We start from the raw sequence: 115,343 nt of genomic DNA, 5'->3' as shown, positions 1-115,343 counted from the left end.
TTTGATTGAGCTTAGCAGTGCCTTGGCGACTACGACGTCCGGCGCAACACATTGAACGGCGGGCTTAAACCTTTTGCTCGTTGCTTATGCCGTGGGGCACATGACCGGTGGCGACGACTTCACGGGCCAACTCGCAGTGGCCGGCCTGATCGTCGAAAAACACATCGGCGGCGAATGCTTCGAGAAAGGCGGACTTGGTCAGGCCGCCGAGGAACAGCGATTCGTCAAGACGGATGTCCCATTCGCGCAACGTGCGAATCACCCGCTCATGGGCGGGCGCCGATCGCGCCGTGACCAGCGCGGTACGAATCGGACAGGCGTCCTCCGGGAACTCACGCTGCAACAGGTTCAGGGCCGCGAGAAAGCCCTTGAACGGCCCACCGCGCAACGGCTCGCGAGCGGCCTCACGCTCGCTGGCCTGGAACGCCTCCAGACCACCGGCCTGATAAATGCGCTCCGACTCATCGGAAAACAGCACCGCGTCTCCGTCGAAGGCAATGCGCAGCTCGTCGCTGGCCGCACGGCTGGCACCGCCAGACAGGATGGTCGCCGCGGCGAATCCGGCGTCCAGGGCATTGCGCACATCTTCGGCGTGGGTCGAAAGAAACAGGTCGCAGCCAAAGGCCTTGAGGTAGGGATACGGACTGCGTCCGCCGACGAATGCCGCACGGGAAATCGCCAGTCCGTAGTGGTCGATCGAATTGAATACCCGCAGCCCGGTGTCGGCGCTGTTACGCGACACCAGAATCACCTCGACCCGGGCGCGTCCCAGGCTATTATTGAGGTTCAGGAGTTTCTGCACCAACGGAAAAGCATCGCCGGGCGAAAGGATTTCGTCTTCGTGTTCGATCTGATACTGCCGGTAGGCTTCGACGCCGCTCGACAGATAGACCTTGTGGCTTTCGCTCAAATCAAACAGCGCCCGCGAAGAAATCGCCAGCACCAGCTTGTCGTCAATTGCCTTTGGCATGCCCTTCCCCCTCAGGTCGGTCGACTCAGGTGTTGCGTCGATCAATGAAACTCAAGCTGCGATACAAGGCCTCGATGCGTGGCATTTCACATCCCGCGGCCCTGGCGGCCGCCAGTGGTCGAGCGTAGATCGCCGCCAGCTCCAGCGGCCGCTTGTGCAGGAAATCGTGGTACATGCTCGGCCAGTAGTCGGGCATTTTTTCGGTCACCATGAACAGGTGCTCGGCATACCCTGCCGGTACGTCGTGCCCGCAGGCGATGGCGCCTTGCACCACTTCAGCCATCAGCGCCTTGATCAGTTCGCGACTGTCAGCATCCGCCATCAACGGTGTGGTGCTCGCCCCGAGCAAAACCGAGAGACCGTTGTAGGGGATATTCCAGACCAGTTTTTGCCAGCGCGCCTGATGCAAATTCGCCATGGCCTGGGAATCGAGCCCGGCGCTGCGGAACAGGCCGACGCCCTCCTCGACTATTGCAGTACGTGTCGGCCCATCGGCGGGACCGCTGTGATAACCCACGTGTACCGCGCCCAGCGCCTGATGGGTGATGACGCCCGGCGCCTCGCGATGGACGCAGATGTAGCAGAGTCCGCCGAGCACATGCAGCGAATCGGGGAGCAACGCGCGCAGGCTGTCTTCCACGTCCAGGCCATTTTGCAACAGCAGCACTTTGGCATCCGGTGCCGCCGCCTGCAGGATGGCTGGTGCCAGATCTGCGTTGCTGGTGGTTTTCGCGCCTACCAGCAGCCAGTCGCAGGGCGGCATGTCTTCAGCCTTCGAATAGGCTTGCACCGGGTTCAACATCAGTGCGCCGTGGGGCGCGCTATCGACTCGCAACCCGTGCTCGGCCACGGCGCAAAACTCGCTGCGCAGCAGAAAGTGCACATCAAAACCGGCACGCGCCAGCATCACCCCGTAGAACCCGCCGATTGCGCCGGTCCCGATAATGCCGATTGTCGGCCTGGCAACTGTCCCCATCATGGCAACTCCTCTGCTGTTCGACTCAACGCCTGGCGCACGGCTCGATTGAGCTCTGTGTCGGTCAGGCGCGATTTCAGTGTTCCGAAGAATTCGCCGTCGCGAACGACAAACAGCGCCGGCAAGTGAAAGACCTGATAACGCTCGACCACTCCGCCGTTATTGCCGGCATCGATCCAGCACAGCCGATCGACGACCAGATCGAGTGTCGGCAATTGCTCGCGGGCAAAACGGCAGCTGGCGCAGCCGACACTGGTGAAAATAACCAGCGAAACACCGTTCATCGCCAGCAACCGTTGGTCGGCGTCAAAATCGGTCAGTTCCAATTCGACCACTATACTGGGGAGAACAATGTCAGATGGCCGACACATGGAGTCTGTGTTCATGGGACGATTCATTCCTCACCCTGACGATGTGCCTGTCGAATTAACCTTGCTCAAACCCGAGTGTATTTCGCGACGGCAGCTGCACACTATCAGCCTCGGGGGCATGGCTTGCAATTATCACCGCGCGTGGCGCTACGGCACGGCACTGGAAGTACGCATGCCGACCGTGAACCCGGACATGCGCTACCTGGGCTATGTCGCCTGGTGCCTGCGGCGCAAACGCGGTTATCTGGTGGGCATCGCCTTCGTCGACGAACAAACGCTGTTCAGCGCCCGAATGGGTGAGCAGGTGTGCCAGATCGAACGCTACTGCCGCCTGCATGAGTCCCACGAAGACTTGCAGGATGTTCAGGCCCTGGCGCTCGAATGGGTCCAGGAGCATGCCGACGAGTTCTCTCACGATTCGGTGCGCAAGGCTTTTGCGCAGCCGGTACTGGAATAGGGGTGTTCTTGATCGGTTTGCCCCTCATGGCAGGGAAACTGACTGCGAAAGCCCACCAAACCGGCGTCTGCCCATTGTCGAGCCACGGTGTAACGCGCTAAGGTTCAGCTCCCCGACGCGCTTAATCTGCTGTGCTCCGCCGCGCGGGTTCGCTGGCGGCCGGCACCCGTGACCTGACGAGTAAACGATGGCTGATTTACCGATCAACGACCTAAACGTCGCCTCCAACGAGACGCTGATCACTCCCGATCAGCTCAAGCGCGATATTCCCCTGAGCGACGCCGCACTGCGCACCGTCACCAAGGGCCGCGAAGTCATTCGCAACATTCTGGATGGCACCGACCACCGCCTGTTCGTCGTCATCGGGCCTTGCTCGATCCACGACATCAAGGCCGCCCACGAATATGCCGAGCGCCTGAAGGCTCTCGCTGCCGAAGTGTCCGATACCCTGTATCTGGTCATGCGCGTGTATTTCGAGAAGCCACGTACCACCGTCGGCTGGAAAGGCTTGATCAACGACCCGTACCTGGACGACTCGTTCAAGATTCAGGATGGCTTGCACATCGGTCGCCAGTTGCTGCTGGACCTGGCCGAAAAAGGCCTGCCGACCGCCACCGAAGCCCTCGACCCGATCTCCCCGCAGTACCTGCAGGACCTGATCAGCTGGTCGGCCATCGGCGCGCGCACCACCGAATCCCAGACTCACCGTGAAATGGCGTCCGGCCTGTCCTCGGCCGTCGGCTTCAAGAACGGTACCGACGGCGGCCTGACCGTGGCGATCAACGCCCTGCAGTCGGTTTCCAGCCCGCACCGCTTCCTGGGTATCAACCAGGAAGGTGGCGTCTCCATCGTGACGACCAAGGGCAATGCCTACGGTCACGTGGTGCTGCGCGGCGGCAACGGCAAGCCGAACTACGATTCGGTCAGCGTTGCGCTTTGCGAGCAGGCGCTGAACAAGGCGAAGATCAAGCCGAACATCATGGTCGATTGCAGCCACGCCAACTCCAACAAGGATCCGGCCCTGCAACCGCTGGTGATGGAAAACGTCGCCAACCAGATCCTCGAAGGCAACAAGTCGATCATCGGCCTGATGGTTGAAAGCCACCTGAACTGGGGCGCCCAGGCGATCCCGAAAGACCTCGCCGATCTGCAGTACGGCGTGTCGATCACCGACGCCTGCATCGACTGGACCGCGACCGAAAACACCTTGCGCAGCATGCATGCCAAGCTCAAGGATGTGCTGCCTAAACGCGATCGCAGCTGATCGCCTTACGGCCTGTTCCAAAAGCGCACAAAAAAACGCCGGGTAGAACCCGGCGTTTTTTTATGCATTCGTTTGACTGAAAGTCACTGACTCAGCTTGGCCGCATGCCGCTGGTGACGCTCCATGTAGCGCTCGACGTAGGAGCAAGATGGAATGACGGTGTAGCCCATTTCGTCAGCGTACTCCAGCGCCTTCTCGGTCAAGGCTGCCGCAATACCGCGACCACGCAATGCGTTGGGCACGAAGGTGCGATAGATATCCAGGGTCTGTTTCCCCAGATCCATATAGGTCAGATAGGCACGATGACCGTCCACATTGGTCTCGAACTGATGACCAGCCTGGTCATGGTGGATGGACAACGCCTCGCTCATCACTACTCCTCGCGGGTCTGGAATTCCGACCCCTACCTTACCGATGTTTTTCCGGCGAAGGAACATCTACGCCACCCCGTGCCTGAATGGACACCGAGAAGAACTGCACCGATCTCGCGCTACCGAGCACGTACAAATAGTAGGCACCATTGGCAGAAATGCTCAAGGTGCGCTCGTCATCATGCCGGTTGGCGGGTGCTGCTCCGTATTCACGCAGGAATGGCTCGACCGAAGGTCACTCCGGGTCGATAGCCTGAACATTGCCGGATGTTGAGACTTAAGACGAGCGTCCGTTGTTAAAGTCACCTGAACATCGAGAAAGATAGTGAGAGGCGCCACGCAAAAGCCGAACAAAAGTGTAGACGAATCCATATAGGCGGACTTTAGCCAGCCAGGGAAAAAGAGCGCTGTGCCGAAGGAACTTTTTCTCGGCAGTTCGCTCAGCCACGGGCCTTGCAGCTGGATATTTTTTAAACAATTCAGTTAAAAGTTGCTCGAAAAAGAATCAACGCCTACAATTTTTTTGCTTCTTGCTTCACGTCAGTTTTACTTACTACAAGTAATGGGTAGTATGTACGCCGGCTATTTCCTCAATCGGAGGAGATAGCTACTTAATAGAAAGTCCTTGAAGGGGAACACGATGAACAACGTTCTGAAATTCTCTGCTCTGGCTCTGGCCGCAGTTCTGGCTACCGGTTGCAGCAGCGCATCGAAAGAAACCGAAGCACGTCTGACCGCTACTGAAGACGCAGCTGCTCGCTCCCAGGCTCGTGCAGACGAAGCTTACCGTAAAGCTGATGAAGCTCTGGCTGCTGCTCAAAAAGCACAACAGACTGCTGACGAAGCTAACGAGCGTGCTCTGCGCATGCTGGACAAAGCTAGCCGCAAGTAATAATCCCTCGGGATTGTTATCAAGCCGACCCATTTTTTGGGTCGGCTTTTTTATTGCCCGGCGTTTCTCCAGGCAATAAAAAACCCGTCGACGCGGTCTGCGTCGACGGGCTCTTTGCAAGCGTTACTGCAGCGGATCGATCGGCGTGCTCGACACCATCGGCGCAACGCCGTTGCCCGGCACAGCGATCTCTACCGGCAGGCCGTCTTCGGCGGCCACCACGTCCCGCACCACATCCCAGTTCATGCGCAGGTTGTTGGTGATGTCTTCACGCTTGAGCATCGCATTGATGACCGCTGTGTGCTTGTCGACCACCGACGGGTTGCCCTTGTCGTCCAGCGGCGTGTGCGCCTCCAGATAGACCTTGCCGCCACTCATGCCGAACTTGTACGGGTCGTTGATGATCCGTACCGAGGTACCGACCGGCACCATGCCTGCCATTTGCAGCACGTTGTTGTTGAACATGCGGAAGCAACCGTGGCTGGTGCGCATGCCGATACCGAACTTCTTGTTCGAACCGTGGATCAGGTAGCCCGGAGTGCCCAGGGTGAACTTGAACGGGCCCAGCGGGTTGTCGGGGCCTGCCGGCACAACGTTGGGCAGCGGGTCACCGTCTGCCGCGTGCTCGGCCTTGATCGACGCCGGAGGCGTCCAGGTCGGGTTAGGCGTCTTGGCGGTGATGCTGGTGTGGGCAATCGGCGAGCCCCAGCCTTCACGACCGATACCCAGCGGGAACGTGTACACCACGTTCTTGCCTTTCGGGTAGTAGTAGAGACGGTACTCGGCCAGGTTGATCACGATGCCTTCACGCGGGCCTGGTGGCAGGATGAAGCGGGTCGGCAGAATGATTTCCGTGCCGGCGCCCGGCAACCATGCATCGACACCCGGGTTGGCCGCGACCATTTCCGTGTAGCCCAGGTCATAGGCAGTACCAAGATCGGCGAACGTGTCTTCGTACTTGGCCTTGATCACCTGCACCTGGCCGATGATGTCCTCACCGGGCGGTGGCAGGGGCAACTCCAATGCTGCAACGGGACCGGCCACAAAAAGGGCGGCAAGAGTCAGGCAGCGGGTGACGGCAGGAAAGCGCGGCAACATCCGGAAAATCCTTCGCATGATCAACAGAGGGTATAAGCACGCGATTGTACACTGCCGCCCGTTATTTCGGGGAGATGGCCCGATTGCAGGCAGTGCAAGGTGATTTTGCGATTATCTTCGCTCCCACACTGGGCCTCTGGCCACTGAAGATCCCTGTGGCGGGCTTGCTCGCGAAGGCTTTGTGTTGGGCGATGTGTTTTTTACGGGTGTACATATCCATTGCTGCGGTCACGGCCTCTGGCGGTTCCGCTCTTACAGCGGGTCACTTTGGAAAAGCCTGTAGGAGCGAGCTTGCTCGCGATGGAGGTCAACTATGATGCGGGGAGCCTGGCACCCCGCGGTGCTCTCAGGTTTTTCGCGAGCAAGCTCGCTCCTACAGAGCCCGCCGCCATCGGCCATCCATGGCCGGCGGCGGCTAACCCGAGGCGGCCTACCGGCCGGCCTGTTTGCTGGCTTGGATCCGCGAGATTTCGGCCGGCTGACAGGCCGCCATCGCGAGCAAGCTCGCCCCCACAGAAGAGCAAAGGCAGGTCGGCGTACATCTTCGCTCTTCACCACTCATCAGGCCGAGCGTTAGCTCGCCTGCAGCTCTTGATCTTGATCCACCCGCCCCCTCGGCAGGCTGAGCGCAGGTGTTCATCCGGGGATGGGCGCGCAGCGCCGTTCGACGCAGTCGAACTCATTGCATGTAGGTCGAAGCGAAGCCGACCGGAGGGCAATGCCCCCGGATGAATACCGGAGCGAAGGTACCCCGAGCCTCAGCGAGGGGCCGTACATTCGGGGCGAGTTTTTTTGCTTCCTTTTTTAGGCGCTTGTAAAAAAGGGAGTCGCCGTCAGGGCGAAACCATAAGCCGCCGTTACCTAAAAAACGGATATGTACCCAATCAGCAAAAGACAAGCGCACAACTACGAATCAAAGCTCAAACCGCAATTCAGGCCAGATCGGCGACGTCCCCCGCTTCTGCGACTCAAGAATGGCCCGGCACAACGAACACAGCCGCTGATCCTGAAACACCCGGCGATCAACACTCGACCAGCGCGGTTGTGCCGGCAACAGGCTGCCGCAAAGGGTCCGGTCAGCCGAGCCGCCCAACTCCAGCTGACGGGTCACCAGATGCACCCGCACTTCCTGGCAGGCGAACAGATCCAGCTGTTCGTCAGGCTCGATCAGTTGATAGGCAAATAGTGACCAGGCGGGACGCGGCATCGGGGGCTCCAAATCGGGGGCGCCACCTTAGCCGAAAGCCTGCGTCTAGAAAAGTGTCATAACAGCGGTTTTAGAGTAGGCCAGACATTTTCCAGCAACTTGTCCTGGGCCCCGGCGGCCGGGTGTATGCCGTCGGCCTGCATCAACTCCGGATGCCCCCCCACGCCGTCGAGGAAAAACGGCACCAGCGGGATCTTTTTCTCATCGGCCAGGTTGCTGTAGACCTCGGCGAACGCCTTGGTGTAACGCGCACCATAATTGGGTGGCAATTGCATGCCGAGCAACAACACCTTGGCACCGCTGGCCCGGGAGCTGTCGATCATCGAAGCAAGATTTTGTTGCAATTGAGTTGGCAGCAAACCGCGCAGGCCATCATTGCCCCCCAACTCGAGGATCACCAGTTCCGGTTTATGCTCTGCAAGCAGCGCGGGCAGGCGCGCCTGGCCTCCGGCACTGGTGTCGCCACTGATGGACGCATTGATCACTTTGTCGTCGAAACCTTCGCGCCTGAGCCGTTGTTCAAGCAGCGACACCCACCCCAGCCGGGTATCCAGCCCGAAACCGGCGCTGATACTATCGCCAACGATCAGGACTGTACCCGCCGCTGCGTTTTGGGCCATGCACATCAAGGCCAGGCCAGCACTCAAAAACCAGACACGCATCGGACTCTCCATGGGCGCAAGCATTCTCATAGCGAAGGACCTTAGCAAAGTGGTTCCCAGCGCGGAAGGTGAACTGACCATCCTGCACGAACTCAGCCTGGAACTGAACAAGGGAGACAGCCTGGCCATCGTCGGCGCTTCCGGTTCCGGCAAATCCACACTGCTGGGCCTGCTCGCCGGTCTCGACCTGCCGAGCAGCGGCGAAGTCACCCTCGCCGGGCAAGGCCTGAGCAACCTCGATGAAGACCAGCGTGCGCGCATCCGCGCCGAGCATGTGGGTTTTGTCTTTCAATCGTTTCAGCTGCTCGACAGCCTCAATGCCCTGGAAAACGTCATGCTGCCGCTGGAGCTCGATGGCCGCAAGGACGCCCGCGAACGCGCCACCCAATTGCTGCAACGTGTAGGCCTGGGGCAACGCCTGACGCATTCGCCGCGCCAGCTCTCCGGGGGCGAGCAACAACGCGTGGCGATTGCCCGCGCGTTTGCCGCCGAACCCGATGTGCTGTTCGCCGACGAACCGACCGGCAACCTCGACAGTCACACCGGTGAGCGCATCAGCGACTTGCTGTTCGAACTCAACAAGGAACGCGGCACGACCCTGGTGCTGGTGACCCACGATGAACGCCTGGCCCATCGGTGCCGGCGCCTGATCCGTCTTGAAGCCGGCCTGCTGGTCGCCCCTCTGGAGCCTTGATGGCACGCCTGCCGCTGTTGCGCCTGTTCAGTCTCGCCATCCGCCAATTGCTGCGCGACGCCCGCGCGGGTGAATTACGCGTATTGTTTTTTGCCTTGCTGGTGGCCGTGGCCGCGAGCACTGCCATTGGCTATTTCGGCGCCCGCCTGAATGGCGCCATGATGCTGCGCGCCACTGAGTTTCTCGGTGCCGACCTGCTCCTCGAAGGCAGTTCGCCCGCACGCCCCGAACAGATAAGAAGCGGCACAGAGTTGGGGCTGCAACATGCGCAGGTGGTGGAGTTTTCCAGCGTTATCGCCACCGACAACGGCATCCAGTTGTCCAGCATCAAGGCGGCCGATGACACCTACCCGCTACGCGGCGAACTGAAAAGCGCGCCCGCCCCGTTCGCCACGGAAAGCGCCGGTGGCGGACCGCAACCCGGTGAAGCCTGGATCGAGGCACGCCTGCTGACCGCCCTGGACCTGAAGATCGGCGATAGCATCGATGTCGGCATGAAAACCCTGAAACTGGCGCGGGTGCTGACCTACGAACCCGATCGCGCCGGCAATTTCTACAGCCTGACGCCGCGGGTGCTGATCAATCTCGACGACCTTGCGGCAACCGGCGTGGTGCAACCCGGCAGCCGGGTCAGCTATCGCGAATTATGGCGAGGCAATGCCCAGGCACTCGAGATGTATCGGCAACTGATCAAACCGGGACTCGCCGCCAACCAGCGCTTGCAGGACGCCCGGGATGGCAACCGGCAGATCGGCGGAGCCTTGGGCAAGGCCGAACGCTACCTGAACATGGCCAGTCTGGTGGCAGTGCTACTGTCCGGCGTGGCGGTGGCGTTGTCGGCGACCCGCTTCGCCACCCGCCGATTCGATGCCAGTGCCTTGCTGCGCTGCCTCGGACTATCGCGCCGGGAAACCATGGTGTTGTTCAGCCTGCAACTGACTGTGCTCGGGCTGCTGGCCAGCATCAGCGGCGCACTCCTCGGCTGGCTCGCACAGCTGGGGTTGTTTGCCCTGCTGCACGACTTGCTGCCGACCGACGTACCTCCGGGCGGACTGTTTCCGGCCGTCGCCGGGATCGGCACCGGACTGGTGGCCCTGGCCGGTTTCGCCTTGCCGCCGCTGGCGGCTCTGGGCCGGGTTCCGCCATTACGCGTGCTGCGCCGGGACATGCTGCCGATCCCTTCCAGCACCTGGATGGTCTACGGTGCAGCGCTGGGCGCCCTCGGCCTGATCATGTGGCGCCTGAGCCTGGACCTGGTGCTGACCTTTGCCCTGCTCGGCGGTGGCGTGATTGCAGCGCTGGTGCTGGGCAGTTTGTTGTTGCTGCTGTTGAAGAGCCTGCGGCGCTTGCTTGCGCGTGCGTCCTTGCCCTGGCGCCTGGGACTCGGACAATTGCTGCGTCATCCGCTCGCTGCCGCAGGCCAGTCCCTGGCGTTCGGCCTGATCCTGCTGTCGATGGCGCTGATTGCGCTGCTGCGCGGCGAATTGCTGGATACCTGGCAGAACCAGCTACCGAAAAACGCCCCCAATTACTTCGCCCTGAACATTCTGCCCGCGGATAAACAGGCCTTCACCGATCACCTGATCGCCGTGTCGGCAAAATCGGCCCCCTTGTACCCGGTGGTGCCGGGGCGCCTGATCAGCATCAACGGCGAACCGGTGCAGCAGATCGTCACCAAAGAATCGGCCGGTGATCGGGCAGTCCAGCGCGACCTGAGCCTGACCTGGGCGGCGGACCTGCCGGAGGGCAACAAGCTCACGGCGGGCAGTTGGTGGAATGAACAGGCACCCGATGATGTTCCCGGCGTGTCGGTAGAAGGCAAGGTCGCTGAAAGCCTGAAAATCAAGCTCGGCGATCATCTGGTTTTCAGCGTGGGCGGGGTCAATCGCGAGGCGAAAGTCACCAGCCTGCGGGAGATCAACTGGGATAACTTCCAGCCGAACTTTTTCATGATCTTCCAGCCCGGCACCCTCAAGGATCTGCCGGCGACTTACCTGACCAGCTTCTATCTGGCAGCGGGACATGACCAGCAGATCGTCGACCTGTCCCGCGCCTTCCCGGCGGTGACGATCCTGCAGGTCGAAGCCTTGCTGGAACAATTGCGCAGTATCCTCGCCCAGGTCACCCTGGCGGTGGAGTACGTATTGTTGTTTGTGTTGGCGGCTGGGATGACGGTGCTGTTTTCCGGCCTGCAGGCGACGCTGGACGAACGCATTCGCCAGGGCGCGCTGCTGCGCGCGCTGGGGGCCGAACGGCAATTGCTGGTCAAGGCGCGGCGCATCGAGTTCGGTTTGCTGGGGGCGGTCAGCGGTTTGCTGGCGGCATTGGGCTCGGAACTGGTGAGCCTGGTGCTCTACCGCTATGCCTTTGACCTGCCGTGGCATCCGCATCCCTGGCTGTTGCTGCTGCCACTGCTGGGCGCGGTGCTGATCGGCGGTGCCGGTGTGTTCGGCACCCGTCGGGCATTGAACGCCAGCCCGCTGACAGTCCTGCGCGAGGGTTGATAGACTCCAGCCGTCGCCACCACAAGAAGTTGCCATGAGCCGTTACCGCCCTCCCCGCACCGCCGGCACCGCGCTGATCACCCCCGAGGGTGAAGCACGGATGCGCGCCGAATTCCATGAACTGTGGCATGTGCGTCGACCCCAGGTGACCCAGGCGGTCAGCGAAGCCGCGGCACAGGGTGATCGCTCGGAGAACGCCGAGTACACCTACGGCAAAAAGATGCTGCGAGAGATCGACAGCCGCGTGCGTTTTCTCACCAAACGCCTGGAAGCGCTCAAGGTTGTCAGCGAAAAACCCAGCGATCCGAACAAGGTCTATTTCGGCGCCTGGGTCACGATCGAGGACGAGGATGGCAAAGAGTCGCGCTACCGCATTGTCGGACCGGATGAACTGGACCTCAAACAAGGCCTGATCAGCATTGACTCGCCATTGGCCAGAGCCCTGATCGGCAAGGCACTGGACGCCGAAGTCCGGGTCCAGACACCGACCGGTGAGCAGTGTGTTTATATCGTGGCGATCGACTACCCGTAAACCTCAAGGGCGGGTGATCAGCCCTTGCCGGGCAACGCGAGTCAGTTGCCTGATCACCTCGGGAGCGTCTTCGAGGCTGGGGGATTGAATCACTGCCAGATCAAAACTGTCGTCGGCGAAACGGGCGAGCGACTCACCGTCTTCGACAAACTGGATCAGAAAGGCAGCGGGACCGCCGGTACGACGTGGCCAGCCATCGAGATAACGCAAGAGCGTCGGCTGATGTTTGCCGCCAAGCAGGATTTTTGGATTGCGCTGGGTGAGATGTGCCGTGATCGGCGCGGGACGTACTACCGGGTTTAGTGCATTCATTGTGTCGTGTCTCTGCCTCAAAAGTCTGCATGGCAGGTGAGAGGCAACACCGAACCAGCGCTTTAGCGGTATTTCGAAGCCTGTTTCGGCTTCTATCGGCAACTGAATGAGTCACCTGGCGCCCCGCAAGTAGCTGTTTAAATCGGCGCATGAGCAACATCCTAGAGAAGCTGACTGGACAGTGTCAAGAATGACGCTCAACAAAAAAGACCCGCACGAGGCGGGCCATTTTCGTTGAACCAGAGCGGTCAGCCGGCGATGACACGGTCCGCCGAGAGTTTGCCCGCACCTTCGATCAACACCGCGATACTGCCACCGAGCAAGGCCAGGGCGAATTCATAACCGTTGTTGGCCATGAACAGTCCATTGCTGATGTGCACCGAGAAAATCGCGACCAGCGACAGGAAGATCAGGCCCAATGCAGCCGGGCGAACCAGTAAGCCGATGATCAGCGCCAGGCCGGCAAAGAATTCGGTGCCGCCCGCCAGTGCCGCCATCAGGTAACCCGGCGTCAGTCCGAGGCTTTCCATGTACTGTGCGGTTCCGGCCAGACCATAACCACCGAACGCCCCGAAGAGTTTTTGCGCGCCGTGAGCGGCGAAAACAATGCCGACCACGATGCGCAGAACGGTCAGGCCGTAGCCAGCGCGGGTAAACAGTACCTTGTTGATCAGAGTGCTCATGCTGTTTAAATCCTTGTCAGTGTGTGTGGGTTGGGCGCCATATTAATCAATAAATCACATGTTAAAAGCGTAAAAAACCCACTATTACAATCAGATTAGTTGATCATTTGCGAGAGACAACCTTTTGTCCCTGGGGCTCCAACGACTCCCGCTCCCGGTCGAACGCCAAGTAATACTTGTTCACGCTATTAACATAGCTGACAGGCCCCATACCCACCTGCTCCATGGCCACGCGTTCGACCTGGAAGAACCACTGATTGGGATTCAGTCCTCGCCGCCGGGCTTCGGTGCGCATGCCCTGAACCCGCTCCGGCCCGATGTTGTAGGCCGCCAGCACAAATGCCATGCGTTCGCGCTCGTTGAGTTTCGGGCTGGCAAAGAACTTGCGCCGGATCATCGCCAGGTACTTGGCCCCGGCCTGCACATTGCCGTCTACGTCCTGAATATTGCTGACCCCCACCCGCTGCGCTGCAGAAGGCGTGATCTGCATCAGACCGGTCGGGCTGCCGCCACTGCGGGCGGTGGGCTGCAACGCCGACTCCTTGAAGGCCAGCGCCGCCAGGTTCAGCCAGTCCATGCCCTGGGCATCCGCGTGTTTCTGCAGAACCGGGCGCAGTTTTTCCAGGCGCTGCCGGTCCGCCTTGGCCAGTGGATAGTGCACTTGATAGAGACGGCGATAGATGCGCAGGAATGCAGCGTCCTGATCCGATGGTTTTTTGTAGACGGTGAGGAAGCGATTGATGCTGGCCCGCAGCATCGACGCATCACGGCGTACGAACCAGAACTCTTCGCCCCGCTCACGGATGACGACCTGCTTGTCGAAACGCAGCTTGGGCAGGATTTTGCCCCAGCGTTCGGCAATCGGTTGCTCAACGATGGTCAGGTGAAAGATTCCGCCCTGGACCATCTCCAGTACGTCCTCGACGGCAAGGCTCGGATCGACCCACTCGATGTTGACCGGTGGCAGTTTGTGCAAGGCGAGCTTTTGATTGATCTGGCTGACGGCATCCCCGGCGGCGCTGCCGGCGGGTAACGCCAGGGTCTTGCCGGAGAGCTGTTCAAGCCGGGTGTAGCGACGTTCGCCCTTGATGCCCACCAGGACCAACGGGATGTTGCTGGCAATCGGCTCACTGGTGCTGACGGCAAAGCCCGGTTGCAGATCGAGCAACTCGCCTGGCGCCACCAGATCGCCCTCCCCGCGCTGCAATGCGCCAAGCAGTTGATCCTTGGCCTTGGGAATGATCTTGAGGGTGATTTCCTGACCGTCACGGGCATGACCGTTGAGGTATTGCTCGAACGCTCTCAGACGATGGTATTCAACCCCGATCGCCTGCCCCTGGACTTCGCCGGAACTGTTGCGGCTCTGGTTGACCAGCACCCGCAGCACACGACTGCTGCGGATCTGCGTCAGGTCGCGCACCTCGCTGGCCGGTACGGCTTGCAGCGGCCCGGGCAGACGCGCGACCGCCATCATCGGCAGTAGCAGCGAACAACACAGCAGTAGCAAAACCGAGGGACGAATCATCCACTCTCCGGAAAGAATATGAGGCCGCGTCAATGAAACGCGACGACAAAAACAGGGTGCCCAGGGCGCTGACAACGGGCGAAAGACTGGCACAATGATGGCAAAACTACCAAGCCAGCCTGGTCCGCGGCTCAAGAGACAGCGTTAACCCGTTGTAGTTCTTGGCTTTTCTTATAAATCCACGGCTCTGATATGCTTTCCGGCCTTTGGGCCGAGGTAGCACCATGCAACTCATCGATATCGGCGTCAACCTGACCAACGCCAGTTTTGCCGACAAACACCAGGCCGTACTCGACCGCGCCTACGCGGCCGGCGTGTGCCAACTGGTGCTGACCGGCACCAGTGTCGAGGGCAGCGAACAGGCCCTTGAGCTGTGCCGGCAACTGGACGCAAGCAATCAGCGCCTGTTCACCACCGCCGGTATTCACCCTCACTGCGCCAGCGACTGGAACGCCGACAGCGCCCGACGTTTGCGCAGCTTGCTTGACGAGCCGAATGTGGTGGCCGTGGGTGAATGCGGGCTGGATTTCAACCGTGATTTCTCGCCACGCCCGCAGCAGGAAAAGGTGCTCGAAGAACATCTGGCCTTGGCCGTCGAATTGCAGCTGCCGGTTTTTCTGCACGAACGCGACGCCAGCCAGCGTTTGCTGGAGATCCTGCGCGACTTCCGCGACCAATTGCCGGCCGCGGTGGTGCACTGCTTCACCGGGGAGCAGAAGGCGCTGTTCAGCTACCTCGACCTCGACCTGCACATCGGCATTACCGGCTGGATCTGCGACGAGCGCCGGGGCACGCATTTGCATCCGCTGGTCAGGGAGATCAAGCGCGGACGCCTGATGCTCGAAAGCGATGCACCGTACCTGCTGCCGCGCAGCCTGCGCCCCAAGCCGAAAAACGGGCGAAACGAGCCGGCGTACCTGACCGAAGTATTGCGCGAAGTGGCACTGCATCGCGGGGAAAGCCAGGAGGATCTGGCGGCACACACCACAGCCTGTGCACGCGCGTTCTACGGCTTGCCATCAATCCCCCAGTAACCATAAATCCCTGTGGGAGCGAGCCTGCTCGCGAAAGGCGTCGTGTCTGCGAGCATCGGGTTGAATGACAGACCGCTATCGCGAGCAGGCTCGCTCCCACACTGGAAGGGTACTGGCCCGTTGATCTGCATCAAGAACCAGCCACCTGCATAGCGGCACAATGCTGGCACCTTGCCAAAACTGTTTCCGCTATCAGAGAAGACCTCCATGGGTGCCTGGCTTAGCAATATCTCGCTGAAATACAAATTCTGGGCGGTCAACGCCGTCGCGTTCGTCACCACCCTGTTGCTGGTGTTGTACGCGGTGCAGCTTGAGCAGCAGGCCCGCAGTCACGCATCCCAGGCTTCGGCCCAGGCCCAGGCGCGATTGCTCGAAGCCTGGCCCGCCGGGCAACCGCTGCCCCCCGCCGACAACCTGCTGGCGTTCAGCCGCGGACAAGCCCCCACGCTCAATGAGCGCCCCGTGCAAGAACTGGCCGACGCCAATGGCTGGGTCGAGATCAACCCGATGCCGCTGTTCGGTGACAACCCGTTGATGGGCGCCGAAGTGTTCGCACGCGCTGACGGGCAGCGGGTCGCCGTGATCGCCCACGGTCCAAGCCTGAGCCAGGTGTTCAGCGAGCGCTTCGCCCACTACGCGGTGGCGGTGTTCATCCTGATGCTGGCCATGCTCGGCGCATCGCAGTTGCTGATCCGATTCCTGCTCAGCCAGCTCAACACCTTGAAAGACGTCATGTTGCACGTGGAGAAAACCGGCGACCTGTCGACCCGCGTGCCATTGGCTTGCAGCGACGAAGTCGGCCAGATGGCCAACGCCTTCAACGCCATGCAGGCCGGTTATCAACGGGTGGTCAACACCGTCGCCAGCACCGCCCGGCAACTGGATATCGGCGCCGCGCGGCTGGCGGCGAGCATGAATGAAGTGCGCCACGGCATGCTCGGTCAGCAAAGCGAAACCGATCAGGCCGCCACGGCGATCAATGAAATGACCGCCACGGTCTATCACATCGCCCAGCACGCGGGCGCCACCCGTGACCTTTCACAATCGGCCGATACCCTGGCCGGTAGTGGGCAGGAAGTGGTGACGCGGGTGCAGCGCTCGATTGCCGGGCTGTCCACCGGCGTGCAGCAGACCGCCGAGATGATTCAACGCCTGGCCGAGGACAGCCAGAAGATCAACGGCGTGGTCAACGTGATTCACAGCATCGCCGAACAGACCAACCTGCTGGCGCTCAACGCCGCCATCGAAGCGGCCCGGGCCGGCGAGATGGGGCGCGGCTTTGCGGTAGTCGCCGATGAAGTACGTAACCTGGCCAAACGCGTGCAAGCCTCCACGGACGAAATCACGATCATGGTCTCGGCGTTGCAGGCCGGGACGCGGGACGCCGTGGATTTCATGCAAGAGAGCTCGTTCAAGGCCGATGACTGCGTACGACAAGCGCAAGAGGCCGGCGCGGCACTGGCCGAAATCACTGGCGCAGTGGCACAGATGCGTGAAAGCAACACGCAGATCGCCGTGGCGGCCGAGCAGCAGAGCCAGGTGGCGGAAGAGATGAACCGGGCGGTGGTGAGCATCCGTGACGTGACTGAGAACACGGTGCAGCAGACAGTGTCTTCGGCGACGACCAGCAATGAACTGGCTGCGCTGGCCGGGGAGTTGAGCAAGGCGATAGGTCAGCTCAAACTTTGAGGGCCCTTTCGCGAGCAGGCTCGCTCCCACAAGGGATCTATGTATGCCCAGAATCTGATGGTCACCGAGGATCAATGTGGGAGCGAGCCTGCTCGCGAAGGCGTCAGTCGACCCCACATCAAAGTTGAACATGACGCCTATCAAGCCAATAGCCAGCCTTGATTCGCCGCCGGCGTTGACCGGGCCTATTCTTCATTACATGTGTTCAACATGGATCGAGGATCAGCAACATGGGCAAACGTCACCCCAACCTTCCCGCCTGGCAATGGCGAGCGTACCCGAACAATCATCAGCACCCGACCAATCTGGTGTTACACCTGATCGCGGTGCCGCTGTTCATCGTGGCGTTTCTGCTGATCGTATCCGGGGTCTTCAGCCTGAGCCTGGCCAACATCGCCATTGGCGTGATCGGCATGATTGCGGCGCTGGCCCTGCAACGCCACGGCCACAGCATGGAGACGCAAGCCGCCGAGCCGTTCAGTGACCGCAAGGATGCACTATCGCGCCTGTTGGTCGAGCAGTTTCTGACCTTTCCGCGGTTCTTCCTCAGCGGTGGCTGGTGGCGCGCCTGGCGCGAGCGCCACCGCCGTCACTGATCAGGCAAACACCGTCACCGTCTGCCGGCTCATGGCGATCAACCGGCCATCGGCGCTCCACATTTTGGCGGCGGCGTGCCCGTAACCATCGGCGGCGTGCTCGGTCTCGACGAGGTATTTGCACCACTCCAGGGTGGTCAATTCCAGCAGCGGTTGCACGAACTCGATGGTCCAGGTCAGCGTACTGCCCATCGCCGGCTTCTTCAGAAATGGCATCAGGGCCGGCGGCCAGGCGTCCACCAGTGCGAGGATATGCGCCTCGCCGATGGCCTCTTCCTTGTCATCGCAGCGCAAGCGCACCCAACCACCCATTTGCCGCGATGTGCTACCGCTGAACGGCAGCCCGCCTACACTCCAGCGCATCGCCAGGTGCCGCATGAATTCCGGGATAACGCCTTCGATAAAAGGCAACTCCTGGCACTCGTCCCAGTGCTTCATTTCAGGTGCCGGTTCAGCGGCCACGGCCACCACCGAAGGGCGTGAAGCGCCGAAGCTCCCCTGGATCAACGTCACCACCTGGCCCTTCTGCATCACCCGGCCCAACAGCTGGCTGACCGCCTTGCCTTCGCGCAATACGTCGACTTCAAAGCTGACTGGAACCTCAGGCTCAACCGGGCCGACAAAGGTGATCGCCAATGAGCGCACCGGGCGATCCGCTGGTACCCGGGCACGCATGGCTTCGTACTGCAAAGCCGCCACCACGCCACCGAAACTGGCGCGCCCCTGGCCCCAGGAGGCCGGAATGGAGAGCTCCAGCGGCTGGCTACGGACAGCGTCAAGCAGTTCGGAAAAACGCATGAAAACCTCAGGGATCGGAAAAAGATGAGGGGATCTTAACCATCTGGCGAGATGGATACATCGCCTATTCCGGACAAATTGACTGACAGATAAGTCGCGCAGGTTTCATGTCGAACATAAACCTCCTGTGGGAGCGGGCTTGCTCGCGAAGAGGCCATCAGCTTCAGCATCAATGCTGACTAACACACTGCTTTCGCGAGCAAGCCCGCTCCCACATTTGTTCGGTGGTGATATCAGGATTTGAAACAATCGCGACTGAGTTTTTCCAGCACCCGGTCCGCCCGGCTTTCTGCCTCGGCCATGGTGGTTGTCCAGACCGCGACACAGGGCCGCAAATCCGCTTCCTGCTCAGCCATGGCCAGCCATTGCACGCAATCGTGCCACTCACCCAGCGCGCCCTGAGCCGATTTCAATCGGGGCATGGCCGCTTTCGGTAAACGGTCCAGCTCGGGGTAAGCGTCGATACCATAGCGCACGCGCTTGATCAGCAGGCGTAGCCGATGACGGTCGTGGGCCGGGTCGTGCAATGCTTCATCGAGTTTTTTCCACTGCTTGCCCAGGCGTTTTTCGATGCGCTTGCGCAGGCCCTTGAGCAATCCCTGGCGCTGGGCAGCGCGCAGAAAACGCGGAAACGCATCGAGCACGATCAGCAATTGCGCGAGCTCGGGACTGGCCGCCACGGCCGGATAAGCTTCGGCCATTTGCGCCATGCGCCACTGTGCAGCGTGAGGTTGACCGTGCTCAAGCAGGTACGCCGCCAGCACTTCGCGATCACGCAACGGCGTGGTCAGATCGCCCACCCGCGAGGCGGCCGCCTCCAGTTGTTCGACACCGGGCAACCCGCGCAAAGGCCGCAACAGACTGCGTAACCGACGCATGGTTGTGCGCAGATCGTGTAAAGCTTCAGGGTCAGTCCGCTCTCTCAAGCGGGCCTGACAGGCCAGCAGACGAACTTCCAGGCCCAGGACATGAGCCACCAGCCGATCGATCATGGGGGGTTTACTCCGTAAACAGCGCCAGGCTGCAAGCTACGAGCTGCAAGCCCGATGAGTCTTGCAACTCGTAGCCTAGAGCCTGCAGCTGCTTTTTGCCTTCAGCGCCCCGCGCGCGATTCACGAATATAGAAACGAGCCTTCTCGGCTTTCCTGGTGCAGCCTTCGAACCCCTCGAATTGCTGCTGGGTCTTGGCCGCAGTCAACAGCGACAGGGCCTTGGAGTAGCTGACGGTCCCGGCGAAACCTTCGGCTTTGGCCAGGTCCAGTTCATGCCATGCCGCATCCAGGTTACTTCCGCAACTGTCGCGGTAGGCGGTTTTTCCGGCACAACCGGCGAGTGCCAGGGCAATCAATGGCACGCAGATCCAGGCTTTCATCACTTACTCCTCAAAAATAGGTCAACAGTCATGCAGGTAAGACGGTGTAGCACCTGAAAAGTGCCGTTGGTCCGCTGTGCGAACTATAGCGCTGACGAGAACAACCATGTGCCGCCATGGAGTGTCGAAAATACGACGCTCTTGCCCCCTCGAACGACCATGACGATTGAAGCATGCCCCTCGATGGGTGCATTGTTGAAGCATTCAAACGAGGGCGATTCATGAAAAAGCGTGTCGCACTGGTATTGGGCTCGGGTGGAGCCCGGGGTTACGCACATATTGGGGTCATTGAAGAGATCGAACGGCGCGGCTATGACATTGCCTGTATCGCCGGTTGCTCCATGGGCGCGGTGGTGGGCGGGATCTACGCCGCCGGCAAACTCAATGAATACCGCGACTGGATCGAGAGCCTGGATTACCTCGACGTGTTGCGCCTGGTGGACGTCAGTTTTCGTCTGGGGGCGATTCGTGGCGAGAAGGTGTTCGGGCAGATTCGCAAGATCGTCGGCGAGATCAACATCGAAGACTTGCGTATCCCCTATACCGCCGTTGCCGCCGACCTGACCAACCAGCAGGAAATCTGGTTCCAGGAAGGTTGCCTGCACCAGGCGATGCGCGCCTCGGCAGCGATTCCCAGCCTGTTCACCCCGGTGATGCAGGGCAACCGCATGCTGGTCGATGGCGGCATTCTCAACCCGCTGCCGATCGTGCCCGTGGTGTCGAGCCATTGCGACCTGATCATCGCGGTCAACCTGAACTCCACCAACCAGCGCCACTATCAATTGCCGGTGATCCAGCGCCCTGCCGCGTTCAAGAGCCGCTTCGACAACCTGATGAGCTCTGTCGGCTCGAAGTTGCCGTTCCGGCGTAAACAGGCGGAACAATTGTTGATCCTGGAGCAGGAAGCGTTGAAAGCCGAAGGGGCGGATTTCAACCCGTGGATCGAGTCCGCCGAACCCGAAGCACAGCAACCCGCGGCCGCCCCGGAAGCCAGTGGCGCGCCCCGCTCTGCCACCGGTTCGTTCATCATCGACAACGTCGGGCCGGCATCCTTGCTCGACTTGATCAACCAGAGTTTCGAGGTGATGCAGACGTCGCTGGCGCAGTACAAGATTGCCGGGTATCCGCCGGACATCCTGATCAACGTGCCCAAGCGCGTGTGCCGTTTTTTCGAGTTCTACAAGGCGCCGGAGCTGATCGCGCTGGGACGGGAGATTGCGCGCGATACGCTGGATCGGTATGAGAATGAGCAGAATTGAAAGTTCTGAAAGTTCTCAATTGAATGTAAGGGCCCCTTCGCGAGCAGGCTCGCTCCCACAGTGAATCGTTGGTGTACACAAAGTCTGTGTCTGACCAGGACCCCATGTGGGAGCGAGCCTGCTCGCGATGGGGCCGGAACATTCAGCACAAAACTAAAGGCTGCCCTCACTCAACAACCGATACCCCACCCCCGCCTCGGTCACGATGAACCTTGGCTGGGTCGGGTCATCCGCCAGTTTCTGGCGCAAGTGCCCGACCACGATGCGCAGGTAGTGAGTGTCTTCGGTGTGTGTCGGCCCCCAGATGTCCTTGAGCAATTGCTGCTGGGTGATCACCCGCCCGGGATGCCGCGCCAGTTGCGCCAGCACGGCGTACTCCTTGCGAGTCAACGCAACTTCGATACCATCGAGCAATACCCGGCGATACGCCAGGTCGACCGTCAAAGGACCGAAGCTCAGCGCCGCTGGCTGGGTTTCGCCGACGGGCGCCTGGCGCAGCAACGCTCGAACCCGTGCCAGAAATTCCTGGATGCCGAACGGTTTGGTCACGTAGTCGTTGGCGCCGCCATCCAGGGCCTCGACTTTCTGCCCTTCACTGGCGCGCACGGAGAGCACCAGCACCGGCACCGTCGACCACTCGCGAAAATCGCGCAATACCTGTTGGCCGTCCATGTCCGGCAAGCCGAGGTCGAGCACCAGCAAGTCCGGTTTGTTCAATGCAGCTTGGGCCAAGCCTTCACTGCCGGTGCCGGCCTCCAGCACTTTGTAGCCCTGGGAAGCGAGGCTGATGCGCAGGAATTTGCGGATCTGCGGTTCGTCGTCGATGACCAGTATGGTCGCGGTCTGGCTCATGAATTCACATCAACAATAAGAAGTGGCAAGAGAGTAGCGCAAGCACGATCAGGCTTCACTCTCGTATCCCGGCTGAACCTGTAGCGGCAGGTGTAACGTGATGCAGGTACCGCGTCCCTCAATGCCGTCGGCGACGCTGATGCGCCCGCCATGGGCACCGACCATGCCCTGACAGATCGCCAGCCCCAGTCCGGTGCCCTGTCCGCCACGATCACCTCGCGCCGCGGTGTAGAACATGTCGAAAATCTTCGCCCGATCCTCCTCCGGAATCCCCGGGCCCTCATCGCTGACCGAAAAGAACAACTCACCGTCGTCGGTCCCGGCGCGCAATTGCAAACGCCCGTGGGGCGGCGAAAACCGCGCGGCGTTTTCCAGCACGTTGACCAATGCCTGTTCGATCAGCGCGGCGTGCACATACAGCAGCGGTAACTCGGCCGGCACGTCGGTGCTGACTTGCAGCGGCGCAAGGACTGCGCGCAGGCGATTGAGCGCACTGCCGACGATATCGGCCGGTGACACCCAGTCCCGCGCCAGCTTCAGGGCTCCGTGGCCGAGGCGGGTCATGTCGAGCAGATTCTGGATATAACGATCAAGGCGCTCGGCTTCATCACGGGTGCCCTCGAGCAGCTCACGCCGATCCTCCAGCGGGATCGCTTCACCCAGGGCCAGCAGGCTATCGATACTGCCGCGCATGGACGTCAAGGGTGTGCGCAAATCGTGCGACACCGAAGCCAGCAAGGCACTGCGCAACTGCTCGGTTTCACCGTGCAGCCGCGCCGCTTCCAGATCATCGACCAGTTGCGCCCGGGCCAGCGCCTGAGCCAGCGGCTGGCTCAGCGCGGTCAACAAACGACGGCGCTGGCCACTCAGGGTCTGGCCTTCCTTGGCGCATACGCCAAGCAGCGCGAGCGGCCCGTCCTCGACCGATAACGGCCACCACCACCAGCGGCCGAACGGCAAGGTGCCGGTGCCCGCACCTGCCGGTTGATCGTGCTGCCAGGCCCAATCGGCGGCGGCGCGCTCAGCTTCGGTAAACTCAAGCGGGCCACCGGTTTCGACTTTCCAGCCGCTCTGCCCGTCGCGATTGAGCAGACACAGCTGCACGTCGCTCCAACCGTTGAGGTGCTGGGCGGCCGCACTGACCACGGCCTGGCGGTCGGTGGCGGCAGTCAGTTTGCGTGACAGGTCGAGCAATTCCGTGGTCTCTTCCTGGGTATCGCGCAGTGCCTGCAATTGCCTGCGCTGGCGCGCCGCGAGGTTGCCGGTGAGGGCTGCCATCAGCAGGAAAAACAGCAAGGTCAGCACGTCTTCTTCGCGCTGGATGCTGAAAGAAAAAGTCGGTGGAATGAACAGGAAATCATAGGTCAGAAACGACAGCGCCGCACAGGCCAGCGCCGGCCCGAGACTACTGCGCACCGCCACCAGCAACACGGCGGCGAGGAACACCAGTGAAATATTGGGCAGTGGCAATACACTCGCCACGGCCCAGGCCAGGGCGCTGGCCATGACCGTCGCGACCACCGCCAACGCGTAGTCGAACCAGACCAGCGGCCCCATCGACCGCTGATGAGGTTGATGCTGTTGGTGATCGCCGTCGAGAACGTTGATTTCCAGTCCGCGCGCATTGCGCAGCAACCGCGCCGCCAGCCCGCCACCAAACAGGCGTCGGCGCAATCTCGGCCGGGACTGGCCGACCAGCACCAGGCTGGCACGACGTTCGGCGGCATGCTGGATCAAGGTTTTCGCCACCTCACCGGCGCGCAGCAACACCACTTCGCCGCCCAGGCGCTCGGCCAGTTGCTGGGCGCTCTGCAGGCGCAGGCGTGACTGTTCGTCACGCACGCGGCCGTTGTCCACGTGCACCAGGCTCCAGGGCAGGTGTCGCCGTTGGGCCACGCGACTGGCATGCCGTACCAGACGCTCGGCCTGGGCATCGCCGTCCACTCCTACCAGCAAACGCCCGCGCACGGCTGGCGCCGCTTGTCCAAGTTGGCGATAGCCCAGGGCCAGATCGTTATCGACCTGAGCCGCTGCGGTTTGCATCGCCAGTTCGCGCAGGGCTGTCAGGTTGGTCTGGGAAAAGAACGCGTCAATGGCCGCCCGCGCCTGCTCCGGCACATAGACCTTGCCATCGCGCAGGCGCTCGAGCAGTTCCCGTGGCGGCAAGTCGATCAGCAGCAGTTCGTAGGCTTCTTGCAGCACCCAGTCCGGCAAGGTTTCACGGACCTGTACACCGGTGATGCCACGCACCTGATCGTTGAGGCTTTCCAGGTGCTGGACGTTGACCGTTGTGTAGACATCAATGCCGGCGGCGAGCAGTTCCTGAATGTCCTGCCAGCGTTTTTCGTGACGGCTGCCGGGTGCGTTGGTGTGCGCCAGCTCATCGACCAGCACCAGCTTCGGTTTGGCTTTGATCAGACCGTCCAGGTCCATTTCTTCGAGCAACACACCACGGTATTCCGAGCGCACCAACGGCTGCTGCGGCAAGCCGCTGAGCAGTACTTCGGTTTCGGCGCGGCCGTGGGTTTCGACGACGCCGGCAATGACCTTCACGCCTTGACGCAGTTGGGTATGGGCCGCCTGGAGCATGGCGTAGGTCTTGCCGACTCCGGGCGCGGCGCCGAGAAAAACCTTGAGCCGGCCACGGCCATCGCGGGGCAGGTCTGCTAACAGCGCGTCGGCGCGGCCGGAGTTGCTCATGCTTGGAAATCTCTTTTTTCAGATGTTGTTGTGGTGATTGGGAGGCCGTCATCGCGAGCAGGCTCGCTCCCACAATTGGAATGCATACTCCTGTGGGAGCGAGCCTGCTCGCGAATGGCTGCACCGCCGATTTACAGTTTTTCCAGCGCCAGATTCAACTCAAGCACATTCACCACCGGCGGGCCTACCAATGGCTGTTCGATGTGCGCGTCCAGCAGCTGTTGCAGTGACGCGACCGGCAGATTGCGCGCCGCCGCGACACGCGCCAGTTGATAGGCAATCGCCGCCGGTGGCAAGTGCGGATCGAGACCGCTGCCCGACGTAGTGACCAGCGCCAATGGCACCGCCCCCTGGCCGGGCACCAGCAGCTTGCCGGCTTCGTCGATCACCCGCGTGGCGAGGGCCGGGTTACTCGGCGAGAGGTTGCTGGCACTGCTCGATACGGTGGCAAAGGCACCGGCCGAAGGACGCGGGTGGAACCAGGCGTCGCCGACGAAATCCTGGGCGATCAGCGAGGAACCGCGGACCTTGCCCTCGGCATCGCGCACCAGGCTGCCGTTGGCCTGATCCGGGAACGCGACCTGGGCGACGCCGGTAACCACCAGTGGATAAGCGACGCCAGTGATCAGCGTCATCAGGACCAGCAGGCTCAGGGCCGGGCGTATCAATGTGGACATTTCAAAATCCTCGAATTCGTAATTCAATCAATTGGACCGTGTCGCATTCTTCGCGAGCAGGCTCGCTCCCACAGGGCGAAAGCATTTCAAATGTGGGAGCGAGCCTGCTCGCGAAGGCGGTGCATCTGGCACCCCGCGCAGGTCAAACCAGATGCAACGCCGTCAACAGCATGTCGATCGCCTTGATGCCCACAAACGGCACCAGGATCCCGCCCAGGCCATAGATCAGCAGATTGCGTCGCAACAGCGCCGCCGCACTCGCCGCCTGCACGCGCACACCGCGCAATGCCAGGGGAATCAGCACCACAATGATCAAGGCGTTGAAAACGATCGCCGACAGAATCGCGCTCTGCGGACTGCTCAGGTGCATTACGTTGAGCACACCCAGTTGCGGGTAGATCGCGGCGAACAGCGCCGGCAGGATCGCGAAGTACTTGGCCACGTCGTTGGCGATGGAAAAGGTCGTCAGCGCACCGCGGGTAACCAGCAATTCCTTGCCGATCTGCACCACATCCAGCAACTTGGTCGGGTCGCTGTCGAGGTCGACCATGTTGGCCGCTTCACGTGCCGCTTGCGTGCCGTCGTTCATCGCCATGCCGACGTCCGCCTGGGCCAGTGCCGGGGCGTCGTTGGCTCCATCGCCGCACATGGCGACCAGACGCCCGTCGTTTTGCTCGTGACGAATGCGCGCCAGTTTTTTCTCCGGCGTGGCTTCCGCCAGCACATCGTCCACACCGGCCTCAGCGGCGATGGCGGCTGCAGTCAAGGGGTTGTCGCCGGTGACCATGACCGTGCGAATGCCCAGCTTGCGCAATTCGGCGAAACGCTCGCGGATACCGGGCTTGACCACGTCCTTGAGGTGGATCGCGCCGAGCAACTTGCCGTCGGCGCAGACCAGCAAGGGGGTGCCGCCGCTTTGCGCGATCTTGTCGATTTCGCGGGACAAGGCCGGTGCCAGGTCAGCACGTTTCAGGCCGACGAAGGCCAGCAACGAATCCACCGCACCCTTGCGGTACACGCGCCCTTGATAGTCGACACCGGACAAGCGGGTTTCGGCACTGAATGGTACGGCTGTCAGCAGGTCGGCGGACGGTTCCGGTTGCGGATGAGTGCCACGCAGGTACTCGACGATCGACTTGCCTTCAGCGGTGTCGTCGGCCAGCGACGCCAGCAACGCGCCTTCGGCCAACTCCATGGCTGTCACGCCTGGCGCGGCATACACCGCCGAGCAACGACGGTTACCGAAGGTAATGGTGCCGGTCTTGTCCAGCAGCAGGACGTGCACGTCCCCCGCCGCTTCCACCGCACGACCGGACTTGGCGATCACGTTCAGGCGCACCAGACGATCCATGCCGGCGATACCGATGGCCGACAACAGACCGCCGATGGTGGTCGGAATCAAGGTGACCAGCAGTGCCACCAGGAACACCAGCGGCAGGCTGCCGTTGGCGAAGTGGGCGAACGGTTGCAGGGTGACGACCACCAGCAGGAAGATCAGGGTCAGGCCGATCAGCAGGATGTCGAGCGCCACTTCGTTCGGGGTTTTCTGGCGTTTGGCGCCTTCGACCAGGGCGATCATGCGGTCCAGGGTCGACTCGCCAGGGTTGGCGGTGATCTTCACCAACAGCCAGTCGGACACCAGCCGTGTATTGCCGGTGACGGCCGAGCGGTCGCCGCCGGACTCACGAATCACCGGTGCCGACTCACCGGTAATCGCCGCTTCGTTGACCGCTGCGATACCTTCGAGCACTTCGCCGTCACCGGGGATCATCTCCCCGGCTTCGACACGCACCACATCACCTTTGCGCAGGCTGGTGGCCGGCACCACCTGGAACGTGCCATTGCTGGTTTTGCGCCGGGCGCTCAAGCCTTCGCTACCGGCCTTGAGGCTGTCGGCGCGGGCCTTGCCACGACCTTCAGCCAAAGCTTCGGCGAAGTTGGCGAACAACACGGTGAACCACAGCCACACGGCAATTTGCGCGGCGACGAAGGTCGGTACGGCCGTATCGGGAATGAAGCACAGCACGGTGGTCAGGATCGCGGTCAGTTCGACCACCAGCATCACCGGTGCGCGCTGCAGTTGCCGTGGGTCGAGCTTGACGAAGGCTTGCACCAGCGCCGGGCGCCACAGGGCCGAGATCGCGGTTTTCGGGGCTTCGGCCGACTTGGTCGGTGATGCAGGTTTTGAAGCTGGAACATGCATATTCATGATGGATTCCTTAGAAGCCCATACTCAGGTGTTCAGCAATAGGCCCCAGTGCCAGGGTCGGCAGGAAGGTCAAACCACCCACCAGCAAAATGGTCACAGTCAGCAAGGTCACGAACAGCGGGCCGTGGGTCGGGAAGCTGTTCTGGCCAATCGGTGCGGTTTTCTTCATCGCCAGGCTGCCGGCCAGGGCCAGAACCGGGAGGATGTAACCGAAGCGACCAATCAACATGCCCAGGCCCAGCATCAGGTTGTGAAACGGCGTGTTGGCACCGAAGCCGCCGAAAGCCGAACCGTTGTTGGCACTGGCCGAGGTGTAGGCGTAGAGCAACTGACTGAAACCGTGGGCGCCGGGGTTGCTCACCGAGGCCACCGGGCCTGGCAGGCTGGCGGCAATCGCGCCGAGCACCAATACGCCAATCGGCATGACCATCAGGGTCAGCACCAGCAATTGCACTTCCCTGGCTTGCAGTTTCTTGCCGAGGTACTCCGGCGTACGACCGATCATCAGGCCGGCGAGGAACACCGCGATCAGCACGTTGAGCAACATGCCGTAGAGCCCGGCACCGACGCCACCGAAGATCACCTCGCCAACCATCATGTTGACCAGGGCCACCATGCCGCTCAGCGGATTGAGGCTGTCATGCATGCCGTTGACCGAGCCGTTGGACGCCGCCGTGGTGGTTACCGACCAAAGCACCGTGGCGGTAGTGCCGAAACGCGCTTCCTTGCCCTCCAGCGGCGCAGTCTGCTCGACGGCTACGTTGTTCAGGGTCGGGTTCGGCTGGTATTCAGCCCATAGCGAGGTCGCGCCGCCGATCAGGAACAGCGCCAGCATGCAGGCGATGATCGCTCGACTCTGACGCAGGTCCTTCACGTAATGGCCGAAGGTGAACACCAGTGCCACCGGGATCAGGATGATCGAGGCCACTTCGAACAGGTTGCTCCAGGCCGTCGGGTTCTCGAACGGATGCGCCGAGTTGACGCCGAAGAAGCCGCCACCGTTGGTACCCAATTGCTTGATCGCAATCTGGCTGGCAGCCGGGCCCAGTGGAATGACCTGGTCGACGCCTTGCACCGTCACCGCATTCACGTACTGCGCGAAGGTTTGCGGCACGCCCTGCCAGACCAGATACAGCGCCAGCAACAGGCACAGCGGCAACAGGCCGTAGAGGGTGGCGCGGGTCATGTCGACCCAGAAGTTGCCAAGCGATGCCGTGGATTTGCGCCCGATGCCGCGGCACAGCGCAACCAGTACGGCCAGGCCAGTGGCGGCGCTGACGAAGTTCTGCACGGTGAGGCCGGCCATCTGGCTCAAGTAGCTCAAGGACGCTTCGCCGCTGTAGGACTGCCAGTTGGTGTTAGTCATGAAACTGACGGCGGTGTTGAACGCCTGCGTCCACTCCTGCCCCGGCAGGTTTTGCGGGTTCAGCGGCAAATGGTCCTGGAACAGCAGGATCGCGAACAGCAGCAGGAAACCCGCAAGGTTGAAGGCGAGCAAGGCCAGGGTGTACTTCTGCCAAGTCTGTTCGGCGTGCGGATCGACGCCGGCCAGCCGATAGCAACCGCGTTCGACCGGACCCAGGACCGGCGACAGCCACGTGCGCTGCCCCTCCATCACCTTGTAGTAGAAGCGCCCGAGAAACGGCGCCGGGACCAATACCAGGGCGAAAAACCCGAGGATCAGCCAATAGTCATAACTGTGCATAGCCGCTCCTAGTTCCGGTCCGCGCGCAACAGCGCAACCAACAGATAAATGAACAGCCCCACTGCCAACAGCAGTGACACTCCGTCCAGAACGCTCATGGAAGTTCTCCGTGTTACGGCGTATTGCCGCGTGTGGAGTCATTGTCGGAAAGGAGGCTGTAAAGGAGCGAGACCGAGGGTGCGGGCCGGACATAAAGAAAGCGTAAAGAGTGGGTTTACGCTGGGGTTACGGGGTGCGCGAAGGGATTCCGGTACGGAGAAAACCGTGAATTTCGCGGGTAAAGCTCTAAATTTTGCGCAAGATGTAGTGAGTGAAGGCTGCAAGTCATGGATAATCCAGCACGATTGGCACGACGTAACCGAATGCGAATGGGGTCAGGATTTCTTGCGCCTCCTCGCTCGTGCCTGCAAGCTACCGATATTCGCATTACTGAAAAAGGCTGGCCCAACATGCGTATCCTTATTACCGGCGGAGCCGGTTTCATAGGCTCGGCCCTTGTTCGCGAGCTGATCCAACACACTGAGCATGATGTGCTCAACCTGGACAAACTGACGTATGCCGGCAATCTCGAGTCGCTGACCAGTATTGCCAACAACACTCGTTACGAGTTCGTTCAGGCCGATATTGTTGATCAGGCGACCGTCAGTGCAGTGCTGGCGCGTTTCCAGCCTGACGCGATCATGCACCTGGCAGCCGAGTCCCACGTCGATCGTTCCATCGATGGTCCATCAGAGTTCATCCAGACCAACATCGTCGGCACCTACAGCCTGCTCGAAGCCACCCGTGCCTATTGGCAAGCCCTCCCGGAGCCTGAGAAAAGCGCCTTCCGCTTTCATCACATTTCCACCGACGAGGTTTACGGTGACCTGCACGGCGTCGATGACCTGTTTACGGAAACGACGCCCTACGCACCCAGCTCGCCCTACTCCGCCAGCAAGGCCGCGTCCGACCACCTGGTCCGCGCCTGGCAGCGAACCTATGGCCTGCCGGTGCTGCTGACCAATTGTTCGAACAATTACGGGCCTTTCCACTTCCCCGAGAAATTGATTCCGCTGGTTATCCTCAATGCCCTGGCCGGCAAGCCACTGCCGGTGTATGGCAACGGCCTGCAAGTGCGCGACTGGCTGTTCGTCGAAGATCACGCCCGGGCACTGCTCACAGTGGTGACCACCGGCAAGGTCGGCGAGACCTACAACATCGGCGGGCACAACGAACAAAAGAACATCGACGTGGTGCGCGGCATCTGTGCCCTGCTTGAAGAACTGGCACCGCAAAAGCCGGAGGGCGTTGCGCATTACGCCGACCTGATCACCTTCGTCCAGGATCGTCCTGGACATGACTTACGCTACGCAATCGACGCCAGCAAGATTGAACGCGAACTGGGCTGGGTGCCCGAAGAGACGTTCGAAACCGGCTTGCGCAAAACCGTTCAATGGTACCTGAACAACATGGACTGGTGCCGCCGTGTTCAAGATGGCAGCTATCAGGGCGAACGCCTTGGCGCCATCAATTCCAAGGAGTTGCTCCCATGATGAAAGGTATCGTTTTGGCAGGTGGCTCGGGCACACGCCTGCACCCGATTACGCTCGGTGTGTCGAAACAGCTGTTGCCGGTCTACGACAAGCCCATGATCTACTACCCGATCTCGGTGCTGATGCTGGCCGGCATCAAGGATATCCTGCTGATCTCCACCCCGCAGGATCTGCCGCAATATCGCAATCTGCTGGGTGACGGCAGCCAGTTCGGGGTGAACTTCAGCTTTGCCGAACAGCCATCTCCGGACGGTCTGGCCCAGGCTTTCCTGATTGGCGAGGAGTTCATTGGCGATGACCCTGTGTGCCTGATCCTGGGCGACAACATCTTTCACGGTCAGCACTTTGGCGAACAATTGCAGAACGCGGCACAACGCTGTTCCGGCGCCACCGTGTTCGGTTATTGGGTCAAGGACCCCGAACGCTTCGGCGTCATCGATTTCGACAGCGAGGGCCGTGCGCTTTCGATCGAAGAAAAACCGAAAAAGCCAAAATCAAGCTATGCCGTAACCGGCCTGTATTTCTACGACAACGACGTGATCGAGATCGCCAAGGCGGTGAAACCTTCGCCTCGCGGCGAGCTGGAAATCACTGACGTCAACAATGCCTATCTGCAACGCGGAGACCTGCAAGTCGAGCGTTTTGGTCGAGGTTTCGCCTGGCTCGACACCGGCACCCACGACAGCTTGCTCGAAGCCTCTCAATACGTGCAGACCATCGAACACCGCCAAGGCCTCAAAGTCGCCTGTCTCGAAGAAATAGCCTATGAAAATGGCTGGATCAACCGCGAACAACTTCTGGAGCGCGCCCAGTACTTCGGCAAGACGGGCTATGGTCAGTACTTGGCCAAATTGGCAGGGGGAGAGTAATGAGCCTGTGTGAGTCCGATTTGCCCCATGGCGAGACTGAACTGTTCTCATGAAAGTACTCATCAATGGCAGACATGGTCAGGTCTCACACGAGCTGCAACGCCGACTGGGTGTGCTCGGCGAATTGATCGTATTGGGTCGCGAACAGCTCGATCTCGCGCAACCCGATCAGATTCGTCGCCAGGTGCAAAACCTCAGGCCCGACCTGATCATCAACGCGGCGGCCCATACAGCGGTTGACCTGGCAGAAAGCGAGCCGCAAGCAGCCTTTGCCATCAACGCGATCGCTCCCGGCATTCTCGCCGAAGAGGCGCTGGCTCTCGACATCCCGTTGATACATTACTCCACGGACTATGTTTTCGACGGATTGAAAGCCGGACCTTACAACGAGGACGACACGCCCAATCCGCTCGGCGTATATGGTAAGAGCAAGTTGGCCGGTGAGCAGGCTATCAAGGACGTGCAAGGCAAACACCTGATCCTTCGTACCAGTTGGGTCTATTCAAACCATGGCCGTAACTTTCTGCTGACGATGCAGCGATTGCTGCAAGAGAAACCAGAGTTACGTGTAGTTGCCGATCAAATCGGAGCCCCTACCTGGGCCGGCACACTCGCCAACAGCACCCTTGCCCTGATTGAACACTGGCAGGCGCGCGAAGTGGCCAACTGGGGCACTTATCACTTGACCGCTCAAGGTGAGACCTCCTGGTTTGGTTTCGCCCAGGCAATCGGCGAAGCATTGCGACAACAGGGCAAACCTTGTGCCGCCCTGTTACCGATCCCGTCCAGCGATTACCCGACGCCCGCCGCCCGGCCGCTTAACTCGCGCCTGGATTGCAGTCGCTTGCAACGCGATTGGGGCGTCAGTCAACCTGACTGGCAGACGGCGCTGCGCGAGTGCCTTACCGAACAAACCTGAACATCAACGGCAGCCCGCACCTGCTTTGAAACACGACGTATCCGCATCGCAGCGGCGTCGTGTAGCAGACATTCGGGCTTGCTCGCGAAAGCGGCACCAGTAGCAACGACGCCCCCGACTGACGCACAAAGTTCGCACATTCAGTTGCGAATATCTCCGATACGACGCCTTTCAGTCCATTACGACGCCCCCTCGAAAAATGGCACGCCCACTGCACTGGCCTCCCCCCGAGCGTTCCAAACCACTCAGGGAGCAAGCGCATGAACACACAACTCAAACCCACGCTGGGCACGTTGCATCTGTGGGGCATTGCCGTCGGGCTGGTGATTTCCGGGGAGTATTTCGGCTGGAGTTATGGCTGGGGCGTGGCCGGGACCTTGGGTTTTCTGGTGACCTCTTTCATGGTCGCCACCATGTACACCTGCTTCATCTTCAGTTTCACCGAGCTGACCACCGCCATTCCTCACGCTGGAGGCCCCTTTGCCTACAGCCGTCGTGCGTTTGGGGAAAAAGGCGGATTGATCGCAGGCCTGGCGACATTGATCGAATTTGTCTTCGCCCCACCGGCGATTGCCCTGGCCATCGGCGCCTATCTCAATGTCCAGTTTCCAGCCCTCGACCCGAAACACGCGGCAGTCGGTGCCTATATCCTGTTCATGGGTCTCAACATCCTCGGCGTGAAACTGGCGGCGACCTTCGAACTGGTGGTCTGCGTGTTGGCGGTCGCTGAATTGCTGGTGTTCATGGGCGTGGTCGCGCCGGCGTTCAGCTTCAGCAACTTCGCCCTCAATGGTTGGGCCGGCACCGACGTGTTCGGCGCTCCGGCGATTGCCGGAATGTTCGCGGCCATCCCCTTTGCCATCTGGTTCTTCCTGGCCATCGAAGGCGCCGCCATGGCCGCCGAAGAAGCCAAGGACCCGAAACGCACCATTCCCAAGGCCTACATCAGCGGTATTTTGACCCTGGTGCTGCTGGCGATGGGCGTGATGTTCTTCGCCGGTGGCGTCGGCGACTGGCGCACCCTGTCGAACATCAACGACCCGCTGCCCCAGGCGATGAAAACCGTGGTCGGCGAAAGCTCCGGGTGGCTGCACATGCTGGTGTGGATCGGCCTGTTCGGTCTGGTGGCGAGTTTCCACGGAATCATCCTTGGCTATTCGCGCCAGTTCTTCGCCCTCGCCCGCGCCGGCTACCTGCCGGCGTCTCTGGCCAGATTGTCGCGCTTCCAGACTCCGCACCGGGCGATCATCGCCGGCGGCGTGATCGGCATCGCGGCGATCTACAGCGACGGTTTGATCAACCTCGGCGGCATGACGCTGACGGCGGCGATGATCACCATGGCGGTATTCGGCGCCATCGTCATGTACATCATGAGCATGCTCAGCCTGTTCAAGCTGCGCAAAACCGAGCCGAACCTGGAGCGCACCTTCCGCGCGCCGTGCTACCCGCTGGTGCCGTTCATTGCGCTGATGCTGGCGGTGGTATGCCTGGTGGCGATGGCCTGGTTCAACACCTTGATCGGCCTGATCTTTCTGGGCTTCATGGCCGCAGGTTTCGTGTACTTCACGCTCACCGCGCAATTGCGCGCCGACGCACCGGCGGATGCGATGCTGACCGGACGTTGAAAGCGTTCAAGTGAAGCTTGAACAACAGGCATAGAATGGGGGTGATAGCGATGGAACTGCGATGAAACCCCGTCACTCAAAGTGCTATACGCGATCGGTTGACGAACCCTCGTCGACCCGCCTGCTTTTCAAGGAGAGTCCTATGCCCTGGTATGCCTGGTTGATTCTGGTCGTTGCCATTGGCTCGATCGTTGGTGGTCTGATGATGCTGCGCGACACCGCTCACAAAGTCGAACTGACCGAAGAGCAACGTAAGCGCGTCGCCGAACGCAATGCGGAAATGGACGCCAAGGAAGCGCAGGACCGCTGAATGAAAACCCCGCCTTGAACGGCGGGGTTTGTTTTTGCGTGGCTTGCCCTGAAATCATGTCGCTTTGTACCCATATCGAAGCATCTGCATGCTTTTTAGAAATAGAAGTACAGTCACCATGCAATTTTCATTGGTTAATATGGGCCGCATTGATGCGGAGATATCAGATGCGTTACTCGCAGGACCATAAAGCCCAGACCCACCAACGCATAATCAAGGAAGCTTCAGCGCGATTTAGACGCGACGGTATCGGCGCGACCGGGCTGCAACCTCTGATGAAAGCACTGGGCCTGACCCACGGTGGCTTTTACTCGCACTTCAAGTCCAAGGACGAACTGGTGGAAAAAGCCTTGCAAGAGGCTGGCGTTCAAGTCGACGAGTTGTGCGCGCAAATCTTCGCCGAGGAACACCCGCTCGAAGCCTTCATCGACACCTACCTGTCCGAATGGCATCAAACCTCACCTCACGAGGGTTGTCCGCTGCCGACCATTTCTTCCGAACTGGGACTGCGTGGTCAACCGAGCCCCACCAGCGACGTCGTGCTCCAGGCGCGACTCGACCAGATCCGGCACACCCTTGACGGAGAGCACACCGCCGACCGTAGCATCGTCATCATGTCTACGCTGGTCGGCGCCCTGCTGTTATCACGCAGCGTGGCTGACGCCGGGTTTGCCCAACGGATTCTCGACGTCGCACGCGAACACCTCAAACACCCGCAGGATTAACCCTGCCAACGCTTGAACAGCACACTGGCATTGACCCCGCCAAATCCGAAGCCGTTGGACAACGCATATTCGATGGCCATCGGCCGTGCGCTGCCATGAACAATGTCCACGCCTTCAGTGGCAGGGTCCGGTTTTTCGAAATTGAGGGTCGCCGGCACGACCTGGTCGCGGATCGCCAGCAGCGTAAAGATCGCTTCGAGTCCACCCGCGGCACCGAGCAAATGTCCGGTCGCCGACTTGGTCGATGTCACTGCGATGCCGTTTTGCGCACCGAACAACGCCTTGATCGCCGCCAGCTCACCCAGATCCCCTACCGGAGTCGAGGTTGCATGAGCATTCAAATGCTGGACCTGAGCCGGAGAAACACCGGCCTGTGCCAATGCCAAAGACATCGCTCGCCGCGCACCGCTGCCGTCCTCGGGACCGGCGGTCAAGTGATAGGCATCGGCGCTGGTGCCGTAGCCGACCAGCTCCGCCAGGGGCTTGGCGCCCCGGGCCAGCGCATGGTCCAGAGACTCGATGACCAGTAGCCCGGCCCCTTCACCCATGACAAAGCCATCGCGACCACTGTCGAAAGGTCGTGATGCGCGCTCAGGCGTTTCGTTGTAAGCACTGGACAAGGCACGAGCAGCCGCGAACCCGGCAAGGCTGACCCGATCGATCGCCGCTTCCGTACCGCCGCACACCGCGATATCCGCCTCACCCGCACGAATCATTCGCGCCGCGTCGCCAATCGCCTGAACCCCGGCAGCGCATGCCGTGACCGGCGCGCCCAATGGCCCCTTGAAGCCATGCTGGATCGACACATGACCGGCCGCGAGGTTGACCAGAAATGAAGGAATGGTGAACGGAGACAAACGCCTCGGACCACGGCTATCGGTAGTACGCACCGCGTCGGCAATCGCACCGAAACCACCCACGCCTGAACCGATGATGGTGGCCGTACGCTCCTGGGCATTGGCATCCAGCGCTTGCCAGCCGGCTTGCTCCAATGCCTGACGCGCGGCTTCCATGGCGAACAGAATGAAGCGGTCCATCTTCTTCTGTTCCTTGGGCGGGGTCGCCCGGTCCGGATCGAAACCCGCCTGCGGGTCATCCACCAAGGTCGGCACCGCACCGCCGACCTTGGCCGGCAGATCGGCAACCACCTCATCCGGCAGATTACGCAGCCCGGAACGCCCGGCCAGCAGCCGCTCCCAGACCACTTCGACACCGCTCCCCAGCGGCGACACAAGGCCCATGCCTGTTACAACCACACGACGATCATTCATACCGCTCACACCTCAATCTGATTGATGGCACTTACCGATAACGGGCAGCAGCCTTGCTTTTGGACAGGTTAGGCGCCATCACAAGACGCGCCGCCACGAACGCATTCCAATCCGCCGCATCGGGCAATGAAGGAATAGTGATCAATTCACCCTGATCCAGACCCGACAATGCAGCATCGACCATCTCACCCGCCTCCATCACCATGTCCGCAGGAATTTGTGATCCATCGATGCCGGAGCGCTCCCAGATCTCGGTTCGGGTTACACCGGGCAGCACCGCCTGGATCTTCACCCCGGTGCCATCCAGTTCGGCATTCAACGATTGAGTCAGGCTCAATACATAGGCCTTGCTGGCGCTGTAGGTCGCGTTGAAACGCTCGGGAAACAAGGCCACCACCGACGCAATATTGATGATTGTGCCGCGCCCGGCCTTGGTAAAACCGGCTGCAGCCGCCGCGGCCAGTCGCGTGACAGCGGTGATATTCAACTGAATCATTCGCTCCAGTTGGTCGATATCGGCATTGGCCAAAAGCCCGTCCGCCGCCACGCCGGCGTTATTGAGCAACAGACTGATACTCGAATCGCTGCGTAACCGCTGTTCGAGCTGCAGCACATCTGCTTTTTGAGTCAGGTCCGCCTTCAACACTTCAACCTCGATCCCATGCTCCGAACGCAGTTTGCTCGCGGCCGCCTCCAGTCGCTGCTCGTCGCGAGCCACGAGCAACAAATCAAAACCACGGGCCGCCAACCGCTCGGCGTAAACCGCCCCGATACCGGACGAAGCACCGGTGACAAGGGCCGTACCTTGGGGCTGAACTGAATTCATGACGATGCTCCTAAAAAATGCTGAAGGGCGCCTGACGCCGAGGCACATTGGCGCAAGCGGTATTTATTATGCACATAATACAAACACAATATGATAGTCGTAATTTTTATTTCCGCGAAGCGGACGTCACTCGTTGGTGGCCCGGCCAGAATGAGAGAGTAGACCCTGAATGAACACAAAACCGCGCCGAAGCTCTGCGATGGAATGAACGGTATTGCATGTTGACCGATAAATGCAGGGGCGGATGAACAGTGCGCATTCAACGGTGACTGAACGACTGGACTTTCATCCGTCGAATTCGCCCGATAGTCGATCAAAGCGATGTCTGATTGGCGACCCTGCTGAACAACGCGGGCCTGAACTTTGCCTGATTTCAGGTAACCGACAAACCATTCAAGTACTGCGACTGGTCAGCCGGGCATAACTCTCGCTATAGACAAAGGCCGATCAATGACCGGCCCTTGTCGTCCAGTCCCGCCCCTAGTTCACCTCGATCCTGTCGCGGTTCCTGTCCAGAAGCGCTTTGCCGATACCCTTCACTTCCAGCAACTCGTCAACTGACGCAAACGCACCATTACTTTCACGATAAGCAACAATTGCTTTCGCTTTGGCCTCGCCCACTCCCGTCAGCTCACGTTGCAACGTAGGTACATCAGCACTATTGAGATCGACTTTACCGGATGGCGCCTGGACGGCCACATCCTGCACCAGAGGCGCAGTCATCGCCTCAGGCGCCTTGACAGGCGCGGCGATTGCCGTAAGAGAAGCACTGGTGAGGAGGGCGAATACCAGAGAGTAGAAACTGCTTGTACGCATAAGTGAAGCTCCATGCCGTCGTTTGAGAAAGCAGCTTTTCCGAAGCTGCTCTTCAAACCTAGCCTATGCCATGGGGCTGTCAAAAATGTGTACGTTACTGCATATGAAACAATCAGGGCTCAAGGCGGCGCTGCTGGTAGATCCAGTCGACAATCTCACCGTCCGGGGTGTAGCCGCTGACAGTGTCGCGCAACAACTGGCGGACGCGCGTGTAGTCGTCCTGATCCACCGCTGCGAGCAACTCGGTCAACTTGCCCTTCAGCAAATCCCAGGACAGGTGATCCTCATTGGCCGTCATGATCATCGGATGCTGTGTGGCTGCTACGTTGTCACCGATCAGTAGCTCTTCGTAAAGCTTTTCGCCCGGGCGCAGCCCGGTGAACTCGATAGCGATGTCGCCATGCAGGTTCTTTTCCGAGCGCACACTCAGGCCGGACAAATGGATCATCTTCTCGGCCAGTTCGACGATTTTCACGGGCTCGCCCATGTCCAGGACAAAAACATCCCCCCCCTGCCCCATGGAACCCGCTTGAATCACCAGCTGCGCCGCTTCCGGGATTGTCATGAAGTATCGAGTGATCTTCGGATGCGTGACCGTCAGAGGACCACCCGACTTGATCTGCTTGTGAAACAGCGGAATGACCGAACCCGATGACCCCAGGACGTTACCAAACCGCACCATCGTGAAGCGCGTTTTGTTCACACGGGAGACATTGCTCGTATCTCCGAACAAAACCGGAGCCAACTCACGACTCAGCGCTTGCAACGTCAACTCGGCAAGGCGCTTGGTGCTACCCATGACATTGGTAGGCCGCACGGCCTTGTCCGTCGAAATCAGGACGAAGTTGGCCACTCCTGCCTGAAGTGCGGCCTGGGCCGTATTAAGCGTGCCTATCACATTATTGAGCACACCCTCGGCAATGTTGTGCTCGACCATGGGCACATGCTTGTAGGCGGCGGCGTGATACACCGTGTCTACTCGCCAGGTTTTCATGACGTCCAGCAACTTGTCCGGGTTGCGAACCGATCCGAGAATCGGCAAGAGACGAATGGACAGCGATTCTCGAGCGACCCGCTGCTCCAACTCGGACAAGATGGAGTAAAGATTGAACTCACTGTGTTCAAACAGGAGAAGCGTTGTGGGGCGCAGTGCCAGAATCTGCCGGCAAAGCTCGGAGCCAATGGAGCCCCCGGCGCCCGTGACCAACACGGACTGCCCCGTGATGCAATGTTCGAGTAAATCAGCCTGGGCCGGGACGGCGTCACGCCCGAGCAGGTCGGCAATGTCTACTTCCTGGATATCGTCTACCTTGACCCGGCCACTGGCCAGATCCATGAAACCCGGGACGCTTCGAACGTGCAGCGGAAAGCCTTCGAGAAACCCGAGAATCTCGCGACGGCGGCCACGGTTTGACGAAGGGATGGCAAGGAGAATTTCCTGGGCGCCGGTGTTATCGATCATCTGCTGGATGTGCTTGGGCTTATACACCTGCAATCCGGAAATCACTCGGTCGGCGATCCCGCTATCGTCATCGATAAAGGCTACAGGGCGCATGACGCGCCCCATCCGCAACGCTGCAACAAGTTGATTACCCGCCGCCCCTGCGCCGTAGATGGCCACTTTCGGCAGTCCGTCATCCCGGCTGGTGAACGGAACGTGCTGGGCGGCGCTGAACCAGTCGCCCATAAAGTACTGACGCATGGCCAGGCGCAGACCGCCGATCATGATCAGGCTCAACCACCAGTAGTTGAAAATGATCGAGCGCGGAACGACGTTTTGATGATTGCTGTACCAGTACACCACGACGCCAAGTATCAGAGCCGATAGTGTCACCGCCTTGATAATGGCAATGAGCGCGTCATTTCCAAAGTACCGCATGACCGCACGGTACATGCCAAAGCGAACGAAAAGAGGAATGGCGATGACAGGTGCACTGACAAAAAGCCAGACGTGCTGAGTGAACGGGTTGATCAACTCGTCCACCCCAAGTCGCACGACAAACGCCATCCAGAGGGCACACCAGACCAGCGAAATATCAGTCAGGACCTGCAGAATGCGCTTATGTCGTCTTGGCAGACTTAACAACTTTGCCCGAATCTTATCCATAACCCCTCTAAACACCAGTCGAAGCTCCTAGCATTGATACAGCAACTGCAGCTTTCGGTAACTCACTTACCGACAAAGCAATACTCAAAAACCAATGCGTTCATCACGCCTTGCCAGCGATTTCCAACTCGCCCGCGTGGAACTTGAAAGCCAGCAACACCAGAGGCACATAGGCCAGGACCACGCCTGCCACGCCATCGATATATTGCATGACGACCAATATAGCCAATGGCACTAACCACAACAAATTGATCGCAGCAATTGTCAGCGTGACTGCCCGATGGCTGCCATATTGTCGTGAAGCATACTGGTACCCATGGCTGCGATGGGCCTCATAAACCTTATCCCCTCGCAACAGCCGACGAATGAGGGTAAAGGTGGCATCAACAATAAAGACGCCCAACAATATGAGCCAGGCCCAGAGCAACAGTGGATTCGTCCAGGCTGCATAAAGCGACATCACCGCCAGCACGATGCCCAGAAAACCACTGCCGGCATCGCCCATGAAAATCTTCGCTGGCGGGAAATTCCAGGCCAGGAAACCCGATACGGCCATCGCCAGCACCAGCGGAGCAATCGCGAGGCTGGTGTGGCCTGCAATCCAGTAGACCAGACAAGCACCGACACAGGCACAAATCGCCTCGACGCTGGCCAGGCCATCAATACCATCCATGAAGTTGTAGAGGTTGAGCATCCAGACCAGATAGAACGCACCGATGACATATCCGAACCAGCCGAGACTGAACTCGAAGCCGAACAGGTTGATCGGCGCCATCCCGCCAATCCACATCAATGCCCAGATGGCACCCGCGAAATGCGCAAGCAGGCGCCAGCGCGCGGCAATATGCCCATGATCGTCGAGAAACCCGATGATCGCGATCCAGCCGCCGGCCCCCAGCAGAGCCAGCGCCATCGGCCAGGCGACGGCATCTGTCCAGGCCAGGACTGGCAACGCGATCAGAAAGCTCAGGACGATAGCCACACCACCACCCCGGGGGGTTGGGACCGAGTGTGAGCTACGCGCATTAGGAATATCTATCAAGCTGCGTGCCAGCGCGTATTTGCGCAATGCACCGGTGCCCAAGAATGAAACACCCACCACCAACGCCAACAACCATATTGTGTTCAAAGGTCAACTTCCTGAAACAGCCACAATCAATTCTGCAATTGAACCGGCATTGTCATAAGCCAGCTTAGCGCTGCCTTTCCTTGTAGTAGTTGGCAGCCGAGACAAGCGCCTCATCGACGCTGACCGGCGGAATCCAGCCCAGCAACTCTCGAGTTTTGCTGATATCGACTTGCAACGAACCGCACAGACGTTGCGACAAAGCCTTCTTGCCGAGCAACTGCGCCCCTCGTTCAAGCAACACGCTTGGCACAGGCAACAGGCGGGCAGGTTTACCCAATGCCTTTGCCATCCGCGTCAACAATTGTGTCGTGGACAAATCCTCCCCGTCGCTGACGAGGAAGGTCTGATTGGCGGCGGCCGGGTGACGGATGCAGGTCACGATCAAATCCGCAAGATTTTCCAGAGCGACCAGGCTGCGTCGATTATGGATAGCGCCGAACGGCAAGGGTATTCCCTTGTCCAGCCAACGCATCATGTTCAGAAAGTTGGCTCTCACGCCCGGACCGTAAACCAGTACCGGACGGATGATCACCACTTCCATCCCGCAAGTGCTCGCAATTTCACGCAGCCCTTGCTCTGCCTCCATTTTCGAAACGCCGTACGGATCACCTGGTGCGGGCGTCGCGTCGGCGAAGTAAGGCTGATTGAGCGGCGTACCTTCGCCATTCACCTTGATCGAACTGATGAACACAAAGCGGCGAACACCCGACGAGGCGGCCTGCCGAGCGAGGCTTAGCGTGCCCTCGACATTCACCTTGCGAAACGCCTCCAGCGGATCGGATTCGGTGTCATTCATGACGTGAACGCGAGCCGCGCCATGAATGACAACCTCTACTTGATCCAGCGCCTGAGACCAATCGGTATCAGCACTGAGCCCGGCGGTTCGAACGGTAATAACGCGCGACGGACAGTCAGGCAGGGCGTGCCCACGAATGGCTGCCACCGGTTCCAGATCGTCAGAGGCCGCCAAGCGACCCAATACCGCGCGACCGACGAAACCCGTAGCACCTGTCAATAAAACACGCATTTTTCAAACCTCGACGACGCTCAGGATTTCGACCAGACAGTACGATTGATGTAGTCGGTGTAACTCAGTACGACCCGAACGACCTGCTTCGACACAGGACCTGCCTGGTAATCCCTGACAACCGGGATAACGCGCTGGCTACGATCATGTTGGCTGGTGACTACACGTACGGCATCCAGAACACCCTCCACTTTCAGGCCGCTCATGATGAGAGTGCCTTCATCCATCCCTTCCGGACGCTCGTGCGCATTACGAATGGTAATGGCGGGCAGATTCAGAAGAGAGGCTTCTTCGGTGATGGTGCCGCTATCGGACAGCACGCAGAACGCCGACATCTGCAACTTGATGTAGTCGAGCAGACCGAATGGCTTCGAGAAGCGAATCAGGGGGTGGTCCAGCGATTCACCTATCGCTTCCAGACGTTTGCGCGTACGAGGATGCGTGGAAACGATGATCGGGTACTGGTACTTGTCGGCCAGGGCTCGCAGCGTTTTGAGCAAGTCGCGAAGGTTTTCCGGCGTATCGACGTTTTCCTCACGGTGAGCGCTGATGATGAAGAACTTGTCCTGCTCCAGGCCTTCTCGCGCCAGCACGTCGGAAGTGAGGATTTTCGGCATGTAGTAGTCGAGCACCTCCTCCATATGCGAGCCGGTCTTGATGATGGTTTCAGGACGAATGCCTTCAGCGATCAGGTAACGCCGGGCATGTTCGGTCAAGACCATATTGATATCGCTGAGGTGATCGAGCACCTTGCGGTTCAATTCTTCAGGGACGCGCTGGTCAAAACAACGGTTGCCGGCTTCCATATGGAACACCGGAATCTTGCGGCGCTTGGCGGCAATGACGGCCAGACAGGTATTGGTATCGCCGTAGAGCAGAAGTGCATCAGGCTTTTCTGCCTCGAATACTTCGTCCGCCTTCGAAATGACTTCGGCGATGGTCTTGGCTGCGGTATCGCCGGCAGCACCCAGAAAGTAATCAGGCTTGCGAATTTCGAGATCATCGAAAAAGACCTGATTCAATTCGAAGTCGTAATTTTGACCCGAGTGAACCAACACATGATTAACCTGCTTATCAAGCTCGGCAATAACGCGGCTCATCTTGATAAGTTCTGGTCGCGTCCCGACCAGCGTCATGACCTTAAGCATCAAGTTGCTCCTGAATGTATTCCAGATTCAACAGAACTTTCTTCACGCCTTCTACATCGAGACGCTCGGTGTTGTGGGAGGTGTAGTCGTCGAGATCGGAAATTTCCTGCTCGCCCTCGACAAAAAACTTCTTGTAGTTAAGGTCGCGATTGTCCGAAGGGATGCGGTAGTAGCGTCCCATGTCTTCGGCCTTGGCCATTTCTTCTCGGGAGATCAGCGACTCGTAGAGTTTTTCGCCGTGGCGAGTACCGATGACCTTGACGGCATTGTCGCGAACAAACAGTTCCTTGAGTGCCTGGGCCAGGTCCGCCACTGTCGAGGCTGGTGCTTTCTGGACGAAAATATCACCTTGCTCGGCATGCTCGAACGCGTGCAGGACCAGGTCAACGGAATCCTCGAGCGACATCAGGAAACGTGTCATGTTCGGGTCGGTGACGGTCAGCGGCTCGCCACTCTGCAACTGATTGATGAACAACGGGATCACCGAACCGCGCGATGCCATGACGTTACCGTAGCGGGTTGCGCAAATCACCGGGCCTGTCGCCGGAATCATCCGCGATTTGGCAACCATCAGCTTTTCAGCCATGGCCTTGGAAATGCCCATGGCATTGATCGGGTATACCGCTTTGTCGGTACTGAGTACGACAACGCGTTGCACGCCCGAAGCAATAGCCGCATTCAAAACGTTCTCGGTACCCATGACGTTGGTACGCACGGCTTCCATCGGGTAAAACTCGCAGGAAGGCACCTGTTTCAGGGCAGCGGCGTGGAAAATGTAATCCACCCCCACCATCGCCTGATCCAGGCTGTCGCGATCACGCACGTCACCGATGTAGAACTTCACCTTGTCATTCGACAAGGCAATGCGCATATCTTCCTGCTTCTTCTCGTCACGGCTGAATACACGAATCTCTTTTACATCAGTATCCAGAAAACGCTTCAACACCGTATGGCCAAACGAGCCCGTACCGCCCGTGATCATCAAAACCTTATTATCGAACATAACTACCTTCCCAAACCTGATTGAATTTAATGATCAACGCAACGCGCGCATCGACTTAACCAATTCCAACCACGACGGTGGAACGTAACCGGTTGCCGCCTGAAACTTCGAGGAGTTTAGTGAGCGATCTATGGAAACTTGACTATCCGCGATGATATCGATTTCCTTTTCGTAAACTTCCGCTACCAGCTTCAGAAGAGACAACTTGTCAATCGGTGCCACCGAAACATGATACAGGCCGTGAAGCTGTGGATTCGGGATCACATAGTCGCGAATGACACGTGCCAGCTCAACGGTAGGCAGTCCTGAGAAAATGGCCTTCTCATAGCCCTTGACCGACCCGTTCTGGGACAGGAACCAGTCCACCAGCGAATACTGGCTCCCCAGTTCGTGACCAATGATCGAAGTCCGCAGGGTGATAGCATTCAGTTCATCGTGAAGCTCACCGATGTACTTGGACTTACCGTAGAGATCCTCTGCATCGGAGATGTCCTCTTCGGTGTACATGCCTTTGCGGCCAGAAAACACGCAATCGGTGCTGATATGAATCAGCCGGGAACCTGACAGCGTGCACAACTTGGCAATGCGATGCGGCAACATGGCATTGATAGGGAGTGCGGAAAGGGGGTCCTTGGCATCGGCCAATTGTTTGATCAGTCCGACGCAGTTGATGACGACGTCCGGCTTGACCCGTGCCAGCACCGAAACCAGCGAATCCTGGTCTAGTACGTCGACATTACTGATCAACGAACTGTGCATGTCCTCAGAAAAGTATCTTGCGCCACCCGGATTGCGCAAAGTGCCCCACACCTCGTAGTGCGGGTTTCCATGGAATTGCCTGAACACTGTGCTGCCCAGCATTCCGGTGACCCCTAACACGAGAACTTTCATTTTGAGCTACCTTTTAATTCATTGATCCTGCTACTGAGAATTTCGACCAGACGCTGACTTTGCCGCTCCATTTCGAAATGCTCGAGGTAATACGCTCGACCTGCCTGTCCCATCGATTCCCGCTCATCCGAAGTCATGCGAAAAAGCTGCTCAATGCAATTGGCCATACCTTCGGCGTCTTGCGCCGCGGTGGTCAGACCGGCTCCCGCCTCTTGAATGACGCGCGCGCCCTCCCCGTCCAGCGCGGCGATAATCGGCCTCCCCGCTGCCAGGTAAGCCTGAACTTTACTAGGGATGGTATAGGAGAACGCCTCATCTTGCTTCAACGTCACCAACAATCCCTCAGCACGACTGAAAAAATGCGGCATTTCAGTGGCTGCAAAGCGTCCGGCGAGTATAAGGTTGTCCAAACCTCGGGATTCCTTCTGGGTTTCGATCCAGCTCGACATACTGCCGCTTCCGACCAAAACAATCCTGACTTCCGACAAATGGCGAAGCTTGTCAGCTACCTCAATGAGGGTTTCGACCGACTGGGCAGTCCCCAGGTTTCCAGCAAAAACCAGACAGAAATGATTGTCTAGCTCCGCGAGCAAGGGGGCGGGAATCCGGGTCTCCTCGATACTCCGCGGTACGTCCTGATATGAGTTGGGGTAATACACAACCTTGCCAGGATTGGCGTAACGGGCGACCGGCTCGCGGAACGCCCGCGACTGAACGAGTAGCGTATCGACAAAGGCGTAAATGCCTTTGACTAGCCATCCCACAACCCCCAAAACCGCCTTGTTTTTTATGAATCCGGTTGCACTCAAACTCTCCGGCCAGAGATCCTGAACCCAAACGGCCAGATGACTTTTGAGCTTCCACTTCAAGTAAATCGCAGGAATTACCGAGGTTATAGGAGACGGCGCAAACACAAAAATCGCGTCAAAGCGCTCACCCTTTACTGAATCCGGGTAAAATTTCAGGCCATTTAAGATAAATGACAAATAGTTCAATACGAGATTTTTCGCCCCGGAAGAACCACGTGGCCTGAGTGGTGCACGACAAACACTAACGGAAGACTCGAATTTCTCTTCCTGATATCCGGAAGCACTATAACCGCCAAAGACAACGCCATCAGGGTAGTTCGGCTTGCCAGTAAGAACCTTTATGACGTGCCCTTGACCAGTCAAGTTCTTGACCAAATCATTAATAATGAAAGACTCGGGCCAAAAATATTGTGTAACCACCAAAATTTTCATCTAGCAAGCACCTTCTTTTGAGCGTTTGGCCAACACCGGCAATTCGGACCAAGTCTTTTCGAGGTACTTTCCCAATCAAACTTGTCACCCTGTAAAACGGTCGCACTCGACAACCTACTCAATAGCTCAGGAGTTGATATTGCCTCAATCAGCACATCACCCATATTCATTGAATCAAACGGGAAAAAATAAAGTGTTGCATCTTCTCCGAATTCCGGCATGAGCATTACATTGGAGCAGATCAACGGCCTTCCGGAAGCCAGCGCTTCCGGAATAATGTTTGGACAGTTCTCGCAGGACGATGCAAAAATATTCAAATACGCATGATGATACAGAGGAGGAAGACTCTGATAAAGAGTCGAGCCGATCAACAGAACTTGTCCGTCCAGGCCCAACGTTGAAATCAAAGGCTTTACGCGATCTGCCTCCGGCGAACTCGTCTCACCTACCAAAATCAACGGAAATTTTTCGCGAGTTTCCTGAGGAAGCGTTGCATAAGCACTTATTACTTCACAATGATGCTTGCAAACATCAAACTTCGAAACATATAAAATATACTCGCTCGCGGGTAAAAAATCAGCGCGAACGGTGCTGTTATTGTGAGTCCTGAACATCGAACTGATTCCGCGGGGAATCGTTAAAGCGTTTTTAACCTTGGTCAGCGACTCAATATGAGCGGATTCCAGCGCACCAACCCTTGGCTTGCTGATATCAAACCCAACCACAAGCGTTTTCTTGCCAAACTCTACAGCCAGCGGCAGGCCCACATAATCGAGACCTACAACGGCCAAATTAACATCTTCGAGTTTAAGCATTGAGTTTCCTTGCCACCATTTGCTGGGTCAATCGTAAATCATTTCACTATCTTGCAGACTCAGAAACCGGCACTACAACCGCTAAAATAAGAAATTATACATAACGTTACGACTGGAACCATAACCATTTTCAAGTGTTCTCGCCATCAGGCACTCACTTTCAATCCGATCAGCGGCCTAAGCCTGCTTGACAGAAATAAAGAATGGGTATCTTAGAACCACAAACTACCACTGGTAACGTGGAGAACCCACAACCGGTATAGTCGCCGAGCATTAGCGCTTTCGCCCTAAGAATCCCGCGAAAACCGCAGCACCGCTCAGGATAGACAATAGATCACCAGATTTTCGAACGATCCCCCCATTCACTCTTACCCCACTTCAATGAACGTTCGCTTCGGCCACTCGACAAGAGATACAGCGTTTGTTTTTTGTTTTTTATATGAAGAGGTGTAGCCGAGGGTTGCTACATGGGATTGTTTTGTTTTCTTACACGACATCTCAAAAAATAACAGCTGGATTCTGGATATAGAAGGTGACGGGGCGCCTCTCCCCCGGAAAGAGGAAGCTCTGCGAGCTCGACATACGATATTTTTTCGACCACGCAACGACTTACATCAGGACAGCCCGAGTCCAGTCTCTGGTGATGACAACCACAAGTAAATATGCTGGATCAAAATGGAACGCACGGCGCACTACTCATATAATGCAATCCATTAAAAATACATCATGCAACAGGCGCAAAACCATCTGAATACACAAATATATTGACAAGAAAATTCAATCCCTTATACCCAAAATACAACAACGTAAAAATCACCGGGATATTAATACCTCGTTTACTCTGGAGCCCGTAATACATAAACACAAAATACGAAAAAATCACCACCCGTTCCGCACCAATATAATACGAAGCCAACACCATAGGAAGTGACGCAAGGATCGCCTCCACCCTGCGTGATTGTGCATAGCACATAGAAAGAGCGGTAAAAATGAGAGGTTTCAACATAGCCTCTAACCCACCCCACGTCCCCGCATAGAACATTAACTTTGCTTCAATGTGCTCTTTAAGCAGCAACAAAACGAGCAGAATCCCCACTACCAATAAAAACAACGAAATAAAACCGAACCCTATTTTCCCCGCAAATAGGCGACGTGAAATATATAAAACTTCTCTGACTTGCGCAACGACGACCAACATTAGTGTTTGTACATGCGTCAACGTTGAAAATGCGTAAAGCGCATACCGAATCAACCCAGAACTACAAGCACCCACTAAAAAAACAGCAGAGAGAGCTTTAATCTTTCAGCAGAAAACGCCAACACAACGATATAAAAATTGAAATAAATCATAGGAAAAAGCAAGCGGCTGACGCCATTACGTATCAGCCATAAAAAACATTATATGCAAACAAATAGTTAACGATAGAAAAAAGTATATCCTTATTAAAGTATGGCGCAAAAACAAACGAAAACAAAAAGTAGCCTGGTTCACTTGTACCTAAAGCGCCCCTGTAAAACTGGAAGGCTTCAACCAGCGACAGACCTACGACACCAGTATAAAACTTCCTGTAGAATTCTTGATCACCCAGTAGCGCATATGGAAAAATCAAAAGGCTTCCTAAAAAAAATGGAAGCCCCCAAAGAAGTGCCTGATATTTTTCCTGACCTATTTTCATTTATTAACGCACATAAAAATTTACACTCGACAACGATCACGCTAAAGAACTAACTGAACTTTAAGCCAGCGTTCCCTGATCCCTTCGCCCGATGAATTCCTTATCAAAGCCAAATTTATACTTGACTGCACACTTTACGAATGACAACCCCGCAAAAAAATTACTGTAATCTTCCGCTCGAAACAACTCAAAATCAATAACGCTTTCTTCAAGCTTCATAAATCCGTCTGCAGTATGCTCGATGGAAAATTCTTGCGCCTTGGACTTGCACGAGCTCGCAGCAAGTTGCCACTCTTCACTACTTTTGATAATCGAAAGCAATTTATCGCTTATGAGATACGTACTTTGATTAGCAGCCAACTCATTATAAGAGAAACCTTCAATATCACCTAAAAAACCATATGTAACCGGATCAGGTGCTGACTCTATCCCAATTATCGATGGCAGGCCTAACGCAGACGACTCAACAACCGCAGTACCACTTCCAACGAAGGCCAATCCACCTTTCAGTACATTTGGGATCTCTTCATATGCAATGGCCCCTTTGAAAATCACAGATGATTCGAGACCAAGCGAAGAAACGAGCTTCAATAACTCTAACTTGTAAGGTCCAGTCCCATAAATTTCATATATGAGATTTGGTCTGATTTTCTTGAGCTCAGGCAATAAGCTTATAATATGCCGATTGTAAGCCTTGAATACGTGTAAATTGCCTATAGAAATCAATCGATCAGAATCAGGATCCCCAAGCGATTCAGTTTTTTTCTTTGGAATCTCGATACCAATGGGGACAAGAGTCGACCCAGAAAAGCTTTTACCGTAAAATGCCTGGTATGACTCCATGTTCTTTTCATTGAAAAAGACTACGCTTTCAGCAGGCAGCAACGAAAATAACTTCTTGGCTTTATTCGCAAAGTAATACGGAACACCGTCGAACATAATTTCATTTTGATGATACACACCAAAAGAAACTTTAAATCTACAATCAATAAGCGCACACAAGCGCTTTATGAACAACAAACCAAAAACACCCATAACATGGGCATGAGAACCATATAACTCAATCAGCTTAATCAATTCAGAATTATTGAAAGGTAGAAAACAACCTAAAGGCGACCTAAAGCCGGAAGATAGTTTCCGACTAGAATAATCCTTAAGGTAATAGATATCAGCATACTGGCGAATTTTGCTCTCCAGCCCTTGATCTATCACATCAGACATCACCAACACACCAACCCTTGCTTTCCTCTCATTAAACTCGCGAGCCAACCTTAGAATAAAAGTCGTACCTCCGTTCAACTCTAAAACATTAGCAATGAATAGCATGGGCCTTCTCACGCGCAGATATCAACTTAAGATAAGTACAAAACGCAGCAACCGCAAAAACAAAGTACACAATATAAGAAATCATATACCCAACCATAACTCCCTTTTCGCCAGGATAAGTCTTCAGCATTATCATAGCGCAGGTCAGGAAAAGCACATTCTGAACCAATTCAGCCGCTATATACACCTTAGTTGCGGCTTTTGCAACAGCGACAAATCCTATCACATAAGATGCAACTTTGAAAAAATCACCTACCAACTGATAAACAATCACATCGTCCAAGGATCTAAAGCTCGATGAGAGAATGAGCGGAATAAAAAAACCCCTCCCACTATAAAGTATGCCTGCACCGACACCGAAAGCGACCATCATCATAGCCATAAACTTTAACGTTACCAGCCCAATTTCCCTCCCTGTTACTATGCGAGAAATCATAGGCATAAAGTAATATGCTAGAAAAACAGAGAAAAAACCCAAATAGGCACTGGATAACTTAATGGCACCTTGCCAGACACCTGCTGCACTAAAACCCGCAGAGTCGATTAATATCTGACGAATAATAATTTCTACAACAGGGAATGTTACTGCTGTAGTCAACAACATCAAGGTGAACGACGACAGTGAGGTTAGCTCTTTTCTCCTCAATCTGACAAATGCCACTCGAAATCTAAAATTAGATTTAAAGTAATAGTACAATGCAGGCACAAAAGAGCCTGCATACATGACAACTATCGAAAGCGCTGCACCGATAGCCCCAACTTTAGCAGTTAGCCCCCACATGACAGGCAGTGCTAAAATACTTCCAATTACTTGAATTTTTGAATAGACATGAGTCTGCATTAAACCATTGCTAATGCCTACTACCAAATTCACAAAGGCAAATACCATTTGGACAACGGCCAATACGATAATTACCCAGTACAAGCCTGAATCTTTAAAAACCAAGGATGCAACGTATTTTGAGCACAGCACGCCAAAGAACATTATTACTGCGCTAAAGACTGCAGAGTACGTAGCTGATGCTGAAACAAAGCGAAGTAGAAGCCGGGGTTGCTTCGAATACTCTGACGTATACTTTATCACAGCATTTATTATTCCTCCTCCGGCAACCATATAAACCATAGTTGAGACACTCATAAAGTGTCCCAAGGCTCCCATACCTTCGGCACCTAGATAATAGGCTATTATCTTTAGCAGGATGAAGCCCATTACTATTCTAGAGAGATGAGCACACCCCGTTAAGATGGCACCGTTTAATACTTTCATTTTTAGTTAAATTCTATCCAGCACGGTCAATACAGATTGGATGACTTGCTCGCGCTCTTTACTTTGCATTCCATACCAAATAGGTAGTCGCACAAGTTTTTCGCTTTCCCGAGTAGTAAACTTGTCGCTTGCATGCATTCGGCCAAATACCTTGCCACAAGGAGAAGAATGTAAAGGGACGTAATGAAAAACAGACATGACATTACTTTCTTTAAGCCCGGCAATAAATTTCGTACGACTCTCAAGCCCATCAAGCTTCAGATAGAACATATGTGCATTGTGCTGGCAACCCTGAGGAACAAAGGGCAATTCTATCTTGGCTGAAAGGTCACCGAATGCTTTATAGTACTCACTCCAAGTATTAAGGCGATCAACATTTATCTCGTCGGCAACCGTCAACTGCCCATACAAATAGGCAGCTTGCAATTCGGATGGGAGATAACTACTGCCGATATCAACCCAGGTATACTTATCTACCATGCCACGCCAGAACTGACTTCGGTTGGTGCCTTTCTCTCTAATTATCTCAGCCCTACTGACAAACGTTTCGTCATTTATCAGCAGGAGCCCACCCTCACCGCCACTTGTATAGTTTTTCGTTTCATGAAAACTATAAGCACCGAAGTGACCAATCGTTCCCAGAGGCCGCCCCTTGTAAGTGGACATCATCCCTTGAGCTGCATCTTCTATGACATAAAGCTTATGCCGAGCCGCGATATCCATGATCACATCCATTTCACATGCCACTCCGGCATAATGAACAGGAACAATGACCTTTGTCTTGGCGGTAATGGCCGCCTCTATCAGAGATTCATCTATATTCATAGTGTCCGGTCGAACATCGACAAATACAATCTTTGCTCCGCGCAACACAAACGCATTTGCGGTACTGACAAAGGTATAACTCGGCATGATAACTTCGTCACCAGGCTCAATACCTACCAGCAACGCTGCCATTTCCAACGCTTGAGTACACGATGGCGTTAGCAAGGCTTTTTTGCAGGATAGCTTAGCTTCGAACCAAGTTTGGCAACGGATTGTGAAATCACCATCCCCGGACATTTTTGCACTTCGCATAGCTGCAGTAACAAATTGATCTTCGTTACCTGTGTAAGGCGGCCTATTAAATGGAATCATAATTTTGCTCCTCAAGAAACTTTGCTTCCAACTCCAGAAGATCTTTCTTCCTGTCTTTAATACGCTTGGCCGGGACGCCCGTATAGATCCCCCAGGACTCAGTGCTTTTCGTCAATAGAGTCATAGCACCAATGGAGCACCCCTCCTCGATCGTAACTCCAGGAAGTACAATAGACCCCGCACCCACAATCACATGACGCTTAAAGAAAACCGAAGCAAACTTTTCATTTTTAAATTTTTTAGGCAATAAAGAGTTTGTTAATGTCTCGCCGCTATAATCATCTGACTGCGAAAACACTTTCACTCCATATGCCAAAGTACAGAAGTCTTCAAAAATAATGCCAGGCGTCCCACCTGCGACCAGACACATCGGTGTAATATGATTATACTTGCCCAGCGTTATCTTTCCCGACAGGATGCAAAAATCATCAATGCGAGAGTAGTCACCGATCTCAATCTGATCAGCATTGTAAATGCTGGCTTTATCGCTAATTTTGACTTCTTTACCAATCTTTTTGAAACCAGCTTCTTTAAGTTCCACTTCAGTTAAATAGGCCACTTTACTCACCCAAATTTTCGTACCAGAGCGCTAGAATTACATCAGCCGTCACAATTCAGTATCGGCCTCTTTTACGACTGCTCAGCAGTTGTTGATCATAGCTTTTTTTGCTTAACTCATTGCCTATTTTTAGCAACTGATCTGCTCTCAAAAAGCCTAACGCCATCACTACTGAGATAATTTCTTATCAAGGCAACTAGCACACCGAGAATCAGCCCCGCTATCAACCCTATCAACACGTATAGCGACTTCTGAGATTTGACTGGACTATCCGGTAATTCTACAGCGCCATCAGTTCTGTACACTTCTACATTCAGGATACTAGATTCCAGACTGCTGTAAAAATCGTATTTCGCCTGAAGCATCCGCAGCTTTTTGATAAATGGATCATCAGAGTTTCTGGATTCAAGGTTCTCAATCTCAGCCTTCAATGCTTTGGTACCGCGCATATAAATAAGCTGCCCATCAAGGTTCCCTGCAATCTCCACCGCAGAATTGCCACTAATAATCGGAGGCCTGTCCAACCCAATAGCTTCCGCGACCAGCAAGGCCTCTCGCAGTTTGATTATTGAGTCTTCACGATCCTTCAAACCCACATCCCTGAGCGATGCAATTTGCTGACGAATATTTCGCGCCAGAACATCTGCCTCACTTCCCATATCCTTTTTTATTTCTTTTTTTGCTAGCTCACTAGCTCGCTCAATGTATTTACCAACTAGCTCAACTCCTTTTGCGGCACTCTCATTTTGCGCCACAACCACATATCTGTCCGACGACTCTTTATTTACCAAAGCCACCATCAACAACTTCGAGAATTCAGCGTACAACTTATCCTGCGAACCGCTTCTCTCGCTTTCGGTGAGACTAGGCAAGTAATAATTATTGAAAAATTCGCGCCTCAAGGACTCAGCCATGAGATTCCTTGTAAAAACGCTATAAACCTCTTTGATAGTGTAAGGAGAAAGCTCGTTCTCTAATGTTCGGCCATAATTATAATTAGCGATATCATTCTGCGTGGGTGGAATTACGAACACCTTCGCTTCATAAATTGGCTTACTGAAAAAAGTGAATGACGCCGCAAGAATGGTCACCACTGCTGTAATGGCAATGATAATAAATCGCTGACGCCAAAGTACGTACGCCAAAACCTTCAAATCTATCTCATTAGCTCCAGCTGGCAAGCTTGATGTTTCCTGCATATGCATATGACCTTATCACTCTATTCAAATATCTCCCCTATCTTGAATTACAATTGATAGGCATCCGATACCAAATTAACTTCTTATTCTCTTGCACCACTCCGTTTTGGGCAGCACAATTACAAATTGCGTCAATATTATTCATTAAGCGTAAAAAGTTTTCAAGCATTGAACTTTAATAAACCAAACTCTATCCACGCTATTAATAGCACTCTTCATTTATCAAACACCTGAAAGTTCGACTGCCTGTAGCAGGCGAACGCCACAAGCATGGCCTTAAGAAGATTTTTTTGATTTTACAGACCATAATTTTCTTCAAAGCCATAACACTCAACGCAACCAGGGAAATCCACGCAACCAAGTATGATGCCTCACTGGGTAGCGCCTTGCGGTGAGCGTTCAATTTAGACATACAGCTAAACCAACGAGCCTGAAGAAGTATGTCGCCATTTGACGTAGAACAGACATCGCCACTCCACTACTGATCGTTGAAGCTTTCACGCAAAATCAACCTTTTGGGGACGATCAAGCGCTCCAACGAGCACTGACTATTCATGAATCAGATCCTGCGCCAGAGCTCGTTTGCGTTGCGCTCTGGGTCGCCTCACAAACCAACCAAGAACCGGCCCGATTGTCATACCCATGAGCAGCGTAAGAACCAAAACCAATGATAAAGGTAGAGCCGGGCTAACCCACCCCAGGAACAAAAGCGAAACCGATTGCTGATTTTCAAGAACGAACGCAAGTATTACCAAAACCAGCAACAAGAGAAATACAGCAATTATTGCGCGCTTGAAGTTACGCATGAGCCCCCCCCCCTTATGAATGCGGCGGCTAGTCAAAGCCCAACCTCCTCATCCTCATTCACCCGATCCCTCAACTCTTTACCGGGCTTGAAATGCGGAACGAATTTGCCGTCGAGACTGACAGACTGACCGGTTTTCGGATTACGGCCAACCCGTGGAGCACGGTAGTGCAGAGAGAAGCTGCCAAACCCCCGGATCTCGATACGGTCTCCGGTAGCCAGACACTGGGACATTTGCTCAAGCATGGTCTTGATGGCCAGCTCCACATCCTTGGATGAAAGCAGCCCTTGATGGGTGACAATTCGTTCGATCAACTCCGACTTCGTCATATTTTTCCCTTCTTTTTCAAGCAGCTAGATCAGCGCTCCAAAGGTTTTAGCACGCCGGCATGATTTTGAACAGCCCGAGTTTTGCCATACATCCCACCACCCCGGAATGCCTGATTCCTGGACCGAGGAGACCTCCGAGCCATCACTGCCTCATCGGCAAATCACCAGCATAGTGCGCGTCAGGAAACCTGCGGGATTGAAGCCGAAGGGGAAGCCATCTTCCTCCTCCTTCACATCGTCAGACCTCGCTACCACTTTATAGCCCGCCCCCCTGCACTCCTTGGCCGCGCGTTTGTAACACTTATCCCATTTCGAACCGAGCCCCGAACAATCAACCTCAATGCCGCTCACCCCGCGCACTGCGTGAGTTTTGGCATTGGTGGCACAACCCGCTAGCGCCAGCACTGCTACTGCGACAATTAGCTTGTTCATTCACGTCCTTTTGCCAGAAAGCCCAACGGGCGATCATTAGTCTCAAGCTAAAGACTAGCCGCAAACAAGCACTTGATCCGACTAAACAATCAGACATTTTCTCAGCAGCTTTGGTTCACGACTCGAGCAACCAAAGCCGGGCGCGCCTCACCAAATTCCAGGCACAAAAAAGGGCGACCGAAGTCGCCCTTTTTACAGAAAATCAGAACTTAGTTCTGTTTTTCCATTTGTGCACGCAGCAGGTCACCCAGAGTGGTGGCCACAGGAGCATCAGTAGCTACTGGCTTGTCGCGCAGGCTCTGGATTGCTTCTTTCTCGTCTTCAACGTCTTTCGACTTGATCGAGAGCTGGATTACACGGCTCTTGCGGTCAACGCTGATGATCTTGGCTTCTACTTCTTCGCCTTCTTTCAGAACGTTGCGCGCGTCTTCAACGCGGTCACGGCTGATTTCGGAGGCTTTCAGAGTCGCTTCGATATCGTCGGCCAGAGTGATGATGGCGCCTTTAGCGTCAACTTCCTTCACGATGCCTTTAACGATGGCGCCTTTGTCGTTCTCTTGAACGTACTCGGAGAACGGATCGCTTTCCAGTTGCTTGATACCCAGGGAGATGCGCTCGCGCTCTGGGTCAACCGACAGGATAACGGTGTCCAGTTCGTCGCCCTTCTTGAAGCGGCGTACGGCTTCTTCGCCCACTTCGTTCCAGGAGATGTCGGACAGGTGAACCAGACCGTCGATGCCGCCGTCCAGACCAATGAAGATACCGAAATCGGTGATCGACTTGATGGTGCCGGAGATTTTATCGCCCTTGTTGAACTGGCCAGAGAAATCTTCCCATGGGTTAGATTTGCACTGCTTGATGCCCAGGGAGATACGACGACGCTCTTCGTCGATGTCCAGAACCATGACTTCCACTTCGTCGCCGACTTGTACGACTTTCGAAGGGTGGATGTTCTTGTTGGTCCAGTCCATTTCGGAAACGTGTACCAGACCTTCAACGCCTTCTTCCAGCTCAGCGAAGCAGCCGTAGTCGGTCAGGTTGGTTACACGAGCGGTAACGCGAGTGCTTTCCGGGTAACGGGCTTTGATAGCAACCCATGGATCTTCACCCAGTTGCTTCAGGCCCAGGGAAACACGATTGCGCTCGCGATCGTACTTCAGAACCTTGACATCGATCTCGTCGCCAACGTTGACGATTTCGGAAGGATGCTTGATACGCTTCCAAGCCATGTCGGTAATGTGCAGCAGGCCATCGACGCCACCCAGATCGACGAATGCGCCGTAATCGGTGAGGTTCTTGACGATACCTTTGACTTGTTGGCCTTCCTGCAGGGATTCCAGCAGAGCTTCGCGCTCGGCGGAGTTCTCGGCTTCCAGGACGCTGCGACGGGAAACGACAACGTTGTTGCGCTTCTGGTCCAGCTTGATGACCTTGAATTCCAGCTCTTTGCCTTCCAGGTGCGTGGTGTCGCGCACTGGACGGACGTCAACCAGAGAACCTGGCAGGAACGCACGGATGCCGTTAACGTCGACAGTGAAGCCGCCTTTAACCTTACCGTTGATAACGCCCTTGACCACTTCTTCGGCTGCGAAGGCTGCTTCCAGAACAATCCAGCATTCAGCGCGCTTGGCTTTTTCACGGGACAGCTTGGTTTCACCAAAGCCGTCTTCAACCGAGTCCAGAGCAACGTGAACTTCGTCACCGACGTTGATGTTCAGTTCGCCAGCGTCGTTGTAGAACTGCTCAAGCGGGATGAGTGCTTCAGACTTCAGGCCAGCGTGAACGGTTACCCAGCGAGCCTGGTAATCGATATCAACGATAACACCGGTGATGATGGAGCCTGCCTGAAGGTTCAGGGTTTTTAGGCTTTCTTCAAAGAGTTCCGCAAAGCTTTCGCTCATTTTAATTCCTGTTGATGAGGGCGAAGAAAACGCCCATCTCCACACCCCAGACGGTGTGGGTTAGTTTCATTTAAAAGAAGCCACCGCAGGACTATGACTGGTCCCCTGCGGCCTTCTTGGTCACCCGGCGATATCGCGGATGGCGATCTCGCTCATGATGCGTTCCAGCACCTGGTCGATGGACAATTCCGTGGAATCCAGCTGTATGGCGTCAGCCGCCGGTTTGAGCGGGGCTACCGCTCGCTGGGTGTCACGCTCATCGCGTGCACGTATCTCATCTAGCAGACTCGACAGACTAACACCCTCGACCTTGCCCTTCAACTGCAAATATCGGCGGCGTGCCCGTTCCTCGGCACTTGCGGTCAGAAAAATCTTCAGCGGCGCATCAGGAAAAACCACCGTTCCCATGTCACGCCCATCCGCCACCAGGCCCGGCGCTTCCTGAAAAGCACGCTGGCGCTGCAGCAGCGCCTCGCGTACAGCGGGCAACGCAGCCACCTGGGACGCGCCGGAACCGACGCTTTCGGTGCGGATGACATCGCTGACTTCATCACCTTCCAGAATGATGCGTTGCAGCTGACCGTCCGTCGCCGCGATGAACTGCACGTCCAGATGAGCGGCAAGTTTCTTCAGCAACTCTTCGTTGGTCAGGTCGACGCCATGGTTATGCGCGGCGAAAGCCAGCAGGCGGTACAACGCACCGGAGTCCAGCAGGTTCCAGCCCAGGCGCTTGGCCAGAATCCCGGCTACCGTGCCCTTGCCCGAACCGCTTGGCCCATCGATGGTGATGACCGGTGCAATGTTTTTCACGACTGCGCCTCTTGTGCCACACGAATGCCGACCTGCGCGCATAGCGCCAGGAAGTTCGGGAACGACGTCGCGACGTTGGCGCAATCATGAATGCGGATCGGCGCACTGGCGCGCAGCGAAGCAACGCTGAACGCCATGGCGATACGGTGATCACCATGACCGTGCACTTCACCGCCGCCGATCTGGCCGCCGTCGATGATGATGCCGTCCGGGGTCGGTTCGCATTTGACGCCCAGTGCCAGCAGACCGTCCGCCATGACCTGGATGCGATCCGATTCCTTGACCCGCAGCTCTTCGGCGCCGGTCAGCACAGTGCGCCCTTCGGCACAGGCAGCGGCCACGAACAGCACCGGGAATTCGTCAATGGCCAATGGAACCAGCGCTTGCGGAATCTCGATACCTTTGAGTTTAGCTGCCCGTACACGCAGGTCAGCCACGGGTTCGCCGCCGACTTCACGCTGGTTTTCCAGCGTGATGTCCGCACCCATCAGGCGCAGGATGTCGATCACACCGGTACGGGTCGGATTGATGCCGACATGCTCGAGCACCAGGTCCGAACCTTCGGCGATCGATGCCGCCACCAGGAAGAACGCCGACGACGAAATGTCGCCCGGAACTTCGATGTGGGTCGCGGCCAGCTTGCCACCGGACTCTACCGATGCCGTGGCACCGTCAACGCTCACCGGGTAGCCGAAACCGCGCAGCATGCGCTCGGTATGGTCGCGGGTCGGAGCCGGCTCGGTCACGGTGGTCTTGCCTTCGGCGTACAGACCGGCCAGCAGCAGGCAGGATTTAACCTGGGCGCTGGCCATCGGCATGGTGTACGTCAGGCCCTTGAGCTTGTTGCCGCCACGGATGGTCATCGGTGGACGACCTTCGGCGGCAGTCTCGATCACCGCGCCCATTTCACGCAGCGGATTGGCCACGCGATTCATCGGGCGCTTGGACAGCGAGGCGTCGCCGGTCAGGGTGCTGTCGAAGTTTTGCGCAGCCAGCAGGCCGGACAGCAGACGCATCGAAGTACCGGAGTTGCCCAGGTAGATCGGGCCCGGTGCCGGCTTCAGGCCGTGCAGGCCAACGCCGTGAATGGTCACGCGTCCGTGGTGCGGACCTTCGATGACCACGCCCATGTCACGGAACGCCTGCAAGGTCGCCAGGGCATCTTCACCCTCGAGGAAGCCTTCGACTTCGGTGACGCCTTCAGCGAGGGAACCGAGCATGATCGAACGGTGGGAAATCGATTTGTCACCCGGTACGCGAATCCGACCGGACAGGCGGCCACCAGGTTGAGCCAGGAAAATCAGATCGTTGGAATTCATAGCGTCCACATAGGCCCTGCGGGCCAGGATTTTACTGAAATGCTCGCGGGCAACCCGGGCGCGAGTGAAAACGCCCAACAATTGGTGCCCATCCCCTGCATCGACCGCGTCGCGCAAGGCGTCGAGATCGCTGCGAAATGTATCGAGTGTGCGCAGGACAGCTTCGCGGTTGGCGAGGAAAATGTCGTGCCACATGACCGGGTCGCTTCCGGCGATTCTTGTGAAATCGCGGAAACCGCCCGCAGCGTAACGGAAGATCTCAAGATTTTCATTGCGCTTGGCCAACGAGTCGACCAGGCCGAATGCCAGCAAGTGCGGCAGATGACTGGTCGCGGCCAGTACTTCGTCGTGACGCTCGACCTGCATGTGCTCGACATCGGCACCCAGCGCGCGCCACAAACGGTCGACCACGGCCAAGGCTGCCGGATCGGTCTGATCCAGCGGCGTCAGGATCACCTTGTGCCGACGGAACAGCTCGGCGTTGGAGGCCTCGACCCCACTCTGCTCGGAACCGGCAATCGGATGCCCCGGCACGAAGCATGGCGGCATCTTGCCAAATGCTTCAGTGGCAGCGCGCACCACGTTACCCTTGGCGCTACCGACATCGGTCAGGATCGCCTGCCCCAGGTCCATGCCAGCCAGACGCGCGAGCACTTTCTCCATGGCCAGGATCGGCACCGCCAGCTGAATGACGTCGGCGCCCAGACAAGCAACGCCCAGGTCTTCTTCGCAGCGATCCACCACACCCAACTCGACCGCGAGCTTGCGCGATTGTGGATCGAGATCGACCCCGACCACTTCGCGACACATCCCGCTTTCGCGCAAACCCTTGGCAAACGAACCGCCGATCAACCCCAGACCGACCACCACCAGGCGACCGATCATAGGTTCAGCAGATTGCAGTGCAGTGACATCAACCACGAGCCAGAACCTTGGTCAGCGCATCCAGGAAGCGGCTGTTCTCTGCCGGCAGACCAATGGTGACGCGCAGGTGATTTGGCATGCCGTAGTTGGCCACCGGGCGCACGATCACACCTTCACGCAGCAAGCCCTGGAACACCGGGGCCGCGACTTGACCGAGATCGACGCAGATGAAATTGCCTTTGGATGGAATCCAGCTCAGCCCCAGCTCACGGAAACCGGCTTCCAGCTGCTGCATGCCGGACTCGTTCAACTGACGGCTTTGCGCCAGATACTCGTCGTCCTTCAACGCCGCACAGGCCGCGGCCAGGGCCAGGCTGTTGACGTTGAACGGCTGGCGCACACGGTTCAGCACGTCTGCGACTACCGCCGTGGACAAGCCATAACCCACGCGCAACGCCGCCAGGCCATAGGCCTTGGAGAAGGTGCGGGAAACCAGCAGGTTCGGATAAGCCGCCAGGAAGTCCAGGCCGTCCGGCATGTCGCTGCCTTCGGCGTACTCGATATAGGCCTCGTCCAGCACGACCAGCACATGCTCCGGAACATCCTGCAGAAATTCGTCCAGCGCCTCGGCGTCGAACCAGGTCCCGGTCGGGTTGTTCGGGTTGGCGATGAAGACCACGCGGGTATTGGCATCGATGGCTGCCAGCATTGCAGGCAGGTCATGCCCCCAATCCCTGGCCGGAACCACCTTGGCCTGCGCACCGACCGCCTGAGTGGCAATCGGGTAGACCGCGAACGCATGCTCGCTGAACACGGCGTTCAGGCCCGGCGCCAGATAGGCACGCGCGACCAGTTCCAGGATGTCGTTGGAACCATTGCCCAGCGTAACCTGATCAAGTTCGACGCGGCACTGCCCGGCCAACAGGCTCTTGAGGGCAAAGCCATTGCCGTCCGGATAACGGGTCAGCTCGGCCAGCGCATCGCGGATGGCCGCCAACGCCTTGGGACCGGGGCCCAGCGGGTTTTCGTTGCTCGCCAGCTTGATGATGCTGGCTGGATCGAGGTCCAGCTCGCGAGCCAGTTCGTCCACGGGTTTGCCCGGAACGTAAGGCGAAAGTTGTTGCACGCCCGGCTGTGCCAGAGCGAGGAAATTACCACTCATTTGCTACCGCCCTTAGAGAACTGCTTTCGGGTAGGAACCCAGCACTTTGAGTGCCACTGCTTCCTGACTGATTTTTTCCAGCACGCCTTTTACCAGCGGATCGCGGTGGTGGCCGACAAAATCGATGAAGAACACGTAGGTCCATTTGCCGCTGCGCGACGGACGGGTCTCGATTCGCGTCAGGTCGATGCCGTTGTCGTGGAACGGCACCAGCAACTCATGAAGCGCACCCGGCTTGTTGCTCATCGAGACGATGATCGAGGTCTTGTCGTCGCCGGTCGGCGGCACTTCCTGGTTGCCGATCATGAGGAAGCGCGTGGAGTTATCCGGGCGGTCCTCGATTTTTTCGGCCAGACGGGTCAAGCCGTACAGGCCGGCCGCCATGTCACCGGCAATCGCCGCCGAGTTCCACTCGCCCTTGACCCGCTTGGCCGCCTCGGCGTTGCTGGACACCGCCACGCGCTCGACATTCGGGTAATGGGCGTCCAGCCACTTGCGGCACTGGGCCAGGGACTGGGCGTGGGAGTAGATGCGGCTGATGCTGTCGGTCTTGGTGTTTTCACCGACCAACAGGTGATGGTGGATACGCAGCTCGACTTCGCCGCAGATCACCATGTCATGTTCGAGGAAGCTATCGAGGGTGTGGTTGACCGCGCCTTCGGTGGAGTTTTCCACCGGCACCACGCCAAAGTTCACCGCCCCGGCCGCCACTTCACGGAACACTTCGTCGATCGCCGCCATCGGCTTGCTGATCACCGCGTGACCGAAGTGCTTCATGGCCGCCGCCTGGGTGAAGGTACCCTCGGGGCCGAGATAAGCCACTTTCAACGGCTGCTCGAGTGCCAGGCAGGAAGACATGATTTCGCGGAACAGCCGCGCCATCTCTTCGTTGCCCAGCGGCCCCTGGTTACGCTCCATGACACGCTTGAGCACCTGAGCCTCACGCTCAGGACGATAGAACACCGGCACTTCGCCTTCGGCCAGCGAGGCCATCTTTACTCGCGCGACTTCCTGGGCGCAGCGCGCACGCTCACTGATCAGCTCCAAGACCTTTTCGTCCAGGGCATCAATGCGCAGGCGCAGTGCCTTGAGTTCTTGCTCAGACATTAGCCGTGTTCCTTCTCGAACTCTGCCATGTACGAAATCAGCGCATTGACGGCGTTGATGTCGACGGCGTTATAGATGGAGGCGCGCATGCCACCCACGGAACGGTGGCCCTTGAGGTTCAACAGGCCACGCTCGTCGGCACCAGCCAGGAACGGCTTGTCCAGACGATCGTCAGCCAGGCGGAACGGCACGTTCATCCACGAGCGGTCCGACTTGTTGATCGGGTTGCTGTACAGGCCGCTGGCATCGATGAAGCTGTACAGCGTGCGCTGCTTGACTTCGTTGAGCTTGCCGATGGCCTCGACACCGCCCTGCTCTTTGAGCCACTCGAACACCAGGCCGGACAAATACCAGGCCAGGGTCGGCGGGGTGTTGTACATCGAGCCGTTGTCGGCCGCGACCTTGTAATTGAGCATGGTGGGGCAAATGGAGCGGGCCTTGCCCAGCAGGTCTTCGCGAACGATGTTGACGACGATACCGCTCGGGCCGATGTTTTTCTGGGCACCGGCGTAGATCATGCCGAAACGCGAAACATCCACCGGGCGCGACAGGATGTCCGAGGACATGTCGGCCACCAGCGGAACGTCACCGGTTTGCGGAATCCACTGGAACTCCAGGCCGCCGATGGTTTCGTTCGGCGCGTAGTGAACATAGGCCGCGTCTTTCGACAGCTTCCACTCGTTCTGACCGGGAATGGCGAAATAGTCGTAGGGCTTGGCGGTGCCGGCAACGTTGACCTGGCCGTAGCGCGAAGCTTCTTCGATGGCTTTCTGCGACCAGATACCGGTGTCGATATAGTCGGCCGAGCCGTTTTCCGGCAGCAGGTTCAGAGGAATCTGCGCGAATTGCTGGCTGGCGCCACCCTGCAGGAACAGCACTTTATAGTTCGAAGGGATATTCAGCAGATCACGCAGATCCTGCTCGGCCTTGGTGGCGATGGACACGAACTCATCACTGCGATGGCTCATTTCCATGACCGACAGACCCTTGCCGTGCCAGTCGAGGAGTTCACCCTGGGCGCGCTGCAGGACAGCTTCGGGAAGCGCCGCAGGACCGGCACAGAAGTTATAGGCTCTCTTGCTCACATCCAATCTCGCTCTGATTTGGGGGTATCACATATCAGTCGACGCCAACTTGATGTGGGAGCGGGCTTGCTCGCGAAAACGGGCTGACATTCAGCAAAGATGTCGCCTGATACTCCGCTTTCGCGAGCAAGCCCGCTCCCACAGGGGATCTCATGGGCGTCGATATTTCATTACGGACAAACAACAAGGGGGCGAATTTTCATCCGCCCCCTGCTTGCCCGCTTATTCCTGTGGCTCTTCGTCAGCAGCGGCGTCGAGTTGCCGGTCTTCGGCAACGTCGTCGATCACGACTTCACCATCGAACACCGCCCCCTCTTCACCCTCCAGTTCTTCACCTTCGATTTCCGAAGGTTCCTGAACCCGCTCCAGCCCGACCAGGGTTTCATCCTTGGCCAGCTTGATCAGGGTCACGCCCTGGGTGTTACGACCCAGGCTGGACACTTCGTCGACACGAGTACGCACCAGGGTGCCCTGGTCGGAAATCAGCATGATTTCCTCGCCGTCGAGCACCTGGACGGCGCCGACCAGGCGGCCGTTACGCTCGTTGCTGACCATGGCGATAACGCCCTGACCGCCACGCTTGTACTCAGGGAACTCGGTGATCGCCGTGCGCTTGCCAAAACCACGCTCGGAAGCGGTGAGGATCTGACTGCCTTCTTCCGGGATCAGCATGGAAATAAGCTTCTGGCCTTCCGGCAGACGCATACCGCGCACACCGCGGGCAGTACGACCCATGGCGCGAACGTCGGATTCCTTGAAGCGGGTAACCTTGCCGCCGTCGGAGAACAGCATCACTTCACGCTCGCCATCGGTAATGGCGGCAGAAATCAGCACGTCGCCTTCGTCCAGCTCCAGCGCGATCAGGCCGACGCTGCGCTGGCGGCTGAAGGATTCCAGCGGGGTCTTCTTCACGGTGCCGTTGGCGGTGGCCATGAAGATGTAGTGACCTTCGGTGTATTCCTCGACCGGCAGCATGGTGGTGATGTATTCACCGTCATCCAGCGGCAGCAGGTTGACCAGCGGACGACCACGGGCAGCGCGGGATGCTTCAGGGATTTCGTAGGTTTTCAGCCAGTACACCTTGCCCTTGCTCGAGAACAGCAGCAGCGTAGTGTGGCTGTTGGCAACCAGCAGGTGGGCAATGTAGTCCTCATCCTTGACGCCGGTCGCCGACTTGCCTTTACCGCCACGACGCTGGGCCTGGTACGCAGCCAGCGGCTGGGTCTTGGCATAGCCACCGTGGGATATGGTCACGACGCGCTCTTCTTCCGGGATCATGTCCCCCAGGGTCAGGTCGAGACGGGCATCGAGGATTTCGGTGCGACGCACGTCGCCGTACTCGGCGCGAATCACTTCCAGCTCTTCGCGGATCACTTCCATCAGGCGCGTGGCGCTGTTGAGGATGCGGATCAGCTCGCCGATCTGGTTGAGGATCTCTTGATACTCGGCCAGCAGTTTTTCGTGTTCCAGACCGGTCAGGCGGTGCAGACGCAGCTCCAGAATGGCTTGCGCCTGTTCCGGCGACAGGAAGTACTTGCCGTCACGCAGACCGTATTGCGGATCGAGGTTTTCCGGACGGCACGAATCGGCGCCGGCACGCTCCACCATCGCCACCACGGCCGAGGACTCCCAAGGGGTGCTGACCAGCGCTTCCTTGGCTTCCGACGGCGTTGGCGACGCCTTGATCAGGGCGATGACCGGGTCGATGTTCGACAGGGCAACCGCTTGACCTTCAAGAATGTGACCACGCTCGCGGGCTTTGCGCAGTTCGAACACGGTACGACGGGTCACCACTTCGCGACGGTGACGAACGAAGGCTTCCAGCAGGTCCTTGAGGTTCAGGATCCGCGGACGGCCGTCGATCAGCGCGACGATGTTGATGCCGAACACCGCTTGCAGCTGGGTCTGGGCGTAGAGGTTGTTGAGGATCACCTCAGGCACTTCACCACGACGCAGCTCGATCACGACGCGCATACCGTCCTTGTCGGACTCGTCGCGCAGTTCGGTGATGCCTTCGAGCTTCTTCTCTTTTACCAGCTCGGCGATCTTCTCGATCAGACGCGCCTTGTTCAACTGGTAAGGGAGTTCGGTGATGACGATTTGCTGGCGGCCACCGACCTTGTCGATGTCTTCGATCATCGAGCGGGCGCGCATGTAAATGCGGCCACGGCCAGTGCGGTAGGCTTCAATGATGCCGGCGCGACCGTTGATGATCGCAGCGGTCGGGAAGTCCGGACCAGGGATGTATTGCATCAGCTCGTCGACAGTCAGCTCGGGATTGTCGATGAGCGCCAGGCAACCGTCGATGACTTCACCGAGGTTGTGTGGCGGAATGTTGGTCGCCATGCCCACGGCGATACCGCTGGAGCCGTTGACCAACAGGTTGGGAATACGGGTCGGCATGACCGCCGGGATCATTTCGGTGCCGTCGTAGTTCGGCACCCAGTCCACGGTTTCCTTATGCAGGTCGGCCAGCAGCTCGTGCGCCAGCTTGGTCATGCGCACTTCGGTGTATCGCATGGCCGCGGCGTTGTCGCCGTCCACCGAACCGAAGTTGCCCTGGCCGTCTACCAGCAGGTAGCGCAGGGAGAATGGCTGTGCCATCCGAACGATGGTGTCGTACACCGCGGTATCACCGTGCGGGTGATACTTACCGATCACGTCACCGACAACACGGGCAGATTTCTTGTACGGCTTGTTGAAGTCGTTGCCCAGCTCGCTCATCGCGAACAGCACGCGCCGGTGCACGGGCTTCAAGCCATCGCGCGCATCCGGCAGTGCCCGCCCGACAATTACGCTCATCGCGTAGTCGAGGTAGGACTGCTTCAGCTCGTCTTCGATATTGACCGGGAGGATTTCTTTGGCCAGTTCGCCCATGAGAAGCCTGATTCCTTTTTCTGGTGAAACTTCGTCAGGACCAACGAAGCTCGCCGCTGCAGGCTCGGTGCCATGCAGTGGCTTACGACAAATCAACGAGTTATGCCATGGATCTGCGCAGTAAAGGTCACCCCGCAGGGTAACCATGGAAACCGCCGGATGTTATCACAAGAGCCGCCACGCACCTATCCCCCAGATGCGCATGGAGAGTAGTTAGTTGACCGGTGACAGGCTGAAAAGGGAACAGGGAGGCTTAGAGCCGTGTTGAATGAAGAAATGGGGTGGATTTTGGGTTGTTCGGTGCCTGTGCAGGCCTCTTCGCGGGCAAGCCCGCTCCCACAGTGGTTCTTTATTGTGCCGACGATTGCGGTCACACCTCGATCAACTGTGGGAGCGGGCTTACCCGCGAAAGCGATTGAACAAACGCCAACGATAATTAATGCAGACGCTTGCGGCACATCAACTGCGCCATCTTCGCCGTGTCCGGGCGTTCGACAATGCCTTTTTCGGTGACGATCGCATCGATCAGATCCGCCGGCGTCACGTCGAACACCGGATTGAAGGCATCGACATCGGCCCCGACGCGCTTGCCACCAACTTCCAGCAACTCGCGACCATCACGCTCTTCAATCGGAATGTCGTCGCCACTGGCCAGGTTCATGTCGATGGTCGAACTCGGCGCCACCACCATGAAGCGCACGCCGTGGTGCATGGCGTTGACGGCCAGCTGATAGGTGCCGATCTTGTTGGCCACATCGCCATTGGCGGTAATCCGGTCAGCGCCGACGATGACCCAGGTAGGGCCTTTGGTCTTCATGATATGCGCAGCGGCGGAGTCGACATTGAGGGTCACGGGAATGCCTTCATTGGCCAGCTCCCATGCGGTCAGCCGCGAGCCCTGCAGCCATGGGCGGGTTTCGTCGACATAGACCTGCTCGACCATCCCCTCGATGAATGCAGCGCGAATCACGCCCAGCGCCGTGCCAAAGCCGCCCGTGGCCAGTGCGCCAGTGTTGCAGTGGGTCAGGATCGCCTGGGCGTTGCCCTGATGCTTGCGGATCAGGTCGACACCCAGTTGCGCCATGGTCAGGTTGGCTTCGCGATCACTTTCGTGAATGGCAATGGCCTCGGCCTCCAGCGCCTCCAGCGGATCGGCATTGTCTTTCAGGCGATCAAGCCGGTCGTGCATGCGACCCAGCGCCCAGAACAGGTTGACCGCAGTAGGACGGGAATCGGCCAGCAGCATGAAATCCTCCTCCAGCGCCGCATACCAATCGCCACCTTCGGCAATCCGGGCACGGGCCGCGAGCACGATGCCATAAGCGGCGCTGATGCCGATGGCCGGCGCGCCACGCACCACCATCGAGCGAATGGCCTCGGCCACACCGGCTGCACTGGTGTAGGCGATCCAGGTTTCCTCGAACGGCAAAATACGCTGATCCAGCAGATGGAGAGCGCCATCACGCCAATCGATGGCCTTTACCTTTTCCGCAGCCAACAGTCGATCGCGCATCCCTCACCCCGCACTCATGAACAAAAGCCGCCGATTATAGCGATCCCCCCGCGAAGACGCTCGGGTATACTTCGCCATTCTTTACAAAAGCACTGGAACCGACCCTCGATGCCGAACACTGCCGCTGCGCTCGACCTGTTATTGCTGCCGACCTGGCTGGTACCCGTCGAACCCGCTGGCGTCGTCCTCAAGGAACATGGCGTGGGCATCCGTGATGGACGCATCGTGTTTATCGGCCCACGTTCCGCCGCACTGAAGCTTAACGCAACCGAAATCCGCGAATTGCCCGACATGCTGCTCAGCCCCGGCCTGATCAATGCCCACGGGCACGCGGCGATGACACTGTTCCGCGGCCTGGCCGATGACCTGCCATTGATGACCTGGCTGGAAAACCACATCTGGCCCGCCGAAGCCAAGTGGGTCGACGAAGACTTCGTGCGCGACGGCACCGACCTTGCCATCGCCGAGCAAATCAAAGGCGGCATCACCTGTTTCTCTGACATGTACTTCTTCCCGAAGGTTGCCAGCGAGCGCGTGCACAACAGCGGCATTCGCGCGCAGATCGCGATTCCGATCCTCGACTTCCCCATTCCGGGCGCGGGCTCCGCGGATGAGGCCATTCGTCAGGGCGTTGAACTGTTTGGCGATCTCAAGCACCACGAACGCATCAAAATCACCTTCGGCCCCCACGCACCCTACACCGTGGGCGACGAGAACCTGGAAAAAATCCGGGTAATCGCCGAGGAACTGGACGCCTCGATCCACATGCACGTGCATGAAACCGCCTTCGAAGTGCAGCAGTCGGTCGAGCAGCGCGGTGAACGCCCGCTGGCCCGCCTGGCGCGCCTGGGCTTGCTGGGGCCGCGTTTCCAGGCGGTTCACATGACCCAGATCAGCGATGAAGACCTGGCACTGCTGGTAGAAAGCAACAGCAATGTGATTCATTGCCCGGAGTCGAACCTGAAGCTGGCCAGCGGGTTCTGCCCGGTCGAGCGCTTGTGGCAGGCGGGGGTCAATGTCGCGGTCGGCACCGATGGCGCGGCGAGCAACAATGACCTGGACCTGCTCGGCGAAACCCGCACCGCGGCCCTGCTGGCCAAGACTGTCGCCGGCTCGGCCACCGCGCTGGATGCCCATCGCGCCTTGCGCATGGCCACCCTCAATGGCGCCCGTGCCCTGGGTATCGAGACCGAAACCGGCTCGCTGGAAATCGGCAAGGCCGCGGACATGGTGGCTTTCGACCTCTCCGGCCTGGCCCAGCAACCGGTCTACGACCCGGTTTCGCAGCTTATATACGCCACCGGCCGGGACTGCGTGAAACACCTTTGGGTTGCCGGCAAGCAACTGCTCGACGACCGTCGCCTCACTCGCCTTGATGAACAACAGCTTTGCGCTGTCGCGAAGGCCTGGGGCCAGCGCATCAGTGGCCGTACCGAATCGTAAGCACCCCGGAACGCCATCCGGGGCAACAGGATTTTTCAAGTTTTAGAGGACTTAGACCATGAGCAACGTCGACTACGCCGAAATCGCCAAATTCGAGGCCCTGGCCCATCGCTGGTGGGACCGCGAAAGCGAATTCAAACCGCTGCACGACATCAACCCGCTGCGGGTCAACTGGATTGACGAGCGGGTCAATCTGGCCGGCAAGAAAGTTCTCGACGTGGGTTGCGGCGGTGGCATCCTCAGTGAAGCCATGGCCCAGCGCGGCGCGACCGTGACGGGTATCGACATGGGCGAAGCGCCGCTGGCGGTTGCCCAGTTGCATCAACTGGAATCGGGCGTCAACGTCGAATACCGGCAGATCACCGCCGAAGCCCTGGCCGAGGAAATGCCGGAGCAGTTCGACGTGGTCACCTGCCTGGAAATGCTTGAGCACGTGCCGGACCCGTCGTCGGTCATCCGCGCCTGCTTCCGCATGGTCAAGCCCGGCGGCCAGGTGTTCTTCTCGACCATCAACCGCAACCCGAAGGCGTACCTGTTCGCCATCGTCGGCGCCGAATACATCATGAAGCTGCTGCCGCGCGGCACCCACGACTTCAAGAAATTCATCCGCCCTTCCGAACTCGGCGCCTGGAGCCGCATGGCCGGCCTGACCGTCAAGGACATCATCGGCCTGACTTACAACCCGCTGACCAAGCACTACAAGCTGGCCGCCGACGTGGACGTCAACTACATGATCCAGACCCTGCGCGAGGAATAAGCCGATGCCAATCAGAGCAGTTCTTTTCGACATGGACGGCACCCTGCTCGACACCGCGCCAGACTTCATTGCGATCTGTCAGGCGATGCGTGCCGACCGCGGCTTGCCACCGATGAACGACAAGCACATCCGCGACGAGATTTCCGGCGGTGCCAAGGCGATGGTCGCCGTGACCTTCGCCATGGATCCGGAATCGCCGGGGTTCGAAGAGTTGCGCCTGGAGTTCCTGGAGCGCTACCTCGTCGGTTGCGCGGTGCACAGCAAGCTGTTCGACGGCATGGCCGAGTTGCTCGCCGATATCGAGAAAGCCAACCTGATCTGGGGCGTGGTCACCAACAAGCCACTGCGCTTCGCCGAACCGATCATGCAACAACTGGGGCTGTCCGAACGTTCGGCGCTGCTGATCTGCCCGGATCACGTGAAGAACAGCAAGCCGGATCCGGAGCCGCTGATCCTGGCGTGCAAGATGCTCGACCTGGACCCGGCCAGCGTGCTGTTCGTCGGCGACGACCTGCGCGACATCGAGTCGGGCCGTGATGCCGGCACCAGGACGGCTGCGGTGACCTTCGGCTACATCCACCCCGACGATAACCCGCGTCACTGGGGTGCGGACGTGGTGGTCGATCATCCGCTGGAGTTGCGCAAAGTGCTCGATAGCGCGCTCTGCGGCTGCTGAATCTCTTTACTGAGCTCGCCCACTGTAGGAGCGAGCTAGCTCGCGAAAAACCTGAGAGCGCCGCGGGGTGCCAGGCTCGTCGCGTAATCGTTGACGACCATCGCGAGCAGGCTCGCTCCTACAAGGTTCGCTCGTTCTGATCTGTTGAGGTTTTTATGTTTGATTATTCCGCCCGCCCCGAACTGCTCAAGGATCGGGTCATCCTGGTCACCGGTGCAGGACGCGGCATCGGCGCCGCAGCGGCAAAGACTTACGCCGCCCACGGCGCAACCGTGTTGCTGCTGGGCAAGACCGAAGCCAACCTGACCCAGGTCTACGACGAAATCGAAGCCGCCGGCCATCCACAACCGGCGGTGATCCCGTTCAACCTCGAAACCGCCCTGCCCCATCAATACGATGAGCTGGCGGCGATGATCGAAAACGAATTCGGGCACCTCGACGGCCTGCTGCACAATGCCTCGATCATCGGCCCGCGCACGCCGATCGAACAGCTTTCCGGCGAAAACTTCATGCGGGTCATGCAAGTCAACGTCAATGCCATGTTCATGCTCACCAGCACATTGCTGCCGCTGCTCAAGCTGTCACAGGACGCCTCGGTGGTGTTCACATCCAGCAGCGTCGGTCGCAAGGGACGTGCGTACTGGGGCGCTTACGGCGTCTCCAAGTTCGCCACCGAAGGCCTGATGCAAACCCTGGCTGACGAAGTCGACACCGTGGCCCCGGTACGCTCCAACAGCATCAACCCGGGCGCTACCCGCACCAGCATGCGCGCCCAGGCTTACCCGGGTGAAAACCCGCTGAACAACCCGACGCCCGAGGAGATCATGCCGGTCTACCTGTACCTGATGGGCCCGGACAGCACCGGTATCAATGGTCAGGCGTTCAACGCCCAATAACGACCGTACATCGCTTTTTCGATGCCGCGCCGGCTTCCCGACGCGGCACTCGAAGACACCCCATGCACCTGTCAAACAAACGTCACACGCTGCGCCATACAGGTTATAGATGATGCACAACCATTTGATTTAATATGAATTTTATTCTGATGAACCGAATGGCACGACTTTCGCTCTAAGTTTGCTCAGACACGCAACGTGAAAGCAGACGGGGTGAAGCATGGGTGCAGAAGTTACTCATCTTCCACAAAGCAGATTAAACTTGTACGAAATGTCCTACGGGACTGACGGACCAGTACGACGCGCAGCCCTAAGCCGCTCTCACCCTGCTTGTAAGACAGCCTTACTGCTCAGGGGCGCACGCCTAATGAAACCACCTTCCCAGACCAACGCAATTGACTTCGATAGCGCCAAATTGCAGCGCCTGGGCTTTGGTCAGCAACCGCCTCTTCTGGAACGGCCCGTCTGCCTTGCGCAAATGCGCCAGCAACTGGGCCTGCAACTGCAAACCAGTCTGGAACCGCAGCGCATTCTTGGGACTTTCTATCGCGAGATTCAGCGATTGGTGCCGCTGGACGCCTTGTGTTACCTGCACAAGAGCAGCGATCTGCGCCTGGAGTTCGGCCAGCGTGGTCACCATTCCATCAGTTACAGCCTCAGCCACGATGGCGAACACCTGGGTGAACTGATTTTCCGCCGCAATCAGCGTTTCAGCGAACAGGAACAGGGCAATCTCGAATCACTGCTGGCTACGCTGCTGTTTCCGATGCGTAATGCGCTGCTTTACCGTACCGCCACCCAAAGCGCACTGCGCGACCCGCTGACGGGCACCGGTAACCGCATCGCCATGGACCAGACGCTGCAAAGGGAAATCGAGCTGTCCCGGCGCCATCTGCAACCGTTATCGGTGTTGATGCTGGACATCGATCATTTCAAGCTGGTCAATGACACCCATGGCCACAGCACGGGTGATCACGTGCTAAAGGCGGTCGCCGCCTCGATCAAGAACCAGCTGCGCAACGTCGACATGGTGTTCCGCTATGGCGGTGAAGAGTTCCTGATACTGCTGTCCAATACCAGCCGCGAAGCCGCGGCCATGGTGGGGGAACGGCTGCGGTTTGCTGTTCAGGCTGAGGAGTACCTGGCCGACGGTCATACGATCTTGCTGACAGTCAGCCTCGGCTGTTCGACCCTGTTGCCCGGCGAGTCCGCCGACAGCCTGTTGCGGCGGGCAGACAGTGCACTGTATGTGGCCAAGCGCGAAGGTCGTAACCGGCTGGAGATGGCGGGCTGAGTCATTAGCTGCGACACAAGACAATGTGGGAGCGGGCTTGCTCGCGAAGGCGGCGTATCAGCTGACATCTAAGCTGAATGACACTCCGCTTTCGCGAGCAAGCCCGCTCCCACAGTTTTATTGCGTGATAGCTGAATCAGCCTTCGGCCAATGCCATCCGCTCACGCACGACCGGCGCCCGCTCTGCGTGCTCCAATTGCATGCAACGCTCGAGAAACAGGTACATGTAGTCGTAACTCTTGCAAACGGCCTGGCGCAACTCCACCTGCAGGGCTTTGCTCGGGTTGGTGCCCGCCAACGTGCAGATGATTTCCAGGGCTTCCCACGGGTGGGCATCGTCGTACTGGGCATGCATCTTCAGCCACTTCATCGCCCGCTTGCGATCCTCCTCGGGGAACGAGGCGGCGTAGATACCGTTGGAACAAACGAGTGCCGACCATTCCCCGGTCGCTCCTTCGATGGCGTAATTGGTGGCGGCAATCGCAACGATCAGCGAGTCGGCCGAACTGGTGTGCCAGCACCAATGGCTCAACGCGTGAAGCTCCGGTGCAACCTGCTGTGCCTGCAGGTCCTCCAGGCTGACACCGTGCGAGCGACTCCAGTGCACCCAATAATCGGCGTGGTTCAATTCGACGCGGATGTTGCGCATCAGCCAGCGACGGGCCATGTCTTCGCCGGGATGACGGGCGAAGCGGGTCTTGGTCAGGTTTTGTGCCATATACAACGCGAACTGTTCGACCACCGGCCAACCACCGATCAGGTATTGGCGCATGGTCTTCGCACTGAGCTTGTTGTCTCGCATGCGTTGGTACAGTTCGTGTTCGACAACCCGGCGCTTGCTCTCGCTGCAGTCCTGGATCAGGCGCTGGGCCCAGGCAGGGTAACTTGCAGCTTCCATGAGCGGTCCGGTTCGGTTGAATGTGTCGATCACTGTCGAGCTCCTTTTGATTGTGATTGTAAGACCGGCAGGAATTTCAACGGAACGTGCCAGGGGCCTTGAACAACATCGGCTGGGGCCTGGCAGGACGACTCAACAAGCTATCGCTGGTAAACAGATGCGGGCGTTCAATCACATACCCTTGAGCGTAATCAACCCCGATCTCCAGCAATGCCTGCTCGATCTGGGGCGTTTCGACAAACTCGGCAATCGTGCGCTTACCCATGACATGGCCGATGTGATTGATCACCTCGACCATGGCGCGGTTTATCGGGTCCTCCAGCATATCCTTTACGAAACTCCCGTCGATCTTCAGGAAGTCTACAGGCAAATGTTTCAGGTACGCGAATGAGGACATTCCGGCACAAAAGTCGTCCAGTGAAAAATGGCATCCTAAGCCTTTGAGTTCATTAATGAATCGAATGGCGCTGCCAAGATTTGAAATAGCACTGGTTTCAGTAATTTCAAAACAAATCATTTCAGGCGGAATCGAATAGGTCACAAACTGTTCACGCAGGAAGTCGAGGAACGCCTCATCCCCGATCGTCGTGCCTGACAGATTAATCGCACACATGGCCAGCGGGCCTTGGCCTCGCTCGGCCCGACATTGGGCAATGATCTTGAACACGTTCTGCACCACCCAACGATCAAGCGAGCTCATCAGGCCATAACGCTCGGCAGCCGGAATGAAGCTGTCGGGCAAGATCATCCGCCCGGCTTCATCATGCAATCGCAGCAGAATTTCAATATGCCCGCCGTCCTGCTCGACATGACCCAAGGGGACGATTTCCTGGGCATACAGGCAGAAGCGGTTTTCCTCCAGCGCCATATGCAAACGTTGCACCCAGGCCATTTCGCCGAAACGCAGGGACAGTTCCGAGTCATCCGGATGATAGACCTGGACCCGGTTGCGGCCCTTTTCCTTGGCCATGTAGCACGCCATGTCAGCAGCACGCAGCGAGACTTCGAGCGTCGTCGGATTCTGCGCGACATGAACCAGCCCGATACTGACAGTGGTGACGAAAGGCCGGCCCTTCCAGACAAAATGCAGATTCTGCACAGTCTGGCGCAGGCTCTCGGCAATTTTCTCCGCCGCTTCCGGCGCACAGTTTTCCAGCAGGATGCCAAACTCGTCGCCGCCCAGGCGCGCCAGGGTATCGCCTTCGCGCAGCCCCGACTGCAGCAAGGCGCAGATATGCCGCAACAGTTCGTCGCCCGCCGCATGGCCGCAGGTATCGTTGACCAGCTTGAACTGATCCAGATCGAGGAACATCAGGGCATGGCGCCCCGAGTAGCGGGTCAGGTTGTGCAGCGCCTGTTCCAGGCGATATTCGAATTCACGGCGGTTGGCGAGTCCGGTCAAGGCATCGTGGGTCGCCTGCCATGACAGATTGGCGATGTATTGCCGCTCCTGGGTCATGTCATGCAGCACCAGCACCGTACCGCTGACTTTGCCGGCATTGCGGATGGGCGCGCCCACCAGTGTGACCGACACCGTGCTGCCGTCCAGGCGTTGAATCAGCTTGGAGTGCTCGCTGCCGCCACTGAGCTGGCCGCTGAGAATATGTTCGATAAGGGTGAAGCCATCGGTCTGGGCCTCTTCATCCAGCAGGTTGAACAGCGCTGCCAGCGGCAAGCCTGTCGCCTGCTCGGCCTTCCAGTGGGTCAATGCCTCGGCCGCCGGGTTCATGTAGGCAATCGCACCGGAAACATCTGTGGTGATCACGCCGTCGCCAATCGATTGCAGGGTGATCTGCGCCCGTTCTTTCTCCAGTTGCAGTGCATCGGCGAAGGCATGGCGCTGCTTGAGCAGCTTGCGGGTGCGCATCAGCGCCAGCGCAATCAATCCAAGCGCAGTGGCGAGGTTAGTCAGCAGCAGCAGACGAAGAATGACCCGCGACCCTTCCCCCAGTGCATCACTGAAGGCTTTCGCCGCCGGAGTCACTTCATCATTGATCGCGAAGATCTGCTCCTTCCAGCGCTGGATATCCGCATCAGAGGCAGGGCGGGTATTGATGTGCTGATGCATGTCCCTGGCAACGTCATCGAGCTTGGCCAGATAGGCATCCCCCACGGTCCACAAGTCGATGGCTTTTTCGAGGTAACTGAAGTGACGAAAGTTGAGGTACAGCCAGATCAGGCTGGAAACGTCGTCCGGGTGGTTGCCCCCCTTGAGGATCGCCAGCCTCGCCGCTTCGATGTCTGGCGGTTGCTGATCCAGCGCCACACGCAATTCATGCCCGCCTTGAGGCACGGAAATGGCGCTCTGGTACTTATCAAATATCCCTTCGTCGCCGCTGTCGGCGTAGAGGTTCAGGTAATAGATGGCATCTTTCTGGCCCTTGGACCAAAGGCTTTCGCCGGCAACATAGCCACGAACAGCCGACAGCACATAAAGGCTAACGCCGCCCAGCAAGGCTTGAAACAACACAACGGCGATAAATGGCCAGACAATGCCCAACAACCGTGGCGTTCCGAGAGTCCGCGTTTGATTCATGAGGTCCCTTGCATTAGCACTGCTTGCTCGTCTTCCGGACGTAATCGCTTTAGCCAGACTAGGGCGCGATTGCGCTTCCGGCAAGCCGGACACTGTACATCGTGCGACACATATGTACCGCATGCGCAAAGAACGAAACTCCGACACTGCCGGCTCTCATCCATTTCCAGAGCCGCTATCTCATGCAATCTCCAACTTCAACGCCCACCCCGTTGCAGCGACATGCCAGCCAACAGGCCGAATACGAGGCGTTATTGACCGCCTTGTCAGCCGTGCAAACGGCATCTTCCGAAATCAGTGGTTATTACATGCCTCCCCAGGCGGACTCCCCCCTGGGTATTGAGCACAATCACGCGCAAGCCCTGCTGCTGGCGCTTTTCGAAGATGCCGGTGACAAGGTGTTGTCTGAGCATCTTCGCCCCATTGAAGGACTGCTGACCGAAGTGAACGGCGTCGCCGATCAGTGTGTTTTCTCAACGACCCGCAAAGATGGCTCCGTCGCCCTGCACAGGATCAATGACGTAACAAATTCCGCCAGCGCGATTCGAGCCTTTCAACGGGCGCTGGTGAGTATAGGGGGGTACATACGCACCGACAGGTTGCTGCCCTTGCCGCAGTGCCTGAAGTTTTACGGCCTGACATTGCCAGCCGCAAACAACACAGAGTCCCTGACCCGACTGATTGAAGAGGTGCAGGAAAAACGCGCCATTCACCGATTGAACCTGGAACAGGGGCTGCAAATCAGTGAACTGATAGAACCGCACCATCCCCCCCTGATTCTCAACGTCATCAGCGAAATCGTCACAACTGAAGCCAGCTCCGTCATCGACACCCTGGCCAATGACGTCACGCCGCCGATTACGCCACAGCAACTGAACACCCAGCCTACGGCCTGCCTTGAGCGTCTGCTCGACACCCCGAAGGCACAAAACGTGGCCAGGCGCCTGCTCGAAACACTCGACTGGTACGGCGGAGAACCCGACGAAGAAACGGTTCCAGACATTGGCGCAAAACTGCTGCTGGAAGCGTTGCGACTGTGGTACGACCTGACGCATACCGATGCGCCACACAGCATTGCCGGCTACTCATTGCAACAACGCGGCAACCACGGCAAAAGCTACGCGGATATCCTCGAAAGCTTCCGGCAACACCTGAAGGACTCACATTACGCGATAACGCCAACCGAAAGAGCGTTGCTGGGAAGGCTCGGTCAAGCCGGGTTTCCAGTTGAATTCCAGGTGCGCGATATTCCCCACGACTTGCCCTATGCCACGTCTATCGTCTGGGTCAACTTCGTTCACGGCGCCCATCTCGCTCATGCACTGGACCCGACCCTGCTGCAACGACTGACCTTCCAGCAACTGACCGATCTACCCTTGAAAAAAAGCGAGAACGCCACAGACGCTCTGCTCCAGTTGATCGCGCTAACGCGAATTCCAGCCGCGTTGACCTGGACGCAGGCAACCGGGGTGTTGGCACATAGCGCGCAAACCAGCGACTCCCGGGAAAGCAAAATGGAAGCCCTGAAAGCGCTGGAAGACCACACACGGCAATTGAATGATGCGATCGTCCAACTCGATACCGCCCCCCCACAACGACTGAAGCTGGCGGAACAGCAGCTGAAGGTGGCATTGACCAACGATATTTCGATCGACCCCCTGAGCATCCGCCTTATGCGCGACCTTTATCGGTCAGGCAGACGCGTTGAACGCGGTATCCTGGATACCCCGGTTGTGCCGCAGGCAACCTGGCCGCTGCTCGAGGTGTATGCCTCAGGTGGCTTGAAGCCCGGCAGCAAGTGGTACATCAGCAGGGATGGCAAGACCGCGAGCTTTTGGATCAGATTGTCCACTGATCGCAAGTTTGAATCGGGTTTGGCAAATCCTGACACCCCTGCTTCCCGGATCTTGTTGCTGCAACACAACCGCACACTGCCTGATATCGATGAACTGTTCGACAAGCAATTCAAAAGCTACCTCGACGAGACAAAAAAAGCCTACGAAGTCCTGATCAAAAGCCTGTTGGTCACACTGCCGTGGGCCGATCGCAAGGCGCTGGAGCATGGCGAAGTCAGGATTCTCAGCCTTCGGGATGAAACCGGGCGCAAAGCCGATGAAGAAACCGCAGCACACACCCTGCCGCTCAGGGCGCGCATGGGATTTGTGCTGCAAGCCGCTTACGGGAAAGACGTGCTCTTCTATGAGTGCCTGCCCCGTGCTGGTGTCATAAGGCCGCGCACTGATGTGACAACCGCCCATGTCGGAGGCGTTCGTGACAAGTTTTTTTTCGTCAACCGCTGGGCTGAAGAGGACTATGACTTCTATATCGCCATACGCCCACATCGCCTGCCATTCGATCGCGATGCCCATACATCCGGCACACCCCCGAGAGCAGGAACCACCTGTCGCGCGATTCTTGATCCGCTCGGCAACGCCCTCCCCCCTACTCCAACTCCGCCGGCACATCATGACTATTCGCCCAATTTCACACTGACGTCTCCCCGTACGCAGCAAATCGCGTCCTTTATTGCAACCCAACTGTTTTTTCTTGATGAACAGGAACTGCGCCGCGAAGCCCGGGGTACCACACAATACGAACGCGACCTCGACGAAAAACCCTGGATCAACAACCTCAAGGGCTTCGTACCCTTCTGGGGCAGCCTCGAAGACCTTCAATCGGACCAGTTCGGTGATCGCGTGCTCGGCGTAATCGGCCTGGCGCTCGATATCGTGTCGTTTGTGATGCCCTTGGGTAAGTTCGCTGCCGGGAGCATCCGCTTGGCCGCCCGAGCCGGCAGGATGGGAATTCGTGCGACTTTGCCGCGAATGGCAGATCTGTCCAGAATCCTGGTGACTTCGAGCTTGAAAAACCTCAACCCTCTGGACGGTGCGAGCGACTTGTTACGGCTCATCGGACGGGGAGTGAAAGGCGCAGGACGCGCAGCGGTCCATCTCGAGAGGCGGGCGATGTTCCAATTGAAAAAACTCGCCGGCAAGGCCGATAGCTATGACTTTGTCAGCAGCCTGCCCCAGGCAACCGAACCGGGACGCTGGAAACCGCTGATGAATGCCGACCAACTGGGTGTCGTCAAAGGCATCGAAGATGTTCCGCTGCGAAAGATCGACGGCCACCATTACTTGATTGACCCGCTGTCTACTCGCCCCTACGGCCCGCGGCTCACTGCCCTGGATCATGAGTTGTCACTCGGGCGCTCCAGTTACAACCGAGTGAATAAAACCGACGACCTGATTCTCTTTGAACTCCCGGATCAGGCTCACGTTCGCTATCAGTTCGATATCGATGGGCGCACGACAGTCTTCATCGACGACGCTCCCTACCGCCTGGATGGCGAAGACCTGCGCCGCGTCGAAATGATCGATGACAGCGGCGCATTGACGTCAGTCCCCTGTCGGCCACGCCGCGCGCCAGACAACGGCAGCGAATGCCGCAGCAGTTTTGTGACAGGAACGCCCGCCCCGACGCCGGAAGTCGGCTCATTCGACGAAACCAAAGGTTACGCCCCCTGGTTTGGCGACAGGGTGTCCGAAGCGGTTATCCGGCCAGGTCATAACGGTCAGTTTGTCACCCATGAGGGAAATCTTTATCAGGTCATCGACAACAAACCGACCCTTTACCCTGGTGACATCACCGAACTTGGCTTTGCCAGGAAGTGGCTGGTGCCCCGCCGCGAGATGCCGGCCAACCTGATGTTCCGCAAAGGCATTTATGGCCGTATCGAAGTCAAGGGGGTTTACGAGGGCGCCGAGGACCCGCACCAGATCGGGGCCATTCTGGTGCCATCCATCGATGAATCGAGCACTTATGTTTTCAGCCGAATCAACACCGACAAATGTTACGTCGCGACAGTGCCCAAGGGACAAAACCTGAGCGAGCCACTGACGTTGAAACGCCTGTTCAAGGCTGACATGGCTGAAGACACCCTGGGTGCGGAACTGCTAACGGTGTACACCGGGTCATTGAGCGCCAATAACATCGCGCGCATCCACGGCGAGGAAGCCCTTGAGCTCGCGATGAAAACCATGGACGAAATCGCCATTCCCATCGGAGCGGCCCCTAACCCACCGGGCAACATGAAATTCCTGAAGGTCGACACCAGTCCTGGAGAAGCGCTGATGTTCGATCATGCAACCCGAATGATCGTCACTCGAATGCCTGAAGGCGCCACGACCTGGAGCAGGAGCAAGGATGCTCCGGAGGACTTGCGTCAAAGCACCGCCAATATTTTCGATGCCTTGTTCATGGAGCCGACGATCGACGCCAGTAATGCCAACAGCGCGCTGAGGATCAACCAGACCATGCAGAAGCTGCACCAGTTGATACCCAGACGTCAACGCTCCTTCAATCCAAGAAACATTGCCTACGCCGACGTCATGACAAGCAGTGGACAACGGGAAATCTACGTCAGCGTTTCCGGCGCCCAGCAAGCAACCGATCACTTGCCGCTGTTCAAACAGCATCTTGGAGCGGATTCAGTTCAGGTTGGTGAATCGACCTACTTCAACATCGACATGAATCAGCGCTTTCCCTACACCTCTCTCGATATGACCGCTGAGGGCAAGTTGCTGGCCGTGCCGACGACCATCAAGGACATCGGCACTTACAAGCCAGCGCAGTCGAAAAAACCGACATCACTGGACAGCGAAAGCAAGTTGATCCGCGTGATCCGGGAAAAATACCCCGACCCCAAGGCAATCAAGTCCGTCAACATCGCCACAACGATGCCCCCTTGCGAGTCGTGCTCGATCGTGATGAAAGAGTTCGGCTACGACGGTGGGGAAAACGCGCTCCAGGTGCTGTGGAGTTAAACCTACAACCGCTGCAAATGCCCATACAGCTTGGCATACAGACCGCCATCGGCAATCAGCTGCTGGTGGTCGCCGTCCTCGGCCACTTGCCCGCCGTCGAATACCAGCACTCGATCAGCCTGCTTCACCGCCGAAAGGCGGTGGGCAATGATCAACGTGGTGCGGTTGCTCAGAAACCGCGCCAGGGCCTGGTGCAGGTTGTATTCGGTGGCGGCATCCAGCGCGGAGGTGGCTTCGTCGAGGATCACCACCTTGGGCTCGGCGAGCACCATCCGGGCGATGGCCAGGCGTTGGCGCTGTCCGCCGGACAAACGCACGCCGGAGCGTCCGACGATGCTGTCCAGGCCATTGGGCAAATCCCGCACCGTGCCGTGCAACTGGGCGATTTCCAGTGCATGCCAGCAAGCCTCGTCACTGCGCTCACGGCCCATGGTCAGGTTGGCCCGGATGGTGTCGTTGAACAGCGCCGGATGTTGCAGGACCACGGCAACATTTTCCCGCACGGTTTCCAGGCCGATCTCCTGCTGGGTCGAACCGCCAAATCGAATGGTTCCGGACAACGGCGTGTACAAACCCAGCAGCAGTTGCACCAGCGTGCTCTTGCCCCCACCACTGGCGCCGACGATCGCGACCTTTTCGCCGGGGGCGATGGACAGGTTCATCTGGTTCAGGACCAGTTCATCGCCGTAACCGAAGCTCAACCCTTGTACTTCCAGCCCGACGGTCTCGCGACCGATGAACGGGTCGACGCCGCCCGGGTATTCAGGCTCATCATCACGCGACAGCAGCTCATTGATCCGCGACAGCGCACCGCCGGCAGCGTAGTAGGCATATTGCAGGTTCAGCAGCTGTTCGACCGGACCGATCATGAACCACAGGTAGCTGAACACCGCGAGCATCTGGCCGATGGACAAGTCGGAGAACAAAACCGTGAGCATGGCCGCGGCACGGAAAATATCGATGCCGAACTGGAACAACAAACCGCTGGCCCGGTTCGACGCATCGGTTTTCCATTGCGAATTCACCGCATAGTCGCGCACGTCACGGGCGCGTTGCCCCAAGCGACCGAGGAAAAACCCCTGCCGGTTGCCGGCGCGAACTTCCTGGATGGCATCCAGGGTTTCGGTCAGCGCCTGGGTAAAGCGCGAAGTGCTGTCGTTCTCGAGTTTTTTCAGGTGCTTGACCCGTTTGCCCAGTTGCACCGTGGCGTAGATCACCAGCGGGTTGAACAGCAGGATCAGCAATGCCAGTTTCCAGTGCATCCACATCAGAATGCCCGCCGTACCGACCAGGGTCAGCATGGCCACGAGGAAACGACTGAGGGTTTCACCGACGAATTTGTCCAGCGTGTCCAGGTCGGTGACCAGATGCGTGGTCACCGTGCCACTGCCCAGGCTTTCGTATTCACCCAGCGAGATACGCTTGAGCCGTTCGATCAGACGTATGCGAATGCGGTAGACGATGTCCTTGGCCAACCCGGCGAACAATTTCGCCTGCACCACGTTGAACAGCAACGCCGTACACCTCAGGGTCAAGGTCACCAGCAGCATCAGGCCGATGTAGCCCGCCGCTTTTTGCCAGCCTTCGGGCAGCGCGTGGTTCATGATCTTCAGCGCGGCGTCACCGTGCCCCAGCAACACCTCGTCCACCAGCAACGGCAGGAGCAAGGGAATCGGCACGCTGCACAAGGTCGCCAGCACGGCCACGCCGTTGGCGATCCACAGAGACTTCTTGTGATGCAGGGCCAGGCGACGGATTTCCGCCCAACTCAGACGGTCGACACGTTTAGCGGTGGCGACGTCATCGGGCAGATCATGCACAGGCAGCGCGCTCCAGCCAGCGGCCGAGCAGCGGGGACAGCACACTCAGAGGCTGATAGCCGTTGGTCAGCAACGCCAATTGACCATTGCGTTCAGCGAGCAATGTAGGAAAACCGGCGATACCCAGGTCCTGGACCCAGGTGAAATCGGCGGCGGTGGCTGCGTGCATATCAGCCCGATCGAAAGCACCGGCGAACTCGATGCGCGGCAGACCGGCCTGTTCCGCCAACTCGACCAACACGCGGGCCTGGGTGACATCACGGCCTTCGGCATAAAATGCGTGCTGAATCAGCCCGAGCAGTTTCAACGCGCAATCCGGCGCCAGGCTGCGCGCCGTCACCAAGGCCCGGCAGGCAGGCTCGGTATCGTAGACAAAACCTTCGGGCAGCGCGCCATCGAACTTGAACGGCTGGCCGGTGGCCTCGGTGACCGCCTGCCAATGCTCAAAAATATAGCGTCGGGTGGTCGGCTCCAGCGCCGCACCGCTACCGGTTCGCAAGCCACCCACGATCAGATGCACATCCACACCCGCGGCTTGCGCCTGCTCGACCAGTGCCTTGGCCACCGGGGCAAACCCCCAGCACCAGGAACACATCGGGTCCATCACATAGAGCAGGCGCGCAGACATGGTTCAGGCCTCGGTGGATGCTTGCTTGTAGTTGTAGCCGATCGGGTGAGGCTGGTTACGAGCCTTGGCCAGCTCGATCTGCTTCTGCCGGTCGATGGCGCTGCGACGGGTCTTCTCACTCAGCTTATCCCAGCAATGCGGGCAACTGATGCCGGCCACGTAATGCTCGGACGCGCGGTCTTCGATGCTGACCGGAGTGCGGCAGGCATGACATTGATCGTAGTCACCTTCGCTCAGGTCGTGTCGCACGGTCACGCGGTTGTCGAACACGAAGCAGTCGCCCTGCCACTTGGTTTCTTCCTGCGGCACCTCTTCGAGGTACTTCAGGATGCCGCCCTTGAGGTGGTAGACCTCACCGAAGCCCTCGCTGAGCATGTAGCTCGACGCTTTCTCGCAGCGGATGCCGCCGGTGCAGAACATCGCGACCTTCTTGTGCACTGCCGGGTCGAAGTTGGCTTTGATGTAGTCGGGAAATTCGCGAAAACTGGTGGTTTTCGGGTCGATGGCGCCTTCGAAGGTGCCAATCGAGACTTCGTAGTCGTTGCGGGTGTCGATCAACAGCACTTCCGGGTCGCTGATCAGCGCGTTCCAGTCTTGCGGGTCGACGTAGGTGCCGACCTTTTTGTTCGGGTCCACGCCTTCCACACCGAGGGTGACGATTTCTTTCTTGAGTTTGACTTTGGTGCGGTAGAACGGCTGCTCATCGCAGTACGACTCTTTATGGTCGATGTCGTCCATGCGTGGGTCGTTCTTGAGCCAGGCCATCAGCCCGTCGATGCCTTCGCGGCTGCCGGACACGGTGCCGTTGATGCCTTCTTCGGCAATCAGCAGGGTGCCTTTGATGCCGTTGTCGACCATCGCTTGCAGCAGGGGCTCGCGCAGGGCGACGTAATCTTCCAGGGTGACGAACTTATACAGTGCCGCCACGACAATCTGTTGTGTCATGGGTAAATCTCCAGGTGGCTACCCTCGTAAGGGGTGAACCGGATGCGAAAAAAAACGCGCCGGGTGAGCGGCGCGTTGGGCATTCTAACAAAAAAGATCGCAGCCTGCGGCAGCTCCTACATGGGAATACAATTTCCTGTAGGAGCTGCCGCAGGCTGCGATCTTTTGATCTTAATGCTTGCTGCCGCCAGCACAGGTCGGCGAGGCCGGAGCCGCGTCGATCTGTGCCCATTCCTCTGGCGTGTAGGTATGCAGCGCCAACGCATGGAACTCGCCCATCAGCTCGCCGAGCGTGCCGTAGACCTTCTGGTGACGCTTGACCCGGTTCAGGCCATCGAACTGCGCGCTGACCACCACGGCCTTGAAATGGGTTTGCAGCCCACGGCTGTGCATGTGGCTCTCATCCAGCACTTGCAGATGCTCGGGCTGAAGCAGGGCGAGCGTCGATTCGATGCGTTGTTGCATAGTCATACCGAACTCCGCTTAAGGCTTTTTCTTGGCGGGTGCAGCCGCGTCTTTCGGGGCCAGCTCGGCCGTCATGTCAGCCAGCAGCTTGTTGACCACCGGCACAGCGCTTTCCAGCTTGGACTGGGTCATCTGGGCCGATTGCTGGGTCAGCTGGGGCATTTTTTCCATGACTTTCTTGCCCAGTGGCGACTGGTAGAACGCAACCAGGTCCTTGAGCTCGGATTCGCTGAAGTTGCTGGTGTACAGCTTGACCATGTCCGGCTTCAGCTTGTTCCAGCCAATGGCCTGGTCCAGAGCGGCGTTAGCCTTGGCCTGGTAGGTTTCCAGTACGGCTTTTTTCGATTCAGGGGCTTTGGACTGTTCGAAACGCTGGGCAAACATCTGCTGTACTTGCATGTACACCGGAGTGCCCAGTTTGTCAGCGTGCGCCATGGTCAGGAAAGCCTCGGCACTGGCGTTATGGCTGGCGGTGTCGGCGAGAACCTGGCCGCTGGCGCAGACCAAAGCAACGGCGGTACAGATGGCACGAAGACGAGTCATCGAGTTTCCTTTTCTAGCTGGCGAGGTAAGACCCCAAGGGCGTCCATTCTGCGCCTAAAAAAGTGTGTCGCTCAACCCCAAGCCTTGTCGCACCTGATTTAGAGGGGTTGAATGGACAAATTCAGACTGATGGAACCACGGCCGTCGATCACGGCCTAAACTGCGCAATCGGACCTACAGGAGTGAGCAAGATGAGCCGTATCGAAACCGACAGCCTCGGCCAGGTTGAAGTCCCGGATGAAGCCTATTGGGGTGCTCAGACGCAACGCTCGCTGATCAACTTCGCCATCGGCAACGAACGCATGCCGCTGGCGGTGTTGCATGCCCTGGCGCTGATCAAGAAAGCCGCGGCGCGGGTCAATGATCGCAACGGCGACCTGCCCGCCGATATCGCCCGTCTGATCGAGCAGGCCGCCGACGAGGTGCTCGCCGGCGACCATGATGACCAGTTTCCGCTGGTGGTCTGGCAAACCGGCAGTGGCACCCAGAGCAACATGAACGTCAACGAAGTCATCGCCGGTCGCGCCAACGAGCTGGCTGGCAACCCCCGTGGCGGCAAGTCCCCGGTGCACCCCAACGATCACGTCAATCGCTCCCAGAGTTCCAACGACTGTTTCCCCACCGCCATGCACATCGCGGCCGTGCAGGCGGTGCAGCAGCACTTGCTGCCGGCAATCAGCGAATTGTCCGGCGGCCTGGCCGAGCTGGCTGCTCGCCATATGAAGCTGGTCAAGACCGGCCGCACCCACATGATGGATGCGACACCGATCAGCTTCGGCCAGGAAATCTCGGCCTTCATCGCGCAACTCGATTACGCCGAGCGGGCGATCCGCAGCGCACTGCCCGCGGTCTGCGAGCTGGCCCAGGGCGGCACAGCGGTCGGCACCGGGCTGAATTCGCCCCACGGTTTCGGTGAAGCCATCGCCGCCGAACTGGCCGCCCTCTCCGGTTTGCCGTTCATCACCGCGCCGAACAAGTTCGCTGCACTGGCCGGTCATGAGCCCCTGACCACGCTGTCCGGCGCGCTGAAAACCCTCGCCGTGACCCTGATGAAAATCGCCAACGACCTGCGCCTGCTGGGCTCCGGTCCGCGCGCCGGCTTCGCCGAAGTCAGGCTGCCGGCCAATGAACCGGGCAGTTCGATCATGCCGGGCAAGGTCAACCCGACCCAGTGCGAAGCGCTATCGATGCTGGCCTGCCAGGTGCTGGGCAACGACGTCGCTATCGGCTTTGCGGCCAGTCAGGGCCACTTGCAGTTGAACGTGTTCAAACCGGTGATCATCCATAACCTGCTGCAATCGATCCGATTGCTCGGTGATGGCTGCAGCAACTTCCAGCAACATTGCGTGGCCGGCCTGGAGCCGGATGCGGAAAAAATGGCTGAACACCTGGATCGTGGCCTGATGCTGGTGACGGCGCTCAACCCGCACATTGGCTATGACAAATCGGCGGAGATCGCCAAGAAGGCCTACAGCGAAGGGCTGACCTTGCGTGAGGCGGCGTTGCAGTTGGGGTATCTGACTGATGAAGAGTTCGATGCCTGGGTAAGGCCGGAGAATATGCTGGAGGCCGGGGCCAAGGGCTGAATCTGTAGCGCCTGATAGTCCGTCTTCGCGGGCAAGCCCGCTCCCACAGATTTCGAGTCGTCCATGAACATTGTGGACGACGCAAAACCTGTGGGAGCGTGGCTTGCCCGCGATGAACGATGACGCAGTCTAACTGGCTGCCATCCGCACTTTCCGCGCTTTCAACCCTGCAATCAATGACGGCCCCAACGCCACCAGCGCCGACCCCAGCACCACCAGCACCGCACCGCCATAACCCAACCCATTGATCGTCTCGGCATGCACATACTCGGGCCACAGCCATGCCGCCATGGCAACCGCCGCAAATGTCACCAACGGCGTGATGGCCAGCGTCGCGCTGACCCGGGAAGCTTCCCAGTGGGCCAGGGCCTCGGCAAAAGCGCCATAGGCAATCAGGGTGTTGAGACAGCACGCCAGCAGCAACCACCCCTGCAAGGGGTTCAATTGCAGCGCTTCAAGCGGATGCACCCAGGGCGTCAGCAGCGCCGCGCAAAACAGGTAGATCACCATCATCACCTGCAGCGAATTCCACACCGTCAGCAATTGCTTCTGCCCCAGGGCATAGAAGGTCCAGACCGTGGACGCCAACAGTACCAGCAGAACGCCGGCGGTGTAGTCGGTCAACGACGTGAGCAATTCACTCAAGCGCTGGTTGAAGAACAGCGCAAAGCCGATCAGCAGCACCAGCAGGCCAATCCCCTGCCCCAGGCTGAAGCGCTCCTTGAACACAAACAGACTGGCGATCAGCAGCATGATCGGCCCCATCTGCACTACCAGTTGCGCGGTGCCGGGGCTGAGCAGGTTCAGGCCCATCAAATACAAGACATAGTTGCCCACCAGGCCAAGCACGGCCATCAGCACCAGCCAGCCACCGCGAGGACCGAGCACTTTGCGGCTGGGCAGGCGCCTGGTGGCCGCCAGGTAAATGAACAGGCAACCGCCAGACACCAGCAGGCGAAACCAGGTCACCGTCACCGGGTCCATCACCAGCAACACTTGCTTGAGTTTGATCGGCAGGATTCCCCACAACAACGCGGTCAGCAAGGCCAGGAACAGACCGTAAACCCAGCGACCCGATGAAATGTGCATGTGAACCCCGAAGCCAACTGACAGGAGCCGTCATTCTAGGCCCACGGCTGTGACGCACACAGGGACAGTTACGGTCTGGCCGCGAATGAAACTGTGCAGGTCGTAATCTTCGGGGGATGTTTTTTGACCGCGGCGCGCCCATCGCGAGCAAGCTCGCTCCCACAGGTTCTTTGGTCACCACAAAACCTGTGGGAGCGAGCTTGCTCGCGATGGCTATCTAACTGACAACGAGAAATATCGAGGCCTAGCGCACCGCTTCAAACAGCCCGGTCGCCCCCATCCCGCCCCCCACGCACATGGTGACGATGCCGTAACGCAGATTGCGCCGCTGCAGTTCACGCACAAGGTGCCCGACCTGACGCGAACCGGTCATGCCGAACGGGTGGCCGATGGAGATCGAGCCGCCGTTGACGTTGTACCGGGCGTTGTCGATTTCCAGGCGATTACGGCTATGGAGGCACTGCGAAGCGAACGCCTCGTTGAGTTCCCACAGATCGATATCCGCAACGTGCAAGCCTTTGGCCTTGAGCAGTTTCGGCACCGAAAACACCGGGCCGATGCCCATCTCGTCCGGCGCGCAACCGGCCACGGTAAAACCGCGGAAGAACGCTTTCGGCTTGAGCCCCAGTTCCAGTGCCTTTTCCAGGCTCATCACCAGGGTCATGGACGCGCCGTCCGACAGTTGTGAAGAGTTGCCGGCCGTGACCGAGCCATCTTCGGCGAACACCGGTTTCAAGCCAGCCAGGCTTTCCAGGGTGGTGTCGGGGCGGTTGCAGTCGTCGCGGTCGACGATGCCGTCGAGGATCTGCGCCTGGCCGGTCGCCTTGTCTTCGACGCGGTACTTCACCGCCATCGGCACGATTTCATCAGTGAACAGCCCGGCGGCCTGAGCCTCGGCGGTGCGCTGCTGGCTTTGCAGCGCGTACAGGTCCTGCTCTTCGCGGCTGACGTTGTACCGACGCGCGACGATTTCAGCCGTCTGGCCCATCGGGAAGTAGATGCCCGGCACCTGCTCCTTGAGCAGCGGGTTGATCAGGTTGTCGGTGTTGACGCTTTTCATGGTCAGGCTGATGGACTCGACGCCACCGGCGACGATGATGTCGCTGCAACCCGAAGCGATCTGGTTGGCGGCGATGGCGATCGCCTGCAAGCCCGAGGAACAGAAGCGGTTGAGGGTCATGCCGGCCGTGCCGATGCCCAGGCGCGACAGCACCGCGACATTGCGCCCGATATTGAAACCCTGGGCGCCTTCATTGGAGCCGGCGCCAACGATGCAGTCCTCGACGCTTGCCGGATCGATACCGGTGCGCGCCAACAGGGCGTCGACACAGTGTGCCGCCATGTCGTCCGGGCGGGTCATGTTGAATTTGCCGCGAAAGGATTTGGCCAGGCCGGTCCGCACGCTGTCGACGATCACCACTTCACGCATGGCATACCTCATTGTTGTTGTCGGTTGAGAGTGGACCGAGCATAAGTCCAGCCCTTCACCGACCGCGACAATCATTCACCTCGCGTATGCGTAACCATCGCCTCAATCCTTGTCCTTCTGCTTCTTGCGCTCATGCCGGTCGGCTTTTTCGAAAGCCTCCTCCATTGCCCGATTGATGGTGCGCAAGACTTTGACTCGCGCCCAGCGCTTGTCGTTGGCTTCCACCAGGGTCCATGGCGCAATCTCGGTGCTGGTACGGTCAACCATGTCGCCGACCGCCGCGCGATAGTCATCCCATTTTTCACGGTTGCGCCAGTCATCTTCAGTGATCTTGAAGCGCTTGAAGGAAATCTTTTCGCGTTCCTCGAAGCGCTCCAGTTGCGTCTGTTTGTCGATGGACAGCCAGAACTTGACCACGATCACACCGGCGTCGGTGAGTTGTTCCTCGAAGTCGTTGATTTCACCGTAGGCACGCAGCCAGTCTGCCGGGCTGCAAAACCCTTCGATGCGCTCCACCAACACCCGGCCATACCAGGAGCGGTCGAACACGGTGAACTTGCCCCGGGCCGGGAGGTGCCGCCAGAAGCGCCAAAGATAGGGTTGCGCCCGCTCCTCTTCAGTGGGGGCGGCAATCGGCACGATGCTGTATTGGCGCGGATCAAGCGCCGCCGCCACCCGGCGAATCGCCCCGCCCTTGCCTGCCGCGTCGTTGCCCTCGAACACCGTCACCAGCGCATGGCGACGCATGCGCTTGTCACGCATCAACCCGGAAAACCGCGCCTGCTCGGTGATCAGTTGTTCTTCGTAATCCTCCTTGTCCAGATGCAGGCTCAGGTCCAGGCTGTCGAGCAGGTTCACTTGATCGACACTGGGGAACACTGGCGCGGCACTGACCTTTTCCGGATGGATCGTTGGCCGTTGCAATGCGCCCTGCAGGCCCGCCAGCAGAATCCGCCCCACGGCCAGACTGCGATAATGGGCATCCGCCCCGGCGATCACATGCCAGGGTGCATAGTCGCGGCTGGTACGGCGCAGCACCCGCTCGCCATACTTCACGAACCTGTCATAGGTTTCCGATTGCTGCCAGTCCAGCGGGCTGATGCGCCAGCTGTGCAGCGGGTCGTCGGCCAATGCCTTGAGGCGTGCCTTCATCTGCTTCTTGGAAAGGTGAAACCAGAACTTGAAGATCAGCGCACCTTCATCGCAGAGCATCTTTTCCAGGCGCTCGGCGCCATTGATCGCCTGGTCCAGCCGCGGATCCTTGAACTCGCCATGGACCCGCCCCTGCAGCATCTGGCTGTACCAGTTGCCGAAGAAAATCCCCATGCGTCCCTTGGCCGGGAGCATCCGCCAGTAGCGCCAGGCCGGTGGCCGCGCCAGTTCTTCGTCGGTTTGCTGATCGAAGGTACGGACCTCGATCAGGCGCGGGTCCATCCACTCGTTAAGTAACTTGATCGTCTCGCCCTTGCCGGCACCTTCGATGCCATTGATCAAAATGATCACCGGAAAGCGGCGTTGCTGCTGCAATTCGAACTGCGCTTCGAGCAACGCCTCGCGCAGGGCCGGTTCTTCGGCGTCGTAGGTTTCTTTGTCGATGACGTGATCGATTTCGGCGGATTCGAACATGGATGGCTCCCTTCCAGATGTGAGCAAGACTAGCGGATTGAACTGAAAGCCAGCAGAGTTTTTCCTGATGGTTCCGGATTCCTGTGGCGAGGGGGCTTGCCCCCGTTCGGCTGCGAAGCAGTCGTAAAACCAGCCAACCGGATTTACCTGACAGACCCGGTTGGCTGATTTCAGGGCCGCTTCGCGACCCAACGGGGGCAAGCCCCCTCGCCACAACAGCCCTCTCGCCGCAAAAGGTTCGGGCACGTCGAAGATTTTCTCCTACTCAGCCAATGCATGCCTTGCCACGGATCAAGCAACGCACCATCGATCGGCTAGAATGGCGACCTTGCCGTTGCCGAGCCTGCCATGAAACCTGTATTGCCCCACGCCCAGCTCGACTGGGACGACCAAGGTCGCCCGTATTCGCGAATGTTCGATGATGTGTATTTCTCCGACAAATCGGGGCTGGACGAAACCCGCTACGTGTTCATCGAACAGAACCGTTTGGCGGAACGCTTTGCGGCCTTGCCCGACGGTGGGCGGCTGGTCATCGGTGAAACGGGGTTCGGCACCGGGCTGAATTTCCTGTGCGCCTGGCAGGTGTTCGAGCAACACGCCGTGGCCGGTGCGCGACTGCATTTTGTCAGCGTCGAAAAGTACCCGTTGAGCCCGGCCGACTTGCAACGTGCCCTGGCGCTGTGGCCGGAACTCAAGGTATTTGTCGATCAACTGCTTGAGCAATACGTAGCCATCCATCAGGGCTTTCAGCGCCTGACGCTGGACCACGGCCGCATCACCCTGACCCTGCTGATCGGCGATGCATTGGAGCAACTGCCCCAACTCAACGCCAGGATCGATGCCTGGTTCCTCGACGGTTTCGCTCCGGCGAAAAACCCGGACATGTGGACCGCCGAACTGTTTGCCGAACTGGCGCGCCTGGCCGCTCCCGGTGCATCCATCAGCACCTTCACCAGCACCGGTTGGGTGCGGCGCCTGCTCAACGCCGCCGGTTTCAAGATGAAACGCACCCCGGGCATCGGCCACAAATGGGAAATCCTGCGCGGCGAGTTCCTCGGCTGGCCCGACGACGTACCCGCCCCGGCGCCCGACAAACCCTGGTTTGCCCGACCTGCACCGCCGAGCGGCGAACGCCGGGCACTGGTGATCGGCGCCGGGCTGGCCGGTTGTGCCAGCGCCGCCAGCCTGGCTGCACGGGGCTGGCAAGTGACGTTGCTGGAGCGTCACGACGACATCGCCCGCGAAGCTTCGGGCAATCCGCAGGGCGTGCTCTACCTGAAGTTATCGGCGCATGGCACGGTGCTGTCGCAAATGATCGTCAGCGGATTCGGCTACACCCGACGACTGCTCGAACACTTGCAACGGGGCCGCGACTGGGACGATTGCGGCGTGTTGCAACTGGCCTTCAATGCCAGGGAAGCCGAACGCCAGGCGCAATTGGCGGTGGCGTTTGCACCGGACCTGTTGCACCTGCTGGATCAATCCGGGGCGCAGGCTGTGGCCGGGATCGGGCTGGCACACGGGGGCCTGTTCTATCCGCAAGGCGGCTGGGTCCACCCACCGGCGCTGTGCCAGTGGCAGGCCGGGCATCCGCGGGTTCAACTGCTCACGCATTGTGATGCGCTGGAACTGCGCAAGGTCGAGGATCAATGGCAAGCCTGGAACGGCGAGCAATTGCTTGCCTGCGCCCCCGTGGTGGTCCTCGCCGGTGCAGCCGAAATCCAGCGTTTCCCCGAGAGTGCGGGGTTGCCGCTCAAACGCATTCGCGGGCAAATCACCCGTCTGGCGCAAACGCCGCAAAGCCAGGCCCTGAGCACTGTGGTGTGCGCCGAAGGTTATGTCGCTCCCGCACGCTTGGGCGAACACACCTTGGGGGCCAGTTTCGATTTCAACAGCGATGACCTGACGCCGACCACGGCTGAACACTTGGGCAACCTGGCCATGCTTGACGAGATTTCCCACGATCTGGTCGAGCGCCTGGAGATCGACCGCCTCGACCCCGAGAGCCTCCAGGGGCGTGCAGCGTTTCGCTGTACCAGCCCCGACTACCTGCCAATCGTCGGCCCGTTGGCCGACACCCAGGCCTTCGCTCAGGCCTATGCCGCGCTGGGCAAGGACGCCCGGCAGGTGCCGGACGTCGAATGCCCGTGGCTCGACGGTTTGTACATCAACAGCGGCCACGGCTCGCGCGGCCTGATCACCGCGCCGCTGTCCGGAGAACTGCTGGCCGCCTGGCTGGACAACGAACCCCTGCCCTTGCCCAGAAGCGTGGCCGAAGCCTGTCATCCCAACCGGTTCGCGTTACGGCGCCTGATCCGGGGCAAATAGTCGATACCGCCGTCGAGAGCGCCCGCACAGCGGCTCTCGGCCCGGGTTTCGCCCTCTTATAACTCATCGATATAAAACTCCCCTTGCCGAGGCGGGTCAGTTTCTGAGTACCCGCCATTTTGGCGCGGTATCGATTGACCCTCCCCAACGGAAAAACCGGTAAGGAATTTATGTGCGGATTAGCTGGCGAGTTACGTTTTGATCATCAACCTGCAGACCTTGCAGCCGTTGAACGAATCACCCATCACCTGGCCCCTCGCGGCCCTGACGCCTGGGGATTTCATAGCCAGGGGCCGGTTGCCCTGGGCCATCGGCGCCTGAAAATCATGGACCTGTCGGACGGCTCGGCGCAGCCGATGATCGACCCGCAATTGGGCCTGTCCCTGGCCTTCAACGGCGCTATCTACAACTTTCCGGAACTGCGCGCCGAGCTTGAAAGCCTGGGTTACGCCTTCTATTCCGGTGGCGACACTGAAGTCTTGCTCAAGGGCTATCACGCCTGGGGCGAAGCCTTGCTGCCGAAACTCAACGGTATGTTTGCCTTTGCCGTTTGGGAGCGCGATGCCCAACGCCTGTTCATCGCCCGCGACCGTCTTGGCGTAAAACCCTTGTACCTGTCGCGCACCGGCCAGCGCTTGCGCTTTGCCTCAGCACTGCCGGCATTGCTCAAGGGCGGCGACATCAATCCGCTCCTCGATCCGGTGGCGCTCAATCACTACCTGAATTTCCACGCCGTGGTCCCCGCACCGCGCACGTTGCTGGCGGGCATCGAAAAACTGCCGCCAGCGACCTGGATGCGCATCGAAGCCGATGGTCGCACCGAGCAGAAAACCTGGTGGACCCTGGCCTATGGCCCCCACGACGACGAGAAAAACCTGACCCTCGAAGACTGGCGCGACCGGGTGCTCGACAGTACCCGCGAAGCCGTCGCGATTCGTCAGCGTGCGGCGGTCGATGTTGGCGTGCTGCTGTCCGGCGGTGTCGACTCGAGTCTGCTGGTGGGCCTGTTGCGGGAAGTCGGCGTGGACAATCTGTCGACCTTCTCCATCGGCTTCCAGGATGCGGGTGGCGAGCGCGGTGACGAGTTCCAGTACTCCGACCTGATCGCCCGACACTACGGCACGCAGCATCACCAATTGCGCATCGATGAAAAAGAGATCATCGAACAACTGCCCGCCGCATTCCACGCCATGAGCGAACCGATGGTCAGCCACGACTGCATCGCGTTCTACCTGTTGTCCCGCGAAGTGGCAAAACACTGCAAGGTCGTCCAGAGCGGCCAGGGTGCCGACGAACTGTTCGCCGGTTACCACTGGTATCCGCAAGTGGACGGTGCGAACGATCCCTATGCCGCGTACCGCGACGCATTTTTCGACCGCAGTTACGACGACTACGCGGCGACCGTGCAGCCAAAATGGCTGACTGCCAATGACGCCGCCGGTGACTTCGTCAAAGCCCATTTCGCCCAGCCCGGTGCCGATGCGGCGGTGGACAAGGCCTTGCGTCTGGACAGTACGGTGATGCTGGTGGACGACCCGGTCAAACGCGTCGACAACATGACCATGGCCTGGGGCCTGGAAGCGCGCACGCCGTTTCTCGACTACCGCCTGGTGGAGCTGTCGGCCCGGATTCCGGGGCGTTTCAAACTGCCGGACGGCGGCAAGCAAGTCTTGAAAGAAGCCGCGCGCCAAGTGATTCCCAGTGAAGTGATCGACCGCAAGAAAGGTTACTTCCCGGTGCCGGGCCTCAAGCATTTGCAGGGCGATACGCTGGAGTGGGTGCGTGAGTTGCTGCTCGATCCGAGCCAGGATCGCGGCCTGTTCAACCCGGCAATGCTCGACCGTCTGCTGACCGATCCCCAGGGACAATTGACGCCGTTGCGCGGCTCCAAGCTGTGGCAACTGGCGGCCCTCAACCTGTGGCTCAGCGAACAAGGAATCTGACCGATGAAACCTCACGCCACGGCTATCAGCCAACGCCTGTTGCGCGGCCAGTCGCCTTCCTACGAACGTTTACAGGCACGTCTGGCCGAGGATGGCAGTGAACTCGGCGCCGCACCGATTGCCGTGCATTGCGGCTGGGGGCGCTTGTTGATCGGCCACACCTTTGCCGATGCGGCGAGCCTGGCCGCGGAGTTGCTCAACGAGCAGCCCGGCGAACGGGACATCGCGCTGTACGTCGCCGCGCCCCAGCAGGTGTTGGGGCTGGAGCCGGCGCAGCTGTTCCTCGACCCGTCCGATACCTTGCGCCTGTGGTTCAGCGACTACCGCCAGGCGACCCGGGTGTTTCGTGGATTTCGCATTCGACGCGCACAGAGCGACGCCGACTGGCAGGCCATCAACCAGCTGTACCAGGCGCGCGGCATGCTGCCGATCGATGCCACCCTGCTCACTGCGCGTCACCTGGGCGGCCCGGTGTACTGGCTGGCGGAAGACGATGACAGCGGCGCGGTCATTGGCAGCGTCATGGGCCTCAATCATGCAAAGGCCTTCAACGATCCGGAACACGGCAGCAGTCTCTGGTGCCTGGCGGTCGACCCGCATTGTGCGCGGCCGGGTGTCGGCGAGGTGCTGGTGCGGCATCTGATCGAACACTTCATGAGTCGCGGTCTCGCTTACCTCGACCTGTCCGTGCTGCACGACAACCGCCAGGCGAAAAACCTGTACGCCAAGCTCGGTTTTCGCAACCTGTCGACCTTCGCCATCAAGCGCAAGAACGGCATCAATCAGTCGCTGTTTCTCGGGCCGGGCCCCGAAGCTGCCTTTAATCCGTACGCCCGGATCATCGTCGAAGAAGCACACCGTCGCGGCATCGATGTGCAAGTCGATGACGCCGATGCCGGAATGTTCACCCTCAGCCATGGCGGGCGCCGGGTACGCTGCCGCGAATCCCTGAGTGACCTGACCAGCGCCATCAGCATGACCCTGTGCCAGGACAAGAGCCTGACCCACAAGGTGCTCAAGGCTGCCGGGCTGAACCTGCCCGTGCAGCAACTGGCGGGCAATGCCGATGACAATCTGGCGTTCCTTGATGAGCACCGGCGCGTGGTGGTCAAACCGCTGGACGGCGAACAGGGCCAAGGCGTGGCGGTCGACTTGCAGACCATCGAAGAGGTGCAGCACGCCATCGAGGCGGCCCGCCAGTTTGATAGTCGCGTGCTGCTGGAAAGCTTCCACCAAGGCCTCGACCTGCGAATCCTGGTGATCGGTTTTGAAGTGGTCGCGGCCGCGATTCGCCGGCCGGCCGAAGTGATCGGCGATGGCCAGCACTCCATCGGCCAGTTGATCGAAGCCCAGAGCCGGCGCCGACAAGCGGCCACGGGTGGCGAAAGCAAGATCCCGCAGGACGCGGAAACCCTTCGCACCTTGCAGGCGGCCGGATACGACTACGGCAGCATTCTGCCGGCCGGCGAGCATCTGTTCGTACGGCGTACGGCGAATCTTCATACCGGCGGCATTCTCGAGGACGTCACGGCGATCCTGCATCCGACGCTGCTGGATGCGGCTGTACGGGCCGCCCGGGCGCTGGACATTCCCGTGGTCGGCCTCGACCTGATGGTGTCCGCCGCTGACCAGCCGGACTACGTGTTTATCGAAGCCAACGAACGGGCCGGGCTGGCCAACCACGAACCACAGCCCACGGCGGAGCGATTTGTGGATTTGTTGTTTCCGCACAGCCAGCCGGCGGTTTCTTAGCTATGCGTTGTCTGGACTGCCCCCTTCGCGAGCAGGCTCGCTCCCACATGTGATCGCATTCCCCTGTGGGAGCGAGCCTGCTCGCGAAGGGGCCAGTCCAGGCACCTCAACTCATGAGGAGTTTCCATGACCAGAAAAATCCCCGAACCGGACCTCGGCTACCTGCAAAAAGTCCTGCTGGAAATGCTCGCCATTCCCAGCCCCACCGGGTTCACCGACACCATCGTGCGCTACGTCGCCGAACGCCTTGAAGAACTCGGCATTCCCTTCGAGCTGACCCGTCGCGGCACCATCCGCGCCACGCTCAAGGGCAAGAAGAACAGCCCCGACCGCGCCGTTTCCGCCCACCTGGACACCATCGGCGCGGCAGTGCGTGCGGTGAAGGACAACGGCCGCCTGACCCTCGCGCCGGTCGGTTGCTGGTCCAGCCGCTTTGCCGAAGGCAGCCGCGTCAGCCTGTTTACCGACAACGGCGTGATCCGAGGCAGCGTCTTGCCGTTGATGGCGTCCGGGCACGCGTTCAATACCGCCGTGGATGAAATGCCGATCAGTTGGGATCACATCGAATTGCGCCTGGACGCCTACTGCGCCACCCGCGCCGACTGCGAGTCGCTGGGCATCAGCATCGGTGATTTCGTCGCCTTCGACCCGTTGCCGGAGTTCACCGAAAGCGGCCATATCAGCGCCCGCCACCTCGATGACAAGGCCGGAGTGGCCGCGCTGCTGGCGGCCCTCAAAGCCATCGTCGACAGTGGCGAAGAACTGATGATCGACTGCCATCCGCTGTTCACCATCACCGAGGAAACCGGCAGCGGCGCCGCGGCGGCGCTGCCCTGGGACGTCAGTGAATTCGTCGGCATCGACATCGCTCCGGTCGCGCCAGGCCAGCACTCCAGCGAGCATGCGGTAAGCATCGCGATGCAGGACTCCGGCGGGCCGTATGACTATCACCTATCGCGTCACCTCCTGCGCCTGGCCAGCGACAACGACCTGCCGGCACGCCGCGACCTGTTCCGCTACTACTTCAGCGACGCGCATTCGGCGGTCACCGCCGGCCACGACATTCGCACGGCCCTGCTGGCCTTCGGCTGCGACGCCACCCACGGTTACGAACGCACCCACATCGACAGCCTCGCCGCCCTGAGCCGCCTGCTCGGTGCCTACATCCTCAGCCCGCCGGTGTTTGCCAGCGATGCGCAACCGGCCAAGGGCTCACTGGACCGGTTCAGCCATCAGCTCGAACATGACACGCAGATGGAAAGCGATACGCGGGTGCCTTCGGTGGACAGCCTGGTGGGGCAGCGGTCGGAGAGCTGATCCAGGATCTTCATCGCCGGGTAAACCGCTATCGCGAGCAAGCTCGCTCCCACAGTTGATCGGTGGTGAACACAAATCTTCGGTTCGCCGCTGAACCCTGTGGGAGCGAGCTTGCTCGCGATGGCGTCAGTGCAGACAACATCAAATCCCAGGCTAGCCGATACCGGCCATACGCCGTAGCATCGCGCCATTGATCCAACCGAGGTGCCTATGCTGATCCCCCACGACCAACTTGAAGTCGACACCCTCACCCGCCTGATCGAGGATTTCGTGACCCGCGACGGCACCGACAACGGTGACGACACGCCGCTGGAAACCCGCGTTCTGCGCGTGCGCCAGGCGCTGACCAAGGGCCAGGCACTGATTGTCTTCGACCCGGAAAGCGAGCAATGCCAACTGATGCTCAAGCATGACGTGCCCAAGCACCTGTTTGACTGAAGCTTCAGCGTTCCTTGGTTTTCGCCAGTTTGTTCTGGATGCGTTCATAGATTTCGGCGCGGTGCACATTGACGTCCTGAGGCGCTTCGACACCAAAGCGAACGTGGTTTCCGTTGATCGCGAGAACGCGCACGCAAATGTTGTCACCGATGGAAATGGTTTCGCCCACAACGCGACTGAGTACGAGCATAAGGAATGTCCTTCAGGGATTACTGGCCCCTGAAGATGCCCGGCCCGTCGTACGCCTACAATGCTCCGACAGCAAACCGGACCGGACTGACAGCCCCTGAACCATCCCACTGACGGAAAAGTCCGACAAGCCGGGTGATTGTAGGGACGAGCTGTCAGGACGCGGAGAATCGCGGCCCGAACAGGATGATACTCGCGCCAATCACACACAGCGCCACGCCGAGCCAGTCCGACCCCAGCGGACGAATCCGCTCGACCACGGCCAGCCAGCCAATCGAGGCAATGATGTAGATGCCACCGTAGGCAGCGTAGGCGCGGCCGGCGTAGGTGGCCTCGATACGGGTCAGCAGCAGGGCGAACAGGGTCAGGCTCAGGAGCGCCGGCACCACCCACCACATGCTTTTACCCTGGCGCAGCCACATCCAGAAGGCGAAGCAACCGGCAATTTCGAACAGCGCGGCGAGGAAAAACCACAGGTAATTGAGCATGCAAGCGTCTCGCAAGGATGGCCGATGGCGGCCACCCTAACGACCGTGCTGCCTGCGGGCAAGATCAGCTTGCGGATTGCCTGGCCTTGGCGCGCATTTTGTCGGCCATGACGGTCATTTCGTTGTAGAGCAATTGCGGGTTCTTCTGCTTGATCGCCCAGGCCATGCGGCCCTGTTCGTGGGGCAGGATCATGAACTCGCCGGCAGCGACATGCTGGTAGATGTAGTCGGCGATGTCGGCGGCGCTGATCGGCGAGCTTTCCAGCAGCTTGCCGACCTGGGCCTTCATGGCCGGGGTCGGGCCGCGGAAGGAGTCCAGCAGGTTGGTCTGGAAGAACGACGGGCACACCACATGTACGCCGACTTCCTGATGCGCCAGCTCGATCAGCAGGCTTTCGGACAACGCCACCACGCCCGCCTTGGCCACGTTGTAGTTGCTCATCGCCGGGCCTTGCATCAGCGCGGCCATGGACGCGATGTTGATGATCTTGCCTTTGCTTTGTTCCAGCAGCGGCAGGAAAGCCTTGCAGCCCTTGACCACGCCCATCAGGTTGATCGCGATCTGCCAGTCCCAGTCCTCCAGGGACAACTCACTGAAGAAGCCGCCAGAGGCTACACCCGCGTTATTGACGATGACATCGATGCCGCCGAGCTTGACCTCACAGGCCTGGGCGAACGCCGTCAGTTGGCTGTAGTCGCGCACGTCGCAGCGCTGGATAAAACCATCGCCACCGGCTTCACGGACCAACTTCAGGGTTTCCTGCAAACCGGGTTCGCTGACGTCCGACAAGGCCAGTTGCCAGCCTTCACGCGCCCAGCGCAGCGCGATTTCGCGACCCAGGCCAGAGCCTGCACCAGTGATCATCATGCGATTTTGCATAGCAAACAGCCTTGTTGTTCTCGGAAGATGCATCGAGTGTAGCGAAGGAAGTTGCCCGACCCACGCTCCATCAGATTGCTGAATGGCCCGAGCAAACCGCGGGCGCGCCACAAGCAACTAAGGCCATCACAAAAGAAATAAGAACCTGTCCGAAATACTTCAAAAAAACTTGGAATTTTCCTGCAGTCGCATGAGTCGGAATTTTTAAGCAGCTCGAATTTACTTCATTCCCGCTGACCTGATTGGCATGGTCATTTCACTGCATTTTCGACAAGGAAAAAGACATGGGCACAATACTGATCATCATTCTGATCCTGTTACTGATCGGGGGTTTACCGGTCTTCCCGCACTCCAGAAGTTGGGGTTACGGCCCATCCGGAATCATCGGCGTCGTATTGGTGGTGCTGTTGATCCTGCTCTTGCTCGGCAAGATATGAAAGTCTGACAAGCAGATAGAAACCAGCGAAAAAAACGATGCCAGTCAATCTGACTGGCATCGTTGTTCGGATTCACACGTTAGTGAATATCCCGCTGAGGGGATTGATATTGCCGCCGTAAGGCACGCTGGTTCCGGCTGCCTTGGCTACGGTTGCCCAGATACGCTGCATGTCGACGAATCTCTGGCCGATTACCGGGTTCCCTGCGTGGTGCTCTTGATCGAATTGCGACGTAATGTTGAAGTACCGTCCCGAACCGTCCCCGCTTTTCAACAGTCCGCTCGCCCCCCCCATTAACAACATCGGCATATCGATCATGTGCTCAGGGGATCCATCGGCCATCTCGCTGGTGAGTACGACGAGTGTATGTTGGAGCAGATTGTCGCTGGGCACGTGCGGGTCCTGGTACCGGGCCAGTTCATCCATAAACAGTTTGACCTGCCGAACGTACCATTGCCGCGTTCCCTTCCAGAGTTCTTGCCCGGAGCGACGGTGAGCACAATCGTGGGGATTTCTCTCGGGACTGACATCAATGATATTGAGCGACTCCGCCGAGCGCCCGATCTGAAGGGTGGCGACCCGGGTTATCCCGCAACCCAAGGCGGTGGCCACCACTTTGTGGTGATCCGCCTGAATGCGGGTTCGGTGCGCTGCCGATCTGTAATCCAGAGGCTCGAGTGTCACCGGCTCACATGCCCCCACGGGCGGCCGTGTTTCCTCCAGGTCCTTGATGACCTGCTCCACCGAGTCGAGATGGGTATCAAGCTTCTGCCGCTCGCCGGTAGAAAGCCTGGCTTTGAGTTCCCGGATATCCACCAGGGATGCCTCCAGCAGCGCACCGGCCCCGGGCTGTAGTGCGCGCCGAGTCCGAGCGGGCGACTTGAACAATGATTCAGCCATCAGCATTGGGTCACGGTAGGGGGTACGAATCGAACGTCCCTGAAACGACACAAACCAGGGCGTTCCATCGATTCCGGCGTGGGGGCCGGCAAACAGACTTCGGTGGGACGGCTCAGTGCCCGGCAGCGCTTGCCCCAGCAACACGTCAATAGACGATTGACTCCTTGCACTATCACGCAATACCCAGTTCCAGCCATCATGACCCACGTTCCCCGGCCCCAGAATAATCCCGCGCAGGTACAACGACTGGTTGCGATAGGCGGCCAGCTCTGAACTGACTTCATTGAGCGTAAAGGCCGTGGTATCCGTCCTCCCCTGTACATCGGGATGCCACAATCCGCGCCCATCACCAAAAGCACCGCCATTGTAGGAGTCCACCGCCAGTCCGTCGGGGACCACCACAAATACAACCTTCAACTTGGCTTGCTGTGTTTGCCCGGCCAAAGCCATGCGCGCCAAACCGAATTGAGTCAGAGGACCGAAGACACCTGCCGCAGCCAGGCCAGCGAGAAAACGCCGACGACTTTTCAAAATGCCCATGATCAATTCCTCTCGGTTTTGTAGATGAACGCCTTGGAAGTCCCCAGGGTTCGCAACATTTCTGCCAGGGAGCCTGAAGTTTTCAAGCCATCGGCAATCGCCTTCACTGTCCCGGAGGTCGATTCATCCGATTTGTTGCCGAACACAAACCGGAAGTAACTGTCGGCCATGCAGAACTGTGATGCCGGGTTACGCGAGACAATTCTTGCGACATCCCGGACATCATCGACCTGCTCGGTGCCGGCCAGACTGATGAACGGACCGGAGGCCTTGATCGGCAACATCTGCGGATACTGGTTATAGTTGTGGGCCTTTTCCTGAGTGCGATAACGACCAGCCGCGTCGTAATGCTCCATCGACGACCCTGTGTCATTCATGTATTGATGGCACTGCCAGCAGCGTCCACCTGAGGCTTGCTCGCCGTTGACCAGGTCCCAATGCTCACGGGTGGTAATGGCGCGAGGCGGATAAACCGGTTCTGTCGGATCGGCCTCCACCGGGGCACCGAACTCACGGCAGAACATCTGCTCACGAATCATGATTCCACGCTTGACCAATGAGGTACTCACCAAGTCTGACGTGGCAGCTTGAGTCAGCCCCAGATGCAACAACCCTCCCCGTTTTTCGTCCACCACAACCTTTTGCATCGTGCTGCCCGTGACACCGCTGATGCCATAATGCGCGGCCAGGTCCTGATTCAAATAGGTGTAGCCGGGGTTGAACAACTCGTTCAGGGTGCCGGAACCCAGCAGCATATTTTTGCTCAGCAGATACTGCTCCTGCGTCATGAGCTCAATCATGTGTCTGGTCAGTCCCGGTTTTTCCTGGACGCCTCGAACCGTTTTGACGTAATAGCTGACGAAGCGGTTGAACTGCTCGATGCCGCGATCGGTTTGCATCATTCGCTGAATTTCTGCAGCGATCTGTTGTGAGGTCTGCAGTTCGTTGCGCTGCGCCTTGGCCAGCAGCTCAACATCCGGCGTCGTGCCCAGGAACCCGTAAGAGAGCGCAGTGGCTACCTCGAACGGTGTGAGCTGATACACCTTGCTTGCCGATGCTGACTCCACTCCCAACTCCGAGCGATAGAGAAAGTTCGGCGACATCATCAGAGCGGTGATTGCAGCCGGTGCCCCTTGCTCGTCGAGGATTTTCTGGTAACGCAACCGCTCGGCGTCAGTGACAGGCCGTCGGAACAACTGATAGCCCAGGGAGGTGACCAGATCGGTGCCTGCCCGGGAGGTTGCCAGCGCGCTCAACCGCGATGGCGAAACCTTTTCTGCCACCGACAATGCCATGTCGTAAAACAGTTTGACGTCCTCTGCCTGCAGAACGCCCATGTTCGCTTCCCCAGGGTACTTGAAGTCTTTTTCGGACTTGTCGGCCGGCAGCTTCTCGGGATTGACTTCAACCCCCAGAATGTCCAGGACGGTGGCGGCATACTCATGTGGCGTCAGCAATCGCAACTGCCGCGCGCCATAGGATTCGTCCTGATCCAGGTAAGGTTTCCAGACGACGTCGAACAAGTGATTACTGATTTCAGTCGCACAGGTGGTGTCGCAATGCCCTGAAACCGGCATGGTCTTGATTTGTTTGACCAACGCGTCCCGACCCGCCACGCTCCAGAGCAAGGCCTTACTCGCGCTGTTGAAGTACTCGACCGCATGGCACTTGGTACAGGCCCCCGCCAGGACCGTTTCGCCCAGGCTCTCGACATGCTGGTAAGTGACGAGTGGCAGCTGCCGGTCCTGGCTGGACTCATCAATCACCACCGTCTCCAGTTCCGGCTGCGGTTTTTCCTTCGGATAAAACGGGTAGATAACCTTGTACTTGCCATAGTCGAGGAGCTGCGTCGTAGTCCCGCCCCATGGAATGTTTATGACCTGTGGCTCAGCATTACTCTGGTCCTCGTTAATCAGGCTGACGTGCCATTGGGCATCGGTGACGGAAACAGGCCTGGTCGGTGCCTTGATCGTCACCTTGACCTCAAGCTTGATCGGCCGCTCGCGATAACGCAGGTTGATCGTATGAGTCTTGCTGGTTTCCGATAGCGTTAACGCTGTGTTGCGCACCTCGGGAATCCAGTTTTTCACATCATTGAGGCGCAACTGATACTCACCATACGCCAACCCATTGAGAACCAGCGCAGACTCATTGTTTAACGGATTCCATGAAATTTGCACCAGTCGACTATTGCCGTCGGGGGCAATCAGATAACCACTGATCATTTCGTTTTCCAGGCCGGGAGGTGACAGCATTGGACGTAACGCCAACTGCGTCTGCGGCAACCCGGTCGCGTCATAGCGCACGCGATAGATGACCCCGGCGACGTCATCGCTGATCAGCAGGCTGCCATCCGCCAGTTCAAGAAACTCGACGGGGCGCCCAATGCACGAGCTGTCCAGGCAATAGACATCAAATCGTTCCGGGTCCTGCACAAATCCATTGATCAGCGGGATCTGGTTGACCACGCGCGTACCGTCCTGGATGGTCAGCATTTGTATGTCCATGCCTGGACGGGCAGTGGAGCCCGCACCATGCACGGCAACCAGCAAACGCTGGGTCCTCTCGGTGGCCGGGTAACCTGACCAGAACTTGACCCCGAGCGGCGCCGTGTTGGTGCCCGACTCAAAAGCTGCCGGCACATAATCAGCGGGGTTGATCTGCTCGAGCGACTTGTCGGACACAATGGCACCGGGCACCAGCGGCGGCTGGATCACACCCGGGTTGAGGTACTCCTCCTGAGTGAATCCGGGCGTGTCCTTGCCAAACCGATAAGGCACGCCGAAATGCAACCCGGGGCTGCGGATAAAGTTGACCTCATCAGGGTTGGGGAAGCCTTGGCGATTATTGTCGCTGAACCATATTTTGCCGTCCTTGGGGTTCCAGTCGAAGCCGACAGAGTTACGCACCCCCGAGGCCAGAATCTCGGACGCCCCCGTTTCCGGGGAGTAGCGCAAGACCGTCCCATAGCGCTTGTCGGCAGGAATCATGCACAAGTTGCACGGAATGCCGACCGCTGTATAAAGCCACTTGTCTGATGGATCGAGTGGATTGAAGCGCAAGGGGTGCTTCATGTGCCAGATGCGAGTGTTGGAACCGGACGACAGAGGGGGCAAGGGAAACAGGTTGTCGTCTGCCGGAAAGCTAAAGACCCGTTCGGGTTTCGGGTCTTTGTAATGATCGTCCGCGTTACGCAAGCGATACAGACCACCCGTGGTCGAGTAATACAGATCAGCGTCGCGATACGCCACGCCGTGGGGCTCTTCCAGACCGCTGGCAATGACATGAATGCCCGTCGGTTTACCCGCCCCATCCAGTGGCAACGCGTAGATCATGTCGCCGATTTTTCCGCCATAGACGTACGAAGGGATTGCACTGGAGCCGACATACAATACGTTCTTGCCCATGGCCATCTGCCTGGGTTGAACAAGCCCCTGGGCAAACAGCTCGATTTTCACCCCCGGCAAACCACTGAGCTTGCTCACATCCACCGGTGGGCGATACGTCACCGTCACGGCTTGCTCTGCCCCTTGCGCCTCCTTGAACGTGACAATGCGCGGCGTGTTCAGCGGGATGTATCCATCGGCGCTGTTCATCACCAATTGGTAGTCGCAGGCTTTCAGATTATCGAGGTGGATCGTTTCGCTGGCCTTCGCCCTGATCGAAATTTCTTCGGCCTTGCAGCGCAGAGTCCCGGTGACCATCTGATCAGCGCGAGCGACACCGGGCACCGCCGGTTTCAGGGGTGCTTTGCCGCCAAGGGTGGCAAAGCTCAGCGTAAGGCGATTGCCTTCGAAACCACCGCATTCACCGAGGTCCTTCCACGCGTCTTTCCAGTGGTTGGTTGGAAGGAGTGGCTCATAGGCCGGTTGCCTGCACCATTGCCAACTGCCGATACCAAGCGGTGCCTCGTCGTCTTTCCAGCATTCAAACTGTTGGCCCTTGTGCTGTACCTGTTGCCCTTGTTCATAGAGCGTGCCCTCCGCATAAGCGGGTGCGGTACAGGACTGAGGTGAGGGCGTGGACTCTGATGTTCTGGTGAACGCCACCCAAGCGATGACAGCGGCGAGCGCCACCAGACACGCGAGCCACAGCAAACGAAGCACACCGACAGACTTGTTCATGAAGCGAGCCTCACTCGTTAGACAAGTGCTTCAACCCAGTGGACAAATCTGTTGATTCGATGTCCTGCGGCGAACCACCTGAACCGAAGCGGCAGGCCAGAAAAGCGCCAAAGCCACCCCCGGCGTTTCTATTGGAATGTCTTCCAGTGCGGTTCCACAGCATCACCAAGACATGGCACGAAAGCCAAAGAGACAGGAACAGACAGACACTCATCCTTGCGACACTGCCCGCTCTCAACGTCGCTGTTACAAACGTTGGATCAGGTACCCGAAGCACCTGTATGAAATCCCCAAACCCCAAGGGTGTCTACTGTCAGAGTTGACAGGTATTGCCCTTGGTTGCGGTTCTTCGCCACCCGGCAAACATAAAAAAATCCGATGCCTGTGCAGGCATCGGATTCTGATTTTTTGTTGCCTGAGGTCAGGCAGCAAGACCTGACTGAATACTTAGTCCGGAGTGCCGTCAACGACACCCGCGGTGTTGTCCAGCAGGCTCTTGGTCGCTGTTTGCAGGAACGCTTCGAGCTTGAGTTTCAACTCGGCGGTACGCGGCGCGTCAGCAATGACTTCGGCGCGAGGCTTGGCACCCAATTCATACTGATACAACTTCGGCGCCATGTCCTTGTCCTTCGGCAGGACCAGAACCTGGTCGGCGGTGAGGATAGCCGTGGTCTGCTCGCTGCCCGACGGCTTGATCACACCAATACCGGCATCGCCCTCCGGCAGGTCAAGCAGATCGCGTCCCCAGCATTGATGGCGCACTTCGCCACCGATGCGGCCCATGATGGTCGGCACGATGTCGATCTGGGTGCCCACGGTGTGGTCACGCTGGCCGAATTTTTCCTGGATGCCCGGCGCGATCATCAGCATTGGCACGTTGAAGCGGCCCAGGTCCATCTCGGTGATCTGCTGTTCGTTACCAAAACCGTGGTCACCGACGATGACAAACAGGGTTTCCTTGAAGTACGGCTCCTTGCGGGCCTTTTCAAAGAACTGGCCCAGTGCCCAGTCCGAGTAACGCATGGCGGTCAGGTGTTCGTTCAGGTTGCCACGATCGGTTACGCGCTCGACCGGCAATGGCGTCGGCAAGGCGTAAGGCGTGTGGTTGGACAGGGTTTGCAGCAAGGCATAGAACGGCTTGCCGTTTTCCCGCGCCTTGAGTTCGACCAGGCCACGGTCGAACATGTCCTGGTCGGACACGCCCCAGGTCGGATCAGAGAACACCGGGTTCACAAAATCGTTACGACCGATGAAGTTGGTCATGCCCTGGTTGCTGAAGAAACCCGACTGGTTGTCCCAGGCGAAATCGCCGTTGTAGACATACACGTCGTCGAAGTCACGGGCACTGAGCAACTGCGGCAGCCCAGACAGCTTGTGACTGCCTTCCGGGGTCTGCATCAGGTATTCGAAGCCCGGCAGGTTCGGGAAGCAGGCCATGGTGGCGAACATGCCCTGGTGGGTATGGGTGCCGTTGGAGAAGAAGCGGTCGAACAGCAAGCCTTCCTTTGACAGTTTGTCGAGGTACGGCGTGATGTTGCCCGGCCCGCCCAGCGCGCCCACCGAGTGACCGGCCATGCTTTCCATCAGGATCACAACGACGTTCTTGACCGGCAGGGTCTTGTCGGCCGGCGGGGTGTAATCGCGACGTACCGCTGCGGTGTCGGCATCCACCAGTTTATCGGCCGGTACCACCAGCATGTCACGCACCACTTGCTGGGCTTGTGGCTGAGGCAGGGTCGCCTTCCAGATATTGTCGCGATCCTCGGACATCCGGCTCTTGGCGGCGGCGACCAGAGAAAGCGTACCGTTGAGACCCAACTGGTTGGCGAAGTTGGAATCTGTGGTGTAAACATCACCCCAGCGCATCGGCGGGCCTTGACGCAAGGTGCCACGGGCCGCGACGACGCAGATCAGCAGGCAAACCACGAACACGCCAACGCGTGCATACCACGGCGCAACCTGGCGAGTGCCGATGCTGCCGCCACTGAACGGGCCACGAGGGCGGGTCGCACGGTCTGCGCCCTTGAACGCCAGGCTCAGGATCCAGGTGCCCACGGCCCATGCCAGCAGGTAGCGGACCACGGGGAAACCGTACCAGAGCATGCTCATCACGGTTTTCGGATCTTCCTTGACGTACTGGAAGACCAGGCCGTTGAGGCGCTGGTGGAACTCACGATAGAAGTCCATCTCCATCAGGCCCAGGAACAGCGCAATGCTGGAGACGACTGTCAGCCAGAGACGGAACAGCCCGCGTGCGGCCATGGCCCGGACACTGAACAATGACAGCAGCAACGGAATACTGAGATAGACCACCAGACGCAGGTCGAAACGCAGACCGTTGGCGAATGCCTCAAGGAAGGTCGAAGCCGGTGTATCGAGGATCATCGAGCGGTTGTAAACCAGCAGCGCGACGCGCAGCAGGCTGAACATGACCATCATGACCAGTGCACACAACAGCGTGTAGGCCAAATGCGATTTGACGGTCGGTTGCAGCAGGCGACTAAAGGCTCGCTGCTGATTCAGGGCGTCCGGGATTGCCATGTCGTTTTAGGACCCATTGGAAGTTGAAGTTTCAAAAAATACAGCTGCGCCTGGCCCTCTTTTCGGCCCGTACAAGGCCCGGGGGTTTGCGCGGTGCGCAAATGTTGCACGATCAACGGCTGTATTGCCATTGATTACTACCCTCATCCCGACTGTTTCATCCTGCATTCAGGAATACGCTGCGTGTGGCGGGAGAGCCGGTGAATTGTCTTGGAGACCTGGTGAAAATTTCGTGCAACGCATATCCGGAAACAAATTAAAGCGCCCTGCCCGGCCAAAAACGCAAACGCCCCGAACCGGTCGGGGCGCTGCGAAGTCATCTTTATAGCAGCACGCCGTTACTTCTCGGCGCGTTCCTTGAGGGCTTTCAAGGTATTGAACGGGGCATCCACCACGAACTTGTTAGCCACCATCGACGGCACGCTGCCGCCCGGTTCGGTGTGCACCTGATAGGTCACTTCGATCTGGTCGCCCTTGGGTACGAACTTCCAGAAACCGTCGATCCTGGCAACCCGGACGAAGCCTTTTTCTTCAGGAAGGTATTTCGGTACGCCTTCGAGCTTGCGGGTCAGGCTGCCATCGGCACCTTCGGTGGTGGTGATGTGCAGCACCGAGTCACGCGGAGTAACCGGCCATGGGGTGTTGAACTGAGTGTAGGTCCAGCTCTGGTCACCTTCGTGCTTGAGCAACTTCTGGGTTTTGCATTCGTGAATCCAGGCGCAGGCTCCGGACACGTCATCCTGCAACGCACGCAGCTTGGCAATGGTGGTTTTCATTAGCGTAACGCCCTGGTAGGCCTTGTAATCGGACCCGGCCACTTCACTCAGGGAGACCTTGATGCCGTCTTCGTTTTTCGCGATTTTCCAGTCTTCGGCCTGGGCCGTCGTGGTAGCCAGCACAACCGTCAAACCACACAGTACAGCCATACGATGCAGCGAACCCATAGTCTTATTCCTTATTGTTGAAGTTCCGTTCGTTGGGTTTGCACCTTCGATCTCCGTCAGGTCTTTTGGAGGTGATCACAGGTGCGAGCCCACACATCACGCCGCCGTCATTTGCTCCCACCAGCCAATCAGCCGAATGGCTTCTTCGCTGCTGCTTCCGCACACCTCGGGGTCGGCCTCGAAGGCAGAACACACCGCCGGCCGTTCCGGCTGGCCGAAAATATTGCACAGGTTATCGGCGGAAAGTTGCAGGCAACGCTGCCCCGCGGCCTTGCCGTTGGGCATACCGGGGATCGGTGAACTGATGGACGGGGCAATGCAACAAGCGCCACAGCCCTCACGGCATTTCATGACGACAAGCTCCTCGCGACGAGCAATGTGTAAAAGGACGGGGCACAGAGTACCCGCTAAAACAGTTGTTTTAAATTACCTGCGAGCCGGTTTTTCCACGTTAACGGGCATGACCGACCAGTCTCCGACAAAGCGTCTGTTCTGCGGCTCGCGGAACTTGCTGGCGTTACTGCTTGAACTCGAAATCCAGTGCTGCACCTTCAACCTCACGGCGCTCTTCATTGCGCAGTTGCAGCTGCATTTCATTGCTGAGCAGGCGGCCGTTGAGCTGGAACGGGCTGCTGCCGCTTTTGTCACCGAACATCTGGGGCAGCAGCGGTTCGCGCTTGGACAACGGCACCGTTCCGACCGGCTTGAGTTCCTGAACCATATCCTTGGGCAAGCTCAGGTCCAGCTTGGCGGATGGAAGCTCGGTCTTTACCACTTCGCTGGCCGGTTTCGATTTGGAAGCAATGGGTGGGCGTTTTTTCGCGGGCGTCGCCGGTTTTTTGGCCGGCGAGGCTTTTTTTGCTGGAGCGGTTTCTATCGGTGCGACGTGGAAACTGCCGGTGGCCTGCTGATCCTGCTCAGTGGCGGCAACGACGGATACCGGCTGAATACTCGCAATCAGGCAGAGCAAAAGCCAGGCGGCAGGAAAAGTCGGTTTCATGTATCCAACGGTGGGTGCAAACGGCAGAGGTGTCTATGCTCGCCTGTTGCAGCCCACAAGACAAGCGCAGTAGCAGACTATTACAAACTGCCAGCCATCTCCTGGCAGAGTTGGGTGGCCAGCATGCCAAGGGTCATCAACGCGCGCTCGGCTTCACGATTCCAGGGCGTGCCGCAATTGAGGCGAATGCAGTGATTGAATTGCTCGGTATTACTGAAGATCAGCCCGGGCGCAATACTGATGCCCTGCTGCAATGCCCGCACGTGCAACTCCTGGGTGTTGACCCGCCCCGGCAGACTGACCCACAGAATGAAGCCACCGGTAGGCCGGGTCATCTGCGTGCCTTCCGGGAAATACTGCTGTACGGCCAGCTGGAAGGCACTGAGGTTCTTGCGGTACTCCTGACGGATAAAGCGCAAATGCCGGTCATACCCGCCATTCTCCAGGTAAGCGGCAATTCCCATCTGGGTCACGCTACACGCTGAATGCGTGCTGAAGGTCTGCAAGCGCTGGATTTCCTGCTGATACTTGCCGGCAATCATCCAGCCGATCCGCACCCCGGGTGACAGGGTTTTCGAGAAGCTTGAGCAATAGATCACCCGGTCCAGCCGGTCATAGGCCTTGAGGGATTTGGTGCGTCCCTGCTCGAACATCAGCTCACCGTAGATATCGTCTTCGACAATCTGGATATCGAAGTCCGACGCCAGGCGCAGCAGTTGTTTCTGCCGCTCTTCAGGCATGGTGCCGCCCAACGGGTTACTCAGCCGGGTGGTCAGCACCAACGCCTTGATCGACCACTGGTTGGCTGCCAGTTGCAGGGCTTCCAGGCTCATGCCCGTGGCCGGATCGCTGGGGATCTCGATGACCTTGAGGCCCAACAGATCGGCCAGTTGCAGCAACCCGTAATAGGTCGGCGACTCGGCAGCAATCAGATCGCCCGGACGGGTCAGCACGCGCAAGGACATCTGCAGCGCATCGACGCAGCCGTGGGTGATCACCACTTCCGACGGATCGACCACCACGCCGGCATCGCGCATGCGGATCGCCACCTGTCGGCGCAACGGCTCGAAACCGGGGCTGAACATGTAACTGAAGGCCCGCGGGCTATGGAAACGAGTGACTTTGGCCAATTGCTGATGCAGCGCCCGCACCGGTAAATAGTCGACACTCGGCACCGCCGCACCCAGCGGAAAGACACCTTCACGACGGGATTCGACCAGCACTTGTTGAATGATGCTGCTACGGGTGACCAGGCCGGGGCGCTCGACCCGGGCGATGTCCGGCGTCGGCGCCGTGAGTGCCGGCGTCTGGTGCACGTAGTAACCCGACTGCGGCCGGGCGCGGATCAGCCCCTGATCTTCGAGATTGGCATACGCCTGCAACACCGTCGCATGACTGACATTGAGCTGCGAGCTCATCTTGCGCACCGAAGGCACGCGCTCTCCCGGCTGATAGACCCCTCGGCGGATGTCTTCGGCCAGTTGTTGAGCAATACGTTGATAGAGCAAAAGATTGGTCATGACGCAGCACTCGATTTCACGGGCATTTTATTCTTGTGTAAAACAATACCGGAACAGTTTAGAAGTGTACGGGGACAGTTACCACAATAGTCGACCGTACAGTGCAGTGTCAGCAAAATCTGTACTGTTTTGTGCGGTAATCGGCAGGCGTAAAAAAACCCGGCGCTGCATGGCAGGCCGGGTTTTCCATCGACGCACACCCTACCGGGCGGCGCCGAGCTGGCCGTTTTCGTCGGAAAACACAATTTCCACCCGACGGTTCTGCGCACGGCCCCGTTCCGACGCATTCGCGTCCACGGGATACTCGTCGCCATAACCTTCGACCTGGATGCGCTTGTCATCGATGCCCAGATCCATCAGCACGTCAGCCACCGATTGTGCGCGGTCGCGAGACAGCTTGAGGTTTTCCTGCTTGCCCCCGGTACTGTCCGTGTAACCTTCGATCCGCACCACACGCTTGGGGTTGAGTTGCAGGAACTGCACGATCTTCAACACCACGCGGTTGGCCGAAGGTTTCAATTCCGCTTCGCCGGTGTCGAACAGCATGTCGCCCAACGTCATCACCAGACCGCGGTCGGTCTGGGAGGTGGTCAATGCCAGGATCTGCTCTTCGAGCCATTTGCCTTGCTGCTGCACACTGAACAGTTTGGACTCACGCAATGCCAGTTGCAGACGCTGCCGTTCCAGTTCGAGTTTTGCCGCTTTTTCTTCGTTGAGCGCCTGATTGGTGTGTTCCCGGGCAATGGCGCTATAGCGCTGGCTCAGGTAGGCGTAATGCACCACGTCCGAACCACTGCCCCAATAGCTGGACAGGCGGTCGGCACGGGCCAGGGACTCACCGGCGCGGATCACGTCCTTGGGGGCGATTCGCAGCACATTGGAGTCTTCCTTGACCTTCTGAAAGTCGGTTCCAGCCTGCTGCAACGCGCTCTCGCTGTGCTGGCTGACGCAACCAGACAGGCTGGCGGCCAGGATCAAACCGCCGAGGGTTTTGCTCTTGAGGCTCATTGAGCATCTCCCAGTTGCTTTTGCAGACGGGCGATGCGGGTGTTAAGCACGTTCAACTGTTCCTCGCTCTTGGCCGTCAGCACCTTGGCCTCAGCCAGGCGCGCATCCAGTTCGGCCTGTTCGGCGCGCATGCGCGCATTCTTGAACGATTGATCAGTCATGTTGCCCTTGGCGCGATTGTACTTGTCCTCGGCCAGTTTCATTTCCGGCACATCGTCGGCGGTGGCACCCACGGCCTTGGCCTGTTCGAGTGCCTGTTCGGTCAGGCGCATTTGTTCATTCGGCGCCGGATCGGTTGCACAACCCGCCAGGGCGACAATGGCCACGGCAGCGAAAAGAGGTCGAATACTCACTAAATATCCCTACTGTTTTGGGGTACTGACGGGTTGTTGCGAGGGTTGCTGCGGTTGTGAGCGTTGTGCCTTCCAACGTTCGATATTGCGCAGCAGAACGGCCTCCGTCAGTCCGGACGCGGGCAATTCTGTCATCTTTTTGGCCAACTGTC

At 58.4% G+C, this 115,343-nt stretch carries 100 protein-coding genes (1 of these 100 cut by a window edge); 29 read left to right on the top strand and 71 right to left on the bottom strand.

Annotated features, from left to right (window positions below):
• Window positions 1-64: 64 nt before the first annotated feature.
• The 3 genes from PPUTUW4_RS07255 to PPUTUW4_RS07245 are packed head-to-tail and all read right to left on the bottom strand — an operon-like array spanning window position 65 to window position 2,332.
• Window positions 65-970: a 5'-nucleotidase gene (locus PPUTUW4_RS07255; RefSeq protein WP_015094028.1), complete on the bottom strand. Its 906-nt coding sequence runs from the start codon at window positions 968-970 to the stop codon at window positions 65-67.
• 25 nt (window positions 971-995) lie between these two features.
• Window positions 996-1,949, bottom strand: a complete 954-nt coding sequence (locus PPUTUW4_RS07250; protein WP_041474799.1) for a putative 2-dehydropantoate 2-reductase — start codon at window positions 1,947-1,949, stop codon at window positions 996-998.
• Complete coding sequence (locus tag PPUTUW4_RS07245) at window positions 1,946-2,332, bottom strand: thioredoxin family protein (protein WP_015094026.1); 387 nt, start codon at window positions 2,330-2,332, stop codon at window positions 1,946-1,948. The genes PPUTUW4_RS07250 and PPUTUW4_RS07245 overlap by 4 nt, the downstream gene beginning before the upstream one ends.
• Here PPUTUW4_RS07245 and PPUTUW4_RS27860 point away from each other — a divergent pair.
• Both PPUTUW4_RS27860 and PPUTUW4_RS07235 read left to right on the top strand, forming a co-directional pair.
• Entirely contained in the window at window positions 2,331-2,774 is a 444-nt protein-coding gene (locus tag PPUTUW4_RS27860) for a PilZ domain-containing protein (protein WP_015094025.1), read from the top strand. The two genes, PPUTUW4_RS07245 and PPUTUW4_RS27860, sit on opposite strands and share 2 nt — an antisense overlap.
• Before the next feature lie 187 nt (window positions 2,775-2,961).
• Entirely contained in the window at window positions 2,962-4,038 is a 1,077-nt protein-coding gene (locus tag PPUTUW4_RS07235; RefSeq protein ID WP_015094024.1) for a 3-deoxy-7-phosphoheptulonate synthase, read from the top strand.
• A gap of 83 nt (window positions 4,039-4,121) precedes the next feature.
• Here the strand turns inward: PPUTUW4_RS07235 and PPUTUW4_RS07230 are convergent, their stop codons facing one another.
• On the bottom strand, window positions 4,122-4,409 hold the full coding sequence (locus tag PPUTUW4_RS07230; RefSeq protein WP_007973562.1) for a GNAT family N-acetyltransferase: 288 nt from the start codon (window positions 4,407-4,409) through the stop codon (window positions 4,122-4,124).
• A gap of 640 nt (window positions 4,410-5,049) precedes the next feature.
• Here PPUTUW4_RS07230 and oprI point away from each other — a divergent pair.
• On the top strand, window positions 5,050-5,301 hold the full coding sequence (oprI, locus tag PPUTUW4_RS07225) for an outer membrane lipoprotei OprI (RefSeq protein WP_003199355.1): 252 nt from the start codon (window positions 5,050-5,052) through the stop codon (window positions 5,299-5,301).
• Window positions 5,302-5,424: 123 nt separating this feature from the next.
• Here the strand turns inward: oprI and PPUTUW4_RS07220 are convergent, their stop codons facing one another.
• The 3 genes from PPUTUW4_RS07220 to PPUTUW4_RS07210 all read right to left on the bottom strand — a co-directional run bounded on the left by PPUTUW4_RS07220 (window position 5,425) and on the right by PPUTUW4_RS07210 (window position 8,268).
• Window positions 5,425-6,399, bottom strand: a complete 975-nt coding sequence (locus tag PPUTUW4_RS07220; RefSeq protein ID WP_015094023.1) for a L,D-transpeptidase family protein — start codon at window positions 6,397-6,399, stop codon at window positions 5,425-5,427.
• Window positions 6,400-7,312: 913 nt separating this feature from the next.
• The gene (locus PPUTUW4_RS07215; RefSeq protein WP_003226812.1) at window positions 7,313-7,606 is read right to left on the bottom strand and encodes a hypothetical protein; all 294 of its coding nucleotides are present in this window, start codon (window positions 7,604-7,606) and stop codon (window positions 7,313-7,315) included.
• Window positions 7,607-7,662: 56 nt separating this feature from the next.
• Window positions 7,663-8,268 (bottom strand): arylesterase, encoded by a 606-nt coding sequence (locus PPUTUW4_RS07210; RefSeq protein ID WP_007973565.1) that lies wholly within the window; start codon window positions 8,266-8,268, stop codon window positions 7,663-7,665.
• Between the two features lie 10 nt (window positions 8,269-8,278).
• On the opposite strand from PPUTUW4_RS07210, the gene PPUTUW4_RS07205 reads away from it, so the two are divergent.
• From PPUTUW4_RS07205 to greB, 3 genes are read left to right on the top strand one after another with little or no spacing between them, the layout of a single operon-like run.
• Window positions 8,279-8,962, top strand: coding sequence for an ABC transporter ATP-binding protein (locus PPUTUW4_RS07205; protein WP_007991765.1), 684 nt, complete (start codon window positions 8,279-8,281; stop codon window positions 8,960-8,962).
• A complete protein-coding gene (locus tag PPUTUW4_RS07200; protein WP_015094021.1) occupies window positions 8,962-11,466 on the top strand; it encodes an ABC transporter permease in 2,505 nt (834 codons plus the stop codon). Before PPUTUW4_RS07205 ends, PPUTUW4_RS07200 begins: the two co-directional genes overlap by 1 nt.
• Before the next feature lie 34 nt (window positions 11,467-11,500).
• Window positions 11,501-11,998: a transcription elongation factor GreB gene (gene greB / locus PPUTUW4_RS07195; RefSeq protein WP_007973570.1), complete on the top strand. Its 498-nt coding sequence runs from the start codon at window positions 11,501-11,503 to the stop codon at window positions 11,996-11,998.
• 3 nt (window positions 11,999-12,001) lie between these two features.
• On the opposite strand, the gene PPUTUW4_RS07190 is transcribed toward greB, so the two are convergent.
• The 3 genes from PPUTUW4_RS07190 to PPUTUW4_RS07180 all read right to left on the bottom strand — a co-directional run bounded on the left by PPUTUW4_RS07190 (window position 12,002) and on the right by PPUTUW4_RS07180 (window position 14,518).
• Window positions 12,002-12,310 carry a hypothetical protein gene (locus tag PPUTUW4_RS07190; RefSeq protein ID WP_007973571.1) on the bottom strand — a complete coding sequence of 103 codons (309 nt, stop codon included), beginning with the start codon at window positions 12,308-12,310 and terminating at the stop codon, window positions 12,002-12,004.
• A gap of 248 nt (window positions 12,311-12,558) precedes the next feature.
• On the bottom strand, window positions 12,559-12,993 hold the full coding sequence (locus PPUTUW4_RS07185) for a DoxX family protein (RefSeq protein ID WP_015094020.1): 435 nt from the start codon (window positions 12,991-12,993) through the stop codon (window positions 12,559-12,561).
• A gap of 103 nt (window positions 12,994-13,096) precedes the next feature.
• Window positions 13,097-14,518, bottom strand: a complete 1,422-nt coding sequence (locus tag PPUTUW4_RS07180) for a transglycosylase SLT domain-containing protein (protein WP_015094019.1) — start codon at window positions 14,516-14,518, stop codon at window positions 13,097-13,099.
• A gap of 224 nt (window positions 14,519-14,742) precedes the next feature.
• On the opposite strand from PPUTUW4_RS07180, the gene PPUTUW4_RS07175 reads away from it, so the two are divergent.
• The 3 genes from PPUTUW4_RS07175 (at window position 14,743) to PPUTUW4_RS07165 (ending at window position 17,837) form a co-directional block, all read left to right on the top strand.
• Window positions 14,743-15,552, top strand: coding sequence for a TatD family hydrolase (locus tag PPUTUW4_RS07175; RefSeq protein WP_015094018.1), 810 nt, complete (start codon window positions 14,743-14,745; stop codon window positions 15,550-15,552).
• A 207-nt stretch (window positions 15,553-15,759) separates the two neighbouring features.
• Window positions 15,760-17,241, top strand: a complete 1,482-nt coding sequence (locus tag PPUTUW4_RS07170; protein WP_015094017.1) for a methyl-accepting chemotaxis protein — start codon at window positions 15,760-15,762, stop codon at window positions 17,239-17,241.
• Window positions 17,242-17,471: 230 nt separating this feature from the next.
• Window positions 17,472-17,837 carry an Mpo1-like protein gene (locus tag PPUTUW4_RS07165; RefSeq protein WP_015094016.1) on the top strand — a complete coding sequence of 122 codons (366 nt, stop codon included), beginning with the start codon at window positions 17,472-17,474 and terminating at the stop codon, window positions 17,835-17,837.
• On the opposite strand, the gene PPUTUW4_RS07160 is transcribed toward PPUTUW4_RS07165, so the two are convergent.
• From PPUTUW4_RS07160 to PPUTUW4_RS07150, 3 genes are all read right to left on the bottom strand, one after another.
• Window positions 17,838-18,635, bottom strand: coding sequence for a thioesterase family protein (locus PPUTUW4_RS07160; protein WP_015094015.1), 798 nt, complete (start codon window positions 18,633-18,635; stop codon window positions 17,838-17,840).
• A gap of 233 nt (window positions 18,636-18,868) precedes the next feature.
• Window positions 18,869-19,627, bottom strand: coding sequence for a CHAD domain-containing protein (locus PPUTUW4_RS07155; RefSeq protein ID WP_015094014.1), 759 nt, complete (start codon window positions 19,625-19,627; stop codon window positions 18,869-18,871).
• Between the two features lie 101 nt (window positions 19,628-19,728).
• Window positions 19,729-20,007, bottom strand: a complete 279-nt coding sequence (locus PPUTUW4_RS07150) for a hypothetical protein (RefSeq protein WP_007973587.1) — start codon at window positions 20,005-20,007, stop codon at window positions 19,729-19,731.
• A gap of 221 nt (window positions 20,008-20,228) precedes the next feature.
• Here PPUTUW4_RS07150 and PPUTUW4_RS07145 point away from each other — a divergent pair, with 221 nt between their 5' ends.
• Window positions 20,229-21,266, top strand: a complete 1,038-nt coding sequence (locus PPUTUW4_RS07145; protein WP_015094013.1) for a patatin-like phospholipase family protein — start codon at window positions 20,229-20,231, stop codon at window positions 21,264-21,266.
• Between the two features lie 153 nt (window positions 21,267-21,419).
• On the opposite strand, the gene PPUTUW4_RS07140 is transcribed toward PPUTUW4_RS07145, so the two are convergent.
• From PPUTUW4_RS07140 to kdpF, 6 genes are all read right to left on the bottom strand, one after another.
• Window positions 21,420-22,118 carry a response regulator gene (locus PPUTUW4_RS07140; RefSeq protein WP_015094012.1) on the bottom strand — a complete coding sequence of 233 codons (699 nt, stop codon included), beginning with the start codon at window positions 22,116-22,118 and terminating at the stop codon, window positions 21,420-21,422.
• Window positions 22,119-22,166: 48 nt separating this feature from the next.
• Window positions 22,167-24,818: a sensor histidine kinase KdpD gene (locus PPUTUW4_RS07135; protein ID WP_015094011.1), complete on the bottom strand. Its 2,652-nt coding sequence runs from the start codon at window positions 24,816-24,818 to the stop codon at window positions 22,167-22,169.
• 131 nt (window positions 24,819-24,949) lie between these two features.
• The gene (gene kdpC, locus PPUTUW4_RS07130; protein WP_015094010.1) at window positions 24,950-25,495 is read right to left on the bottom strand and encodes a potassium-transporting ATPase subunit KdpC; all 546 of its coding nucleotides are present in this window, start codon (window positions 25,493-25,495) and stop codon (window positions 24,950-24,952) included.
• Window positions 25,496-25,637: 142 nt separating this feature from the next.
• The gene (kdpB, locus tag PPUTUW4_RS07125; protein WP_177325112.1) at window positions 25,638-27,698 is read right to left on the bottom strand and encodes a potassium-transporting ATPase subunit KdpB; all 2,061 of its coding nucleotides are present in this window, start codon (window positions 27,696-27,698) and stop codon (window positions 25,638-25,640) included.
• A 16-nt stretch (window positions 27,699-27,714) separates the two neighbouring features.
• Window positions 27,715-29,409 (bottom strand): potassium-transporting ATPase subunit KdpA, encoded by a 1,695-nt coding sequence (gene kdpA, locus PPUTUW4_RS07120; protein ID WP_015094008.1) that lies wholly within the window; start codon window positions 29,407-29,409, stop codon window positions 27,715-27,717.
• An 8-nt stretch (window positions 29,410-29,417) separates the two neighbouring features.
• Complete coding sequence (gene kdpF / locus PPUTUW4_RS27850) at window positions 29,418-29,507, bottom strand: K(+)-transporting ATPase subunit F (RefSeq protein ID WP_007899818.1); 90 nt, start codon at window positions 29,505-29,507, stop codon at window positions 29,418-29,420.
• 351 nt (window positions 29,508-29,858) lie between these two features.
• Between kdpF and rfbB the strand changes: the two genes are divergently transcribed.
• From rfbB to PPUTUW4_RS07095, 6 genes are all read left to right on the top strand, one after another.
• Window positions 29,859-30,941, top strand: coding sequence for a dTDP-glucose 4,6-dehydratase (gene rfbB / locus PPUTUW4_RS07115; protein ID WP_015094007.1), 1,083 nt, complete (start codon window positions 29,859-29,861; stop codon window positions 30,939-30,941).
• The gene (gene rfbA / locus PPUTUW4_RS07110) at window positions 30,938-31,810 is read left to right on the top strand and encodes a glucose-1-phosphate thymidylyltransferase RfbA (RefSeq protein WP_015094006.1); all 873 of its coding nucleotides are present in this window, start codon (window positions 30,938-30,940) and stop codon (window positions 31,808-31,810) included. Before rfbB ends, rfbA begins: the two co-directional genes overlap by 4 nt.
• 49 nt (window positions 31,811-31,859) lie before the next feature.
• On the top strand, window positions 31,860-32,729 hold the full coding sequence (gene rfbD / locus PPUTUW4_RS07105; RefSeq protein ID WP_015094005.1) for a dTDP-4-dehydrorhamnose reductase: 870 nt from the start codon (window positions 31,860-31,862) through the stop codon (window positions 32,727-32,729).
• 260 nt (window positions 32,730-32,989) lie between these two features.
• Window positions 32,990-34,354, top strand: coding sequence for an ethanolamine permease (eat, locus tag PPUTUW4_RS07100; RefSeq protein ID WP_015094004.1), 1,365 nt, complete (start codon window positions 32,990-32,992; stop codon window positions 34,352-34,354).
• 142 nt (window positions 34,355-34,496) lie between these two features.
• Window positions 34,497-34,664 carry a DUF2897 family protein gene (locus PPUTUW4_RS27845; RefSeq protein WP_007973599.1) on the top strand — a complete coding sequence of 56 codons (168 nt, stop codon included), beginning with the start codon at window positions 34,497-34,499 and terminating at the stop codon, window positions 34,662-34,664.
• 167 nt (window positions 34,665-34,831) lie between these two features.
• On the top strand, window positions 34,832-35,389 hold the full coding sequence (locus tag PPUTUW4_RS07095; RefSeq protein ID WP_015094003.1) for a TetR/AcrR family transcriptional regulator: 558 nt from the start codon (window positions 34,832-34,834) through the stop codon (window positions 35,387-35,389).
• On the opposite strand, the gene fabF is transcribed toward PPUTUW4_RS07095, so the two are convergent.
• The 29 genes from fabF to mtnA form a co-directional block, all read right to left on the bottom strand.
• Window positions 35,386-36,660 carry a beta-ketoacyl-ACP synthase II gene (gene fabF, locus PPUTUW4_RS07090; protein WP_015094002.1) on the bottom strand — a complete coding sequence of 425 codons (1,275 nt, stop codon included), beginning with the start codon at window positions 36,658-36,660 and terminating at the stop codon, window positions 35,386-35,388. The genes PPUTUW4_RS07095 and fabF overlap by 4 nt on opposite strands.
• A 31-nt stretch (window positions 36,661-36,691) precedes the next feature.
• Window positions 36,692-37,486, bottom strand: a complete 795-nt coding sequence (locus PPUTUW4_RS07085; protein ID WP_015094001.1) for an SDR family oxidoreductase — start codon at window positions 37,484-37,486, stop codon at window positions 36,692-36,694.
• 480 nt (window positions 37,487-37,966) lie between these two features.
• On the bottom strand, window positions 37,967-38,302 hold the full coding sequence (locus PPUTUW4_RS07080; RefSeq protein WP_015094000.1) for a helix-hairpin-helix domain-containing protein: 336 nt from the start codon (window positions 38,300-38,302) through the stop codon (window positions 37,967-37,969).
• A gap of 112 nt (window positions 38,303-38,414) precedes the next feature.
• Complete coding sequence (locus PPUTUW4_RS07075; protein ID WP_015093999.1) at window positions 38,415-40,409, bottom strand: nucleoside-diphosphate sugar epimerase/dehydratase; 1,995 nt, start codon at window positions 40,407-40,409, stop codon at window positions 38,415-38,417.
• A 103-nt stretch (window positions 40,410-40,512) separates the two neighbouring features.
• A complete protein-coding gene (locus tag PPUTUW4_RS07070; RefSeq protein WP_015093998.1) occupies window positions 40,513-41,538 on the bottom strand; it encodes a glycosyltransferase family 4 protein in 1,026 nt (341 codons plus the stop codon).
• Window positions 41,539-41,602: 64 nt separating this feature from the next.
• Complete coding sequence (locus PPUTUW4_RS07065; RefSeq protein WP_015093997.1) at window positions 41,603-42,565, bottom strand: SDR family oxidoreductase; 963 nt, start codon at window positions 42,563-42,565, stop codon at window positions 41,603-41,605.
• Window positions 42,566-42,585: 20 nt separating this feature from the next.
• Complete coding sequence (gene wecB / locus PPUTUW4_RS07060) at window positions 42,586-43,713, bottom strand: UDP-N-acetylglucosamine 2-epimerase (non-hydrolyzing) (protein WP_015093996.1); 1,128 nt, start codon at window positions 43,711-43,713, stop codon at window positions 42,586-42,588.
• Window positions 43,706-44,716, bottom strand: coding sequence for a polysaccharide biosynthesis protein (locus PPUTUW4_RS07055; protein WP_015093995.1), 1,011 nt, complete (start codon window positions 44,714-44,716; stop codon window positions 43,706-43,708). Before PPUTUW4_RS07055 ends, wecB begins: the two co-directional genes overlap by 8 nt.
• A 33-nt stretch (window positions 44,717-44,749) precedes the next feature.
• Window positions 44,750-45,607, bottom strand: a complete 858-nt coding sequence (locus PPUTUW4_RS07050) for an SDR family oxidoreductase (RefSeq protein WP_015093994.1) — start codon at window positions 45,605-45,607, stop codon at window positions 44,750-44,752.
• The gene (locus tag PPUTUW4_RS07045; RefSeq protein WP_015093993.1) at window positions 45,604-46,848 is read right to left on the bottom strand and encodes a glycosyltransferase family 4 protein; all 1,245 of its coding nucleotides are present in this window, start codon (window positions 46,846-46,848) and stop codon (window positions 45,604-45,606) included. Before PPUTUW4_RS07045 ends, PPUTUW4_RS07050 begins: the two co-directional genes overlap by 4 nt.
• The gene (locus PPUTUW4_RS07040) at window positions 46,845-47,663 is read right to left on the bottom strand and encodes a glycosyltransferase (RefSeq protein ID WP_015093992.1); all 819 of its coding nucleotides are present in this window, start codon (window positions 47,661-47,663) and stop codon (window positions 46,845-46,847) included. Before PPUTUW4_RS07040 ends, PPUTUW4_RS07045 begins: the two co-directional genes overlap by 4 nt.
• A 724-nt stretch (window positions 47,664-48,387) precedes the next feature.
• Complete coding sequence (locus PPUTUW4_RS07035; RefSeq protein WP_041474798.1) at window positions 48,388-48,861, bottom strand: hypothetical protein; 474 nt, start codon at window positions 48,859-48,861, stop codon at window positions 48,388-48,390.
• Window positions 48,862-49,045: 184 nt separating this feature from the next.
• Window positions 49,046-49,339: a hypothetical protein gene (locus tag PPUTUW4_RS07030; RefSeq protein WP_041474797.1), complete on the bottom strand. Its 294-nt coding sequence runs from the start codon at window positions 49,337-49,339 to the stop codon at window positions 49,046-49,048.
• Between the two features lie 60 nt (window positions 49,340-49,399).
• Window positions 49,400-50,665 (bottom strand): glycosyltransferase family 4 protein, encoded by a 1,266-nt coding sequence (locus PPUTUW4_RS07025; RefSeq protein WP_015093990.1) that lies wholly within the window; start codon window positions 50,663-50,665, stop codon window positions 49,400-49,402.
• Window positions 50,649-51,932, bottom strand: a complete 1,284-nt coding sequence (locus PPUTUW4_RS07020; RefSeq protein WP_015093989.1) for an O-antigen translocase — start codon at window positions 51,930-51,932, stop codon at window positions 50,649-50,651. Before PPUTUW4_RS07020 ends, PPUTUW4_RS07025 begins: the two co-directional genes overlap by 17 nt.
• Window positions 51,933-51,938: 6 nt before the next feature.
• Window positions 51,939-53,069, bottom strand: a complete 1,131-nt coding sequence (gene rffA, locus PPUTUW4_RS07015) for a dTDP-4-amino-4,6-dideoxygalactose transaminase (protein WP_015093988.1) — start codon at window positions 53,067-53,069, stop codon at window positions 51,939-51,941.
• Window positions 53,056-53,637, bottom strand: coding sequence for an acyltransferase (locus PPUTUW4_RS07010; protein WP_265102319.1), 582 nt, complete (start codon window positions 53,635-53,637; stop codon window positions 53,056-53,058). Before PPUTUW4_RS07010 ends, rffA begins: the two co-directional genes overlap by 14 nt.
• A 107-nt stretch (window positions 53,638-53,744) precedes the next feature.
• Entirely contained in the window at window positions 53,745-54,833 is a 1,089-nt protein-coding gene (locus PPUTUW4_RS07005; RefSeq protein ID WP_227698112.1) for a Wzz/FepE/Etk N-terminal domain-containing protein, read from the bottom strand.
• A 542-nt stretch (window positions 54,834-55,375) separates the two neighbouring features.
• Window positions 55,376-55,633 carry a lipopolysaccharide assembly protein LapA domain-containing protein gene (locus tag PPUTUW4_RS07000; protein ID WP_041474990.1) on the bottom strand — a complete coding sequence of 86 codons (258 nt, stop codon included), beginning with the start codon at window positions 55,631-55,633 and terminating at the stop codon, window positions 55,376-55,378.
• Window positions 55,634-55,665: 32 nt separating this feature from the next.
• Complete coding sequence (gene ihfB / locus PPUTUW4_RS06995) at window positions 55,666-55,962, bottom strand: integration host factor subunit beta (RefSeq protein ID WP_015093985.1); 297 nt, start codon at window positions 55,960-55,962, stop codon at window positions 55,666-55,668.
• A 150-nt stretch (window positions 55,963-56,112) separates the two neighbouring features.
• Window positions 56,113-56,394 (bottom strand): lipoprotein, encoded by a 282-nt coding sequence (locus PPUTUW4_RS06990; protein ID WP_015093984.1) that lies wholly within the window; start codon window positions 56,392-56,394, stop codon window positions 56,113-56,115.
• Between the two features lie 209 nt (window positions 56,395-56,603).
• Entirely contained in the window at window positions 56,604-58,295 is a 1,692-nt protein-coding gene (gene rpsA, locus PPUTUW4_RS06985) for a 30S ribosomal protein S1 (protein ID WP_007973639.1), read from the bottom strand.
• A 120-nt stretch (window positions 58,296-58,415) separates the two neighbouring features.
• A complete protein-coding gene (gene cmk / locus PPUTUW4_RS06980; RefSeq protein ID WP_177325095.1) occupies window positions 58,416-59,147 on the bottom strand; it encodes a (d)CMP kinase in 732 nt (243 codons plus the stop codon).
• Window positions 59,102-61,309: a bifunctional prephenate dehydrogenase/3-phosphoshikimate 1-carboxyvinyltransferase gene (locus PPUTUW4_RS06975; protein WP_015093982.1), complete on the bottom strand. Its 2,208-nt coding sequence runs from the start codon at window positions 61,307-61,309 to the stop codon at window positions 59,102-59,104. Before PPUTUW4_RS06975 ends, cmk begins: the two co-directional genes overlap by 46 nt.
• Before the next feature lie 28 nt (window positions 61,310-61,337).
• A complete protein-coding gene (gene hisC, locus PPUTUW4_RS06970; RefSeq protein ID WP_015093981.1) occupies window positions 61,338-62,450 on the bottom strand; it encodes a histidinol-phosphate transaminase in 1,113 nt (370 codons plus the stop codon).
• A 12-nt stretch (window positions 62,451-62,462) separates the two neighbouring features.
• Window positions 62,463-63,557 carry a prephenate dehydratase gene (gene pheA / locus PPUTUW4_RS06965; RefSeq protein ID WP_007939916.1) on the bottom strand — a complete coding sequence of 365 codons (1,095 nt, stop codon included), beginning with the start codon at window positions 63,555-63,557 and terminating at the stop codon, window positions 62,463-62,465.
• On the bottom strand, window positions 63,557-64,642 hold the full coding sequence (gene serC, locus PPUTUW4_RS06960; RefSeq protein WP_015093980.1) for a 3-phosphoserine/phosphohydroxythreonine transaminase: 1,086 nt from the start codon (window positions 64,640-64,642) through the stop codon (window positions 63,557-63,559). Before serC ends, pheA begins: the two co-directional genes overlap by 1 nt.
• Before the next feature lie 222 nt (window positions 64,643-64,864).
• Window positions 64,865-67,519: a DNA gyrase subunit A gene (gyrA, locus tag PPUTUW4_RS06955; protein WP_015093979.1), complete on the bottom strand. Its 2,655-nt coding sequence runs from the start codon at window positions 67,517-67,519 to the stop codon at window positions 64,865-64,867.
• A gap of 436 nt (window positions 67,520-67,955) precedes the next feature.
• Window positions 67,956-69,032 (bottom strand): S-methyl-5-thioribose-1-phosphate isomerase, encoded by a 1,077-nt coding sequence (gene mtnA / locus PPUTUW4_RS06950; RefSeq protein ID WP_015093978.1) that lies wholly within the window; start codon window positions 69,030-69,032, stop codon window positions 67,956-67,958.
• Between the two features lie 108 nt (window positions 69,033-69,140).
• Between mtnA and PPUTUW4_RS06945 the strand changes: the two genes are divergently transcribed.
• From PPUTUW4_RS06945 to PPUTUW4_RS06925, 5 genes are all read left to right on the top strand, one after another.
• The gene (locus PPUTUW4_RS06945; RefSeq protein ID WP_015093977.1) at window positions 69,141-70,475 is read left to right on the top strand and encodes a TRZ/ATZ family hydrolase; all 1,335 of its coding nucleotides are present in this window, start codon (window positions 69,141-69,143) and stop codon (window positions 70,473-70,475) included.
• Between the two features lie 58 nt (window positions 70,476-70,533).
• Window positions 70,534-71,232: a bifunctional 2-polyprenyl-6-hydroxyphenol methylase/3-demethylubiquinol 3-O-methyltransferase UbiG gene (gene ubiG / locus PPUTUW4_RS06940; protein WP_007973655.1), complete on the top strand. Its 699-nt coding sequence runs from the start codon at window positions 70,534-70,536 to the stop codon at window positions 71,230-71,232.
• A gap of 4 nt (window positions 71,233-71,236) precedes the next feature.
• Window positions 71,237-71,908, top strand: a complete 672-nt coding sequence (mupP, locus tag PPUTUW4_RS06935) for an N-acetylmuramic acid 6-phosphate phosphatase MupP (RefSeq protein WP_015093976.1) — start codon at window positions 71,237-71,239, stop codon at window positions 71,906-71,908.
• 155 nt (window positions 71,909-72,063) lie between these two features.
• Window positions 72,064-72,804: a YciK family oxidoreductase gene (locus PPUTUW4_RS06930; RefSeq protein ID WP_015093975.1), complete on the top strand. Its 741-nt coding sequence runs from the start codon at window positions 72,064-72,066 to the stop codon at window positions 72,802-72,804.
• Window positions 72,805-73,171: 367 nt separating this feature from the next.
• Window positions 73,172-74,098 carry a GGDEF domain-containing protein gene (locus PPUTUW4_RS06925; RefSeq protein ID WP_015093974.1) on the top strand — a complete coding sequence of 309 codons (927 nt, stop codon included), beginning with the start codon at window positions 73,172-73,174 and terminating at the stop codon, window positions 74,096-74,098.
• Between the two features lie 136 nt (window positions 74,099-74,234).
• Here PPUTUW4_RS06925 and PPUTUW4_RS06920 read toward each other — a convergent pair whose 3' ends face one another.
• Window positions 74,235-75,029, bottom strand: a complete 795-nt coding sequence (locus PPUTUW4_RS06920) for an iron-containing redox enzyme family protein (protein ID WP_015093973.1) — start codon at window positions 75,027-75,029, stop codon at window positions 74,235-74,237.
• Window positions 75,030-75,072: 43 nt separating this feature from the next.
• Window positions 75,073-77,532, bottom strand: coding sequence for an EAL domain-containing protein (locus PPUTUW4_RS06915; protein WP_015093972.1), 2,460 nt, complete (start codon window positions 77,530-77,532; stop codon window positions 75,073-75,075).
• 182 nt (window positions 77,533-77,714) lie between these two features.
• On the opposite strand from PPUTUW4_RS06915, the gene PPUTUW4_RS06910 reads away from it, so the two are divergent.
• On the top strand, window positions 77,715-82,358 hold the full coding sequence (locus PPUTUW4_RS06910) for a deaminase domain-containing protein (protein ID WP_041474796.1): 4,644 nt from the start codon (window positions 77,715-77,717) through the stop codon (window positions 82,356-82,358).
• A 2-nt stretch (window positions 82,359-82,360) separates the two neighbouring features.
• Here PPUTUW4_RS06910 and PPUTUW4_RS06905 read toward each other — a convergent pair whose 3' ends face one another.
• From PPUTUW4_RS06905 to PPUTUW4_RS06885, 5 genes are all read right to left on the bottom strand, one after another.
• The gene (locus PPUTUW4_RS06905; RefSeq protein ID WP_015093970.1) at window positions 82,361-84,178 is read right to left on the bottom strand and encodes an ABC transporter ATP-binding protein; all 1,818 of its coding nucleotides are present in this window, start codon (window positions 84,176-84,178) and stop codon (window positions 82,361-82,363) included.
• Window positions 84,171-84,773 (bottom strand): DsbA family protein, encoded by a 603-nt coding sequence (locus tag PPUTUW4_RS06900; protein ID WP_177325111.1) that lies wholly within the window; start codon window positions 84,771-84,773, stop codon window positions 84,171-84,173. Before PPUTUW4_RS06900 ends, PPUTUW4_RS06905 begins: the two co-directional genes overlap by 8 nt.
• 36 nt (window positions 84,774-84,809) lie before the next feature.
• Complete coding sequence (locus PPUTUW4_RS06895) at window positions 84,810-85,751, bottom strand: rhodanese-related sulfurtransferase (RefSeq protein ID WP_015093968.1); 942 nt, start codon at window positions 85,749-85,751, stop codon at window positions 84,810-84,812.
• 171 nt (window positions 85,752-85,922) lie between these two features.
• A complete protein-coding gene (locus PPUTUW4_RS06890; protein ID WP_007973667.1) occupies window positions 85,923-86,222 on the bottom strand; it encodes a BolA family protein in 300 nt (99 codons plus the stop codon).
• Window positions 86,223-86,234: 12 nt separating this feature from the next.
• The gene (locus PPUTUW4_RS06885) at window positions 86,235-86,759 is read right to left on the bottom strand and encodes a DUF2059 domain-containing protein (RefSeq protein ID WP_015093967.1); all 525 of its coding nucleotides are present in this window, start codon (window positions 86,757-86,759) and stop codon (window positions 86,235-86,237) included.
• Window positions 86,760-86,950: 191 nt separating this feature from the next.
• Between PPUTUW4_RS06885 and PPUTUW4_RS06880 the strand changes: the two genes are divergently transcribed.
• Window positions 86,951-88,345, top strand: coding sequence for a class II fumarate hydratase (locus PPUTUW4_RS06880; protein WP_015093966.1), 1,395 nt, complete (start codon window positions 86,951-86,953; stop codon window positions 88,343-88,345).
• Window positions 88,346-88,474: 129 nt separating this feature from the next.
• Here PPUTUW4_RS06880 and PPUTUW4_RS06875 read toward each other — a convergent pair whose 3' ends face one another.
• The 3 genes from PPUTUW4_RS06875 to pap form a co-directional block, all read right to left on the bottom strand.
• Window positions 88,475-89,434 (bottom strand): DMT family transporter, encoded by a 960-nt coding sequence (locus tag PPUTUW4_RS06875; RefSeq protein ID WP_015093965.1) that lies wholly within the window; start codon window positions 89,432-89,434, stop codon window positions 88,475-88,477.
• 244 nt (window positions 89,435-89,678) lie between these two features.
• Entirely contained in the window at window positions 89,679-90,863 is a 1,185-nt protein-coding gene (locus tag PPUTUW4_RS06870; RefSeq protein ID WP_015093964.1) for a thiolase family protein, read from the bottom strand.
• A 102-nt stretch (window positions 90,864-90,965) separates the two neighbouring features.
• Window positions 90,966-92,489: a polyphosphate:AMP phosphotransferase gene (pap, locus tag PPUTUW4_RS06865; RefSeq protein WP_015093963.1), complete on the bottom strand. Its 1,524-nt coding sequence runs from the start codon at window positions 92,487-92,489 to the stop codon at window positions 90,966-90,968.
• 348 nt (window positions 92,490-92,837) lie between these two features.
• Between pap and mnmC the strand changes: the two genes are divergently transcribed.
• The 5 genes from mnmC to PPUTUW4_RS06840 all read left to right on the top strand — a co-directional run bounded on the left by mnmC (window position 92,838) and on the right by PPUTUW4_RS06840 (window position 100,267).
• The gene (gene mnmC / locus PPUTUW4_RS06860) at window positions 92,838-94,817 is read left to right on the top strand and encodes a bifunctional tRNA (5-methylaminomethyl-2-thiouridine)(34)-methyltransferase MnmD/FAD-dependent 5-carboxymethylaminomethyl-2-thiouridine(34) oxidoreductase MnmC (protein WP_015093962.1); all 1,980 of its coding nucleotides are present in this window, start codon (window positions 92,838-92,840) and stop codon (window positions 94,815-94,817) included.
• Between the two features lie 170 nt (window positions 94,818-94,987).
• Window positions 94,988-96,760, top strand: a complete 1,773-nt coding sequence (locus PPUTUW4_RS06855; protein WP_015093961.1) for an N-acetylglutaminylglutamine amidotransferase — start codon at window positions 94,988-94,990, stop codon at window positions 96,758-96,760.
• A 3-nt stretch (window positions 96,761-96,763) separates the two neighbouring features.
• Entirely contained in the window at window positions 96,764-98,512 is a 1,749-nt protein-coding gene (ngg, locus tag PPUTUW4_RS06850; RefSeq protein WP_015093960.1) for an N-acetylglutaminylglutamine synthetase, read from the top strand.
• 126 nt (window positions 98,513-98,638) lie between these two features.
• Window positions 98,639-99,829 (top strand): osmoprotectant NAGGN system M42 family peptidase, encoded by a 1,191-nt coding sequence (locus PPUTUW4_RS06845; protein WP_015093959.1) that lies wholly within the window; start codon window positions 98,639-98,641, stop codon window positions 99,827-99,829.
• A gap of 210 nt (window positions 99,830-100,039) precedes the next feature.
• Entirely contained in the window at window positions 100,040-100,267 is a 228-nt protein-coding gene (locus tag PPUTUW4_RS06840) for a YheU family protein (RefSeq protein WP_003199186.1), read from the top strand.
• Window positions 100,268-100,271: 4 nt separating this feature from the next.
• On the opposite strand, the gene csrA is transcribed toward PPUTUW4_RS06840, so the two are convergent.
• The 3 genes from csrA to PPUTUW4_RS06825 form a co-directional block, all read right to left on the bottom strand.
• On the bottom strand, window positions 100,272-100,457 hold the full coding sequence (gene csrA / locus PPUTUW4_RS06835) for a carbon storage regulator CsrA (RefSeq protein WP_015093958.1): 186 nt from the start codon (window positions 100,455-100,457) through the stop codon (window positions 100,272-100,274).
• 154 nt (window positions 100,458-100,611) lie between these two features.
• Window positions 100,612-100,944, bottom strand: a complete 333-nt coding sequence (locus tag PPUTUW4_RS06830; protein WP_008004345.1) for a YnfA family protein — start codon at window positions 100,942-100,944, stop codon at window positions 100,612-100,614.
• 64 nt (window positions 100,945-101,008) lie between these two features.
• A complete protein-coding gene (locus PPUTUW4_RS06825) occupies window positions 101,009-101,824 on the bottom strand; it encodes an SDR family oxidoreductase (RefSeq protein ID WP_015093957.1) in 816 nt (271 codons plus the stop codon).
• 284 nt (window positions 101,825-102,108) lie between these two features.
• Between PPUTUW4_RS06825 and PPUTUW4_RS27840 the strand changes: the two genes are divergently transcribed.
• Window positions 102,109-102,261 (top strand): DUF3309 family protein, encoded by a 153-nt coding sequence (locus tag PPUTUW4_RS27840; protein ID WP_018606531.1) that lies wholly within the window; start codon window positions 102,109-102,111, stop codon window positions 102,259-102,261.
• A gap of 72 nt (window positions 102,262-102,333) precedes the next feature.
• Here the strand turns inward: PPUTUW4_RS27840 and PPUTUW4_RS06815 are convergent, their stop codons facing one another.
• The 10 genes from PPUTUW4_RS06815 to PPUTUW4_RS06770 all read right to left on the bottom strand — a co-directional run.
• The gene (locus tag PPUTUW4_RS06815) at window positions 102,334-103,701 is read right to left on the bottom strand and encodes a DUF1552 domain-containing protein (RefSeq protein ID WP_015093956.1); all 1,368 of its coding nucleotides are present in this window, start codon (window positions 103,699-103,701) and stop codon (window positions 102,334-102,336) included.
• Window positions 103,702-103,703: 2 nt separating this feature from the next.
• Window positions 103,704-107,825 carry a DUF1592 domain-containing protein gene (locus PPUTUW4_RS06810; protein ID WP_015093955.1) on the bottom strand — a complete coding sequence of 1,374 codons (4,122 nt, stop codon included), beginning with the start codon at window positions 107,823-107,825 and terminating at the stop codon, window positions 103,704-103,706.
• A 447-nt stretch (window positions 107,826-108,272) separates the two neighbouring features.
• The gene (locus tag PPUTUW4_RS06805; RefSeq protein WP_015093954.1) at window positions 108,273-110,366 is read right to left on the bottom strand and encodes an LTA synthase family protein; all 2,094 of its coding nucleotides are present in this window, start codon (window positions 110,364-110,366) and stop codon (window positions 108,273-108,275) included.
• Between the two features lie 338 nt (window positions 110,367-110,704).
• The gene (locus PPUTUW4_RS06800; protein WP_015093953.1) at window positions 110,705-111,310 is read right to left on the bottom strand and encodes an START domain-containing protein; all 606 of its coding nucleotides are present in this window, start codon (window positions 111,308-111,310) and stop codon (window positions 110,705-110,707) included.
• A gap of 96 nt (window positions 111,311-111,406) precedes the next feature.
• Entirely contained in the window at window positions 111,407-111,661 is a 255-nt protein-coding gene (locus PPUTUW4_RS06795; protein WP_007973695.1) for a YkgJ family cysteine cluster protein, read from the bottom strand.
• 166 nt (window positions 111,662-111,827) lie between these two features.
• Window positions 111,828-112,310 carry a hypothetical protein gene (locus PPUTUW4_RS06790; protein WP_015093952.1) on the bottom strand — a complete coding sequence of 161 codons (483 nt, stop codon included), beginning with the start codon at window positions 112,308-112,310 and terminating at the stop codon, window positions 111,828-111,830.
• Window positions 112,311-112,390: 80 nt separating this feature from the next.
• A complete protein-coding gene (locus PPUTUW4_RS06785; RefSeq protein ID WP_015093951.1) occupies window positions 112,391-113,830 on the bottom strand; it encodes a PLP-dependent aminotransferase family protein in 1,440 nt (479 codons plus the stop codon).
• A 201-nt stretch (window positions 113,831-114,031) separates the two neighbouring features.
• Complete coding sequence (locus PPUTUW4_RS06780; protein WP_015093950.1) at window positions 114,032-114,838, bottom strand: OmpA family protein; 807 nt, start codon at window positions 114,836-114,838, stop codon at window positions 114,032-114,034.
• Entirely contained in the window at window positions 114,835-115,191 is a 357-nt protein-coding gene (locus tag PPUTUW4_RS06775) for a DUF4398 domain-containing protein (protein ID WP_015093949.1), read from the bottom strand. The genes PPUTUW4_RS06780 and PPUTUW4_RS06775 overlap by 4 nt, the downstream gene beginning before the upstream one ends.
• A 9-nt stretch (window positions 115,192-115,200) precedes the next feature.
• Window positions 115,201-115,343: the 3' end of a transporter substrate-binding domain-containing protein gene (locus PPUTUW4_RS06770; RefSeq protein ID WP_015093948.1), read on the bottom strand. It continues 694 nt past the right edge of the window; the window shows 143 of its 837 coding nt (coding positions 695-837); the start codon falls outside the window, past its right edge — the gene reads right to left on this strand; the stop codon is at window positions 115,201-115,203.

The sequence above is a fragment of the Pseudomonas sp. UW4 genome, assembly GCF_000316175.1.
In the GTDB taxonomy this organism is placed as follows: Bacteria; Pseudomonadota; Gammaproteobacteria; order Pseudomonadales; family Pseudomonadaceae; genus Aquipseudomonas; species Aquipseudomonas laurylsulfatiphila.
The sequence above is the reverse complement of the archived record's forward strand: the minus strand, read 5'-3'. Positions and strand labels throughout refer to the sequence as shown.

What these genes read in the sequence shown, in the direction of transcription:
- PPUTUW4_RS07245 (WP_015094026.1), bottom strand. Translation starts at nt 2,332, where the DNA reads ATGAACACAGACTCCATGTGTCGGCCATCTGACATTGTTCTCCCCAGT.
- PPUTUW4_RS07255 (WP_015094028.1), bottom strand. Translation starts at nt 970, where the DNA reads ATGCCAAAGGCAATTGACGACAAGCTGGTGCTGGCGATTTCTTCGCGG.
- PPUTUW4_RS07150 (WP_007973587.1), bottom strand. Translation starts at nt 20,007, where the DNA reads ATGAAAGCCTGGATCTGCGTGCCATTGATTGCCCTGGCACTCGCCGGT.
- PPUTUW4_RS07160 (WP_015094015.1), bottom strand. Translation starts at nt 18,635, where the DNA reads ATGCGTTTTTCCGAACTGCTTGACGCTGTCCGTAGCCAGCCGCTGGAG.
- PPUTUW4_RS06880 (WP_015093966.1), top strand. Translation starts at nt 86,951, where the DNA reads ATGAGCCGTATCGAAACCGACAGCCTCGGCCAGGTTGAAGTCCCGGAT.
- PPUTUW4_RS07065 (WP_015093997.1), bottom strand. Translation starts at nt 42,565, where the DNA reads ATGCGTGTTTTATTGACAGGTGCTACGGGTTTCGTCGGTCGCGCGGTA.
- PPUTUW4_RS07075 (WP_015093999.1), bottom strand. Translation starts at nt 40,409, where the DNA reads ATGGATAAGATTCGGGCAAAGTTGTTAAGTCTGCCAAGACGACATAAG.
- pap (WP_015093963.1), bottom strand. Translation starts at nt 92,489, where the DNA reads ATGTTCGAATCCGCCGAAATCGATCACGTCATCGACAAAGAAACCTAC.
- PPUTUW4_RS07085 (WP_015094001.1), bottom strand. Translation starts at nt 37,486, where the DNA reads ATGAATTCAGTTCAGCCCCAAGGTACGGCCCTTGTCACCGGTGCTTCG.
- PPUTUW4_RS07030 (WP_041474797.1), bottom strand. Translation starts at nt 49,339, where the DNA reads ATGAAAATAGGTCAGGAAAAATATCAGGCACTTCTTTGGGGGCTTCCA.
- PPUTUW4_RS07035 (WP_041474798.1), bottom strand. Translation starts at nt 48,861, where the DNA reads ATGTTGGTCGTCGTTGCGCAAGTCAGAGAAGTTTTATATATTTCACGT.
- kdpC (WP_015094010.1), bottom strand. Translation starts at nt 25,495, where the DNA reads ATGTCCACATTGATACGCCCGGCCCTGAGCCTGCTGGTCCTGATGACG.
- PPUTUW4_RS07155 (WP_015094014.1), bottom strand. Translation starts at nt 19,627, where the DNA reads ATGATCGATCGGCTGGTGGCTCATGTCCTGGGCCTGGAAGTTCGTCTG.
- PPUTUW4_RS06855 (WP_015093961.1), top strand. Translation starts at nt 94,988, where the DNA reads ATGTGCGGATTAGCTGGCGAGTTACGTTTTGATCATCAACCTGCAGAC.
- PPUTUW4_RS06805 (WP_015093954.1), bottom strand. Translation starts at nt 110,366, where the DNA reads ATGGCAATCCCGGACGCCCTGAATCAGCAGCGAGCCTTTAGTCGCCTG.
- PPUTUW4_RS07165 (WP_015094016.1), top strand. Translation starts at nt 17,472, where the DNA reads ATGGGCAAACGTCACCCCAACCTTCCCGCCTGGCAATGGCGAGCGTAC.
- PPUTUW4_RS07235 (WP_015094024.1), top strand. Translation starts at nt 2,962, where the DNA reads ATGGCTGATTTACCGATCAACGACCTAAACGTCGCCTCCAACGAGACG.
- mtnA (WP_015093978.1), bottom strand. Translation starts at nt 69,032, where the DNA reads ATGCGCGATCGACTGTTGGCTGCGGAAAAGGTAAAGGCCATCGATTGG.
- hisC (WP_015093981.1), bottom strand. Translation starts at nt 62,450, where the DNA reads ATGAGTGGTAATTTCCTCGCTCTGGCACAGCCGGGCGTGCAACAACTT.
- fabF (WP_015094002.1), bottom strand. Translation starts at nt 36,660, where the DNA reads ATGAATGATCGTCGTGTGGTTGTAACAGGCATGGGCCTTGTGTCGCCG.
- PPUTUW4_RS07140 (WP_015094012.1), bottom strand. Translation starts at nt 22,118, where the DNA reads ATGAGCCAGACCGCGACCATACTGGTCATCGACGACGAACCGCAGATC.
- PPUTUW4_RS07005 (WP_227698112.1), bottom strand. Translation starts at nt 54,833, where the DNA reads ATGCATATGCAGGAAACATCAAGCTTGCCAGCTGGAGCTAATGAGATA.
- PPUTUW4_RS07135 (WP_015094011.1), bottom strand. Translation starts at nt 24,818, where the DNA reads ATGAGCAACTCCGGCCGCGCCGACGCGCTGTTAGCAGACCTGCCCCGC.
- wecB (WP_015093996.1), bottom strand. Translation starts at nt 43,713, where the DNA reads ATGCTTAAGGTCATGACGCTGGTCGGGACGCGACCAGAACTTATCAAG.
- kdpB (WP_177325112.1), bottom strand. Translation starts at nt 27,698, where the DNA reads ATGCATGTTCCAGCTTCAAAACCTGCATCACCGACCAAGTCGGCCGAA.
- PPUTUW4_RS07210 (WP_007973565.1), bottom strand. Translation starts at nt 8,268, where the DNA reads ATGCGTGTCTGGTTTTTGAGTGCTGGCCTGGCCTTGATGTGCATGGCC.
- PPUTUW4_RS07080 (WP_015094000.1), bottom strand. Translation starts at nt 38,302, where the DNA reads ATGCGTACAAGCAGTTTCTACTCTCTGGTATTCGCCCTCCTCACCAGT.
- PPUTUW4_RS06800 (WP_015093953.1), bottom strand. Translation starts at nt 111,310, where the DNA reads ATGGGTTCGCTGCATCGTATGGCTGTACTGTGTGGTTTGACGGTTGTG.
- PPUTUW4_RS06780 (WP_015093950.1), bottom strand. Translation starts at nt 114,838, where the DNA reads ATGAGCCTCAAGAGCAAAACCCTCGGCGGTTTGATCCTGGCCGCCAGC.
- PPUTUW4_RS06885 (WP_015093967.1), bottom strand. Translation starts at nt 86,759, where the DNA reads ATGACTCGTCTTCGTGCCATCTGTACCGCCGTTGCTTTGGTCTGCGCC.
- PPUTUW4_RS07200 (WP_015094021.1), top strand. Translation starts at nt 8,962, where the DNA reads ATGGCACGCCTGCCGCTGTTGCGCCTGTTCAGTCTCGCCATCCGCCAA.
- PPUTUW4_RS27845 (WP_007973599.1), top strand. Translation starts at nt 34,497, where the DNA reads ATGCCCTGGTATGCCTGGTTGATTCTGGTCGTTGCCATTGGCTCGATC.
- PPUTUW4_RS07215 (WP_003226812.1), bottom strand. Translation starts at nt 7,606, where the DNA reads ATGCCGCGTCCCGCCTGGTCACTATTTGCCTATCAACTGATCGAGCCT.
- ubiG (WP_007973655.1), top strand. Translation starts at nt 70,534, where the DNA reads ATGAGCAACGTCGACTACGCCGAAATCGCCAAATTCGAGGCCCTGGCC.
- PPUTUW4_RS07145 (WP_015094013.1), top strand. Translation starts at nt 20,229, where the DNA reads ATGAAAAAGCGTGTCGCACTGGTATTGGGCTCGGGTGGAGCCCGGGGT.
- gyrA (WP_015093979.1), bottom strand. Translation starts at nt 67,519, where the DNA reads ATGGGCGAACTGGCCAAAGAAATCCTCCCGGTCAATATCGAAGACGAG.
- PPUTUW4_RS06895 (WP_015093968.1), bottom strand. Translation starts at nt 85,751, where the DNA reads ATGACACAACAGATTGTCGTGGCGGCACTGTATAAGTTCGTCACCCTG.
- PPUTUW4_RS06810 (WP_015093955.1), bottom strand. Translation starts at nt 107,825, where the DNA reads ATGAACAAGTCTGTCGGTGTGCTTCGTTTGCTGTGGCTCGCGTGTCTG.
- PPUTUW4_RS06890 (WP_007973667.1), bottom strand. Translation starts at nt 86,222, where the DNA reads ATGACTATGCAACAACGCATCGAATCGACGCTCGCCCTGCTTCAGCCC.
- mnmC (WP_015093962.1), top strand. Translation starts at nt 92,838, where the DNA reads ATGAAACCTGTATTGCCCCACGCCCAGCTCGACTGGGACGACCAAGGT.
- rpsA (WP_007973639.1), bottom strand. Translation starts at nt 58,295, where the DNA reads ATGAGCGAAAGCTTTGCGGAACTCTTTGAAGAAAGCCTAAAAACCCTG.
- PPUTUW4_RS07220 (WP_015094023.1), bottom strand. Translation starts at nt 6,399, where the DNA reads ATGTTGCCGCGCTTTCCTGCCGTCACCCGCTGCCTGACTCTTGCCGCC.
- PPUTUW4_RS06785 (WP_015093951.1), bottom strand. Translation starts at nt 113,830, where the DNA reads ATGACCAATCTTTTGCTCTATCAACGTATTGCTCAACAACTGGCCGAA.
- PPUTUW4_RS06825 (WP_015093957.1), bottom strand. Translation starts at nt 101,824, where the DNA reads ATGCAAAATCGCATGATGATCACTGGTGCAGGCTCTGGCCTGGGTCGC.
- oprI (WP_003199355.1), top strand. Translation starts at nt 5,050, where the DNA reads ATGAACAACGTTCTGAAATTCTCTGCTCTGGCTCTGGCCGCAGTTCTG.
- PPUTUW4_RS27840 (WP_018606531.1), top strand. Translation starts at nt 102,109, where the DNA reads ATGGGCACAATACTGATCATCATTCTGATCCTGTTACTGATCGGGGGT.
- PPUTUW4_RS07055 (WP_015093995.1), bottom strand. Translation starts at nt 44,716, where the DNA reads ATGTTCGATAATAAGGTTTTGATGATCACGGGCGGTACGGGCTCGTTT.
- rfbA (WP_015094006.1), top strand. Translation starts at nt 30,938, where the DNA reads ATGATGAAAGGTATCGTTTTGGCAGGTGGCTCGGGCACACGCCTGCAC.
- ngg (WP_015093960.1), top strand. Translation starts at nt 96,764, where the DNA reads ATGAAACCTCACGCCACGGCTATCAGCCAACGCCTGTTGCGCGGCCAG.
- PPUTUW4_RS06840 (WP_003199186.1), top strand. Translation starts at nt 100,040, where the DNA reads ATGCTGATCCCCCACGACCAACTTGAAGTCGACACCCTCACCCGCCTG.
- eat (WP_015094004.1), top strand. Translation starts at nt 32,990, where the DNA reads ATGAACACACAACTCAAACCCACGCTGGGCACGTTGCATCTGTGGGGC.
- PPUTUW4_RS06925 (WP_015093974.1), top strand. Translation starts at nt 73,172, where the DNA reads ATGAAACCACCTTCCCAGACCAACGCAATTGACTTCGATAGCGCCAAA.
- PPUTUW4_RS07190 (WP_007973571.1), bottom strand. Translation starts at nt 12,310, where the DNA reads ATGAATGCACTAAACCCGGTAGTACGTCCCGCGCCGATCACGGCACAT.
- PPUTUW4_RS07050 (WP_015093994.1), bottom strand. Translation starts at nt 45,607, where the DNA reads ATGAAAGTTCTCGTGTTAGGGGTCACCGGAATGCTGGGCAGCACAGTG.
- PPUTUW4_RS07000 (WP_041474990.1), bottom strand. Translation starts at nt 55,633, where the DNA reads ATGCGTAACTTCAAGCGCGCAATAATTGCTGTATTTCTCTTGTTGCTG.
- PPUTUW4_RS06915 (WP_015093972.1), bottom strand. Translation starts at nt 77,532, where the DNA reads ATGAATCAAACGCGGACTCTCGGAACGCCACGGTTGTTGGGCATTGTC.
- mupP (WP_015093976.1), top strand. Translation starts at nt 71,237, where the DNA reads ATGCCAATCAGAGCAGTTCTTTTCGACATGGACGGCACCCTGCTCGAC.
- PPUTUW4_RS06870 (WP_015093964.1), bottom strand. Translation starts at nt 90,863, where the DNA reads ATGCGTGAAGTGGTGATCGTCGACAGCGTGCGGACCGGCCTGGCCAAA.
- pheA (WP_007939916.1), bottom strand. Translation starts at nt 63,557, where the DNA reads ATGTCTGAGCAAGAACTCAAGGCACTGCGCCTGCGCATTGATGCCCTG.
- PPUTUW4_RS06875 (WP_015093965.1), bottom strand. Translation starts at nt 89,434, where the DNA reads ATGCACATTTCATCGGGTCGCTGGGTTTACGGTCTGTTCCTGGCCTTG.
- PPUTUW4_RS07095 (WP_015094003.1), top strand. Translation starts at nt 34,832, where the DNA reads ATGCGTTACTCGCAGGACCATAAAGCCCAGACCCACCAACGCATAATC.
- PPUTUW4_RS07170 (WP_015094017.1), top strand. Translation starts at nt 15,760, where the DNA reads ATGGGTGCCTGGCTTAGCAATATCTCGCTGAAATACAAATTCTGGGCG.
- PPUTUW4_RS06910 (WP_041474796.1), top strand. Translation starts at nt 77,715, where the DNA reads ATGCAATCTCCAACTTCAACGCCCACCCCGTTGCAGCGACATGCCAGC.
- csrA (WP_015093958.1), bottom strand. Translation starts at nt 100,457, where the DNA reads ATGCTCGTACTCAGTCGCGTTGTGGGCGAAACCATTTCCATCGGTGAC.
- PPUTUW4_RS27860 (WP_015094025.1), top strand. Translation starts at nt 2,331, where the DNA reads ATGGGACGATTCATTCCTCACCCTGACGATGTGCCTGTCGAATTAACC.
- PPUTUW4_RS07185 (WP_015094020.1), bottom strand. Translation starts at nt 12,993, where the DNA reads ATGAGCACTCTGATCAACAAGGTACTGTTTACCCGCGCTGGCTACGGC.
- PPUTUW4_RS07025 (WP_015093990.1), bottom strand. Translation starts at nt 50,665, where the DNA reads ATGCTATTCATTGCTAATGTTTTAGAGTTGAACGGAGGTACGACTTTT.
- ihfB (WP_015093985.1), bottom strand. Translation starts at nt 55,962, where the DNA reads ATGACGAAGTCGGAGTTGATCGAACGAATTGTCACCCATCAAGGGCTG.
- PPUTUW4_RS07230 (WP_007973562.1), bottom strand. Translation starts at nt 4,409, where the DNA reads ATGAGCGAGGCGTTGTCCATCCACCATGACCAGGCTGGTCATCAGTTC.
- PPUTUW4_RS06930 (WP_015093975.1), top strand. Translation starts at nt 72,064, where the DNA reads ATGTTTGATTATTCCGCCCGCCCCGAACTGCTCAAGGATCGGGTCATC.
- PPUTUW4_RS07040 (WP_015093992.1), bottom strand. Translation starts at nt 47,663, where the DNA reads ATGCTTAAACTCGAAGATGTTAATTTGGCCGTTGTAGGTCTCGATTAT.
- PPUTUW4_RS06945 (WP_015093977.1), top strand. Translation starts at nt 69,141, where the DNA reads ATGCCGAACACTGCCGCTGCGCTCGACCTGTTATTGCTGCCGACCTGG.
- kdpA (WP_015094008.1), bottom strand. Translation starts at nt 29,409, where the DNA reads ATGCACAGTTATGACTATTGGCTGATCCTCGGGTTTTTCGCCCTGGTA.
- PPUTUW4_RS06795 (WP_007973695.1), bottom strand. Translation starts at nt 111,661, where the DNA reads ATGAAATGCCGTGAGGGCTGTGGCGCTTGTTGCATTGCCCCGTCCATC.
- PPUTUW4_RS06830 (WP_008004345.1), bottom strand. Translation starts at nt 100,944, where the DNA reads ATGCTCAATTACCTGTGGTTTTTCCTCGCCGCGCTGTTCGAAATTGCC.
- rfbB (WP_015094007.1), top strand. Translation starts at nt 29,859, where the DNA reads ATGCGTATCCTTATTACCGGCGGAGCCGGTTTCATAGGCTCGGCCCTT.
- PPUTUW4_RS07020 (WP_015093989.1), bottom strand. Translation starts at nt 51,932, where the DNA reads ATGAAAGTATTAAACGGTGCCATCTTAACGGGGTGTGCTCATCTCTCT.
- greB (WP_007973570.1), top strand. Translation starts at nt 11,501, where the DNA reads ATGAGCCGTTACCGCCCTCCCCGCACCGCCGGCACCGCGCTGATCACC.
- PPUTUW4_RS07205 (WP_007991765.1), top strand. Translation starts at nt 8,279, where the DNA reads ATGGGCGCAAGCATTCTCATAGCGAAGGACCTTAGCAAAGTGGTTCCC.
- PPUTUW4_RS06990 (WP_015093984.1), bottom strand. Translation starts at nt 56,394, where the DNA reads ATGAACAAGCTAATTGTCGCAGTAGCAGTGCTGGCGCTAGCGGGTTGT.
- PPUTUW4_RS07250 (WP_041474799.1), bottom strand. Translation starts at nt 1,949, where the DNA reads ATGATGGGGACAGTTGCCAGGCCGACAATCGGCATTATCGGGACCGGC.
- rffA (WP_015093988.1), bottom strand. Translation starts at nt 53,069, where the DNA reads ATGATTCCATTTAATAGGCCGCCTTACACAGGTAACGAAGATCAATTT.
- PPUTUW4_RS06845 (WP_015093959.1), top strand. Translation starts at nt 98,639, where the DNA reads ATGACCAGAAAAATCCCCGAACCGGACCTCGGCTACCTGCAAAAAGTC.
- PPUTUW4_RS07175 (WP_015094018.1), top strand. Translation starts at nt 14,743, where the DNA reads ATGCAACTCATCGATATCGGCGTCAACCTGACCAACGCCAGTTTTGCC.
- PPUTUW4_RS07180 (WP_015094019.1), bottom strand. Translation starts at nt 14,518, where the DNA reads ATGATTCGTCCCTCGGTTTTGCTACTGCTGTGTTGTTCGCTGCTACTG.
- PPUTUW4_RS06790 (WP_015093952.1), bottom strand. Translation starts at nt 112,310, where the DNA reads ATGAAACCGACTTTTCCTGCCGCCTGGCTTTTGCTCTGCCTGATTGCG.
- cmk (WP_177325095.1), bottom strand. Translation starts at nt 59,147, where the DNA reads ATGCGCGCAGGTCGGCATTCGTGTGGCACAAGAGGCGCAGTCGTGAAA.
- kdpF (WP_007899818.1), bottom strand. Translation starts at nt 29,507, where the DNA reads ATGAGCGTTCTGGACGGAGTGTCACTGCTGTTGGCAGTGGGGCTGTTC.
- PPUTUW4_RS06900 (WP_177325111.1), bottom strand. Translation starts at nt 84,773, where the DNA reads ATGTGTTCCTGGTGCTGGGGGTTTGCCCCGGTGGCCAAGGCACTGGTC.
- PPUTUW4_RS07045 (WP_015093993.1), bottom strand. Translation starts at nt 46,848, where the DNA reads ATGAAAATTTTGGTGGTTACACAATATTTTTGGCCCGAGTCTTTCATT.
- rfbD (WP_015094005.1), top strand. Translation starts at nt 31,860, where the DNA reads ATGAAAGTACTCATCAATGGCAGACATGGTCAGGTCTCACACGAGCTG.
- PPUTUW4_RS06975 (WP_015093982.1), bottom strand. Translation starts at nt 61,309, where the DNA reads ATGATCGGTCGCCTGGTGGTGGTCGGTCTGGGGTTGATCGGCGGTTCG.
- PPUTUW4_RS06815 (WP_015093956.1), bottom strand. Translation starts at nt 103,701, where the DNA reads ATGGGCATTTTGAAAAGTCGTCGGCGTTTTCTCGCTGGCCTGGCTGCG.